The organism is Streptomyces candidus (assembly GCF_014207445.1).
Lineage (GTDB): Bacteria > Actinomycetota > Actinomycetes > Streptomycetales > Streptomycetaceae > Streptomyces > Streptomyces candidus.
In genome coordinates, this window is the sequence record NZ_JACHEM010000016.1 from 1 (window position 1) to 115,343 (window position 115,343).

The following is a 115,343-nucleotide window of genomic DNA, read 5'->3' on the forward strand; positions in this document are numbered from 1 at the left end:
CCCGTTCCCGCGCTGCGGCGGATCCGCGAGGGGGTGCGGCACGTCGCTGGTGAGGCGTCGCTGAGGGCCGTCGCGCTGGCGACGGCGCTGTTCCAGTTCTCCTTCGCTGCGCTGATGACCGTCTACCTGGTCTTCCTGCCGCGCGAACTCGGACTTTCCGGGGCGGCCGTGGGTCTGGTGCTCGGGGCGCTGGGGCCGGGCGCGGTGGTGGGATCACTGCTGGCCGCACGGTTGCCGGAACGGTACGGCTACGGCCGCGTCCTGGTGGGCGCGGCGGTACTGGGCGACGGAATGATGCTGTGCGTGCCCGCCCTGCACGGGAGCGGCGCCGGCACCGTCCTCGCGCTGGCGGGGCTCAACTTCCTGTTCGGCGCGCTCGGCCAAGTGGTGAACGTCGCCATGATGTCCGTACGGCAGGCGTTGACGCCCGTACGGTTGCAGGGCCGGGTCGTGGCGACGGTCAACTTCGTCGGGATGGGCCTGACTCCGCTCGGTTCGCTGCTCGGCGGGTGGCTGGCCGGGCAGTGGGGGCTGCGGACCAGCCTGCTGGTGACGGCCGCGTCCCTGGCCCTTTCCCCGCTGTTCATGGCGCTGTCCCCGCTGGCCCGCCTGGGACGCGAACTCCCTTCTCTCTCTGACGGATGGGAAGCCTGACTTTCTCCGTGGCGACGGATCGGGACGAGGAGGGCGGTGCAGCCGTGGGCGGGAAGGGCGGCACGACCGCGTCGGGGCCGAAGCGGGCGCGGGCGCGCTCGGCGGCTTCGACGGTGCGGGCCCGGTCGTCGGCGCGAAGGAGAGCCCGTACGACTCCGCGCACACGGTTCCCCCAGGACAGCCCTCCCGTGTCGAGAGCCCGGTCCGGGTAGTAGTCGGACCTGACCAGCGCGCGCAGGAACACGCGCTCCTCCACCTGCTGGTTCACGATCGTCGGCACAAGGTCCCCGCACTCCTCGTTCTCACTGCGGCCACTCGAAGGACCCGATGCACTGATCGTGCACCATGGGTCTGACAATTCCCGGCCCGAGCGCCCGTCTGCACGCCAGGCATGATCGAATACCGGCAGCACACGGGGCCGTCGCGAGGCACGACGCGGAGGAAGACATGTCGAGGGCTTCGGTCCACCACCCGGTCACGCCCGATCCCGACCCGCGCGACACGGCGCGGACGACCGGCGGTTTGATCATTTTCCTGAACGGCACATCGAGTTCCGGGAAGTCGAGCATCGCCAGGGAACTCCTCCCCATCCTGGGCGAGACCTACTTCTCCATGCCGGTGGACGCCTTCCCCGGACCTCGCCCCCGACCAGCTCCGGCATGTGCTCCTACGCACCTGGAAGGGCTTCCATCGGGCTGTCGCGGGGATGGCCGCAGGCGGCAACAACGTCGTCGTGGACCACATCCTGAGCGAACAGTGGCGCTTGCCCGACTGTGTCGACCTGTTCGTCCCGCAGGACGTCGTACTGGTCGGCGTGCACTGCCCCTTGCCCGAACTGGAACGGCGCGAGCAGCAGCGCGGTGACCGCCCACCCGGTCTGGCCGCTCGACAGATCACCCGGGTCCATGCCCACGGCCTCTACGACATCGAGGTCGACACCGGCACCCACGGCCCGCTCGACTGTGCACGGCAGATCAGGGATTTCCTGCCGCACCGCCCGCGGCCCACCGCCTTCGAGCAGTTGCGGAGGGCTGCCACAGGCGGTCGCGCCGCGCCGAAGAGGGTGCGGTAGGAGACCCCGGGTGCGGGCGAGCAGCACCATTGGGGATCCCAGTCCCTCTCAGTCCCTCCACGCCACTCGGACCCGCTGTGACCTGCGTCGTTGCGGAAGGACCGAAACAGGGACGCAAGGGACGGACTCCTGGCACGGACCTCCCGGGCTGGCAACTCAGGGACTCATGCCCCCAGTTGATCGCCCCGGTTTGCCGGGTTCGCCCCATCCGGCTGGTCCGCCGACGCCGCCTTCTCCCATACCGACACGTGCCGGCCGCTCTCGTTGGTGAACGGCTCGCGCCCCCAGCCCTCCCAGCGGTCGCGCAGCCGCATTCCGGCGAGCTGCGCCATCAGGTCGAGTTCGGCGGGCCAGACGTACCGGAAGGGGATCGAGCGGTACGAGCCACGACCGTCGACGACCTCGACGTAGTTCGAACTCATCGCCTGGGTGGCGACGTCGTAGTGGTCGAACGCCCAGCGGTTGGCGGTGATCTGGAAGGGCACGGCGTTCTGCCCCGGTGGGAGCAGGCGCAGCTCCGGCACCCCGACCTCGATGACGAACGTGCCGCCGGGAGCGAGATGGGCGGCGGCGTTGCGGAAGCAGGCGACCTGTTCGGCCTGGGTCGTGAGGTTCATGATCGTATTGAAGACGAGGTACGCGACGGCGAACCCTCCCCGCCCCGGCACCACGGTGCTCGCGAAGTCGCCGATCGTCACGCCGATCGCGTCGCCGCCCGGCTTGGCCCGCAGCTTCTCCACCATGGCGCGGGACAGGTCGATGCCGTGGACGGGAACGCCGCGCCGGGCGAGCGGGAGGGCGATGCGCCCGGTGCCGATGCCGAATTCGAGGGCCGGGCCGCCGACGGCGAGGGCGGCGAGCAGGTCGGCGGCGGGCTCGACCGCCGCCGGGGCGAACATGTCGGACGAGGGGTCGTCATAGTTCTCCGCGACCGATGCGCCGAAATATCCGTCCTCCGGCGCGTCCGTATCGTCGCCCTGCCGCTGCTCTGCGCCCCACTCGGCGGTCGGGAGTCCTGATTCCGGCGGTCCTGTGTCCGGTCCCGCGTGCGGTTCCTGTGAGGAGTTCATTCGCGGGACCGTACTGCGCCCGGGGGGCGGCACGCATCCGTTTTTCGCCGCGTCCCCGCCTCGCCGCATCCGTACTTCGCTGCGTCCTCTCACTGCGAAGGACGTCGTCGCCGCTCACCGCCCAGATGCCGTGAGAGAAGGTCCGGGAGGGCGCGCATGTCGTCGAACACCACGGTGCCGGGTCCGGCGAGACGGGACGCCGGGGTGAGGCCGCCGCAGTAGCCGAAGGCCCGCATACCGGCGGCACGCGCGGCCCGGACCCCGTACGCACTGTCCTCGATCACCGCACAGCGCTCGGGCGGTACGCCCATCGAACGAGCGGCGTGCAGGAAGAGGTCGGGAGCCGGTTTCCCACGAGGGACGTCGGCGGCGCTGAAAATCGCCTGCGGCTCGAAGTAACGCGTCAGGGAAGCGAGTTCAAGGTTCTTCCGGATCCCGTCACGCGGTCCGTTCGACGCTACGCAGACCGGTACCGCGGAGCCGGCGCGGTGGGTGAGACGGGTGAGGACCTCCTCGACGCCGTCGACGGCAGTCAGTTGCGCCACGAAGGCAGCCTCGTAGAGGTGCTCGTACGCCTGCAGCCAGTCCTTCGGCAGGGGACGCCCCAGGCGCTCCTCGATCGCTGCGGTGTAGACCTCGGCCGACGACCCGACGAACTTCTCGATGATCTCGGCCTCACTGAACACGCAGCCCAGGTCGGCAACGATCAGCGCGTCCACCTTGACGCAGAGGCGCTCGCTGTCGACCAGGACACCGTCACAGTCGAAGATCACGAGATCCACTGGTTCGGCAATCCCGGCGGACTCAGCAAGCTCGTCCGACTCAGCCGGCGCGATCGGGGCGGCTGCGGCTGGGGCTGGGGCTGGGGGGAAGGACTCGGCTGACGAGGTGGGCGCAGCAAAGTGGGTGGGGTCGGCGAGCTTGTCGGGGCAGTTGTCTGCCGTTCAAGTGGCCACGCCCGGAAGCGTATCCACGCGGACTCGGGACCGTTCCGGTCGGACCGGCTTGCAGGTAGGTACGGGCTTCCGCCGGGAGCCGCCCGCCCCCTCACCCACTCATCCGTTCGCCCACCCGAGGTACGCCTACGTGTTCGTCCCCGACTGGTTGAGGTAGCCGAGCGGTTTCACGCGGCCGGCGGACTTGAAGCCCCAGTCGAGAAGGGCCCGAGCCTCGCGGTAGACGGTGAGTCCGTTGCCGCGCTGCGGGTTCAGGACGGTGACGATCAACGTGCGGTCGCCCCGGCGGGCCGCCGCGAGGAGGGTGTTGCCGGCCTTGCTGGTGTAGCCGTTCTTGACACCGATGGTGCCGGGGTATCGACCGATCCCGTTGGCGCCGGTGAGCAGCCGGTTGGTGTTCTGGATGGGATACGAGGCGGTGGGTGTTCCGTCGGCGCGGGTGGCACTGGGGAAGCGGGCGTGCGCGGTCGCCGCGTACTTGGCGAACTGGCCGTTCTCCAGCCCGGCCCGGACGATGAGCGTCAGATCGTACGCCGAGGAGTACTGGCCCTTGGCGTCGTAACCGTCGGCGGTGACCACACGGGTGTTGCGGGCGCCCAGTGCGCGGGCCTTGGCCTGCATCTGGTCGACGGTCGACTTCCAGCCACCGTTCATGGCCGCCAGCACGTGCACGGCGTCGTTGCCAGAGCGCAGGAAGGTGCCCCGCCACAGATCGGCCGCCCGGTACGTCCGCCCGGCCTTCACCCCCACCACGCTGCTGCCCTTCCCCACTCCCGCCAGGTCCTTCTTGCTGACCTTGCGCGGACTGTCGCCGGGAACACGGGGCAGGGCGGTGACGGCGAACAGCGCCTTGAGCGTACTGGCGGGAGGCAGCCTGCGGTGCGGGTTGTGCGCGGCGAGTACCTCCCCGCTACCGGCATCCGCGACGATCCAGGCCAGGGCGGAAACGGTGCGGTTCGCCGGGGCCTCGCCGACACGGGTGGAATCCCCTACGGACTCCGCTGCCGCGGGGGACGTAAGCAGCCCGGGGGACGCGGGCAGCGTGATGAGCAAGGCGGACGCGGTGATGACGACCCGACAGGTTACGCTGCGTGACACTGAGGTGACGACCATTCAGCTACGGTAGGGACGATCCGGACGTTCGGCCGACCGGTGATGCGCCACCCGAGTCACCTGGCCCGCAAGCAGGTCCGAAAGAGGGCCGAACGCGCAGCCCCGCCGGACCGATCCCCGTCAGCCGCTCCCCGCCTACGGGCGCGAGCGGCTCGCCACCCGGGATGTACGAGGTCTGCTGCACCGGATCCGATACATCAGATCGGACACGCCGGAACCGGCAGGCACCTCGGCGTCACCAGGCACGCCGGACCCGTCAGGCACGCCGGACCCGTCAGGCACGCCGGACCCGTCAGGCACCTCGGACAACATGCCCCCGGAAAGCAGCAGGCACCTCGACCACGTCAGGCACTGCTTCCGCATACGACACCGACAGCCACGTCCGACACCGGCTGCCACCTCCGGCACCGGCTGCCGCTACCGACGCGGGGGGCCTCCCAAAGTGCACCGGAAGGCCCCCCGCCACACATGCCCGCACGCGGTTCCTGCGGACACCGCAGTCACTCCGAACCGACGACGACCTCGGTCTCGTAGAAGCAGAAGTGCCCCTTGATCGCCGCGACTTGAGGAAGCGGTTCCGAGTACGACCACACCAGATCGGCCCTGCCTGGCACCGACCAGTACGACGCGTCGCCCTTGAAGGGGCAGTGAGTGGTGGTGTCGGACGGTGTCAGCAGCTCGGTGCGTACGTCGTCGGGCGGCAGGTAGTAGCGGACAGGGAGCCCGGTCTCACGCAGCAGCAGCGGGCGACGGCTCTCCGCGAGGAGTCGGCCTTCCCGTACGACCCGTACGTGCGTCGTGCCCTGCTCGACGGTGATCCGGTGACCTACTGGAGGAGGAGTCATATCTCGTACAGCACACCTGACGTAGGGATTCTTCCCCATCGACGGTTATACGTCGGGGTCACTCGTCCGCAGGCATCCGCATCCGTTCCTCCTGACGGGCCGCGCGGCGGTGGTGGACGCCCGGGGTGTATCCGTACGCGCGCCGGAACACGTCGATGAACGCGCTCGCGGAGGCCCATCCGCAGCGATGTGCGACCGCGGTGACCGGGACGCCCTCGGCCGGCATCCGCAAGGCGTGGAAGAGGCGGAGGTCCGTCGTCTTCGTCGGGCTGAGCTGACCGCGCTCCCGGCGGTGGGGTGGCTGCTGGTACGGGGACTGCACGAACCGGAAAGCGGGCCCGCGGCGGGGGCGGGCGCGGTCCCAGCCGACAGGAACCCTGCAGAATCCTCACTGTGAGTGATGACTTCTGCACCCTCCGTCTGTTTCTCTTGACGCATGACCACTCTCCGCACACGTAGCCGGATCGTCTCGTACGCAGCCATCGCCGCCGTCCTGGCCACGGCTGCCCCACTCACCGCCGCACCCGCACTCGCCACCTCTGCCCCCTCCGCGCCCGGCGCACAGGGGACGGCGGCCACGCCTGCAACCGAGGTCAACCGCTTCCTCACGGCCTACCGGCACGCCGTGCTCGGAGTCGGCACCCGCACCCCCGGGGCGATCCGCAAGGCGTACCTGACCAAGGAGCTGGACGCCCGCCTCAGCGAGTGGGCCGTCCGGAACCACGCCGATCCCGTCCTGCGCGCCCAGAACGTCCCCAAGGACTGGAAGGTGCGCAACCACTCCACGACGGCCGGCACGTCGAAGGTCGTCGTCACGCAGATCTGGGGTGGCGCACCGGACACACGGGTCTGGTACACGGTCCGTCGCTCCGACCTGAAAATCGTCAACCTGACGGACCCGCCGAGGAAGCGCTGACGCTCCTGCCGACGACGGATCCTCACAGGGTCTTGCCCTCGCACTCCCGGGTACCGTCACGGGGGGCACCGGCCCCGAGGACGTACACCTCCGCGACATGCGCGAAGCTACCGGAGTCCCCCGGGACGGGAGCTGCGCTTCGGCGCCGCGGACGGAACTGGGCGAGGACGACCGCGACCGGGGCGAGCAGCGCGCCCAGCAGTTGCAGGGCGGTCAGCTACTGGCCGAGGACGCTCCATCCGGGCAGGGTGGCGATGAGCGGGCTCAGCAGACCGAGGAAGGTGACCTCGGTCGGGGTGAGAGCCTTGATGCCGCGGAACCACAGGGCATAGGCGAGTGCGGCACCGATCAGACCCGGGTTGCCGTACCCGATCAGGTTCTCCCCGGTGTACGAGGACGGCGGTGGGCCCTCGACGAGCAACGCCACGGGCGTCAGCACCAGGCCACCCGCTACGAGTTGCCGGCCGGTGGTCGCCGCCCGCCGAACTGGAGCGGCTGGCCAGACATCCTGCGGACGCTGCTGGTGGGGCTGGGGGACACCGACAGAGGCGGAGCCGCCGCTCCGGGCCGCGAGCAGGGTACGACAGCCTTCGCCCGCGGGGCCGGCCCGACGCCCCCGCCCGCGGCCGGCGAGCGCAGCGGGGCGAAAGTCGCCCCGCCGCGGGCTTTCACCTCTTCGCAGGGGGGTGAGCCGACCGCGGGTGGGGCATTCATCCCTCATGAAAATCCATCTGACCAGCGTCTTCGTCGACGACCAGGCCAAGGCCGAGCACTTCTACACCGAGATCCTCGGCTTCGTGAAGAAGCGCGACGTCCGGGTGGGCGGCGAGGACCGGTGGCTGACCGTCGTCTCGCCCGACGAGCCGGACGGCACGGAACTCCTCCTGGAGCCCGCCGGGCACCCGGCCGTCCGGCCCTACCGCGACGCACTCGTTCGCGACGGCATCCCGCTCGCCCAGTTCGCCGTCGACGACGTCCGGGCCGAGTTCCACCGCCTGCAGGAACTCGGCGTCCGCTTCACCCAGGAACCCGTGGACATGGGGCCCGTCACCACCGCCGTCCTCGACGACACCTGCGGCAACCTGATCCAGATCGCCACCATGCCCCAATAGGCCGCACCCCGGTGCGCCGGGGCCTCCTAGGGTGCCGCCGCGGCCGACCGTACCGGGCGGTGGCGGGGCAGGTTCCGCGCGACCGCGGAGCACGACTGGAATTCGTAAATCGAACAGACGTACGCTTCCTTTATGTCTTCCTACGCCTCCCCCTTCCCTGACGACCTCCTCGCTCTCCAGCAGCAGCTCCACGAGGCACAGGCCGACTTCCACACCCTCGCCACCGCACCCCCCTGGGGCACCGGGGCCGCCGCCGCTTTCACCGAGGAGCAGGTGGACCAGGTCGAGGAGCTGTGGGAGCGGATACGGGAGCTGACCATGGCGGTCAACGAGCACCCCTACTGGACGTCGGAGCGAGGGCTCCGTGTCGTACGCGGGAGGGACGCGGGGGCCGCGTGACCCTCCCGCACGCCCCCGCGTCCCTCGCGCACACTCCGTTGTCCGGATCCCCCCGTTCCCGGCGGCATTCCCGGGTACCCGTACCGCGGTAGAGCGTGAGCGACGGGAAAGGAGCAGGGCACATGTCGATGCGGGCCGTGGGATGGGCGAAGACGTTTCCGATGTCCGGAGGGGTACGGGAGGGCCGAAAGTGGACGCGCGAGCACCTGGCGCAGCTGCCCTGGTACGAGACCAGCCCGGACACCGCGGACGCCGTCGTCCTCACCGTGTCGGAACTGATCACCAACGCCCATCTGCACGCGCACAGTGACGCCCAGCTGGTGCTGACCTGGGACAGCCGCTGCGTGCACGTCACCGTGCACGACGATGTCGGCGGCGTGCCCCAACCCGTCCGACGGGCCCCCTCCCTCGCGGCCACCTCGGGCCGGGGCATCTCCATCGTGGACGCACTCGCCGACAGCTGGGAGACGCACGAACAGCAGCACGGGAAGGCGGTCACGGCCTGTTTCGTACCTCCGTCGCCCGACGGCGAGAAGCACGCGGGGCACTCGCTGAAGTAGGGGCGGCCACTCGCCGGGGCGGGAACGGCAGTCGCCGGGGACCGAGTCCAGAAGGCACGGCAGGGAGCGACCCGCGGGCCGGTACGGCCATTGCGGCAGGGTGACGTGCACCTCGGGTGATTCCGCACATAAACGCAGGTCGGTCGGGTACCGCACATTGCGGGCACCGGGCGTCGGCAAGTACCGGGAGAAGGCCCCCAGCACCGTACCCGAGGGGGCACATGTGAAGGAGCAGGGGAACGCGGAGGGCTCCACGGAGGAGAAGCCCGAGGGCCATCAACCGTCCTGGTCCACCCGGGTCGCGCAGTGGTGGCAGCGGGCCTGGTCGTACTCCGGACACGAACGGCACACCGTGCTGCTCATCGCCAAGAGCGCACTGGCGGCGACCCTGTCGTGGTTCGTCGCATACGACCTGATGCACGCCAAGTCCCCCGCGTTCGCGCCGTTCTCCGCGGTCCTGACCATGCAGGCGACCGTCTACCGCTCGCTCGTGCAGTCGCTGCGGTACGTAGGAGCGGTCGTCGTCGGAGTGGCCGTGCAGGCGGCGCTCGGGCTGTCCGCAGGGCCGACGCTGGCGACGTTCGCGCTGGTCGCGGTGATCACACTGGCCGTCGGACGGTGGGCGCCGCTGGGCTCGCAGGGGACGCAGGTCTCCACGGCGGCGTTCTTCGCGTTCTCCACGTACGTCTCCACGAGTACCAACGACACACGCCTGGAACAGCTCCAGCAGATCGTGCTGCTGGTACTGGTCGGATGCGCCATCGGTGCCGCCGTCCACATCCTCGTCGTACCGCCCATGCGCTACCGCAACGCCGAGTACGGCATCCGTTCCCTCGCGCACACCCTGCGCGACCTGCTCGGCGACATGGCGCCCGTACTGCGCGAGGGCGCCCCCGACGAGGACAGCACCGCGCAGTGGCGACGACGGGCCGACCGGACCGACACGCTGATCTCCGGCGCCCGGAGCAGCCTGCGCACCGCCGAGGAGAGCATCCACTTCAACCCCCGCAGCCGCCTGCCGGGCCACCGTGGGCACACGAGCTTCCAGGGGTACGCGGTCGTGCTCGAAGCCCTCGTGCGCACCCTGTACCAGATGGCGTCCCTCACCCGCAGCCTCGACCGTTGGCACGGGGAGGAGAGCGGTTACGAGTACCTTCCCTTCCTGCGGAGTTACGCGGGTTTCCTGGACGCGCTCGGCAAGTGCGCCGCAGTTCTGGCCGACCTGGACGAGTCGCGGCTGCCTTCGCAGGCGAAGGAGCTGTGCCGCCTCGCGGACGAGGCGCAGCAGCAGCGGCAGGCCCTGGCGGAAGAGGCAGTGGCGAGGGGGCTGCCGCTGACGGATCCCTCGCAGCCCTACGGGGAGCTGGTGGTGGAGGCGACCCGGCTGATGGAGGAGTGCAACAACTGCTGCGACGCGTTGCGGAGCTGGGCGGAGGACTGAGCTCCGGCAGCGTACCTACGCGTCTCATTCCCGGTGGCAGCTGCACCCACGACATGGACCGGGGACAACACCGACTCACCAACCCTGAGTGGGGACTTGTCAACTTTCTGATTGGTCCGCTATATAAGAAAGCGAAGGGCATCGCACCCAGTGCGAAGAGAGAAGGAGTGACTTGTGATGCTCATGCGTACCGACGCTTTCCGCGAGCTGGACCGGCTCACCCAGCAGTTCTGGGGGACGGCGGCACACCCGGCGGCGATGCCGATGGACGCCTACCGGGCGGGCGAGGAGTTCGTCGTCCACTTCGACCTGCCGGGCATCGACCCCGAGTCCATCGACCTGGACATCGAACGCAACGTCCTCACCGTGAAGGCGGAACGCCGCTCGGCGGCCCCCGAGGGCGCGGAGATGATCGCCTCCGAACGTGCCAACGGCCTGCACACCCGGCAGCTCATCCTCGGCGACACCCTCGACACGGAACGAATCGACGCCTCGTACGAGGCGGGCGTACTGACGCTGCGCCTGCCGGTCTCGGAGAGGGCCAAGCCCCGCAAGATCACCATCAGCGGCGGCAGCGGCGCCGGGGACCGCCAGATCACCGCATGAGCGGGGCGGCGACCATGCACCAGGCGGCGGCTGTGCGGCAGACGCCCGGACAGCCGCCGTACGGGCGGGACAACGAGCAGGAGTACGGGCCCGGACCCGTACCGGATCGCGGACGGGGCCAGGGGGGCGGGTACGGGCAGGGAGACCTGGAACCGTCGCCGTCCCGGCACACCGTCACCTTCGGGGAGCTGGTCGAAAGGGTACGGACGGACGGACTCTACGACTCGACCCAGCGTGCCGAGGCCGTCACCCGGAGCGTCCTGGCCGGGCTCGGCCGTCAGCTGACCGGCGACGAACGCGTCGAGCTGGCCAGGGTCCTGCCGTGGGAAGCGGCGCTGGAGTTCAGCGCGCAGATTCCCGCCGCACGGCAGCTGACCGGTCTCGGGTTCGTCCAGGACCTCGCCGCCCGCACGGGCAGCGGCCCCGGACCCGCCCGGTGGGACACCGGCTCCGTCCTGCGGAACGTCGGCGACCTCGCCGGGCCGGAACTCCTGGACCGTGTGCTGGCGCAGCTGCCGGACGGCTACGCCCTGCTGTTCGGCCGGGTACAGCTCGCCCGACGGTCGGAAACGCCACGGCCGGCGGCCTGACCCCTGTACCTATGCACGGGCCGTACCGCACCTCCCTCCCGCGGTACGGCCCGCGGTTGTGTCGTACGACAGCGGCTCACGCCGTACGCACCCTGCTCAGGTCCTCCGGCCGCCCACCGCCCGGCCCGGACGGTGTGCGGGGGTGAGCTTGAGCCCGTAGCGGGCCCACAGAACGCGTTGCAGCAGCAGGGTGGCGGTACCCGCGAGGAGCATTCCCGCGAGGTTGACGCCGAGCTGGACCAGGGAGGCGGTCACCTCGTTCCAGTGGCCCAGGGGCACGGCGACCGCGAGGTTTCCCGCGGCGGGCACGGTCGTCACCGAGATGAAGACGCCGACCAGTGGCGAGGACTTGCCGGCGGTCATCGAGAGGATGCCCGCGACGCCGGCCAGCAACGCGACGATGAAGGACCACCGGTCGGGGTGGATGATGAAGTTCGTCAGCGACCGTCCGTCCAGCATGTCCGGGGTGACCCAGCCCAGCAGACGGCTGGCCCCCGCACACGCCATGGTGATCGCCACGGCGACCGCGAACCCCACGGCGAGGGTTCGCACGGCGGTGCCGATCAAACTCAGCTGGCGGCTCATCACCCCGAAACAGATCGCCGCCACCGGCCCGAACTCCGGCCCCAGCACCATCGCGCCGACGATCAGGATCGGCTGGTCGAGCAGCGCCCCGATCGCGGCGATCTGGGTCGCCAACGCCAAGAACGCGAGGAACGCCCAGGTCAGACGAGTTTCAGCGGCGGTTCGCGCGGTCAGCTCGTCCCACACCACGGCGTCGTCGGGGTCGCCCGGAGCCGCGGCCTCCGCCTTCTCCGAGGTAACGGAGATCGACAGGTCGAGCTGCTCGACGGTGATCGATCCGGTGTCCTTCAGGCCGAGTTCGCGCAGCGCGTCGAGCACGCCGTTGGCGCCCTCCCTCGCCACGTCGAATTCGACGAAGTCACCCTTGGGGGCGTGGGCTGCACCGGGCAGGAGGATGACGTTGGCGGCCGCCGGGGACTCGGCCACGATGCGCAGCACGTCGCCGGTCCGGCCGGTCGGGCTGATCACTCGCACATGAAGCATGACGGGCATTGTCCCTCCCCCCGCGGACCCGGCGGGCGGCTCCGCGGGGACGAGGAATGGTTCCCCCAGGCGTACGCCGCTCTTGAGGCCCTCAACGCCCGCAGCCCGAAGCCGGGCGGACGCTGCTGCCGTCTCCCCCTTCTTCTGGGGACGTGGGGACGCCCCCGCGCGCACCTGGCGGGCCGGCCAGGGGCCCGCCGCTTCCCCTGGCTGGACGACCCGGACGCCTTCGTGGCGGCGACGGCGCCGTTCCTGACCGGTTGAGCCTGCTCGCCGACCTCATCCGGTTTCCCGGTCCTTCAGTCCCTCGGTCCCTCCGCCCGCTCGTCCGGCTGGACCTGGACATCGGGTGCGGCGAGGTGTTCGCGCTGCTCGGACCCAACGGGGCGGGCAAAACGGCCGCCGTGGAGATCCTGGAGGGGTACCGGGAACGGGACGGCAGGGAGGCGCCCGTCCCGGGCGCGGATCCGGGACGGGCGGGTAGGGCCCGCTGTTCCAGACACGCCGTCGTACCGATGGACCTGCGCATGGGCCGACGACCGTACGGTGGCAGTGATGACGGCGGTGAACCGGGGGCTGATCACGGTCGAGGAGTGAACGCGGCGCATCCGGCAGCGCCCGCGTCACCGCTGGACGCAGGCCTCATCCTCATGCCGAACTCAGGCCGCCAGGTCCGCCTGGGACTGCTCGTGCACGACGTCCGACGCATCCGATACCCCGGCGTTCGCGGCGCGTGCGCAGCAGGTCTGCTCCAGCAGCGTGTCCGCTGCCGCGAGGGCCGCTGCGACTCTGTTCGTCGACGTCGTCACACACAGGGTGTAGGAGACGTCGTCGAGGGCGCGCTGGGTTTCCGGGGTCGGGTTCTGGGCGTGGGCGAACCGTGTTTCCGCGTACCGCGTGAGGAGGGCGCGCAGAACCTTGGGGTCGGGCACCAGCATGCGGGAGTCCCCTTCGTGTCTGTGTTGTTCTCATGGAGTCGCTGCGATACTCCGAGTGCCCTGGTACGGATGAGGCAAACGGGCGGTTTTCCGCCAGTGTGATGGGCGCCCGGGGTCAGTGCGTGGCCAGCATGCCCGTGCGGAGGGTGCCCAGGATGCGGGTCAGAAGGCGGGAGACCTGCATCTGGGAAATGCCGAGCACCTCACCGATCTCGGCCTGGGTGAGCTCCTGACCGAACCGCATGGAGAGGATGTGACGGTCCCGCTCGGAGAGGGAGGCGAGGAGCGGGGCGAGGGTGTGCAGGTCCTCGAAGAGCTCCATGCCCGGGTCGCAGGCGCCGAAGAAGTCGGCGTAGCTCACGGGGGACTTGGCGCTGTTGTCGTTGCCGGTCTCGGCGGGCAGGTCGAGGGAGCCGGCGGTGTACCCGTTCGCGGCGACCAGGCCGTCGTTGACCTCGGCCTCGGTGAGTTCGAGGAGTTCGGCGAGTTCGGCGACGGTGGGGTCGCGGTCCAGAACCGTGGCCAACTGCTCCTTGGCCTTGGCCAGTTCCGTACGCAGCTCCTGGAGCCGGCGCGGCACGTGCACGGCCCACGTCGTGTCGCGGAAGAAGCGCTTGATCTCACCGGTGATGTACGGGATGGCGAAGGAGGTGAACTCCACCTCGCGACTCAGGTCGAACCGGTCGATCGCCTTGATCAGGCCGATCGTGCCGACCTGGATGATGTCCTCGAGCTCGCCGTTGCCCCGGTTGCGGAAGCGGCGGGCGGCGAACTTCACGAGGGAGAGGTTCATCTCGATGAGGGTGTTGCGCGCGTACTGGTACTCGTGCGTGCCCTCTTCGAGTGCGTTGAGCCTGTCGAGGAAGAGCTTGGAGAGCTGGCGGGCGTCCTTGGGAGCGACGGCGGCGGGGTCGGATATGCGGGGGAGGGTGCCGTCTCCGGTCGCGGCCGTGCCGGTACCGGTGCGGGCCGGGTCCACCACGGACCGCTCGGACACGGGGGCGGGCACGGTCGTACGTACGGGAGCTGACAGCATCGCGGTTCCTCCTCAGGCACACGGTTGCGTACCCACCCGAGCCTTGCCCGGGAACACGCGTTCACTCACTTCAAGGGTGACTGATTTTCGCGGGTCCGCTGGCGTGACTGCTCGCTGACCGTCCGTCAGGGGGACGTACCGTCGCAAATGCGTGCGCGGAGAGTGGCGGCGAAGTCTTCGGCGCGGGCCAGTCGGACGCGCAGCACCTCGGTCTTCCGGATGGCGGCGCGCTCGTACTCCGCCACCCGCTCCAGGAGTGCCTGCCGCTGGGCCGGATCGGCCAACCCCTCGGCGTCGAGCCGGTCGGTGGCATCCAGCAGGTCGCGCATCTCCTCCAGGGTGAAACCGAGCGGCTTCATCCGTCGTACGACCATGAGACGGGCGACGTCGCTCTCCGTGCAGAGACGGAAGCCGCCGCGGGAACGGGCGGACGGGACGACCAGGCCGGTCTCCTTGTAGTGCCGGACGGTCCGCAGGGACAGTTCGGTGCGTTCGGCGTCCTCGCCGATCTGCATGTGCCTGCCGTCGATCCCGTCGATCCTGTCGTCCGCGCGTCCGTCGACCGCGGCCTTCCCGCCGGCCGCCCGAGCGCCGCTTCCGCCCGTGCCGTCCGACCTGCCGTCCACGTCACCCGCCCTGCTGTCCGCCGCACTGCCCACGCCCGTGGTCCCGGCCCATCCCGTCCTCGGGATCACCCCGCCCCGCCGATCTCTACCCTAACGTTAGGGTAGATTCCTCGGCGTCAGCGGGGCGGCTTCGCCCTTCGGGCCTCCGGCCCCGTCGCCCCGTCGATGCGTTCGTGCGCGCGCGGAATCCGCGTGACCGTGGCGCCGGGCATACTCGTCGCGTACCGCGCTCTTCCCCGCCGTGGGCCCGCGCCGCCGCCTCGGACCGTTCCGGCGGCGCCGGTCGGCCGGGCCGGGCCGGGCCGGCGGCCGGCGCCGGCGGACCTTGACCGGCCTTCCCGGGCGTGCCTAACCTGCCGTCAATATCCGAAATGGTGAACGCTGTTCGATATTTCGAACATGCAGGTGGAGGAGTCACGTTGTCAGCCATACCCACAACTCCCGCGTCACCCGAGGTCCCTGTGTGGAGCGTCGACCCCCGGACCGGCGAGCGCCGCGAGCAGGTCGCGGCGGAGGCCGGCCCGCAGACCGTCGACGCCGCCGTCCTCAGCGCACACGACGCACGCGGCGCGCTCACCGACCGGTCCGTACGGTCCGCCTTCCTGCGCACCGCCGCCGAGTCGCTGGAGGAGGCCCGGGAGGAGCTCGTCGCGGTCTCGGACGCCGAAACCGCACTCGGCGCGACCCGGCTCACCGGCGAACTCGCCCGTACCTGCTACCAGTTGAGGGCCTTCGCGGACGCCGTCGACGAGGGTGCCTTCCTCGACGTCATCATCAGCCACCCGGACGCCACGGCCACTCCCCCCATCCCGGACCTGCGCCGCTACAAGGTGCCGCTGGGGGTCGTAGCGGTCTACTCGGCCTCCAACTTCCCGTTCGCGTTCTCCGTCGCCGGCGGCGACACCGCGAGCGCGCTCGCGGCCGGCTGCCCGGTCGTGGTCAAGGCGCACCCCGACCACCCGGCCACCTCCGAGGCCACCGTCGCGGTACTGCGCCGGGCCGCGGACCGGCACGGCATCCCGGCGGGCGTCGTCGGCCTCGTCCACGGTTTCGATGCGGGCGTCGCCCTGGTCGAGCATCCACTGGTGGCCGCCGCCGGTTTCACCGGTTCCGTACGGGGCGGGCGCGCCCTCTTCGACGCGGCGGCGGCGCGGCCGGTGCCAATTCCCTTCCATGGTGAACTCGGCTCTCTGAACCCGGTGTTGGTGACCGGGCCGGCAGCGGCCGAGCGTGCCGAGGAGATCGGGGCGGGCCTCGCGGCGTCGATGACGATGGGGGTGGGCCAGTTCTGCGTGAAGCCCGGACTGGTGCTCGCTCCCGCCGACGCGTCGGGCGATGAGTTGGTCAAGGCGCTCGCCCAGTCCCTTGCGGACGTCGCACCGGGCGTCATGCTGGATCACCGGATGCGCGACAACTTCGTCGCCGGACTCGCCGAGCGCGCCGAACTGCCGGACGTGGAAGCCCCGGTGAGCCCGGGCGCGACCGACGCGCACACGGTCGGCGCGGGCGTGCTCACCGTACCCGCGCACAAGCTCGCCGACGGGGCGGGCGGGGCCCACGACCTCCTCCTGGAGGAGTGCTTCGGACCGGTGACGGTGGTCGTACGGTACGAGGACCAGGCGCAGGCCGACGCGGTACTGGACCGCCTGCCGGGCAACCTCACCGCCACCCTGCACGTCTCCGCCGAGGAGGCCGCGACCGGCAGTGCGGCGGACCTCCTGGCCCGGCTCACCCCGCTGGCCGGCCGGGTCCTGGTCAACTCCTGGCCCACCGGGGTCGCGGTCGCCCCCGCCCAGCAGCACGGCGGTCCCTACCCGGCGACCACGTCCACCTCCACGTCGGTCGGCCTGACGGCAGCCGAGCGCTGGCTGCGCCCGGTCGCGTACCAGAACACCCCCGAGGCCCTGCTCCCGCCCGAACTGCGCGACGACAACCCGCTGGGGCTGCCGCGCGTGGTGGACGGACGCCGGGAGGGCTGAGACCCCTGCGCGAGCGCATCACGACGGGCGTCAACACCTCTTCCTGTCAGAGGTGTTGACGCCCGTTTCTCGAACATGGATCCTCTGCGAGCGAAATCCCGTACGTCGTCCGAGATGTCGAACGAATCGATGGAGCCGCTTATGTCCCCCCGCACGCGCCCCGGCAGAAATTGGGCAGCCCTCGGCCTCGGCCTGCTGATGGCCACCAGTTTCGCCGCCGCCCCGCCCTCCGCAGTCGCCTCCCCGGACGGCGGTGCCGCCCATGCCGCCGCCGAGCCCGCCCCCGCCGACTACACGCTCGCTCTGGACCGGTCGCGTACCGGACCTGATATCTCGGACAGCATGTACGGGATCTTCTACGAGGACATCAACCGGGCGGCCGACGGCGGGCTGTACGCCGAGCTGGTGCAGAATCGTTCCTTCGAGTACGCCCCGGCCGACAACAGGGCGTACACGCCGATGACCGCCTGGGCCCCCGTCGCCGACGGCGGTGCCACGGGCAGCGCCCAGGTCGTGGACGACGCGGGCAGGCTGAACGAGCGGAACCGCAACTACCTGCGGCTGCGCCTCGACGGAGGCACGGGCAGGTACGGGGTGGCCAACTCCGGATACAGCAAGGGAATTTCCGTCCGTAAGGGCGCCTCGTACGAGTTCACCGTGTGGGCCCGCACCGACCAGCGGAGCGGCACCGCGCTCTCGGTCGGCCTGCGTGACGACGCCGGGCGGGCGCTCGCCGACGCGCGGCGCGTGACCGTACGCGGCGACCGGTGGGCCAAGTACACCGCCCGGTTCACCGCCACCGCCGACAGCACCACCGGGAGGCTCTCCGTCCTGGCCGAGGGCGGCGGCACGGTCGGACTCGACATGGTGTCGCTCTTCCCCCGGGACACCTACAAGAACCGGCCCAACGGGCTGCGCAAGGACCTCGCGGAGAAGATCGCCGCGCTGAAGCCGGGCTTCCTGCGCTTCCCCGGGGGGTGCCTGGTGAACACCGGAAGCCATCAGGCATACGAGACACCTGATCTCGAACGCCGGCGCTCGTACCAGTGGAAGGACACCGTCGGCCCCGTCGAGCAGCGTCCGACGAACGCCAACTTCTGGGGCTACAACCAGAGTTACGGCCTCGGCTACTACGAGTACTTCCAGTTCGCCGAGGACCTCGGCGCGGCCCCGGTCCCCGTAGTGCCCGCCCTGGTCACCGGCTGCGGCGAGAACAAGGCGACCGACGACCCCGCCCTGCTGAAGCGGCACGTCCAGGACACCCTGGACCTGATCGAGTTCGCGAACGGCCCGGCATCCTCCCCGTGGGGCGGCGTGCGCGCAAGGATGGGCCACCCCGAGCCGTTCGGGCTCAAGCAGCTCGCCGTCGGCAACGAGGAGAACCTCCCCGACGCGTTCTTCGCCCGTTTCACCGTCTTCCGTGAGGCGATCGAGGCGAAGTACCCGGACATCGAGGTCATCAGCAACTCCGGTCCCGACGACAGCGGACCGGTCTTCGACCGGGCCTGGCAGCTGAACCGGGACGCGAAGGTGTCCATGGTCGACGAGCACTACTACAACAGCCCGCAGTGGTTCCTGGAGAACAACGACCGCTACGACTCGTACGACCGCAAGGGGCCGAAGGTCTTCCTCGGGGAGTACGCGTCCCTGGACAACCGGTTCCGCAACGCGCTCTCCGAGGCCTCGTTCATGACCGGCCTGGAGCGCAACGCCGACGTCGTCAAGCTCGCCAGTTACGCGCCTCTGCTCGCGCACACGGACGCGACGCAGTGGCGGCCGGACATGATCTGGTTCGACAACGAGCGCTCCTGGGGCTCCGCCAGCTACGAGGTCCAGAAGCTGTTCATGAACAACACGGGCGACCGCGTCGTGCCGAGCCGCGCCTCCACCACCCCGGCCGTCTCCGGGCCGATCACCGGTGCGGTCGGCCTCTCGACGTGGGCGACCAGCGCCGCGTACGACGACGTGCGCGTCACCGGCGCCGACGGAAGGACCCTGCTGAGCGACGACTTCTCCGGCGGCGACGGACAGTGGGCCAAGGCGTCTCAGAAGGGTAGTTGGCGGGTCGAGGACGGTGCGTACGTCCAGTCGGACGCGACCGCGGAGGACACTCTCGTCACGGCGGGCGACCCGGCGTGGCAGAACTACGACCTCCAGCTGAAGGCCACCAAGAAGGCCGGCCAGGAGGGCTTCCTGGTCGCCTTCGGCGTCAAGGACACCGGAAACCACTACTGGTGGAACCTGGGCGGCTGGAACAACACCCAGTCGGCCGTGGAGAAGACCGTCGACGGCGGCAAGCAGACCCTCGTGGCGAAGCCGACCACCATCGAGACCGGTCGGACGTACGACGTCAAGGTGCAGGTCCGGGGGCGGGACGTGGTGCTGTTCCTGGACGGTGCGGAGTGGGGGCGCTTCACCGACGACAAGGCCGCCGAGCCGTTCCGTCAGGTGGTGACGAGGGACGCGAGGACCGGTGAGCTGATCGTCAAGGTCGTCAACGTGCAGGCGACACCCGCCCGTACGGCCGTCGACCTCGGCCGGGCCCCCGGCTCACGCACGGCACGGGTGACCACTCTCCGGGGCGCGCCGGACGCGGAGAACACCGCCGACGCGCAGCCGATCCGGCCGGCCGAGTCGACGGTGACGGGCATCGGGGCGAAGTTCACGTACACATTTCCGGCGCATTCGGTGACCTTCCTGCGCATCAAGGAGTGAGCGGACACCGACCTCCGCCCGGCCTCGGGGCCGGGCGGACGGGGGCATGAAAAGGGCCCCCGCCGGAGGGGGACTTCCGGCGGGGGCCCGGTCGGGGGCCGGTCACGGTGCGGTGACCGACGGGCCGTCACCATGCCTCGCGACGCACCTAATTGCCGTGCGTCACGGCGCGAGGTGTCAGTGGTAGGTGACGTCGGAGGGCTGGTAGCGGCAGTGCGTGCCGTCCGGTCCGGTGCCGTTCTGGACGGGCTCCTTGCCGGTGCTGTTTCCGGTGAAGCGCGTGCACGGCTTGATCTTCTTCTTGCTGTCGCCGTGGATGCGGACATTGCGCAGCGAGGCGGAGTCACCGTAGTTGGCGTTGATGCCGACCAGGGAGTTGCCCGGGCCGCTCACGTCGACGTCGTTGACGATGACCGTCCGCTTGTACTGGGTCTTGCAGTTGCCGCACGAGCGGACCAGCTTGCCGAAGTCGGCCACCTGGAACTTCGAGATGACGAGCTTGCCGGCGCCGTTGAACTGCAGGACCTTGTCCGACGCCTTGCGGGCGCCTCCGCCGTACACCGTGTACACGGCGTTCGCGGACTTGCCCTTGAAGGTGGCCGCGTCCTCGCCCACGTCCTCCCACCAGACGTTCTGGATGGTGCAGCTGCCCAGGCAGTGCACGCCGTCCGCGGCCGGGGAGCCGATGACGACGTTCTTCAGGACGGCGCCGTCGGCGAGCGTGAAGACCGGGGGCTGGCCCTCCTTCTGGCCGCCACCGCCGAGTGCGCCTTGGCCGTAGTGGCGCTTGAGCTTGCCGTCGTAGGTGCCGTCCACCTTGATCGTGGCGGTCACGGGCTTGCTGCCGGTGGGCTTCGGCCACGCGGCCGGGCCCTTGGCTGCGGCCTTGGCGGAGTCCTGGGCGGCGGGGGCCACTGCTGCGGGGGCCTTCGCCGCGCCCGCGGAGGGGAGGAGCCCGGTGGTGACGAGGGCGCCCGCGGTGAGCGCGCCGACACCCGAGAGGGCTATGACGGCCCGGCGGCGTGCGGTGCGCCGACGGTGTGAGTGGGGAGTTGTCATGCTCCTTGGTTGCCGCAGCCGTGACGGAGGTTGCCGTGCGGGCAGAAGTTTTTTCTGCGGGTCGACGGAACTCAACGCGTCGGGTAGAAATCTCCCCTTACGGCGGCTTTGTCGCCGTTCTGTGCGGTGGTGGTCACCGAGTACCGGTCGCCGCCCGCGTCGCGTCCGCCCCTGGCGTGCTGGTACTGCCCGGCGGCCATGTGCTCGCCCGCCGGCACGGCACGGCCGGGTTTCAGCGTCCAGCGGTAGACCAGGAACGCCGGGTCTCCCCGGTCCTCCCGTACGTCGACGGTGAAGTTGTCGACGGGCAGCGAGATCCAGGCCCCCGTGTTCGTCACGCCGTCGGTCCTGGCGATACGGAGCTCGACGACGAGTGCGGTGAGGGGCTCGCCGGTCTTGAAGGTGACGTTGCTCTGCGCCCAGAAGTCATTGCTGTGCGGGTCGACCGAACCGTCGCCCCAGAGGTGGCCGTCCCGGGTGCGGTTGCCGCCGGGCGGCGCGGGGGGCGGGGCGGGCGTGGACGGCGGGCGGGTGGCCGCGGGCGGCGCGGTCCCGTCGGCTGCGGAGGTACGGCCGGGGGTGCGCTCCGGGGTACGGGAGGGCTTCGCCGGCGTCGTCCGCACCGGGTCCGGGAGGGCGGGCAGACCGGTGGGTGCGGGATCGTCGGTGCGGGTGGGCGTGGGGTCGGGGGTGGAGGCCGTACGTACCCGGGTGTCCTCGTGCAGCGCCCCGGCCACCCCGTAACCGCCGGCGATCAGCACGGCCGCCACGGCGGCGGTGGCCCCGGCGACGCGCGGCCAGGACATGGCGCGGCGGGGGTCCCGGCCCGCTGCGGCCCGTACCGAAGGGGGCGTACGCACGCCTTTGCGGGACCGGACGGACGGCTGGGCCATGCCCCGCTCCACGCGGGCCAGGATGCGTGCGCGGTCGGGACGGTGGGACGCGGCGGCCCGCTGCAGTTCCTCACGCATCCGGTCCTCGGCGCGCCGGTCCTCGGGCCCGGTGTCCTCGCGTCCGATGTCCTCGGGCCGGGCGTTCCGGTCATGGACGTTTTCGGCCCGGGGCGCCTCGTGGGGGTGGCCGTCGTCCGGACGCTCCTCGTACGGCCGGATCTCGCCCGCTCGGCCTTCGCCCGGCTGTCGCTTGCGCACTTCGTCCTCGTCCATGGCGGCTACTTCTTCCTTCCGGCCAGTGCCGCCACGGTCCGGTTGCCGTCGCTGCTGCCGAGCAGTTGCTCCAGTTGGGCCATTCCCTTGGAGGTCTGGCTCTTCACCGTACCGACGGACACACCGAGGGCGAGGGCGGTGTCCCGTTCGGAGAGGTCGAAGGCGTGGCGCAGGACGACGCAGGCGCGTTTGCGGAAGGGCAGGCGGCGCAGGGCCTCCTGTACGTCGACGACGCCCGCGACGTCCGGGGCGTCGACGCTCTCGGGGCGCTGCGCCCAGAAGAGCGCGACCCTGCGCCGTTCGCGCACGGCGCTGCGGATGCGGCCCCGTACGAGATTGGCGAGGACGCCGCGCGCGTACGCGGCGGGGTGGTCGGCGGCGCGCACCCGGTCCCATCGGTGCCACACCGCGAGCAGCGCGTCGGCGGCGAGGTCGTCGGCGGCGTCCGGCTCGCCCGTCAACAGGTGCGCGAGACGAGCCAGTTCAACGTAGTGACGCTCGAAGAACTCGTGGAACTCCGTGGCGGCGTCACCGTCCGATGTCACCACGGGCTGCCTCTCTCTGCCACGTACGCGCGTCACGGATGTGCGGTTGCGAAGAGCCTTGCAGGGCCCGGAAGCAGGGTACGCGAACGCCGCGGGTGCTCCGCTCACCCCCCGAACGCCGGGGTCACCAGGCCCTGTCCGGCGTCCGGCACGACGAGAAGTGAGCCCGCGTACGGGTGCGCGTTCTCGCCCAGGCCGGTGCGGGCGGTGGTGATGTACAGGTCGCGCAGGCCGGGTCCGCCGAAGGCGCAGGCGGTGGGACGGGAGGTGGGCAGCGTGATCGTACGGTCCAGGACGCCGCCGGGAGTGTAGCGGCGCACCTGGCCGCCGTCCCAGAGGGCCACCCAGACGCATCCGTCGGCGTCGACGGTGAGCCCGTCGGGAAAGCCCGCGCCGTCCTCGATCCGTACCAGTTCACGGCGCTCCGCGGGGAGTTGGCCGTCCATGCGGCAGACGTCCACGCGGCGGGTGGGGCTGTCGATGTAGTAGACGAGGCTGCCGTCCGGACTCCAGCCCGTTCCGTTGCTCACGGTCACAGAAGGGAAGATTTCCGTGACGGCGCGGGTGCCTGCCGCGGCGGCCGTCGCGGGTGCGAGGCGGACGAGTGCGCCGCCGCCCTTCGCCTCGTCGTAGCGCATGGAGCCCGCCCAGAGCGATCCGTCGGGGGCGACGGCCGCGTCGTTTCCACGCCGTCCGGGTACCGGGTCATGCAGCAGCCAGCGGAAGTTGGTACCGTCGGCGTCGTAACTGCCCACTCCGTCGCGGAGGTTGACGACCAAACCACCGGCCGTACGGGGCTTTGCCGCGCCCACGTGCTGCTCGGTGGCCATGACGGTGCGCCGCCCGGAGGCCGGGTCGTACGTGTGGACCCGTGAGCCGAGGATGTCCACCCAGATCAGCCGGCCGGTCACCGCGTCCCAGGTGGGCCCCTCGCCGAGCCGGGCCCGTTCCCGTACGGCCGGCTCGGCGGTCTTCGCGGCGCTCATCGCGGCGTCCCCCGGTACCCGAGCCGCAGGGACAGGTCGGCGGCGCCCTTGGCCGCCAACTCGCCGAGTTCGCGCTCGCGTTCCTCGCTCCACCGGATCATGGGCACCGATACCGACAGCGCCGCGACGACCCGGCCCGAGCTGTCGCGCACCGGGGCGGCGACACAGCTGACGTCGGGGTTGGACTCGCGGTGCTCCACGGCCAGCCCGCGGGCGCGGATGTCCGCGAGCGCGGCGCCCAGGGCGTCCGGTTCGGTGATGCTGTTGGGGGTCATCGCGGCGAGTTCGCGGCCGTCGATACGGGTGCGCAGTTCGCTCTCGGGGAGGGAGGCCAGCAGCATCTTGCCCACGGAGGTGCAGTGCGCGGGGAGCCTGCGGCCTGCGGCGGAGACCATGCGGACCGCGTGGGTGGAGTCGACCTTGGCGATGTAGATGACGTCGGCGCCCTCCAGAACGGCGACGTGCACGGTCTCGTCACAGGTCTCGGCGACCTCGCGGGCGACGTTCTGGCCCTCGGCCGCCAGGTCGAGCTGCTCGGCGTAGCGGCTGCCCAGCTGGTAGGTGCGCACACCCAGCCGGTAGCGGCCCGGCTGCTCGGGCACGGGCACCAGGTAGCTGCGGGCGGCGAGGGTGGTGACGAGTTCGTGCACGGTGGTGCGGGGCAGCCCGAGCTTGCGGGTGATGTCCGGTGCGGAGAGCGTTCCGTCGCCCTCCAGGAACAGTTCGAGTATGTCCAGTGCCCTGGTCACTGCGGGGACATGGCGTCCCATGGCCGTCCACCCACCCTCTGCGTCTCGTTGGCTGTGATGTGTTCGAGATTCCGGCGGTCGACCGGTATGACGAACGAAGATTAGCCCCGCCGGGCCCGACCGGCAACGGTCGGACCGCGACGCCGGGCCGGCAGGCACCCGGCGGGACCGGACCGGCGGGCCCGCGCGGCGGCGGAGCGGGGCCGCCGCACCCGGCTCGAAGAGGTCTCGGTCGTACCCATTGACACCCCCCGGGCCTGCTGACTACGGTCACGCCAACATTTCGAACGCGTGACGAAATCTCGAACGAGCACAGAGAGCACAACCGTACAACTGAGGAGCAACTGCCGTGCGCATCACGGGAATTACCACCCACGTCGTCGGGACACCCTGGCGGAATCTCACGTATGTCCTCGTCCAGACCGATGAGGGGCTGACCGGGGTCGGCGAGACGCGCATGCTCGGCCACACCGACGCGCTGATCGGCTACCTCGGTGAGGCCGCGGCCAACCACATCGTCGGTTCCGACCCGTTCAACACCGAAGATCTCGTACGTCGTATGAAGTACGGCGACTACGGCCGGGCCGGCGAGATCGTCATGTCGGGCATCGCATGCATCGAGATGGCCTGCTGGGACATCAAGGGCAAGGCGCTCGGCGTCCCGGTCTGGCAACTGCTCGGCGGCAAGGTCACCGACAAGGTCAAGGCGTACGCCAACGGCTGGTACACCACCGAGCGGACACCGGAGGCGTACCACAAGGCGGCCCGCGCCGTCATGGAGCGCGGCTACCGCGCCCTGAAGATCGACCCGTTCGGCACCGGCCACTTCGAGCTCGACGCCGAACAGAGCCGCTACGCGGTCTCCCTGATCGAAGCGGTGCGGGACGCGATCGGCCCGGACGCCGAACTGATGCTGGAGATGCACGGCCGGTTCAGCCCGTCCACGGCGGTGCGGCTCGCCAAGGAACTGGCCCCCTTCAAGCCCGCGTGGCTGGAGGAGCCGGTACCGCCGGAGAACCTGAAGGCCCTCCAGAAGGTGGCCGACAAGGTCGACATGCCGGTCGCGACGGGTGAGCGCATCCACGACCGCATCGAGTTCCGCGAGCTCTTCGAATCGCAGGCCGTCGACATCATCCAGCCGGACCTCGGTCACATCGGCGGCATCATGGAGACCCGCAAGCTCGCCGCGACCGCCGAGACGCACTACATGCTCGTCGCCCCGCACAACGTCGGCGGTTCGGTCCTGACCGCCGCTTCCCTCCAGGTCGGCTTCTCCACCCCGAACTTCAAGATCCTGGAACACTTCAACGACTTCGCCGACGCGGAGATCAAGAAGGTCGTCAAGGGTGCGCCGCAGGTGGACCCGGAGACGGGCTGCTTCGAGATCTCGCACGCGCCGGGCCTCGGTGTGGAGCTGGACGTGGACGCCGCCGCCGAGTTCCCGCAGCAGCAGGCGCGGTTCGACCTGTGGGCCGAGGGCTGGGAGAAGAGGGCACCCAAGTGAGTCCTGGCGCACGGCCCGGTCGCGCGCTCGTCATCGACGGGCCGGGCCGGCACCGCCTGACCGAGACGGAACCGGCCCGGCCGGGCCCCGGCGAGGCGCTGGTGGAGGTCGCCGCCGCGGGGATCTGCATGAGCGACCGCGAGGTGTACGAGGGCCGGCGCGACCCGGGCTTCGTGCGCTACCCGGTGGTGCCCGGACACGAGTGGTCCGGAACGGTCGTCGCGGTCGGGACGGGCGTGGAGCCGTCCCTGGTCGGCCGCCGGACGGTGGCCGAGGGCTTCCGGGCGTGCGGGACGTGCGAGCGGTGCCGGTGCGGCGAGACGAGTCTGTGCTCCGGCGGGTACGCGGAGACCGGGTTCACCGAGCCCGGCGCCTTCGCTGACCATGTCACCGTACCCGCGCGGCTGTTGCACCTGCTGGACGACGACGCGGACCTGCGCGCCGCCGCACTGCTGGAGCCCGCCGCGGTGATCGCCGCCGCCGTGCGGGCCGGCCGGCCGCGGCCCGGTGAGCGGATCGCGGTGGTCGGCGCGGGCACCCTGGGGCTGCTCGCCGTGCAACTCCTGACGGCGTCCTCACCGGCCGGGCTGACGGTGGTCGACCCGCGCTCGGCACGCGGCGAACAGGCGCGGCGCTTCGGCGCGACCGAGGCGGTGACCCCCGAGGAGGCGGAGACGTCGAACGGGAGCTACGACCTGGTGATCGAGACGGCCGGTGCGCCGACCACGGCCGCCTCGTCCTGTCTGCTGGCCAGACGGGGCGGCCGGGTCGTGCTGACCGGCATGTTCACCCCGGGCGCGGTGGGCATCGACCCGGTGCACCTGTCGCTCAGCCAGCTGGAGGTGCGCAGTGTCTTCGGGGCTCCGTCGTGGGCCTGGTCGGACGCGGTGCGGGCGTTCGGTCTCGGACTGCTCGACCCGGCGCCGCTGATCACCCATGAGTTCCCGCTGGAACGGTTCGCCGACGCCATCGCCCTGGTCGGCGGCGGCGACCCGAAGACGGGGAAGGTGCTGCTGCGCCCCTAGGACTGTGCGGCGGCACGGAGTTGCGCACGCCGCCTCCGTGCCGCTGCACGCTTTCGTCGTGCCGCACGCCTTTCGATCCGACCACTGTCCGACATATCGAACATGAAAATACGGAGCACCATGTCTCATACACCAGACACGCCGCGTGATGCATCGGATACCGCACACCCTGTATCAGGCACCCCGCGCCGCCCCGGTGCCGACGCACTCGCCCGACTTGGTCACGCGTTCCCCGCCGTCGACCCCGCCGACACCTCCGCACACACCTTTCCCGACGGCGGCACCTGGCGCACCGAGATTCCCTCCGTCGAGGGCCCCGAGGCACTGGCCGTCGTTCTGAAGGAGACCGCGCATCTGGACGTTCCCGTGCACCGGATCAGCCAGGGCAGCGGCATCTGGATGCTCACGGACGACGACATCACCGAGATGGTGGACGGCTGCGCCTCCCGGGACATCGAGCTGTGTCTGTTCACCGGGCCCCGCGGGACGTGGGACATCGGCGGCTCCACCCGTACCGACTCCGGCGGCGGCGGACTGCGCGCACGCGGGCACGACGCACTCGCCGGCTGCGTCGAGGACGCGGTCCGGGCCACCGAGCTGGGGGTGCGCTGCCTGCTCGTCGCGGACGAGGGCGTGCTCTGGACGCTGCACCGGATGCGGGTCGCGGGCCTGCTCCCGGCCGACACCACCTTCAAGCTGTCCGCCCTCACCGGCCCGGTGAACCCCGCGTCGTACGCGGTGTACGAGCAGCTCGGCGCGGACTCCCTCAACGTCCCCTCCGACCTGACCCTCGACCACCTCACCGAGATCCGCCGGGTCAGCGGTGCCCCCATGGACATGTACGTGGAGGCCCCCGACGACCTCGGCGGGTACATCCGGATGTACGAGGCGGCCGAGCTGATCCGGCGCGGCGCTCCGCTGTACCTGAAGTTCGGGCTGAGCCGCTCCCCCGGCATCTACCCTTACGGCGCGCAGCTGCGCGAGACCGCTCTCGCCACCGCCCGCGAGAGGGTACGGCGCGGACGTCTCGTACTGGACCTGCTCGCCCGGCACGGGGCGGACGGCAACATGTCGCCGCTCGGTTCCCGCAACCCCGGTGAGCTGCGCCGTTTCCCCGTGTCGCCCGCCACACCCGTACCGGAAGGAGACTGACCCGATGCGCACCCGCATGCACGCGGCGACGTTCGCCGCCGCCGCCCTGCTCCTCGTCTCGCTGACCGCCTGCGGTCAGGAGGCCAGGGGCGGCAGCCGCTACAAGGCCGACACCGGCAAGGGCGGCACGATCGGGCTCGCGATGCCCACCAAGGCATCCGAGCGCTGGATCGCCGACGGCCAGAACATGGCCAAGCAGTTCGAGAAGGCCGGTTACCAGACCGACCTTCAGTACGGCGACGACAAGGTCGAGAATCAGATCGCCCAGATCGAGAACATGATCACCAAGGGCCGCAAGCTCCTGGTGATCGCCGCGATCGACGGCGCCGCCCTCACCGAGGTCCTCCAGCGCGCGCACGACGCGGGCATCCCGGTGATCAGCTACGACCGGCTGATCCTGGGCACGCCGTATGTCGACTACTACGCGTCCTTCGACAACGAGCGGGTCGGCGAGCTCGAAGGCAAGTACATCGTCGAGAAGCTGCAGCTCGGCGAACCGTCCGCGGAGGCGGCCAGGCGCGAGTCGCACTCGATCGAGCTGTTCGCGGGTTCCCCCGACGACAACAACACCAAGTACTTCTGGAACGGCGCCCTCAAGGTCCTCCAACCGTATCTGAAGACCGGTCAGCTCGTCGTCCGCAGCGGTCAGACGAAGATGAACCAGGCGACCACCCTGCGCTGGGACGGCGGCACCGCGCAGAAGCGGATGGACGACCTGATCAGCAAGAACTACGGTGAGCGGCGCGTCGACGCGGTGCTCTCCCCGTACGACGGCATTTCGATCGGCATCATCTCCGCGCTGAAGAGCGCCGGTTACGGTACGAAGAGCCGGCCGCTGCCGGTCGTGACCGGCCAGGACGCCGAGCTGGCATCGGTGAAGTCCATCATCGGCGGCGAGCAGACGCAGACCGTCTTCAAGGACACCCGCAAGCTGGCCGCCCAGGCGGTGGCGATGGGCGACGCCGTACTGAACGGCAGGAAGCCGGAGGTCAACAACACCACCGACTACGACAACGGCAAGAAGATCGTGCCGTCGTATCTGCTGAAGCCGGTCAGCATCGACAAGTCGAACACGCAACTCCTCGTCGACGAGGGGTACTTCACGGCGGAGCAGCTCAAGTGACGGCCCGTCCAACGGCGGCTGCCGTGCTGGAGATGCGCGGCATCACCAAGACGTTCCCCGGGGTGAAGGCGCTCTCCGAGGTCGGCCTGACCGTGCGCGCGGGCGAGATCCACGCGATCTGCGGTGAGAACGGGGCCGGCAAGTCGACCCTGATGAAGGTGCTGAGCGGGGTGTATCCGCACGGCAGCTACGACGGCGAGATCCTCTTCGAGGGAGCACCGGTCGCGTTCAAGGACATCCGGGCGAGCGAGCGCCACGGCATCGTCATCATCCATCAGGAGCTGGCGCTCGTGCCGTATCTGTCCATCGCCGAGAACATCTTCCTCGGCAATGAACAGACGGGCGGAAAGCGGGGGTTCGTCGACTGGGACGACACCCTGCGCAGGGCCGCCGCCCTCCTCAAGCGGGTCGGTCTGCGCGAGAAGCCGCAGACCCCCGTCGCCGACATCGGTGTGGGCAAGCAGCAGCTCGTGGAGATCGCGAAGGCGCTCGCCAAGGAGGTGAAGCTGCTCATCCTCGACGAGCCGACTGCCGCGCTCAACGACGAGGACAGCGCCAAGCTCCTCGACCTCATCGTGGAACTGCGCGAACAGGGCATCGCCTGCATCATCATCTCGCACAAACTCAACGAGATCCGGCAGATCACGGACGCGGTGACGGTACTGCGCGACGGCCGCACCATCGAAACCCTGACGGTACGTCAGGCACCGTCGGACGCTGCGGAACTGTCGGAGGACCAGATCATCCGGTCCATGGTCGGCCGCGACCTCGACCACCGCTTCCCCGACCGCACCCCCTACCCCGGCGAGGACGCGGGCACGACGGCCCTGGCCGTGCACGGCTGGACCGTCCGCCACCCCGTGGATCAGCAGCGCAAGGTGGTCGACAACGTTTCCCTCACCGTCCGCCGCGGCGAGATCGTCGGCATCGCGGGTCTGATGGGCGCGGGGCGCACCGAGCTGGCGATGTCGGTCTTCGGCCGCTCGTACGGCCGGTACGAGGCCGGCCGGGTCGAGGTCGGCGGACGCGAGGTGAGCACGAAGACCGTACCGGCGGCGATCGGGGCGGGCCTCGCGTACGTCACGGAGGACCGCAAACAGTACGGCCTCAACCTCATCGACAACATCAACCGCAACATCTCCCTCGCCTCCCTGCCCGGGATGCGGCGGCACGGCGTGGTCGACGAGCACCACGAGCGGCAGGTGGCGGAGCGGTACCGCACCTCCATGAACATCAAGACCCCGACGGTCTTCGAAGAGGTCGGACGCCTCTCCGGCGGCAACCAGCAGAAGGTCGTCCTGAGCCGGTGGATCCACGCCGACCCCGACGTCCTGATCCTCGACGAACCCACGCGCGGTATCGACGTCGGCGCGAAGTTCGAGATCTACACGGTGATCGACAAGCTCGCCGCCGAGGGCAAGGCGGTGCTGTTCATCTCCTCCGAACTGCCCGAACTCCTCGGCATGTGCGACCGGATCTACACGATGGCGGAGGGCCGGCTGACCGGTGAGGTCGCCAGGGCGGACGCCACCCAGGAGGCGCTGATGCGCCACATGACGAAATCCCGTACATGACGTCCGCCGCGTGCCCGACCACGTCCTGACCCGAAGCTGAGGCCCCGCCATGACCACCGCCACACCACCACTCCGCAAGGACGCACCCGACGAGCCCGCGGACGCCCGCCCCTCGGCCGTCGCCGCGCTCCTGAACAGCATGCGCGCAAACATGCGCCAGTACGGCATGCTCGTCGCCCTCCTGTTCATCGTCGTCCTCTTCCAGATCTGGACCGACGGCACCCTCCTGCTGCCCAACAACGTCTCCAACCTGATACAGCAGAACGGCTACATCCTCATCCTGGCGATCGGCATGATGATCGTCATCATCGCCGGGCACATCGACCTGTCGGTGGGCTCGCTGGTCGCCTTCGTCGGCGCGATGTCCGCCGTGATGATGGTCAAGCACGACATGCCGTGGGTCCTAGCCCTGGTCCTGTCACTGCTCATCGGAGCGGTCGCCGGGGCCTGGCAGGGGTACTTCATCGCGTACCTCGGCATCCCGTCGTTCATCGTGACGCTGGCCGGAATGCTGCTCTTCCGCGGTCTGACGCAGATCGTGCTGGAGGGGCAGTCGCTGGCCCCGTTCCCCGAGGGCTTCCAGAACATCGCCAAGGGCTTCATCCCCGAGATGGGCCCGTACACCCAGTACCACAACCCGACGCTGCTGCTCGGCGCGGTCGTGCTCGTCGTTCTGATCCTGCGCGAAGTACGCGACCGCAAGCGTCAGATGGCGTACGACCTGGAGGCGGTGCCGAAGGGCCTGTGGATCACCAAGTGCGTGGCGATCGCCGCCGCCGTGATCGCGTTCACGCTCACCCTGGCCAGCTTCCACGGCGTCCCCGTCGTGATGCTCATCATGTGCGCGCTGCTGATCGGCCTCGGTTACGTCATGCGCAACGCGGTCGTCGGCCGCCACGTCTACGCCCTCGGCGGCAACAAGGCGGCCGCGAAGCTGTCCGGCGTCAAGGACAAGCGCGTCATCTTCCTGGTCTTCGTCAACATGGGCGTCCTGGCGGCACTCGCCGGCTGCGTGTACGCGGCACGACTCAACGCGGGCACCCCGCAGGCCGGCCTCAACTTCGAACTCGAAGCGATCGCGGCCGCCTTTATCGGCGGAGCGTCCATGAGCGGCGGCGTCGGCACCGTGATGGGCGCCGTCATCGGAGGCCTCGTCCTTGGCGTACTCAACAACGGCATGTCGCTGGTCGGCATCGGCACCGACTACCAGCAGGTCATCAAGGGCCTGGTGCTGCTCGCCGCGGTCGGCTTCGACGTGTGGAACAAGCGCAAGGCCGGTCGCTGACCCCCTTGCGCGCCAACTCGCCTCTCCGGAAAGGCACATGCACATGGACATGAGCACAAGCAGGAGAACGGTACTCGCCGCGGCGGCCGCAGCGGGCCTGACCGCCGCCACCGCCGGCACCGCGTACGCGAAGCCGTACGCCCAGCAGAACAGGCACCCCGTGAAGCCCACCCGCGAATCCTTCGGCACCCTCCCCGACGGCACCCGCGTCGACCGCTGGACCCTGGAGAACGGCGGCACCCGCCTCAAGGTCCTCTCCTACGGCGGCATCGTCCAGTCCCTCGAACTCCCGGACCGGCGCGGCGAACTCACCAACGTCTCCCTCGGTTTCGACCACCTCGACGGCTACCTGACCGCCACCGCCTTCTTCGGCGCGCTGATAGGCCGGTACGGCAACCGCATAGCGAACGGCCGTTTCACTCTCGACGGCCGCACCCATCAACTCTCCGTCAACGACGGCGAGAACAGCCTGCACGGCGGAGCGCAGGGCTTCGACAAGCGGATGTGGGACGTGGAGCCGTTCGCCGACTCCCGTGCCGTGGGCCTGCACCTCCACCGGGTCAGCCCGGACGGCGAGATGGGCTACCCGGGAACACTGCGCGTGAAGGTCACCTACACCCTGACCGAGCGCGGCGACTGGCGCATCGACTACACGGCGACCACTGACAGGGCCACCGTCGTCAACCTCACCAACCACGCCTACTACAACCTCGCGGGTGAGGGCAGCGGGGACATCCTCGGTCACGAACTCACCCTGAAGGCCAACAGGTTCACGCCCACCGACGCCGGACTGATACCCACGGGCGAGCTGGCCCGAGTGGCCGGTACGCCCTTCGACTTCCGTACGGCGAAGACCATCGGCAAGGACATCCGCACCTCGCACCCCCAGCTCGTCACGGCGAAGGGCTTCGACCACAACTGGGTCCTGGACAAGGGCATCACCGCCCGCCCGGAGCACTTCGCCACCCTGCGCGACCCCGGCTCCGGCCGCACGATGCGCATTTCGACGACCGAGCCCGGCGTCCAGTTCTACTCGGGCAACTTCCTGGACGGCACACTGACCGGGCCCTCCGGGCGCACCTACCGTCAGGGCGACGGCCTGTGCCTGGAGACCCAACACTTCCCGGACTCCCCGAACCACCCGAAGTTCCCGTCGACCGTGCTGCGCCCGGGAGGCACGTACCGCTCGTCGACGGTGCACAGCTTCTCGGCGCGCTGACGACTGTCGCCCCCCTGATCCGGCCTGCGGGGGTCGGGGACTGTCCGTGCGCGGTCTGTCGCACACCTCGCACGTGACTCCGGGCGTACTCAGCCGAGTCGGGGGCACAGGCGAGGGTGTACGGAACAGCGCGGTCGCACGCGCCTCCGACGCCCGAAGACCGGGCCCCGCACCTGTCGTGGGGGCGGGAGCGGCGGCCCCCGGTGGCCGGGGGGCGGCTTGGTGGTCAAGGATCACGAAGGCGCCCCCGGCCACGACGGCCGGTCCGACCGCGTACGCGAAGTCGCTTGCCCGAGCGTCCGGTTCGTACCCCGCCCCGGTGTTGTCCGCGGACAACAAACCGGCGGACCACGAACCGGCGGACCACGAACGGGCAGACCACGAACGGACCGACAAAACAGATCTCGTGTACGACCGCAGGAAGGCCCGGCACCGTGTCGCGTAACGGTGCCGGGCCTCCTGCCTCTCCGGACCCTCAGCCGGAGAAGTCGATGTGCGCGAGCCTGAGCGGGCCGCGCATTTCCACCCGCAGGTCGCGGACGCCCTCGGCCTCCACCCGGGTGCGCAGGGTGGTGTAGTCGTAAGGTCCCGCCGTGGGCGGGACGTCGACGGTGACGGGAACCGCCCCCGGGCCGGGCGCCCAGAGGGTGACGGTTCCGCTCCCTGCCACGGTCAGCGTCGCGTCCAGTACGGGAAGCCGGCCGAAGTCGCAGTCGCGGTAGAGAAGTTCGCCGGACGCGGCGTCGTCGGCCGGGTCCGCGGGCGAGACGCAGTCGCCGCGCGTTCTCGTGCGGTCCAGGATGACGGTGGCGACGCACTCGTCGTAGTCGACGGCCTCGATGCCACGCTCCAGAACCGGACGCGGGCCCTCGTGTGTTCCTTCGACGCGCAGCGGCACGGACTGGCGCAGGTCGGTGCAGGACGCTCCGGCCAGGAACTCGTACACGCCCGGTTCAAGCGTCCAGCGGTGGTGCGCCACGCTCCAGAATTCGAGGACGGACAGCGGGAGCTCGAACGTCAGGCGGCGTGAGTCACCGGGCGCCAGGCGCAGCCTGCGGTGCCCGGCCAGTTCACGCAGGGGGCGCACGGTGACAGGCGCGGCGGCCCGTACGTACAGCTGGGCCACCTCGTCGGACTCCGTGGCTCCGGTGTTGGTGACCGTGAACGCCACCCGCAGCCGCAGCGGGCCGTCGGCGTCCTGGCTGCGCTCGACGGTCATGTCCGAGTAGTCGAACGTGGTGTACGACAGGCCGTGGCCGAACGGGTAGAGCGGCGCACCGTCGAAGTAGAGGTAGGTCTGCCGGCTGCCGATGATGTCGTAGTCGTACAGGTCGGCGAGGTCGCCGTCGGAGGCGTACCAGGTCTGGGGCAGCCGTCCCGCCGGGGAGATGTCGCCGGCGAGGATGCGGGCGAGTGCCGTGCCCGCGGCCTGGCCGCCGTGTGCGGTCCACAGGACGGCGGGCAGTTCGGCGGCCGCTTCGGGCAGGGAGTACGGGTAGGAGGAGACCAGCACGAGGACGGTGCGGGGGTTGGCGGCGTGGGCCGCGCGCCAGATCCGGTGCTGGGACTCGGGCAGGCCGAGGGTGGTGCGGTCCTCGGTCTCGCGGCCGTTGATGTGCGGGTCGTTGCCGAGGAGGACGACAACCACGTCGGCCTCGGAGGCCGCGCGGGCCACCTCGTCCGCGCCGTGTTCGACGGTCTCCACGGTGAAGACCGTGCCCGTGGCCGGTGCGGCATCGGCCCCCGTGGCCCGTCCACCGGTGGCGTCGTTGTGCTGGTCGCTGTCCGAACCGGTGGCTTCGCCGGCCGGGCCGGTGGCCGTGCCCGGGTCCGGTGGGCCGTTTTCGCCCGGAGGTTTTTCGTCCGCGACGGCAACCTTGACGCCGTCGGCGGCGACAACGACATGACCTCCCGTTCCGAGGTGCCGAAGGAGGTGACCGCCCACGTGCCCCTCACCAACGACGTCCGTGCCGCTTCCCCCGGTCCGGTGTACGAGACGGAATGTCTCCTGTACGACCCACCCGCCGGGCTGTTCCGCGGAGGCGCGCACGAAGCCGTCGTCGGCGACCGACAGATAGCGGCCGTCCGCAGCGCGCAGGGTGAGGACACCGTTGCCCCAGTCGGAGAGGGTGAACACGGTGTTCGGGTCGTCGGCGTCGTCCGTCACGGTCAGTGGCGGCAGATCCGTACGGCCTGCCAGCAGGGCGGGGTCCAGGGAGCCTGCCGCCCCGAGCGGCCCGTCGCCCCGCGCGTCGCCGCTGTCGGGCGCCCGCAGCAGCCCGTCGGCACATCGCAGCCGGACCCGGTCCGCGCCTTCGGCGCAGGTCACCTGCCCCGCACCGAAGCGCTCCCGCAGTCCGTCGAGCGGGGTGCTCCGGTGCAGCAACGCGCCGCTGTACCAGTCGAGTTTGCACTCGTCGGCCAGTGGGCCCACGACTGCGAGCCGCAGGCGGGGCACGGTCGCCGGGTCGAGCGGCAGCACGCCGTCGTTCTTGAGGAGGACAGCCGCCTGCTCGGCGGCCTCCAGGGCGAGCGCCCGGTGTTCGTCGGTGTCGAAGGCCCCGGCGCGCAAGGCGTCGTCCGCTCCTGTGCCGTCTCTCTCCGGTTCCGGGTCGAATTCGCCCAGCGCGAGTCGGAGATGGAGGTGCCTTCGTGCCGCGGCGTCGATGTCCTCCTGGTCGACAAGGCCGCGCCGCAGCGCACCCTGCAGGCGGGCGAGGATCACCGTGGAGTCGGTCCCGTGGTCCGTAAAGCTGTCGACACCTGCGCGCAGGGACGCGGCCGTCGCTTCCTCGTGGGTGTCGAAGTAGTGCTCGCAGTCGACGAGGTTGCTGGGTGCGCCCGCGTCGGAGCACACGAGGAGCGGCTGGTCGGTCCAGATGCGCAGGTGCTCGCGCAGGTACGGGGAGACGTGGTTGGGGCGGCCGTTGACCAGGTTGTACGCGGGCATGACACCGGCCACCGCGCCCGCTTCGACGGCGCCCCTGAAAGCGCGCAGGTCGTACTCGTGCAGAACGCGCGGGCTGACCGAGGCGGACGAAGTCGCCCTGTTGGTCTCGTTGTTGTGGGCCAGCCAGTGCTTGAGGACAGGGGCGGTGCGCCAGCGGTGCGGGTGGTCGCCGCGCAGCCCTCGGGTGTAGGCGACGGCGATGGCAGTGGTCAGCGTGGGGTCCTCGGAGTAGCCCTCCTCGCCGCGCCCCCACAGGGGGTTGCGCAGCAGGTTGACCGTGGGGGCCCAGACGTTGAGGCCGACCCGGCCGTCCTTGGCGTGCATGGCTCGGATCTCGGCGGCGACGGCCCGGCCGACGCGGCGCACGAGTTCGGGGTTCCAGGTGGCGCCGAGGCCTACGGCCTGCGGGAAGACGGTGGCGGGTCCCATCCAGGCGACGCCGTGCAGGGCTTCCTGTCCGGTGCGGAACGCCGCGACGCCCTCGTGTGCCACGGCCGGCGCGAACTGGTGGAGCAGCGCGACCCGTTCGCCGGGCGTCAGCCGTGCGAGGAGGTCTTCGACGCGCTCGGCGTCGGACAGCCGGGGATCACGGAAATCAGGTGTCACGAACGGTTCCCCCTGCGGACGTACGAACGTCGGGTCGTGCCCGGGAGCATGCGTCGGCACCCAGGTCGACACCTGCACCGGGCAGGGATTTTTCGAAGCGCTTCGATGCTGGTGCGCACCCGGGTCCACTGTCAAGACATCCCGCCCCTCCAAGTCCTACTGGCAAGGCAGCCGTTGGCCGTCGCCACAGAATTACCGCCGTCAGGAATCTTGCACACGACCCTTGTGCGGCCGTATACCGTGACCTAGCCTCGCAGCAGATTCGAAGCGCTTCGACGCCGGGTGCGGCCTTCTTCCGCCGCCGACCACCGGGCGTCCTGGTGCGCCACGAAGGGTTGACGCAATGACGCCGAACACCTCCCCCGCCCCGAGAGTCCCGGACGCCCCTGCGGCACCGGAGGCCACAGGGTCACCGAGGAGGAGAACCTTCCTCTCCTCCTCGGCTCTCGCCGCCGTCGCGGTCGCCGGCGGACTCCCGCTCCTCTCCGCCTGCAACAACGCGAAGGACGGAAAGAGAGAGGAGGGCGCCACCACCGGTAAGAACGCCAAGGCCCTGCTCCCCACCTACGTGGCGCTGAACCTGGTGGCCCCGGACATCCCGTCCAAGAACGGCTCGCCGGTCGGTTTCACCCAGTCGATTCCCAGCTCGGCCCTCAAGACGGCCGTGCCGGAGAAGCTCGGCAAGGGCAGCACGTTCAAGATCATGGCCCCGTTCTGGGGGTCCCCGCCCGCCGCCGACAACCCGTACTACCGGGCCGTGAACGAGGCCGCCGGAGTGCGGGCCGTCTTCCAGAACCAGGACGGCAACGTCTACGCGGACAAGCTCGGCGCCGTCCTGGCCTCCAGCACCATCCCCGACGTCGTGGTGATCCCGGCCTGGAACCTGACCGGCAAGATACCCACCGCCGTCAACGCCAAGTTCGAGGACCTCGGTCCGTACCTCTCCGGCGACAAGGTGAAGAAGTACCCCAACCTCGCGGCGGTTCCCACCGACGCCTGGCAGCGGTCCATCTTCGGCGGGGTGCTGCGCGGCGTCCCGATGCCCGCGTCGAACGTCATCAATATCGTGCCGTACTACCGCAAGGACATCTTCGACGCCAAGGGGTACCAACTACCGGAGAGTGCCGACGAGTTCCTGTCCTTCGCCAAGGACATCACCGCCGCGAAGTCCAAGGTGTGGGCCTGCGACGACATGAAGTGGGCTTCGTTCTCCATCTTCGGCGTCCTGTCGGGCGGCGACAAGGCGCTGATGTGGGACATGGTGGACGGGAAGCTGGTCCACCGGGTGGAGACGCCGCAGTTCCTGGAAGCCCTGGAGTGGACGCGCAAGCTGTACGCCTCCGGGGTGGTCCACCCGGACGCACGGGTGAAGAACCAGGGCGACGCGGGCAACCGGTTCACCGCGGGCCAGTCGCTGATCTACACCCAGGACATCTCGCACTGGTACGCGAAGACCGCCGAACAGCGCCTGCAAAACCCGGAGTTCGCCATGGGCGCCATGGACTACTTCCACCACGACGGCGGGGACCCGAAGCTTTACGCGGTGCAGCCCGCGAGCATCTGGACCTTCATCCGCAAGGGCGCACCGAAGGCGATGGTCGAGGACTTCCTGGCGCTGGCCAACTTCTGTGCCTCGCCCTACGGCAGCAAGGAGCGCCGGCTCACCGAGTACGGTGTCGAGGGAGTCCACTACACGCTCACCAAGGGCGAGGCAGTCAAGACCGAGAAGGGAAACCTGGAGGTCAACGGCGCCTTCGACTACACCGGCGACCCCGCCGTGTTCATCGCCCATCCCGACCTGCCGGAAGTCGCCAAGGGCCAGCTCGAATGGCTGCAGCGGATGGGTTCCTTCACCAGGAAGAGCGCGTTCTACGGGTTGACCGTCACCGAGCCGAACCGCTGGGCCACCCTCGACGCCGACTTCGAAACCCTGGAGGACGACGTCGTGCGCGGTCGCCGCAAGGTCGCCGACATGCAACAGGCCGTCGCCGACTGGAAGAGCAAGGGCGGCGACAAACTCCGCGACTGGTACCGCAAGCTGCTCGACGACACGGGGGCTGCAAGGGGCTGACCGCACGCCGACCGCCCCGGCCCGCCCGACGTATCCCCGCAAGGCCCCCGCAAGGAGAGAAACCCGTGTCACACAGCACGGTGCCGGAGACGCCGCCGGCCACCTCGGGCGCGGATCCGGCGAAGCATCCCGCCCCGCCCCCACCGCAGCCCACCGGCGAATCCCCCGCGCCGCCCCCCGCTGTCCGCCGCCCCTCCCTGCGGGAGCGGCTGCGGCGCGACCGGGTCATGCTGCTGATGGTGACGCCCGCGGTGCTGCTCGTCGGCGTCTTCCAGTACATCCCCGTCCTCGGTAACGTCGTCGCCTTCCAGGACTACGACCCGTACCTCAGCGACAACGGCTTCGCCGCGATGCTGGAGAGCCCGTGGGTCGGGTTCGAACAGTTCGAGCGGATCTTCGCGGACTCGGCCTTCTGGGACGCGGCGAAGAACACCCTGGTGCTGTTCTTCCTCCAGCTGGTGCTGTTCTTCCCCATACCGATCCTGCTCGCCCTGCTCATCAACAGTGTGGTGCGCCCCCGGGTGCGCGCGGTCGCCCAAGCCGTCCTGTATTTGCCGCACTTCTTCTCCTGGGTGCTGGTCATCAGCGTCTTCCAGCAGATATTCGGCGGCGCGGGCATCATCGCGCAGACCCTGCGCCAGCACGGCGTCGAGGGCTTCGACCTGATGACCGACCCCGGGATTTTCAAGTTCCTGGTGACCGCCGAGGGCGTATGGAAGGACGCGGGCTGGGGAATCATCGTCTTCCTCGCCGCGCTCGCCTCCGTCCCTCCCGACCTGTACGAGGCATCCGCGATGGACGGGGCGAACCGCTGGCGGCGCATGTGGCACGTCACCCTGCCCGCACTGCGTCCCGTGATCGCGCTGCTCCTCGTCCTGCGGGTGGGCGACGCGCTCAGCGTCGGCTTCGAGCAACTGCTGCTCCAGCGGGACGCGGTGGGGCCGGAGGCCGCCGAAGTGCTCGACACGTACGTCTGGTGGAACGGCGTACGCAACCAGGACTTCGGTTACGCGGCCGCCGCCGGCCTCATCAAGGGCATCGTCGGCATCGGGCTGGTCCTCACCGCGAACAAGGTGGCCCACCTCATGGGCGAGCAGGGGGTGTACAAGAAGTGAGCACCACCGAACGCGCCACCCCGCCGGACTCCGTACGGACGGCTCCCGGCGCCCCGGTACGCGCCGCACGCCACCCCTGGTCGGCGCCGCCGCGCCCCGTCTGGGAGGAGCCTCCCGCCGGGACCGGGCTCGCGGCGAAGGCCGTCGTCCTGACGGCGGCCTGCCTCGCGGTCCTGTTCCCGCTGTGGATCGTGGTCGTCACCAGCCTGTCCTCGATGAAGACCATCACCGAGGCGGGTGGGCTGGTGGTCGTTCCCCGCGACCTGACCTTCATCGCGTACCAGGAGCTGCTGAGCGGCGGCCAGGTCCAGCGGGCCGCCCTGGTCAGCCTGGGGATCACGGTCGTGGGCACGCTGTTCTCGATGACGGTGTCCGTGCTGTGCGCGTACGGGCTGTCGCGGCCCGGGTCGCTCGCCCACCGGTGGGTACTGGCGATGCTCCTGGCCACGATGTTCTTCGGGGCCGGACTGATCCCGACGTACCTGCTCGTGCAGGCGCTCGGCCTGACCGATTCGTACCTCTCGCTGATCCTTCCCAGCGCGGTCAGCATCTTCAACATCCTGGTACTGCGGGCCTTCTTCATGAACATCTCGACCGAACTCATCGACAGCGCCCGCATCGACGGCGCGGGCGACCTGAGGATCCTCTGGAAGATCGTGATGCCGTTGTCCCGGGCGGTGATCGCGGTGATCGCCCTGTTCTACGCGGTCGGGTACTGGAGCGCCTGGTTCAACGCGTCGCTCTATCTGTCCGACCAGTCGATGATGCCGCTCCAGAACGTCATGATCCAGATCGTCCAGAAGCAGGAGCCGCCCACCGGGCTCGGTCAGGCGATCAAGACCAATCAGCTCTCGCCGCTGTCCGTGCAGATGGCCGTCATGATGCTGGCCCTGGTGCCGGTCGCGGTGATCTCACCCTTCGTCCAGAAGCATTTCAGAAAGGGCATGCTCACCGGCGCGGTCAAGGGCTGAGGGGTCGGCACGCCGGGCTCCTCCCGCGGGGCCTCGTATGCCCTGCCTCGTCTCGCGCGTCTCGTATCCCACGTCTGGTATCTCGTATCTCGTATCTCGTTCGGAGCGCTCTCTGATGCCCACCCTCCACGACGCGACCCGCGGCCGGATCCTCTTCGGCGGCGACTACAACCCAGAGCAGTGGCCCGAGGAGACCTGGGCCGAGGACGTCCGGTTGATGAAGAACGCCGGGGTCAACTCGGTCACCGTCGGAGTGTTCTCCTGGGCGCGCATCGAGCCCCGCCCCGGTGTCAGAGAATTCGACTGGCTCGACCGGCTGCTGGAACTGCTGCACGCGAGCGGCATCGGCGTCGTCCTGTCCACCCCGACCTCCACCCCGCCTCCGTGGATGGGCACCCGGCACCCCGAAACCCTTCCGCGGGACGAGAACGGCGAGGTCGTCTGGTGGGGCTCGCGTCAGCAGTTCTGCCCCAGCTCACCGACGTACCGGCACTACGCGGCAGCCCTCACCGAAGACCTGGCCGCCCGGTACGGCGGCCACCCGGCGCTCACCATGTGGCACATCAACAACGAGTACTGCACGCACTGCTGGTGCGACACCACCGCCCAGCACTTCCGGCTGTGGCTGCACGACCGCCACGGCTCCCTCGACGCCCTCAACTCGGCCTGGGGTACCGCCTTCTGGAGCCAGCGCTACGACTCGTGGGACGAGGTGATTCCGCCGCGCCGCGCCCAGTACCTCAGGAACCCGGGCCAGACCCTCGATTTCAAACGGTTCACCTCCGACGCGCTGCTGGAGTGCTACACCGCCGAACGCGACATCGTGGCCCGCCACTCCCCCCGCCTGCCGGTCACCACCAACTTCATGTCGCTGTGGACCGGCCAGGACGGCTGGAAGTGGGCCGCCCACGAGGACGTCGTGTCCGTGGACATCTACCCCGACACCAAGGACCCGCTGGGCGGCCAGTACAACGCGATGATCGGCGACCTGACCCGTTCCCAGGCGCGCGGTGGCCCCTGGATGGTCATGGAGCAGGCGGCGGGCGCGGTCAAGAGCGGGGGCGTCAGCCGACCCAAACCCCGCGGTCTGAACCGGCTCTGGTCCCTCCAGTCCGTAGCCCACGGTGCGGACGCCGTCTGCTACTTCCAGTGGCGGCAGTCCCGCCAGGGGGCGGAGAAGTTCCACTCCGGGATGCTCGGCCACGCCGGGGAAGCGGGCCGTTCGTACCACGAGGTACTGCACATCGGCGCCGATCTCGCGGTACTGGCACCCGAGGTGACGGGCACTCAGGTGCGGTCGGAGATCGCGATTCTGCACGACTGGAACTCCTGGTGGGCCGACCAGCAGGACGGCCGTCTCTCCGACCACCTCGACTACACCGACGTGCTACGGGCCTGGCACCGCGCCCTGTGGGAGGCCGGACACACCCCGTCCTTCGCCCACCCCGAGCACGACCTCAGGAGCTACCGCCTCGTCGTCGTCCCCCACCTCTACCTGCTCACGGACTCCGCGGTCGAGAATCTCCTGGCGTACGTACAGGGCGGCGGAACGCTGGTCTGCGGCTTCATGACCGGCGTCGCCGACGAGATGGACCGGGTGCGCGAGGGCGGCATGGACGCACGGCTGCGGGAGCTGTTCGGCCTCGCCACCGTGCACGAGTGGTGGCCGCTGGAGACCGGCGAGAGCGTCGGCTGCGACGGATTCCTGGGCACGGTGTGGTCCGAGGAGGTCGAACTCGCGCTGACCGCGGGCCGCCCCGAGGCCGAAACCGTCGCCTCCTATCGCGGTGGCGAACTCGACGGCCTGCCCGCCGTCACCCGCAACGGTCGCGCCTGGTACCTCTCCACCCTCCCGGAACCGACAGCGCTGCGACCGCTGCTGGCGCGGATCGCCGACAGCGCGGGCGTCGTCCCTGCCTTGGAAGGGCTGCCGACGGGAGTGGAGGCGGTGCGCCGAGGCGACCTCCTCTTCCTGCTCAACCACGGGCTGCTCCCGGCCACCGTCACCGTCCCCGGGACCCACCACGACCTGTTGCTGGCGGGTGCGGAGGTGCAGGGCACGCTCACGCTGGAGCGGCACGGGGTGGCGGTGCTGCGGTCGGCGGCGTAGGGGACCAGGGTCCACCGGTCATGTTCCGGCCGGTCAGGGTCCGTGTGCACGTCCGTGCGAATCACTACGCGACGGCCGGCTTCGCCTCCCGTGCCTATTACGACGTCTCGTGCGACCGAGGCCCGGTGCTGTTCCGTACGGTCAACTCCGGTTCGAAAAGCGCTACTTCGCCCTCCGCGTTCCGCTCCCCCGCGAGCTGTGCCATCACCTGTTCGGCCGCGCGACGTCCCATCTTCTGCGCCGGAACGGCTATGGAGGTGAGGGGCACGGAGGCGTGCACCGCCGTCTGTTCGGCGCAGACCGCCATCACGGACACCTTCCCCGGGACGGCCAGACGCTGCCGGCGCAGCAGGGTGAGCAGGGGTTCGGTGGCGGCTTCGTTCTGGACGACGAAGGCGGTGGTGGCGGGGCGTTGCTCAAGGATCCGGGTGAGGGTGGCAGCGACGGTGCGACTTCCTTCGCAGGGAAGGTGCAGCAGCCGTACGCCGAGTTCACGGGAGCGGGTTCGCAGACCGTCGAGGGTGCGTTCGGCGAAACCGGTACGGCGTGCGTAGACGGCCGAGGCCTCGCCGATCACGGCGACGTCCCGGTGCCCGAGTCCGGCGAGATGTTCCACGCACAGGGCCCCGGCCGCCGCGAAGTCGAGATCGACGCAGTGGAGCCGGGAAGTGTCGGCGGGCATCCCGATGAGGGCTGCGGGGCGGGCGGAGGCGCGAAGGAGGGGCAGTCGGTCGTCGTCGAGTTCGACGTCCATGAGGATCACGGCGTCCGCCAGCGCACCGCGTTCGATGCGGCGTACGCCGGAGGGGCCCTCCTCACCGGTCAGCAGCAGGATGTCGTAACCGCGGGCACGCACGGTGGTGGCGACGGCCAGGGCGATCTCCATCATCACGGGCACGTACACGTCGGTGCGCAGCGGCATCATCAGCGCGATGACGCGGGGACGCCCGCCGGGGAGAGCGCGGGCGCCGGCGTGGGGGTGGTAGCCGAGGTGCTGGATGCTGGATTCGACGCGCTCGCGGGTGGAGGCGGAGATGGACCGCTTGCCGCTGAGGACGTAGCTCACCGTGCTGGCGGAGACTCCGGCATGCCGGGCGACATCGGCGAGGGTGACCATACGGCTCTCCAGGGACGACCGGTTGAAGCGTTTCGACTTTTCGTTTCGGATCCTGTACGTGCCTCGCGCCCCGACCCTAAACGGAACGGCGGGTACTGTCCAGAGAGGTATCGAAGCGCTTCGAGTGCAAGGCAGCAGGAGCGCGGTGAGCCTCTCGGGACCGTCAGCGCTGTGGCGTCGGGGCGTGCGGAGGTACGCAGGGGTCCGTGGTCGCGGAGGGTTGTGGGGCCGGGGGCGTGGAGGCTGGGGTCAGTCGGGGCCCTCGGTCAGTGGGGGGCCGTGGAGGCGCGGGGAGCCCGCGGTCAGTGGGGCCCCGTGGAGGCCCGGGGTCAGACGGGGCTCGCGGCCGGTGGGGGCCCGGAGGGTCTGGGACCCCGGACGTCACTCGGCCTTTCCCGGCGGGGTGAGCGTGGAGCGGCGTACCACCAGCTCGGGCTGGAGCACCACACTCTGGTGCGGGTGTCCGGGGTCCTGGAGTTCGTCGAGGAGCAGCCCCGCCGCCATCGCACCCATCCGCTCGGCGGGCTGGCGTACCGACGTGAGGGGCACAGCGGCCGCAGCGGCGAACTCGATGTCGTCGTATCCGACGATCGCCACCTCCTCAGGCACTCTCACGCCGGCCGCGAACATGGCCTGAAGCAGGCCCAGGGCGAGCAGGTCGTTGGCGCAGAACACGGCGGTCGGCCGGTCCGCGAGCCCGAGCAGCCGGGCGCCCGCGTCGCGGCCGGCGGCGACATCGAGGCGTTCGGTGGGGATCTCGCGCAGCGTCTCCGGTGGCAGGCCCGCGGCGGCCAGGGCGTTGTGCGCGCCGTCCCGGCGGTCCTGTACCTGGCGGATCCTGGCGGGTCCGCCGACGTACGCGAGGTCGCGGTGCCCGGAGTCGAGGAGGTGCCGGACCGCGAGAGCGCCGCCGACCACGTCGTCCACGGAGACCGAACAGTCCGCGCTGTCCTCCGCGACCCGGTCGACGAGGACGAAGGGGATGTGGTGTCGGCGGAACGCGTCGATGTTGCGTCCGGTGGCGTCGGCCGGGGTGAGGAGTACGCCGCGTACCCGCTGCTCGGCGAAGAGGGAGAGGTAGGTGGCTTCCTCCGCGGGGTCCTGAGCGCTGTTGCAGACCATGACGCCGAGGCCCGCGTCGCGGATGGTCCGCTCGGCGCCACGGGCCACGTCCACGAAGAAGGGGTTGCCCATGTCCAGGACGAGCAGCGAGATCATCCGGCTGCTGCCGGCGCGCAGCTGGCGTGCCGATTCGCTGCGTACGTAACCGAGCCGGTCGATGGCGGAGAGCACCCGGGCCCGGGTGCTCTCCGCGACGGAGTCGGGGCGGTTGATGACGTTGGAGACCGTGCCGACGGACACGCCCGCGGCACGGGCCACGTCCTTGATGCCGACCGTGCCTGCGGGGCCTGCCGTGTGGGATGCCATCGGGTCCGAACTCCTGGGGCGGTGTGATGCCGGTGACCCCTCCGGGTGTGGGGAGGGGTCACCGGCATCGTACTGGTGGGGGCGCGGGGAGATGGTGGCAGCGCATCGTGCGCGATATCCGTTACCCGGTATTCGATACTCGATATCTGGTGCTTGGTATCTGATATCTGGCGTCCGGCAGGGGATATGCGGTACGTCGTGCGCGACGTGCGGCGCACCGGGCGTGGCTCACGGCATGCGGTCCCCGACCAGTGCCAGGTTCTCGATCGCGGCGAGCCCGTAGAGGGAGGTGTCGTTGGTGTAGACCCAGTTCGCCTCGCTGCCCGGCACGAGCGCGGTCGGCCCCTCGACCTTCTCCGTCCTCCAGGGCGCGGACTCCTTGTACCCGTCGCTGTGGTAGAACTTCTGCCACGCCCGCACCGCCAGCTTCTCGTCCCCGGTCTGCGCGGCGGCGTACGCGTCCAGGCGCGAGTGGCCCTGGAAGAGGATCAGCGACCCGAAGTCCTTTCCGTACCGTTCCCGCTGCTCTGCCTTGCTCGCGTTGAAGTACCGGCAGTAGTCCAGGTACGCCTGCTTGAACTTCGGCATGTCGATCAGATGGATGAGTTCGGCGCACAACTCGTTGAGCCCGAAGACCGCCGACAGGTGCGAGACGCTGACTTTGGCTTCCTTCTCGATGGCGAACCGCCCGGTGTCCAGGTCGTACAGTCCCGTTCCCTGCACGAATCCATTGGGCTGGGCGGCGATCGTCTCCATCGTGGACAGCACCCGTGCCTTCGCCTTCTCGGCCTTGGGTCCGCCCCGTTCCCACTCCGTCAGCCACGCCGACACCAGGCCGCTCCAGTCCGTGCCGAAGCCGATGGACAGGGCGTGCCGGTCGGGGGTGTAGGGCTCGGTGCGGATCTTCCGTATCGGGTCGAGGACGAGGAAGGTCTCGTCCGAGTCGACGTTGGCGTGCATGAGGTCGCCGGTGCGTTCGTCGGCCGTGAGGAAGTAGTAGATACGGCGGTACGTCGTGTTCGCGATGCGTTGCTGCTTGGCGCTGTCCGCGTAGTGCTGGATGCCGTGCCGGGTGCCAAGGCCCGCCCACTTGCCCAGGTGGTAGACGTCGACCTCGCCGGTGTGGCGGGTCATGGCCTCGGCGAAGCGGAAGATGTCGGCGCGGCCGGAGCGCAGGTAGGCGTACCAGAGCCACAGGTCGGGAGAGAGCTCCGAGTTGTCCCACGCGTAGCCGCCGACGTCGTACCGCCACTGGTGGCGCACCGGGTCGTAGCTGTGCATGATGTCGCCGTAGTCCCAGAACCCGTACCAGCGGCGCATGTCGACCTGGTCGCGGTAGTAGGTGAAGAGGAAGTCGAGGTGGTCCTCGATCTTCGCCTTCGCGGGTACGGACCGGTCCGGCTCGGCGAAGAGCCCGCCGAAGACCTTCGCTTTGATCAACTGCGCGGGTGCGGCGGCAAGTTGCGGAAGCGAGCGGACGGCCTGGGTCTCGCGCGCGTGGGCGGCGGCGCTCGGGGTGGATTCGTGGGCCCAGAAGAGGAGTTCACTGGTGCGGGCGATGCCGTACGGGGTGCCGAAGCCGGGCTCGTAGTCCTCGTAAGTGATGTTGAGGCCTTCGAGCTGCTTGGCGTGGGTGTCCTGGCCTAGGCCGTCGTGGTAGAAGCGCAGGTCCATGGGCTGGGCCTCCGGCGACCAGAGCCACAGCGTGACCTCGGCCTCGTCGGTGTGCGCGTCGCGGACGTCGAGCCCGGCGGGATGCTTCTCCCAGAAGTCCCGCAGCCCGAAGGACAGTCCACCGCTCGGGCCGCCGACATAGCCGTACCCGGAGGCGCGCCGCCCGCCGCCGGCCGCGATCCACCCATGGCCCTTCTTCGTTCGCTTGCGCAGGGTGAAGCCGTCGGCGGAGAGCTGACTGAGGGTGTAGTCGCCCCACTCGGGTATCAGGTGGAGACGGGTGGTCACGCGCTGGTCCCAGGTGGCGGGGTCGGCGAGCTTCTGCCCCTCGAACTGGGCGTTCTGTACGGCGATTCCGGGGTCCCGGCGCAGTCCGGTGACGCCCTTGACGGCCTCGCGCAACAGTCCCGTGCCGTCGCCGCCGATACGGACGTGCCGGTCGTACGAGGCGTCACGCATCGGCACGGTGAAACGCACCCCGAGTCCGCGCACGAAGTCGCCGCTCGCCTTGCCGGGCTCCTGCATTCCGTCATACGTGATGGTGTGCACCATACGGAAGGACTCGCCGCCCGCGTAGAAGTACAGCCGCACGGAGAACGGCATCCAACTGCGATTTCCTTTCCGGTGCTTGCCGTCGATGCGTACGACCGCGCGGACCGGCCCGCCCTGCTCGACCTCGGTCTTGGCGATGACGCTCTCGAAGCGCTCGTACGAGGTGCGGCCCTGGTCACCGTCCTCGATCTCCCCCTGGCGCAGAAGGACGAGACGCCCGTTCTTGGCGATCTCGGTGCGTCCGCGGACGACGGACTTCACGAGGGCGGAACCGGAGGTGCCGATGCGGGCGGTGATGACACCGGTCGACACCTCGATGCCACCGCCCTTCGCGGCGACGGTGATCCGCTGCTGAGGCGTGGCGGGAGCACCGGCCGTGAGGGTGTACTTCTCACTGTTCGCACCGGGGCCTACGGCGTGTGCGCTCCACTTGAGGGAGCCGTCGGGCCACTGGGCGATCGGCCAGGTCTGCACGGGGACCTGCTTGCCGTCGGCGGTCGCGAGGGCGAAGGTCTGGTCCTTGGGGTACGCGCCCTTGGGCCACGGCACGCCGACGGTCGATCCGGGAGCGGCCCCGAGCCCGCCGGGTTCCAGCCACTTGAGGTCCACGGGGCCGGGGTCGGCGACCGGGGCTCCAGGGGCATCGGCGGCCTGGGCGGTGGCACTGCCCAGGATCGGGCCGACCTGGGCTGCCGCGCCCGCGACGGCGGCGGCCTTGAGGAGCGTTCTGCGAGGGACGGTGGACATGGGTATTCCTCTCTTCGGTCAGGGGCATGACAGGAGACTGTCGCCTCCACGTGCTGGCGGTGGGGCCGCTCCGGGGAGGAGACGGCGCAAGGGGTTGGGCGAGAGGCAGGATCCGCGGGGAGCAAGGGCGGGCGGACGCACTCCGCGCAGTGCCGGGCGTCGAACACCGCGGAGTGGACGTCACATGCCGGACACGAGGTGCGCGGCGTCGTACAGCACACGCGATGCATGGTGTGCGATGCCTGATGTATCAGATACCGCACATCGGATACCCGGCGCCCGCTTACTGCCCCGACCCGCCACGCCGTCCCGCCGCGTACCGCGCCTCCACGGCAAGCGCCCCCGCGATCACGGCGCCCACCACCGGCACGGCCAAGGGCAGGACGATCCGCCCGGACACCACGACGACCGCGAAGCCCGCGACCAGCAGCAACGATCCGGCCGGGTCGAGCACGGTACGCCGCGCCGCCGCGCCCAGCAGCACCCGCCACGAGGCCCCGGGTTTCCAGCTCACGGCGGCCCGCACCCCGGCGACCAGGGCGGCGAGGAACGCCACCGCCCCTACGACACCGACGAGCCCGCCGCCCGGCAGGCCCGCCCGTACCGCGGCCACATTCAGCCACAGCAACCACAGGGCGACCCACCCGGCGACGCCCACGGCCCATCCATGACGTACCGCAGCACGCCAGTCGGCTGCGAACTCCCTCACACCGCCCACCTCTTGCCGAAGGTGCCGTTGCAGGTGCCGGCCCCCCGCGGCGACCGCGGCCGGGTAGGTGATCAGCGGGAGCGAGGCGAGTACCACCCACACCCCCACGAGCAGGCATTCCGCGAACACCGCGAAGCGGGCGCCGAAGCCGGGGAAGCGGGAGGAACTCCGGCGGTTGCTGCGTGCCGTGGCCACGTGGTTCACTCGTCAGCCCTTCAGTCCGGACGTCGCCATGCCGTCGATCAGATAGCGCTGGAAGGCAAGGAAGAAGGCCAGCACAGGAAGCAGTGCCACGAGCGACATGGCGATCATGCCGCCGTAGTCCGCGAGCGCGTCCTGGTCGACGAACATCTTGAGACCGAGGGAGACCGTGTACTTCTCCGGCTCGTTCAGATACAGCAGCGGGCCCATGAAGTCGTTCCACGCGTGGATGAACGTGAAGATCGCGCTGGTGATGAGCGCCGGCCGGCACAGCGGCAGCACGATCGACCAGTAGATGCGCAGGTGTCCGCAGCCGTCGAGGCGGGCCGCCTCGTCCAGTTCCTTCGGCAGGCCGCGCATGAACTGCACCATCAGGAAGACGAAGAACGCGTCGACAGCCAGGTACTTGCCGAGCAGCAACGGCACCATGGTGTTGATGAGTTCGAGCTTCTGGAAGAGCACGTACTGCGGAATCATCAGCACGTGGAACGGCAGCAGCAGCGTACCGATCATGAGTGCGAAAAGCAGGTTCCGCCCGGCGAAGCGGACCTTGGAGAAGGCGTACGCGGCCATCGAGCAGGAGATGACGACGCCCACCACCGAACCGACGGCCAGAACGGTCGAGTTCAGGAAGAACGTGGACACCGGAATGTCGGCGATTCCCTCGCTCAGCCCGGTGTAGTTGGTGAAGATCGGGTCGCTCGGGAAGAGCTGGAGGCTGCCGACGATCTCCTCGCTCGGCTTGAGTGAGCCACCGATCACCCAGGCCACGGGGTAGAGGACGACCACGAGGACGGCGAGCGCCCCAAGGTGCCAGAGGAGGGAACCGGTCCGCTTGCGCGGGGACCGGGTTTCGGCGGGCGCCGGCGTGCCGGGGCCGACCGGGCCGGAGGTGGTCTCGACGGGTGCGTGGGTCATGGTCACCGGGCGTTCTCCTCGTAGTGCACCCAGCGCTTCTGCGACCAGAACAGCACCGCCGTCACCAGGCCGACCGCGATGAGCAGCATCCAGGCCATGGCGGAGGCGAAGCCCATCCGGCTGTTCTCGAAGCCCTGTTGGTAGAGGTAGCAGGTGTAGACGAGCGTGGCGTCGGCGGGACCGCAGGGGTTGCCCTGCCCGCCGAGGATGTACGCGGAGCCGAACACCTGGAAGGAGTGGATGGTTTCGAGCAGTACGTTGAAGAAGAGGACGGGCGAGATCATCGGCAAGGTGATGTTCCAGAACCGGCGCAGCGGCCCGGCCCCGTCGACCGCGGCGGCCTCGTACAACTCACGCGGCACCTGCTTGAGCCCGGCCAGGAAGATGACCATGGGCGCCCCGAACTGCCAGACGGTGAGGGCGACCAGGGAGTAGAGGATCCAGTCCGGATCACCGACCCAGCCGCCGACGTTCAGGCCGAAGAACTGCGTCTGTGCGCGGTCGACGATGGCGCCGTCCGTGAACAGGGCGCGCCAGACGATGGCGATGGACACACTGGCGCCGATCAGGGACGGAGCGTAGAACGCGGCACGGTAGAAGGCCTGGCCCCGGCGGCTCTGCGCGAGCAGGAGCGCGACGCCGAGGGCGGCGGCCAGCTTCAGCGGGGTACCGATGACGACGTACTTGGTCGTCACCTCCACCGATTTCTGCCAGCGGGGGTCGGCGAACATCTCCTGGAAGTTGCTCAGGCCGATCCACTGCGGGGCGTCGAACAGGTTGTAGTCGGTGAAGGCGAAGTAGAGCGAGACCGCCATGGGCCCTGCCGTCAGCAGCAGGAACCCGGCCAGCCAGGGCGACATGAAAAGATAGCCGGCCAGGTTCTCCCGGCGGCGGCCGGACCGTTGCGATGCGGAACCGGGCCGCGGTGCGCGGTCGCCGGGCGGGGAGGGGCGGGGCTGCCGCGTCTCCATGGTGTGCGTCACTGCCGTACCTCTCGGGCGTTTGTGCGGCTCTGCCGTCCCGGACCCCAGGTGACCGATGTCTGATGGCTCATCGCTCAGAACTCATGGCCCATGGCCGATGGCCCGTGGCCCATATCCGATATGCGACATCTGCCATCTGAGGTCGGCCATCCGATGTCTGAGATCTCGGACGTCGTATCTCAAGCGGTGTGCGCCATACGTCACGCGTCACGCGTCGTCATGCGCACGGCCTAACGCGCTCAGTCGCTGGTGGAGAGCGCGGTCTTCGCCTCGGCGAAGAACTTCTGCGCGGCCTCGCCGGGCGACGCCTTACCGAGACTCAGCTCGGTGGCCAGGCGCATAAACGCGGTCTCGACGACGTCGGAGCCCGCCGGGTGCGGGGTGATGGGCTCCAGTACCCCGCTCTGGGCGATCTTCGTCTCGTACGCGGCGATCTGCTTACTGACCTTGTCGGTGGGCTCGAAGGCGTCGAACTGCTTCTGCGTGGCCAGCACGCCCCGGTCGTACCCCATGATCCGGCCGACCTCCGGGTCGTGGACCATGAAGTTGATGAAGGTCGCGACCTCCTTGGGGTGCTTGGTGCGCCGCGTACCGCTGAGCATGAGCGAGCCCAGGTACTGGCCCGTCTTCCTGCCGTCGATGGTGGGGATGGGCGCGATGCCGTACGAGCTCTTGCCCTCGGCCGCGTACCGGACGGAGAAGTTGTCCCAGGTGAACTCGCCCGCGGAAATTCCGCCCGCCGTGGCAGACTTGGGTTTCAGCTGTTCGACCCGCTTGGGGTTGGCGTAGAGGCCGGAGCGGGTGCGCTTCATCGCCTCCGTCCACTCGGTGACGAGGTCGCTCTCCTCGAAGCCCAGGCCCTTGTCCGTAAAGAAGGCCTTGCCCCTCTGGCGCAGGACCAGGTCGTAGTAGTACATGATCCCGGAGGGGCCCGCGTCGCCGGCGACGCCCGTCTTTTCCTTGATCTTCCCCAGGCCGGCGACCCAGTCGTTCCAGGTCCAGCCGAACTCGGGGGTGACACCCGCCTTCTCGTACAGCTTCTCGTCGATGATGTAGCCCATCGAGTTCGAGCCGACGGGAACTCCGAGCAACTTGCCGTCGATCTCGGCGAACTTCTCCAGGCCGGCTCGGAAACCCTGCGTGCTGAGGTTTCCCTCCTTGACCTGCGGGTTCAGGTCGAGAAGTACGTTGCGGGCGGCGTACTTGCGCAGGAAGGTGACGGCGTTCTGGATGACGTCCGGCGGGTTGCCGCCCGCGGCCTGCGTGTTGAACTTCTTCCAGAAGTCCGCGTAGGGCTGGAAGTCCGTCTTGACCTTGATCTTCGGGTACTTCTTCTCGAAGAGCGCGATCGCCTGGTTGATCTTCTTCGCCCGGTCGTCGGCTCCCCACCACGCGTACCGGATGGTGACCTCGCCTCCGCCACCGCCCGAACCGCCGGTCCCGCCGCCGCAGCCGACGGCCGTCGCGCCGAGGGATGCCACGGTGACGCCGGCCGCCTTGAGGAAGGTTCGCCGCTCAACTTGCCCACGTATGCCCATGGTTTGACCCCTCGCCGCATGATTGAATCGTTTTAGAAAGCGCTTGCCGACGAAATGTACGAGCGCCCACCTGGGGCGTCAACGGTTTGCGCAACGTTCACTATGAAACGTTTCGATCAACGCTGTGTGCGAAATACCGAACAACGAACCGCACTCCGAACGGACTTTACCCAACCCCCTTGCCGAAGTCTCCGCCCGAGACGGAGGGTGAGAAGCGATCACGATCACCGATCAGCGACCTCACAGGGCACATCACCTAGGAGAGACGAGCCGATGTCCGCGATGCCCGCCCCGTTGCCCCTGCCGTACGTCGAAGATCCCGGACCCGGACACGGCACGCTGCCTGCGCGCACCTGGTACGCCACATCCGACGCCGCCCGCCTCTCCCTGAACGGGACCTGGCGCTTCCGGCTGTCCGCCACCGCCGACGCGCACGACGATGCGTTCGCGGCCCAGTCCTACGACCCGGCCGGCTGGGACCGGATCCAGGTCCCCGGCCACTGGGTGCTCCAGGGCGAGGGCGCTTTCGGGGCCCCTGCGTACACCAACGTCCTCTATCCGTTCCCCGTCGACCCGCCCCACGTGCCCGCCGGGAACCCGACCGGCGACCATCTGCACACCTTCGACCTGCCGGACGACTGGCCCACCGGCGGGGACGCGGTCGTACGCTTCGACGGCGTCGAGTCCTGCGCCCGGGTCTGGTTGAACGGCATGGAGCTGGGCGACTTCAAGGGCAGCCGACTGGCCCACGAGTTCGCGGTCGGCCACCTCCTCCAGCCGTCCGGAAACGTCCTTGCGGTACGGGTCCACCAGTGGTCGTCCGGGTCCTACCTGGAGGACCAGGACCAGTGGTGGCTGCCCGGCATCTTCCGCGACGTCACCCTGCTGCACCGCCCCTGGGGGTGCGCATCGGATTTCTTCGTCCACGCCTCGTACAACCACCTCGACCACACGGGCACCCTGCGCGTCGACTCCGATGTGCAGGGCAGCGTCTCCGTCCCCGAGCTCGGCATCGACACGGCCACCGGCTCACCGGTGACCGTGCCCGTCGATCCGTGGACGGCGGAGACACCACGCTTGTACGACGCCGAACTGATCACGCCCGGCGAGCGCGTTCCGCTGCGCATCGGCTTTCGCACCGTCGCCCTCGACGACGGCCTGATCAAGGTCAACGGACGGCCGCTGCTCTTCCGCGGCGTCAACCGGCACGAGTTCCACCCGAGGACCGGGCGCACCGTCGACTCGGCCACTATGCGCCACGACATCGAGCTGATGAAACGGCACAACATCAACGCCGTCCGCACCGCGCACTACCCCCCGCACCCTGAGTTCCTCTCGCTGTGCGACGAGTTGGGTCTGTGGGTCATTGACGAGTGCGACCTCGAAACGCACGGCTTCGAGGAGCAGGCCTGGCGTGACAACCCCACCGACGACGACCGGTGGACGCCCGCCCTTCTCGACCGCGCGCAACGCATGGTCGAGCGCGACAAGAACCACCCCTCCGTGATCATCTGGTCCCTCGGCAACGAGTCGGGGCGCGGCCGCGGCCTGACCGCGATGGCCGAATGGATACGTGGCCGCGACTCCGGCCGTCTGATTCACTACGAGGGCGACCAGGAGTGCCGCGACACCGACATGTACTCGCGGATGTACCCGCCGCACGCGGAGGTGGAGAGCATCGGCCGCGGCCTGGACGGCGGCCCGGCCCGACGCCGTCAACTCCCCCTCATCCTGTGCGAGTACGCCCACGCCATGGGCAACGGTCCCGGCGGCCTCGCCGATTATCAGCGTCTCTTCGAGACCCACGAACGTCTTCAGGGCGGTTTCGTCTGGGAGTGGATCGACCACGGCTTCGCCCACCCCGCCCTCGGCTATGCCTACGGCGGTGATTTCGGCGAGGAACTCCACGACGGCCACTTCGTCTGCGACGGCCTCCTCTTCCCCGACCGCACCCCCTCCCCCGGCCTCATCGAGTACAAGAAGGTCGTCGAGCCGGTACGCATCGAACCCGCCGACGCCGGTGACGGGCCGCCATCCGGCACGGTCCGGATCACCAACCGCTACGATTTCTCCGACCTCGGCCACCTTGTCTTCGAGTGGTCGTACCAGGTAGAGGGCGAAACCGTGGACACGGGACCGCTGACGGTGCCGCGGCTCCTGCCAGGCGATTGGGCGGAGGTGGAACTCCCCGCTGCTCCCCCGACGACACGTCAGGACTGCGAGCAGCAATGGACGGTGCGTGCTCTGCTCGCCGCGGAGACTCCATGGGCCGCCCGCGAGCACCCGGTTGCCTGGGGCCAGGTCCCGCTCACGGTCCCGCGTTCCGCCCCAGCAGCCACCGGCTCCCGGCCGCATCCCGGGAACAAGCACATCACCCTGGGCCCGGCAACCTTCGACGCCCGCACCGGCGAACTGCTGACGGTGGGGCGTACTCCGGTCACCGGACTGCGCCTCGACGCCTGGAGGGCTCCCACCGACAACGACAACGGAGCGCCCTGGCAACCGGACGTGCGCTACGGTCCCCGCTGGCGCGAGATCGGTCTTCACCGCCTTCAGCACCGTACCTCTGCGGTTGAGTTGTCCGACGAAGCGTTCACGGTCCGGACCCGGGTCGCGCCGGCGGGCCGCGACATCGGACTGCGCACCGTCTACCACTGGACGTCCGACGGCACCCGGCTGACCCTCGCCGTTTCGGTGATCCCGGAGGGCCGCTGGGCGGTGCCGCTGCCCCGTCTCGGCCTGCGCTTGGGGCTGCCCGCGTCGTACGGGACCGCGCACTGGTTCGGGGGCGGACCCGGCGAGGCGTACCCGGACACCCGGGCCGCCTCAACGCTGGGGAGGTGGCGGGCCGAGGTCGACGACTTGCAGACGCCCTACGTCTTCCCGCAGGAGAACGGCGCCCGACCTGATGTCCGCTGGGCGCAACTGACAGGCCCGGAGGCGGGCTTGCGCATGGAGGGCGGGTCCCCCTTCTGGTTCACCGCCCGTCGCTGGACCACCGAACACCTCGACGCGGCCACTCACCCCACCGACCTGGAGCCCGGCGACACTGTCTGGGTCAACCTCGACCACCGACAGCATGGCATCGGCTCACAGTCCTGCGGTCCCGGCGTACTTCCTCACCACCAACTGCACGCCGAGCCGACGGAGTTCACCTTCACCTTCTCGTCCCTGGAGGACGCGTGAGCAGCACCCCGGCACCGAAGCCCCCGACCCCCTCCGATCCGCGGCCGCAGCCCCGGACTCACTCCCAGGACGCGTCCCTCCCCCTTCCGGTGGTGCTCGCCGGAGCCCGCGGGCACGGTCGCTGGCACTTGGAGAACATTCGCCGGCTGGAAGCGCTGGGCGTGGTGCGCCTGGCAGGAATCTGCGAGCTGAAGCCGCTGGACGAGGCAGAGCTGGAAGGCGTCAGCGACCCCTCCCGGCCTCCGGCCCAGTCGGCGGACTTCGGGGAACTGCTCGACACCACGGGCGCACGCGTCGCGGTCCTGTGCACCCCGCTCCACACCCACACGGACCTGGCGCTGACTGCCGCCCGGCGCGGGGTCCACGTACTCCTCGAGAAGCCACCGGCACCGTCGTACACGGAATTCGCGCGGATGGCGGACGGCATACGGGCGGCCGGGGTGGTGTGCCAGATCGGCTTCCAGTCACTCGGCTCGCACGCGCTTCCGGCGGTACGGCAGCTGGTCGCGGACGGAGTGATCGGTGAACTGCGTGGCATCGGCGCGGCCGGTGCGTGGGCCCGGGACACCGCGTACTTCAACCGGGCGGCGTGGTCGGGCCGTCGCAGGCTCAACGGGGCGGACGTGGTGGACGGCGCCCTGACCAACCCCCTGGCGCACGCGGTGGCGACCTCCCTCGCACTGGCCGGCAGTTGCCGCGCGGAGGACGTGGCGTCCATCGAGACGGAGCTGTTCCGGGCGCACGACATCGAGTCGGACGACACCTCGTGCGTACGGATCTCCACGGTTCGCGGCATCCCCGTCACCATCGCCGCGACCCTGTGCGCCGGTGAGCCGTCCGCCCCGTACGTGATCGTGCACGGCAGCGAGGGCCGGATCACCTTCTGGTACACGGAGGACCGGGTACGGGTCAACTCGAACACCCCGCACCGGGGCTCATACGCCGTGCACGATGCGTCATATACGGCACATGAGACCTCGTACGGCAGATCCGATCTCCTGGAGAACCTCGCCGCACACCTCACCCGCGGCGAGCCGCTGCTCGTGCCGCCGGAGAGCACGGGTGCGTTCATGCGGGTCGTGGAGGCGGTTCGGCTGGCACCCGACCCGGTGGCGTTGCCCAGCTCGGTGTGGCGGACCGGTCAGGGCGAGGCTGCCCCGCGCCGAATTGTCGACGGCGTGGAGGCTCTGGTGGCGGCGAGCGCGGAGACACTGTCTCTGTACTCCGAGCTGGGCGCCTCATGGGCCCGGCCCGACGACCGATTCGACCGAGACGAGCTCTCCGTGAAGTCTTCCGACTCCTCTCTCATACTGCGTAGTTCGGGGCGTGCGGTGGCGCGCTACGTCTACCGGCCGGACGTGGCTTCGGGCCTGTCCCCGCGTCCGTACCTCCACCCGGTGTGCACCCTCTCCGGTCGGCGGGTGACCGAGGAGCTGCCCGAGGACCACCCGCACCACCTCGGGGTGGGCGTGGCCGTGCCGGATGTGAACGGCATCAGTTTCTGGGGCGGCAGCACGTACGTACGCGACCTGGGCCCGCGTTACCTGGACAACCACGGGGTGCAGGTGCACCGGGGCTGGCAGCGCCGGAACGCGGCATGCTTCGTGCAGAAGCTGAGCTGGCGCGCCGACGGGGAACCGGGCGCGGAGGAGCTGATCCGCGAGCATCGCACGGTCACCTCCATCGAACTCGACTCCCAAGTCTGGGCGCTGGACTTCGCCTTCGCCCTCACCAACTCCACCGACCGGCCCCTGTCGATCGGCAGTCCGGCCACGAACGGCCGTCCGGGCGCCGGCTACGGCGGGTTCTTCTGGCGGGCTCCGAAGGAGGCGACGGCCCCCGAGGCGTTCACGGCCGCCGGGACAGGCGAGGAGGCGGTACACGGCCGTACGGCGGACTGGGTGGCGGTCGCCGGCGGAGACGAAAGCGCGGGGCAGGGATGGACGTTGGCCTTCGCGGGAGCGACGGAGGACACCCGGCGCGACCCGTGGTTCGTACGGACGTCGGAGTATCCCGGGGTCGGCTCGTCGCTGGCCTGGTCGGAGCGGCTGTCGCTGGAGTCCGGGGAGATGTTGGTACGCAGGGTGGTGACGGTGGTGGCGGACGGCCGGCCGGACCGCGATGCGGTCGCCGCGTATGTGAACAAGGCGGTCTCCGCGGCGACCGCCGGCACCCCGCTGCCCTTCCAGAGCACTGACCCGAGGGGCGACTGAGGTGCCGCGTCGCCCCACTCTCCTTCTCGCCGGGGACTCGACAGCCGCGCAGAAGGACATGTCCGCCGCCCCCGAAACCGGCTGGGGGATGGCGCTCCCCTTCTTCCTGGCGGAGGAGGTGGTCGTCGACAACCACGCGATGAACGGGCGCAGTTCGCGCTCCTTCATCGAGGAAGGCCGGCTGGACGTCGTGCTCGGGGCGCTCCGCCCGGGGGACCGTCTGCTCGTCCAGTACGGTCACAACGACCAGAGCGACCGGCCCGAGCGGCACACCGAACCCTGGGCGGGCTACCAGGAGTGCCTGTTGCGCCATGTGAAGGGCGCACGCGACAGGGGGGCTCACCCCGTTCTCCTCACTCCGGTGGAGCGCCGCGCGTTCGATGCCGGGGGTCGTGCGGTGTCGACGCACGGCGCGTACCCGGACGCGATGCGGGCCGTGGCCGCGCAGGAGAACGTTCCCCTGGTGGACGTGTCCGCCCTGTCCCTGACCCGCTGGGAGCAGCTCGGCCCGGAGGCCACCAAGGAGTGCTTCCTGTGGGTCGGGGAGACCCGGGACAACACCCATTTCCGGCCTCGCGGGGCCATCGAGGTGGCCCGGTTGGTGGCGCGGGGCCTGGCGGACGTGGGCGCGGTGCCCAGGTCGTGGCTCGGTGACCTGGAGGCGGCGGTGCCGGACGACCTTGTCGTCTGGCCCCGGGCGGCTCCGGATCCGCTGGGTTCTGCGGCGCGGTAGCCCTGCGGGAGGGCAGCGCGCGTACGGGAGGGGGGCCGCCCCCGGGACTTCCCCCGGGGGCGGCCCCCTCGTGCGGCAACCGCTCGCGCCGACGCGCGGGAAGTGGGCAAGGGGCAGCGGGCAATCGGCGGTGGGCCAACCGCCGCGCGCGCTCGGACCCGGTGATGCCGGGCTTCGGCGTACCGCCGCCGACGCCGGTTCCGGGGTGCCGCCGTTGTCCATGCGGTTCACGCCCTGGCGGGCGGGGTCCGGCGAGCCTCCGGGGGCGCCCGGGCAGGCGCCCCCGTGCCGTCACGCCAGCCGGATGACGTTCCAGGACAGCGGTTCCAGTACCGCGCTCAGCACACCGTTCCGCAGGCTGGTGGCCGCGACGGTGTGCGGCGCGACGCGCTCGGGCTCGTCCAGGGTGTTGCGCGCCTCGGGGTCTTCGTCGGAGAGCGCACTGTGTTCTACGACGGCCCCCAACTCCAGTCCGTGCAGCGCGACTTCCAGCGGGAGGGCGTCGTGCTGGCTGCGGTTGACGGCGAAGACGGTGACGGAGCCGTCGTCCCCCCGTACCGCTGTCGCGTGCAGCAGTGGCACTTCGCCGTACGCCTTCGTCCCGTACGTGGGCGAGTCGATCCGTACGTCGAGGACCTGTCCGCGCCCGTACTGTGCGGCCTGTGCGAAGGGGAAGAAGGTGGTCTGCCGCCAGGCAGGGCCGCCGGGCTCGGTCATGATCGGCGCGATGACGTTGACGAGCTGCGCCAGGCAGGCGACGGTGACCCGGTCGGCGTGCCGGAGCAGGGCGATCATCAGGGAGCCGAAGACGACGGCGTCGGTGACGGAGTAGCTGTCTTCGAGCAGGCGGGGGGCCTCCGGCCAGTCGAGCGGGGCTGCGGCGCTCTCGGCGGCGAACCGGCGCTGGTACCAGACGTTCCACTCGTCGAACGACAGGTTGATCTTCTTCGTCGACTTCAGCCGAGCGCCCACGTGGTCGCAGGTCGCCACGACGGCCTCGATGAAGGTCTCCATGTCGACGGCGGAGGCGAGGAAGGAGTCGCGGTCGCCGTCGATCTCCTCGTAGTAGGCGTGCAGGGAGACGTAGTCGACGAGGTCGTACGTCTCGGCGAGCACGGTCGCCTCCCACGCGGCGAAGGTCTCCATGGCCCGGCTGGAGCTGCCGCATGCCACCAGTTCGACGCCGGGGTCCATCTGGCGCATGGCGCGGGCGGTTTCGGCGGCGAGGCGGCCGTACTCCTCGGCGGTCTTGTGGCCGGTCTGCCACGGGCCGTCCATTTCGTTGCCCAGGCACCACAGGCGTATTCCGAAGGGTTCCTTGTCGCCGTGCGCGATGCGTCGTTCGGACAGCTCGGTGCCGGCGCGGTGGTTGGCGTACTCCTGGAGTTCAAGGGCTTCCGCGACGCCCCGGGTGCCGAGGTTGACGGCCATCATGGGCTCGGCCTGCGGGCCGACCTTCTTGAGGAAGGCGATGTACTCGCTGAGCCCGAACCTGTTGGTCTCGGTGGAGCGCCAGGCGAGGTCCAGGCGGCGCGGGCGCTCGTCGGCGGGACCGACGCTGTCCTCCCACTTGTAGCCGGAGACGAAGTTGCCGCCGGGGTAGCGCAGGGTGGTCGCGCCGAGTTCGCGTACGAGGTCCAGCACGTCGCCGCGCAGCCCGGCCTCGTCTGCCGTGGGGTGGCCGGGCTCGTAGATGCCGGTGTAGACGCAGCGGCCGAGGTGCTCGACGAAGGAGCCGAAGAGGCGGGGGTCGACGGTGCCGACGGTGAAGGCGGGGTCGAGGGTGAAGCGTGCGGGGCGGGACATGGCAGTGCCTTTCAATGTCGCAAGGTGGTGAAGGGTTACTGTCCGGCGAGGCCGGTGTGGGCGACGCCGCGCACGATCTGGCGTTGGAAGGCCGCGAAGACCACCAGCAGCGGCAGGCCCGCGATGACGACGGAGGCCATCATCTGGGCGTAGCGCACCCCGTAGCTGGACTGGACGTTGACGAGGCCGACGGGCAGCGTCATGCCGTTCGGGTCGGTGGTCACCAGGAACGGCCAGAGGAAGTTGTTCCAGGTGGAGATGAAGGTGAAGATCGCGACGGCGGCGAGGATGGGCCGCGACAGCGGCATGACGATGGTCCAGAAGACCCGCCACCGTCCCGCGCCGTCGACGAACGCCGCCTCCTCCAGTTCGCGCGGCACCCCCTCGAAGAACTTCACCAGAATGAACACCATGGCCGGGACCGCGACTTGGGGCAGGATCACGCCCCAGTACGTGTCGACGAGTCCGAGCGTGACCATCTCCGCGAACAGCGGTGCGATGAGCACCTGCGGCGGCACCATGATCCCGGCGAGCACCAGCCCGTACAGGACCTTTCGGCCGCGGAAGTCGGTGCGGGCGAACCCGTACGCGGCCATGGCGCACAGCACGACCGTGAGCAGGGTCGTCATCACCGAGATATAGGCGGAGTTGAACATCCACTGTCCGAGGTCCCCGGACTCCCACACCTGCTGGTAGGCGTCGAAGGTGATCGTGGACCCGATCCACTCCAGGGGTGTCTTCGTCGTCTCTCCCTCCGGCTTGAGGGAGGTGGCCACGGCCCAGGCGATCGGCAGCACCCACACCACGACGAGCGCCAGAGCTACGACCAGCATGACGACCCGGCCCGGGGTCCAGCGGGGCCGGCGGCCGGTCGCGGCCGCCTCGCCCTTGACGGTCCCCCGCACTTTCGCCCTCACCTGCTTGTCCTTCTCCCACACGGGTGCGCTCATCGGGCGTTCTCCTCGCGGTTGCGCCGGGACAGCCAGAGCTGCGCCAGTGAGACGGTCAGGATCAGGGCGAAGAAGATGTACGAGACGGCGGAGGCGTATCCGATGCGGTATCCGGTGAATCCCGCGTCATACACGTACTGAAGGACGGGCCGGGTCGATTCGTCGGGTCCGCCGCCGGTCATGATGTAGATCTGGTCGAAGACCTTCAGTGAGGCGAGCACCTGGAGGACGACCACCACTCCGGTGGTACGGGCGAGCATGGGCAGCGTGATGTGCCGCAGCCGCTGCCACGACCCCGCGCCGTCCAGCTCGGCAGCCTCGTAGAGGTGCGCGGGGATCGCCTGCAACGCGGCCAGGTACAGCAGGAAGTTGAACCCGACGGTCCACCACACGGTCGTCAGAACGACCGACAGCATCGCGTACCGCTCGTCCGTCAGCCACCCGATCCCGGGTTCGAGTCCGACGGCGGCCAGCGCCTGGTCGGCGAAGCCGAAGTCCGACGGGAAGATGACCCACAGGAACAGCAGCCCCACCACGCCCGACGGCAGCAGGAACGGCGCGAACCAGCTCAGCCGCCACAGCCACTGCACGAACCGCAAGTGGTGCGCGAGCAGCGCCAGTACCAGCCCGACCAGCACCAACGGCACGGTCGACAGAACCGTGAACCACACCGTGTTCCACAGCGACGCCCACACGTCGGGGTCACCGATCGCCTCGGCGTAGTTGTCGAACCCGACGAACTCCGCGTCCGTACCGGCGATGTTCTCGCTCCGTACGCTCATCCCGAGCCCGGACACCAGCGGCCACACCAGGAACATCGCGTACACGAGCAGGAACGGGGCGACGAAGACGATCCCGTGCTCGCTCCAGTGCCGCTTCACCCGTACCGCGGGCGCACCCGCGGCCGGCGGCGCGGGCCGCGGCCCGGCCGCGGGCTGTGCCGCGTGCGTGTCGACGACGGTCATGCGGACGCACCTCCCGCCGCGTTGCGGCTGTCTCCGAAGGGGTTACGGGTGTCGAGCAGCGTCCGCAGCCGCTTCTTGGCTTCGGCGAGTGCGTTCTGTGGTGTACGCGAGCCGGTGAGCACGCCGGAGAACACGGCTCCGAGTTCGATCCACATCGGCGACGCGGAGCCCGCGAACCATGCCGGCTCGTCCAGTACGACGTCGTCCACCACCGTCCGGTACTCCGACTGCGGTGTGAGCGCGAGGTAAGCCGGGTCCTTGAGCGTGGGCAGGTACGCCGGCACGTGGCCGCCCTTGGCCCACTCCACGCTGTGCTTGAGCATCCACGCGACGAAGGCGTGCGCGGCCCGGTTGCTCTCGCCGCCCCGGTCCTCCTGGTGCGGCAGTACGAAGGCGTGGCAGTCGGCCTGCGTGGTGGCCCGCCCGAAGAGGTTCGGCACCCGGGTCATCGAGAAGGGCATCTCGGTCGCGAGGAACGAGCTGATCTCCCACTCCCCGTTGAGGTAGAAGCCGGTCTTCCCGTTGTTGAACACCCCGACCGCGCCCGGGTAGTCGACCCGCTTCACGGCGAGTCCGTCGGCGACGAGCATGCTCATGTACTCCAGCGCGACGAGGGCCTTCGCGTCGTCGAGGGCGAGCGTCTTGCCGTCCTCCGACAACACCCGCCCGCCCGTCTGCGAGTACAGCGTCGAGAACAGCCGCCAGGGCCCGATGACGCCGGGCCCGAGTGTCTCGGTCACCAGGGCCGGTTGCCCGGTCACCTTCTTCACGGCCCGCAGCGCGTCCGCGAACGCCCTCGCGCCTTCGAGGGGCCGGAGCTTGCCCCCGTCCCCCAGCAGCCCGGCCTTCCTGCACACCTCGGTGTTGTAGAAGAGCACCATGGGGTGGGTGTCCAGCGGCACCGCGTACTGTTTGCCCTCGATCGCGCCGCGCTTCCAGATCCCTTCCGGGAACTCCTCGGGCCGCACCCCGAACTCCCGGAGCAGCCCCAGGTCGAACGGGTCCAGCAGCCGTCCCGGCGCGAACCCGGCCAGCCGCGCCAGGTGCAGCGCGGCCACCTCGGGCGCGCGCCCGCCGGCCCCGGCCAGCCCCAGCTTCGTGTAGTAGGGCGCGCCCCACTGCAACGTCGCGGCCTCAAGCCCGATCTGCGGGTGCTCGGCCCGGAAGGCGTCGAGCATGCCCTGCATGTTGATGCCGTCGCCGCCGCCGAAGAGGTGCCAGTACCGCAGCCTGGTCTTCCCCTCTCCCACGCTCAGTGCCTGCGGCGCGGCACACCCGGCCACCCCGCCCGCGAGCGCTCCCGCGGCGGCGAGCCCGCCGACCCCGGCGAGCACGTTCCTGCGGCTCGGCGCGCCCGGCGCCCGGCGGCTCAGGGAGGAAGGTCGTCCCATGCCCCACCCCTCATGTTCGGTATTACGAATGGTGCTCGTGACTTCGAACGGGACCGTAGATTCGAACACGGGTGACGTCAATGAGTTGGACAGATATTCGTTGAAATACCGATCATCGTTCGGGATGACGAACACTCGGGTGCGCTACCAGAGCGCCGGAAGACCCTCCCCGTTCGTCCGGGACGCCCGGGAAGACGTTCCTCGCCCCAGGCACCGGGGCCCTACACGCGGACGTGACAGCGCGAGGGACGGCCGCTCACGGCAGTGGAGTGGCCGCCCCTTGCCGCACGTGCACGCGCGCCGCACGTGCACGCGCGCTTGCCGCACGTGCACGCGCGCGGGTCGGCGGTTCAGCGCAGCTTGCCCGCGCCCGCGTACGCCCAGGTCAGGCCGGGAACGGCGAGCGGGTGGTCCACACGGGTGCGGAGGGTGGGGGCCCAGCCCGCGTCGGAGCGGAGGGGGTCGGTGGGGTTGGCGGTGTTGTGGGCGGCGATGAGGTCGGTGCGGCGTCCGTTGACGTAGTTGGACTTGTCGGTGAGAGGCGCGTCCTTCCACTTCTTGAGGATGGCGGCCGGGCTTACGGAGGGCGGGAGGGTGAACGCGTTCTTCTCCGCGTACAGGCGCGACTCATGGCCGATACCGAAGCTGTAGACGTACGGTTGGGCGCGGGTGACGTCGAAGTGGTTGTTGTACGCGTCGACTTGGCCGAACCGGACACGGGGGGCGCGCTCGACGACGCCGGTGAAGCGGTTGTGGTGCAGGGTGACCTTCAGCTTGCCGGCGTCCGTGGCAGCGGCGCTGTCGCTGTTGCCGATCATGAGGGTCTTGTCGTGGTCGGCGAAGGTGTTCCAGGAGGCGGTGACGTGGTTCGCGCCGCGCACGATGTCGAGTTCGCCGTCGTGCTGCTGGTACAGCTCGCCGTAGTAACGGGGGAGGCTGCTGTCGGGATGGGCGCCGTCGGTGAAGGTGTTGTGGTCGATCCAGACGTGGGTGGAACCGTGGATCACCATGGCGTCGTACTCGGAGTTCCAGGCGCCCTTGGCCCCGTCGGTCGGGTCCCACTGGGGGAAGCAGTCGAGAGGGCTCTCGACGGTGAGGTTACGGACGATGACGTTGTCGACGCCCTGGATCTGGAGGCTGCCGCCGGTGATACCCGCGTCGCGGCCGATGCCGATGATGGTGGTGTTGGCGGGAACGTAGGCCTTGATGGCCTTGGACTGCTTGGTGGCGGAGGCGGCGCGGGCGTCTTCGAGCGGTCCGGTGACCTCGTTCTCGTACCCCCAGACCTTGGGGTCGTAGGCGGCGAGGTAGGCGTTGAAGTCGTAGCCGGGGGCCTCGAAGGCGGAGCAGCCGGAAGCGGTGGCGTTGAGGGTGCCCCGCACCTTGATGATCTTCGGGGCGGTGCCACCGGCGGCGAGGGCGGTCCGGAACTCCTCCCAGGTCGCGACCGTGTAGGTGTGCGCGGCGTCGGCGCGGGCGCCGCCCGTGGTGCCGGGGCCTTCTGACGCCCAGCCGTCGCCGGCGGGGAGGGCCTGGCGGGCGGGGTCGCGGGGGTGGGACGGTTGCGCCGGGTGAGCTTGCGCGGTTGCGGTGGTGGCCAGGGTGGCGCAAGTGGCCAGGGCCAGCGCGGTGGCGAGGACACGAGTACGGGTGCGGGCAGGGGTGGGGCGGGAGTGCATGGGTGCTCCTCGGGTGGGATGGACGGGAGTACGGGGGCGGGTCATGCCGTCGGCCAGGTGATCCACTCGTCGAGGATCGGGGCGTGCAGACGGCGTAGGTCGCGCGGGCGGAGGACGCCGGTCTCGCGCAGGCCGGTGGCGACCATGCGGGCCACTTCGATCGCTCCGCGCGGACGGAAGTGCGTGTTGTCCCGTACGCCGTCGGGGTAGTGGGGATGTTCGCCCGGTTCGAGCCAGTTAAAGTACGACTTGAGCGGTTCCGCGCCGACCTCCTGCCACTTCTTGAGGGAGGCGGCCTGTACATCGACGAGCGGCACGCGGGTTTGGGAGGCGAGCGCACGCACCGCCGCCGGATACTCGCCGTGGGTCGGCACGGCGTTTCCCACCGTGTCGAACTTGCGGCGCTCCACCGACGTGAGCAGGACCGGGCGGGCGCCGCACGCCTTCGCCCCGTCGATGTACTGGCGCAGATGCTGCTGGTAAGTGCTCCAGGGTTCGGTGTAGCGGGCGGGATCGGCGGACTTCGAGTCGTTGTGCCCGAACTGGACGAGCAGGAGGTCACCCGGGCGGAGGAGCGGAAGAACTGCGGCGAGTCGTCCCTCGTCGATGAAGCTCTTCGAACTCCGTCCGTTCACCGCGTGGTTGGCGACGGCCAGGTGCGGGTGCAGGAAGAAGGGGAGGGCCATGCCCCAGCCCGTCTCGGGTGCGGCGGCGATGAGCTTCGACGCGGCGGTCGAGTCACCGGCGAGGTGGAGGGTGGGGCGGCGAAGGGGCTTGTCGTGCGGACTGTGGCCGTGAGCGAGCGCGTCGTGGGCGCTCGCGGGGGACGCCAGGGCCGGGGCCAGGGGGACGGCGGCGAGGGCCGCCCTCATCGCGGTTCTGCGGGTTACGGGCATGGGAAGTACGCCTCGCGTTCCATACAGGGGATGGGGTAGGGAGCCGAACCGGGTGGCGGTGCTCCCCACGGGGGGGCCGGGCGGGCACCGCTGGGTGGCTCGGCCGGGTACGTGGACGGCGAGTGTGACGGGCGTGGCGGGGGCGGTGCAGGCCGTCTTTCACGCGTCGTGCGGTGTGCGGCGCGGTTGCCGGGCGGGTGTGGGCCTTGCGAGGTGGGTGTGGGCTCTGCGGAGGGCTGCGGGGCGGGGTGGGGGCGTGCGGGCGGGGTACGTGCCGGGCGCGGGGTGCACCGCGTCTCGTACATCGGATCTCGTACACCAGGCAGCAGGCACCAGGCGTCGTATATCGCGCACCGCATCTCATGCATCGCACGCCGTGCCTCGTACGGCATACGCGATACGCGACACGTCGCATCCCGTATGCCGTACGACAGGCGTCTCGCTCAGCGCCACGGAGCCGGGCTCTCGCCCCGTCCCGGGTGCTACTTCTTGCTCTGTTCCTTCCACTCCGCCTGCGCCTCGTTCAGCTGCTTGGCGAGCGTGTCCAGGAAGTCCTTCGAGGTCATGGAGCCGAGGAGGACCTTCTGGAAGTTGGGCTCGTTCTCCGCCTTGCTGATCTTGTTCCAGTCGGGGAGGTAGTACGGGAGCTGAACCAGCTTGGTGGAGCCGTCGGTGAGGGTCTTCGCGCCGAGCCGGGTCGGTTCGGAAGCGTTCACCCACGGGTCCTTGGCCGCTTCGGTGTTGGCGGGCATGGCGCCGGCCGACTTGTTCCACTTGCTGTTGGACTCGTGCGACGCCGCGAACTCGATGAACTTCCAGGCCGCCGCCTTGTTCTTGCTGCCCTTGAACAGGCCGAGCCCGTCGACCGGGTTGGAGACCTGCACCCGCACGCCGTTGTCACCGATCGGGCCCGGGATGCCCGCGAACCTTTCCTCACCCAGCGCCTTCACGTGGTCGGTGTACGAGCCGAGGTTGTGGCTGAGCATTCCGATGGTGCCGGTGTCCCACTGGGAGACCATCTTCTTGAAGTCGTTGTTGACGTCGGCCGCCGGAGTGGTCCTCTTGTAGAGCCCGACGTACTTCTCCAGCGCGGCCACGTTCTTCGGGTCGTTGACGGTCGTCCTGTCGCCGTTCCAGAACTCCGTGATGCCCGACTGCCCGTATGCCGCGTCCAGCGCCTGCGCGATGGAGCCCGGGCCGCCCCGGATGGTGTATCCGAACTTGTTGTTCTTCGCGTCGGTCAGCTTCTCCGCCGCCTCGTAGAACAGCTTCCATGTGGTCGGGGGCTGCAGGTTCGCCGCCTTGAACAGGTCGGTGCGGTAGTACAGGGTGCCGTTGCTCGCGGAGGTGGGGACGGAGTACAGCTCGTCGCCGCGACCGCCGGCCGTTTTGACGGAGTCGACCATGACAGGGACGAGTTTGCCGTTGAGCGACGACGTCTTGATGCGCTCGCCGACCGGTTCGAGGGCTTCCTGCGCGACCATGTTCGCCAGGTAGGCCGCGCCGACGCCGCCGACGTCCGGCAGGCCGCCGCCCGCGATGGCGGTGTCGTACTTGGACTGGACGTCCTCGCTCGGCACCGGGACGTACTTCACCTTGATGTCCGGATTCTTGCTTTCGAAGTCCTTGATGATCTCCTGCCAGACAGCGGTGCGCACACCGCCGTTGTTGTCCCAGAAGGTGATCTCGCCCTTGCCCGAACCCTCGTCGCCGCTGCCGGTGGTTCCGCCGTCGCCGCAGGCGGTGGCGGTGAGGGCAAGCAGGGCGGCCAGGGACACGGCAGCGACCGAGCGGCTGTTGTTTCTGCGCGGATTGTGGTTCGTCATGGTGTGTGCGCTCTCTTCGTTGAGATCGATGGTCCGTCAGTTGACGACGAATCGCGTTCGTAGTGGGGTGCTTCGTTCGTGCGGGCCACTCAGGACTCCTTGTGCGGTGCCCAGCCGTCCTGTCCGGCGAGGTAGTCGCCGACCTCGTGTCGGGCGGCATCGGCCGCGGACATCTGCGGGCGGTCGTCGGTGACGGACGCGCCCGGCCCGTACGTCCGGTACTCGGCGAAGCGGGCGTCCTTCCAGGAGAAGCCGCTCATGTCCGTCCACGGCGCGTCCTTGACCGCCGCGGGAAGCCGGGTGTCGCGGAACAGCGCTTGCCCGATGGCCTGCGGTTCGCCGCCCGGGTGCCAGGGCCGTCCGAGGTGGTAGGACTGCGGCGGGGCGTCGCTGACGACACGGCTGCGGTTGATCAGGAATCCGTACGGGTTGCCCGACCAGGTCGAAGATGCGGTGACGTAACCGTTGTTGGTGGTGGACCCCCGGCTGAGCGCCTTGATCAGCGAGCGGTCGATGACCGTGGTGGCGCGACCGTAGATGAAGTCGACGTCACCCTCGATGTACGAGTCGCGGATGTAGACGCGGCTGATGACGTTCAGCTTGGGACTGTCGGTCATCAGGGTGTCCTGGTTGCCCTTGAAGGAGGTGTCGGTGAACGTGATGCGGTCGCCGGTGGTCTTCATGGCGAGGGCCTGCTCTCCTTTCAGTTCGACGGCCGCCTCGTCGAAGTCGTTGACGAAGGTGAGGTTGCGGACACTGACGTCGGAGGCGGCTATCAGGACGGTGGCGCTGCCGCTCGAACCCCCGTACGCGGCGGGCGTATTGTGCACGATGACCGACTTCGTACGGTCGCGGCCGGTCCCGAGGAGGGCGAGCTGCGGCTTGGTCACGGGGATGCGGACCTGTTCGCGGTAGGTCCCGGGCGCGATCCGCAGCGTGATCCGGCCGTCGTTCCCGACCGGAACCGCGTCCACGGCGGCCTGCACGGTCGGGTAGTCGGCGGGCACGTTCAGGGAGGTGTCGACGCCGATGGTGCGCTGCGGTCCGGAGAAGCGCGAGACCAGTGCCGGTACGGCGGCGGCCGGGTCGAGGTGGTAGGAGTAGAAGGACCTGGGCTCGAACGCCTTGCCCCAGGCGTCGTGGCGCCCCGTCGTGTTCCGCAGGATCGAACCACGCTGCACCAACTCCGCGCTCGCGTCCGCTTGGTGGGGGTGCTGGACGTCGCGGTAGTAGCTGTTCTCGATGACCATTCTGGTCTTGCCGCGCGCCCAGTTGCCGTAGCTCCACACCGGGTCGCCGTCCGCGACCTGGGCGGAGAGATAGTTGTTGTAGAGGTGTGCGTAGGCGCAGTTGTCGGCGGAGGGGTTGCGCTGCTTGGTACCGCGGAACCAGTTGTGGTCGATGGTGACCTTGGTGACGACGTTCGGTGTCCAACCGATACCGAACGCCTTGTTGTGCTGGTCGAACTGGTTGTAGGAGACAGTGATGTAATCGCTGTCCTTGCGCAGGTCCACCAGGCCGTCACCGAGGTGCGTGAAGCGGTTGTGGTCGATCCAGACGTGGTGGACGGAGTCCATCTGGATGCCGTCGAAGTCGTTGGTCTTGCCGTCCCAGTCGCCCTCGACGTAGCTGTCCCGGATGGTGAGGTTGCGAATAATGACGTTGTGGGTGCCGGACTTCAACTGCAGTCCTCCCTGCACGAGTTCGCCGCTCGCACCGACCCCTATGAGGGTCTTGTTCGAGGTCACTTCGACCTCGGCGCCAAACGGCTCCATCGTGATGGCGCCCGCAATCCGGATGATGTACGGCTCGGCGGCCCCCGCGTACTTCACCAGGTCGGCCTGCGTACGGACGGAAACGACTTTGCCGCCACGCCCGCCGGTCGTACCGCCCGCGAGAGAGGCGAAGCCGTGCGCGGTGTCGGACCCTCGGGGGGAGGAAGCCTTTTGGTATTCGGGCGCAGGGGCGAGGGCCGGCGCGGCCTCGGCCGGCCCTGCGGCGAGGGCGAAGGTGGCGGCGAAGGCCGTTACGGCGGCCAGGACTCTTGGCAGCAAGCGCTTACTCGACCGACTGAAAGGGGTCTTGCTCATGGCGGCTCCCAACTGCTCTACGAAGGAGTGGAGTTGACCTGAACGTGGTGCGGACGTACACGGAAGTCCGTGAATGTGGCGCTGCCCGCTTCGCCTCCGGCCCCGTCAGGTGCGGCGGCGAACAGGCCGAGCAGCGCTCCGACCCATCGCCAGGGCGTGGCGGCGAAGACCGGCCCGGAAGCCCGCCACCCGTCGCCGGTATCGGCATGGAAGCGGCACCGGGCCCCGGCGGACACCTCGATGCGCAGCCGGACACGTACGGCGTCGGGGCCGTCGGTTCCGGGGCGAGTGCCTGCGGTGGCCACTGGTCGTGGGTGAGCGGCGTCCCGTTCGTGTTCCGCGACCGGTTCCGCGAAGCGGTGAACGAGGCTGACCGTGCCGTCCGTACCCCGCTCCAGCCCGATCCAGGAGAAGGCGTCGCCGAGCACCGCGAAGCCGGCCCGGGCCCCCGGCGCCTCCGAGGCCAGCGCGACGGTGACTTCGGCGGTGAACGTCTCCCCAGGCAGCCGCTGCGTCAGGACGTGCGGCACAAGCCTCAGGTCGTGTGCGTCCGCGGTGGGCACGCAGGTGAAACGCAGCCCGTCGCCGCGGTGCGCGAGGGTCCACCCGTCGGCCGGGTTGGCGGCCCACTGCCACTGCGGCCCGAAGCGCCCGCCGGGGAAGTCGTCGTCGGTGACGGGCGAGGCGAGGGGCTGCGGAGGGGCGGCCGGCTTGCGGTGCGTGCGTACCGGCTCACCCTCGCAGCCGAGCACGGGCCAGCCGTCGACCGTGTCCCACCGCATCGGCTGGAGGTGGACGAGCCGCCCGTACGCGCCGTGCTCCTGGAAGTGCAGGAACCAGTCCTCCCCCGCCGGCGTACGCACCCAGCCGCCCTGGTGGGGGCCGTTGATGTCGGTGCGGCCCTGGGCGAGGACGATGCGTTCCTCGTACGGGCCGAAGAAGTCGCGGGAGCGGAAGGCGCCCTGCCAGCCCGTCGTCACTCCCCCGGCCGGAGCGAAGATCCAGAACCAGCCGCCGTGCCGGTAGAGCTTCGGTCCTTCCAGGGTGAACCAGCCCGGGATGCGGTCGCCGTCGACGAGAAGGACGCCCTCGTCGAGGAGAGTGCGGCCATCGCGGCTCATGCGGTGACCGGTAAGCCGGTTCTTCACCCCGGAACGGGACTTGGCCCAGGCGTGCACGAGGTACGCCTCGCCGGTCTCCTCGTCCCAGAGTGGGCAGGCGTCGATGAGCCCCTTGCCCGCCTTGAGAAGGTGAGGCGTGGTCCACGGGCCTTGGATGTCAGGTGCGTTGACTTGGTAGACGCCGTGGTCGGGATCGCCCCAGAAGATCCAGAAGCGGCCGTCGGCACGGCGGAGAGAGGGGGCCCACACGCCCCGGTCGTGACGGGGGGCGGCGAACTCGTCGGCCGGTTCCAGTCTGTCCAGCGCGTGGCCGATCAGACTCCAGTTGACGAGGTCGCGGGAGTGGAGAAGCGGGAGGCCGGGGGCGCGGCCGAAGCTGGAGGCGGTGAGGTAGAAGTCGTCGCCGACAGCGATTACGTCGGGGTCGGAGTAGTCGGCGTGCAGGATCGGGTTGCGGTAGGTGCCGTTGCCGAGGTCTCCGTACCGTACGGGGTCTGGTGTATGGGGTATGAGATCTGATGTGTCGTGTATGAGGCCTGGTGCGGGCTGTGCGGGACCTGTCATCGGATCCTCCCGGCGCCCGCGTCGCGCTGTACGTCACGGGCCGCCTTCGCGGCGGGTTCGATTGGGCCGTGCAGGGTGGGGGTCCAGTCGACGTCGGCGGTCAGGTCGCGTTCGCTGCCGGAGTTGTAGGCGTTGTGGATCGCGAGGAGGTCGACCGGGAAGCCGTTGAACTCGGTGCCCTTCTGACGGAAAGCGGTGCCGTTCCAGCTCTTCACCAGGTCGGCGGCCTCGACGTGGCCGGGGGCGGTGAAGGAATTGTTCTCGGCGTGGATGCGGGATTCGGTGGAGACGCCGACGGAGTAGCGGAAGGCGGCGTGGCCGTCGGGGATGTCGTACCGGTTGTTGTAGAGGTGCACCTGGCCGTAGCGGACGCGGGGCGCGCGCTGGACGATGGAGGCGAAGTGGTTGTGGTGGAGGGTGACGCGGAGCTTTCCCCGGTCGGTGGGAACGTTGTCGCCGTTGCCGATGAGCATCGCCTTGTCGTGGTCGGCGAACCTGCTCCAGGAGACGGTGATCAGGTCGGAGCCGTTGGTGATGTCCAGCAGCCCGTCGTGGCGCAGGTAGTTGCGGCCGAAGTGGGTGGGCTCGCGGTCGTCGGGATGACCCTTGTCGCTGGCGGTGACGTGGTCGATCCAGACATGGGTGGCGCCGCGCAGCCAGATGTTGTCGTAGGCGGTCTTCCAGTCGCCGAGGCCTCCGGTGTTGGGCTGCCAGAGAGGGAAGCAGTCGTAGGCGTCGCGGAGTTCGAGGTTGCGGAGGATGACGTTGTCCGCGTTCTTGATCTGGAGGCTGGCGCCCTTGAGGACGGCGTGCTTGCCGACGCCGACCAGGGTGGTGCGGGAGCCGACGGCGAGTTCGACGCGTTCGGCCTGCCGGCCAGCGGACTTCTTGCGGGCTTCCTCCTGTGGGCCGGCGGGTTTGGCACCACCCCAGGTGCGGGGGTCGTACGCGGCGAGGTAGGCGGACAGGTCGTAGCCGTCCGTGGCGTAGTCGGCGCAGGTCAGACGGCGGCCCCGATCGTCGGTGTTGGCGTCGATCGTGCCCGCGATCCGGATGATCTTCGGGGTGTCGCTGCCGCCGTCCAGTGCCCTGACCAGTTCGGCGCGGTTGCGTACGGTGAAGACGTGGGCGTCGTCGGCGGCGGAGCCACCGGTGGTGCCGCCGTCGGCACTCGCCCAGCCGTCGTGGGGGGCAAGGACCTGGCGCCCGAGGTCGGGGGCGGTAGCGGAGGCGAATTCCCGCTCGCCCGCCGTTTCGTACACCGGGTCCGATGCCTGGTGTCTCGCATCTGGTATCGGATGCACCGTGGCGGGTGTCTGAGGCGTCGTACTTCTTGTCTGGAGTGCCGGCGCCCCATGCGCGGTCGTCCTGTGCGGCACCGTCCCGTCCACTGTCGTCCTGTGCGCCGTCGCCCCGTCCGCCGAGGTGACGTGCGCCGGGGTGTCGTCGGCATGTGCCGCGACGGGCACCAGGAGCGTGGCGGCCAGGGCGGCGGCGTACGCGGTGCGCGTGGCGTGCCTTCTGCGGGGTGTCGCTGTCATGCCTCGTACTCCTCAAGGCGTCCGATGTGCTGTCCGGATCCGCGGTTGTCCGTGCAGGGGAAGCGGGGTCAGCCCTTGACCGCACCCGCGCTGAAGCCGGTGATGAGCCACTTCTGGATGAAGGCGAAGACGATGACGACCGGGACGGCCGCGATGACGCCGCCCGCCGCGAGTGCTCCGAGGTCGACGCTGTCAGAACCCATGAGGGTGTTCAGACCGACCGGGATCGTCTGCTTGTCCTGTTCGCTGAGGAACATCAGCGCGAACAGGAAGTGGTTCCAGCTGTGCACGAAGGCGAAGGAGCCGACCGCGATCAGACCCGGGCGGAGCAGTGGGAGAACCACCGCGCAGAAGGCCCGGAAGCGTGAGCAACCGTCGACCCAGGCGGCCTCCTCCAGAGACACCGGCACGTTCTTGATGAAGCCGCTGATCAGAATGATGGAGAGGGGAAGCTGGAAGACGGTCTCGGCGATGATGACGCTGCCGAGAGAGTTGATCATTTGGAGGTTGCGGAAGATCTCGAAGAGAGGAACGAGCATCAGTGCGCCCGGGATGAACTGGGAGCAGAGCAACGCCAGCATGAAGGCGTTCTTGATGCGGAAGTTGAAGCGGGCGAGGGCATAGCCGCCTGCGAGTGCGACACCGGTTGTGGCGACGAGGGTGCACACGCCGACGATCATGCTGTTCTCGAAGAACATCCCGAAGTTGCGCTCGGTCCACACCTTCTCGAAGTGTTCGAAGGTCATGGGCCACGGCACGAGCGACGTCGAGCCGGCCGGCCGTACGGCGAACAGCAGCATCCAGTAGAAGGGGATGAGCGTGAACAGGAGGTACAGGCCGAGCGGGAGGTAGATCTGCCAGCGCGGTACGTCGTCGAACGCGCGCTCGCGCTTCGGGGTGCGCGGGGTCTTCGGCGGCAGGGGGCTGCCGGTGGGCGGGGCGTCGGTGCGGGTCTGGTTCTCCGCGAGTGCGGCGGTCATGTGCGGTCGCCTCCGAACTTGCTCAGGCGCAGGTAGACGATCGAACAGAAGAGGAGGATCACGAACGCGACGGTGGTCAGTGCGGACGCGTAGCCGAAGTCGTGGCCCTCGATGCCGGTGTTGGCGATCATCAACGGGAGTGTGGTGGTGGTTCCGGCTGGGCCGCCGCCGGTGAGCGTGTACAGCAGGTCGACGTTGTTGAACTCCCAGACACCGCGCAGCAGCGTGGAGAGGATGATCGCGTCCTTGAGGTGCGGCAGCGTGATGTGTACGAACTGCCGCATCCGGCCGGCGCCGTCGACCGAGGCCGCCTCGTACAGGTCCTTCGGGATGGACTGGAGGTCGGCGAGGATCAGGATGGCGAAGAAGGGGACACCGCGCCAGAGTTCGGCGAGGACTGCTGCCCAGAAGACGGTGCCGGTGTCCGAGAGGACGGAGGTGCCGTACGAGCCGATGCCGAGGTCGGCGAGGTAGCGGCTCATACCGGTGGACGGGTTGTAGAGGAGCATCCAGATGGTGGTCGTCAGGACACCCGAGACGGCCCAGGGCGAGAACACCAGGGCGCGCGCGACCGCACGGCCGACGAAGGTCTGGTTGACGAGCAGCGCCAGGACCAGGCCGAGGGCCAGCTGGAGGCTGACCTGGACGATGACCCACTTGGCGCTGAACCCGAGGGTGGACCAGAAGAGGGGGTCCTCGGTGAAGATGCGGGTGAAGTTCTCGAAGCCCGCGAAGCCGTTCTTCCAGGGCTTGGTGACGTTGTAGTCCTGCAGGCTGTAGTAGAAGACGCTGAGCACCGGGTAGGCGATGAAGCCCACCATGAGCAGTCCGGCCGGTGCGATCAGCAGGTACGGGAGCCGGCGCGGAGTGGAGCTGGTGCGGCGGCGGGGCGGCGGGACTGTCGGCGGCGATTTGGCCACGGCTGCTGTTTGGGCCATGACGGTTCTCCGTTCCGTGGGGACGTGGACGAGGGCATGACTAAGCACGAACGCTGTTCGAGATACCGGGCGGGAAGGTCCGTGGAGGTGCGTGCGGGGTCTGCGAGGAGGTGGGAGGTGCGGGATGCGATGTATGACGTACGAAGTACGGTGTCCGATGTACCGAACGGGATGCCCGGAACGGCTGCGACGTCAGCCCGCGTACGGGTCCGGCACGTCGCCCGCCGCCGCGAGGAACGCGAAGTCGCAACCCGTGTCGGCCTGAGTGATCTGTTCCTGGTAGAGGGCGCCGTATCCGCGGGTGTAGCGCTGCGGCGGCGGGGTCCATGCAGCGCGGCGCCTGGCCAGTTCCTCCTCCGATACATCCAGTTGGAGGGATCGCGCGGCAACGTCCAGGGAGATCGCGTCTCCGGTACGCACCAGGGCGAGCGGCCCGCCGACGTACGACTCGGGGGCGATGTGCAGCACGCACGCCCCGTAGCTCGTGCCGCTCATCCGGGCGTCGGAGAGGCGCACCATGTCCCGGACCCCCTGTTTGAGGAGGTACTCGGGGATCGGCAGCATGCCGTACTCCGGCATGCCCGGTCCACCCAGTGGCCCGGCGTTTCGCAGCACCAGTACATGGTGGGGGGTGATCCCCAACTCCGGGTCGTCGATCGTGCGTTGCATCGTTCGGTAGTCATCGAAGACGACGGCGGGCCCGGTGTGCTTGAGCAGGTGGGGTTCGGCGGCGATGTGTTTGATGACGGCGCCGTCCGGACACAGGTTGCCGCGTAGAACGGCCACCCCGCCCTCGTCGGCGAGGGGATTGGTACGTGGTCGGATCACGTCGTCGTTGTGGACCCGCACGCCGTCGAGTTGTGCGCGCAGGGTGGGGTGGGCAACGGTGGGGCGGTCCAGGTGGAGCACGTCGGTGAGCCGGGACAGGAAGGCGGGCAGCCCGCCCGCGAAGTGAAAGTCCTCCATGAGGTGCCGGCCGCCGGGGCGGAGGTTGGCAAGCACGGGAACCGTACGGGCGATGCGGTCGAAGTCATCGAGGCTGAGAGCGACTTGGGAGCGCCCCGCCATGGCGATGAGGTGGATGACCGCGTTGGTCGAACCACCGAGTGCGAGCACGGCCGCGACCGCGTCCTCGTAGGCCTCCCGCGTCAGCAGCCGCGAGAGTCGCAGGTCCTGGTGTACGAGGTCCACGATCCGCAGCCCCGACGCCGCGGCCATCCGGTCGTGCCCGGAATCGACGGCGGGTATGGAAGAGGCGCCGGGCATGGTGACGCCCAGGGTCTCGGCGGCCGCGGTGAGAGTCGAGGCCGTGCCCATGGTCATGCAGTGACCGGGTGAGCGTGCCAAACCGCTCTCCAGTTCGGCGAGTTCACAGTCACCGATGAGGCCGGCACGCTTCTCGTCCCAGTACTTCCACATGTCTGTGCCCGAGCCGAGGACCTCGTTGCGCCAGTGACCGGGCAGCATGGGCCCGGCAGGCACGAAGATCGTCGGCAGGTCGACGGATGCGGCACCCATGAGCAGAGCGGGCGTCGACTTGTCGCAGCCGCCGAGCAGGACCGCACCGTCGACGGGGTACGAGCGCAGCAGCTCCTCCGTCTCCATGGCGAGGAGGTTGCGGTAGAGCATCGGGGTGGGTTTCTGGAAGGTCTCCGAGAGGGTGGAGACCGGAAATTCGAGGGGGAACCCCCCGGCCTGCCACACTCCGCGCTTGACCGCCTGGGCGCGGTCGCGGAGGTGGACGTGGCAGGGGTTGATGTCGGACCACGTGTTGAGGACGGCGATGACGGGCTTGCCGAGGTGTTCTTCGGGGAGGTAGCCGAGCTGGCGGGTGCGGGCACGGTGGCTGAAGGAGCGCAGGCCGTCCGTTCCGTACCACTGGTGGCTGCGGAGCTCCTCCGGGGCCTTGCGCCCACGCCCCTCCCCCGTCCCGTAAGCGATGTCCCCGGCACGTGAGTTCATATCTCCCACCCCTCGATTGCGGCGGCCACCTCGGCGCGTTGCGGCTCGGGGAGCTCCTTGCTCGGCGGACGTACCGCGTTGCGGCACAGACCGAGGATGGAGAGCGCTTCCTTGACGACGGTGACGTTGTTCGCGGACTGATCGGCGGCGCGCAGCTCCTCGAAGGGGCGAATGCGTTCCCAGATCTTCTGCGCGGCCTGGTAGTCGCCGGTGCGCAGCGCTTCCAGGAGTGCGAGGGAGAGCGTGGGCGCGACGTTGACCAGGCCGGAGGTGAACCCGGTGGCGCCCATCGCCCAGTACGGGACCGCGTACAGCTCGGCCAGTCCCGCCACCCACACGAACCGGTCGAGGCCGGCGTCCCGGGCGACCGCACCGAAGCGGGTGGCGTCCGGAACGGCGTACTTCACGCCGATCACCTGGGGGCACTGTTCGCCGAGTTCGGCAATCGTACGGCCGTCGAGCAGCGGATTGCGGATGTACGGTACGACACCCAACTCCGGTGCTGAGTCGGCGACTTCCCGGTGGTAGTCGATCCAGCCGCCACGAGAGACGTAGGGGTGGGTGGGCTGGTGGACCATGATCATGTCGGCACCGGCGTCGCGGGCGTGCCGGGCGTCGGCCTTCGCGGTCGGCAGGTCGTGGCCTACTCCGACGATGACGGCGGCCCGGCCCTTCGTCTCCTGAAGGGTGAGCTCGGTGACGAGACGGCGTTCGTCGGGGTCGAGGGTGTAGAACTCGCCGGTGTTGCCGTTGGGGGTGACGGTGCGGACGCCGCCGTCGAGCAGTCGGCGCAGGGTCGCGCGGAACGCGTCGCGGTCGATGCTGCCGTCGGCGGCGAAAGGGGTCACCGGTATCGCGACGACGTCCGCGAGTGCGGCCCGGAGCGCGGGGTGTTCCATACGGGTGCGGCCTTCCGGTCGGTCGGGGGTGTCGGCCGCCACGGGGGTGGCAGCCGTGCCGGGTGGTACGGGACTGTGGGTGGTGTCGGACGGGTCGGCAGGAGCGGGAGCTGAGGGAGCCGCGGTTGCGAGAGGCGGGGCCGAGGTGGCCGCCATGACGGAAGTGACCGCCATGACGGTAGGGGCGGCCGTGTCAGGAGCGACCGCCGTGTCGTGTGTGGCAGCCATGTCGGAAGTGGCGGCGGTCGCCGCTGCGGCTGCTGTATCGGCTCCGGGAGCGGAGCTTCGGAGGGCGTTCACGGTGTGCCCGGGTCATCCGGGTGCCCTGCGTCCATCTCCTCCATGACCTTGAGGGACTCCAGGTCGGCCTCCGTCACCTTCGTGGCCATGGGGCCCATGGGGTCCGCTGGAATGGGGTCGGCAGGTACCACCGGGACCGGCGGGACCGGAGACCCCTCCGTCGGAAAAGCGCGGTGCACGAACGACGCGATGTGCTCGCGCAGACGCTCGACCGCCGGCCCGGCCTGCCCTGCGCGTACGAGTCGCAGGATGGCGGCGTGCTCGTCGGCCTCCTTCTGCCAGGAGGGGTTCGTGCTCCAGGCGACGGTGGACACGAGGGCGGCCTGTTCACGGACGTCGTCCAGCATGCTGATGAGCAGTGGGTTGCCGCAGTGCACGTAGAGCTCGCGGTGGAAGTCCCGGTTGGCGAGGGAGCGTTCGGCTTCGTCGGCGGCGTGTTCGGCTCGCGCCAGGGCCTTTTCCGCCCCCGTGATCGGCATTTTTCCTTCGATGCTGCGGCGCAGCGCCTCGGGTTCGAGCAGGAGTCGCACGTCGTACACGTCGTGTGCCATCTCGGCGTCGACGGCGCGCACGGTCGCACCCTTGTACTGGCTCATGACGACGAGCCCTGACCCGGCGAGGGTCTTGAGTGCTTCCCGGACGGGGGTCTTGGAGACCCCGAACTGGGCGGCGAGTTCGGCCTCGACAAGAGGGCGGCCCGGCTGGAGACGACCGGCGAGGATCTCGTGCTTGATCGCCTCCAGGACGTACTGGGTGCGGGAGGGGAAGGGACTCGGGGCAATGGCCATGCGAGCTGCTCTCATATCTCATGTATCGCGTCTCATATATGACGTATGAAGTACGACGCCTGAAGCTAGGTCGGCACACCGGTTTCGTCAACGGCTGCGACAAAACCCGCGGGTGCGAGTTTCCAGACCCATCAGATCAGGACGCGAAGAGACTCCCTGACGGCCCGCAGGTCCGCATCGGAGGCCAAGCCCGCGTGATACAGGCGGAGTTCGTTGGCACCAAGGGTCTGTGCGCGTCGGGCGTCGGCAACGAGCGTGTCCGGACTGCCACCCATCCCGGCGACCACGGAGAAGTTGGCGGCGATGACGGAACCTTGTTCGCGATGGGGAACGAACGGCGGAAGTACCGTTTCAGCGCCCCCGCCACTGCAGGGCAGCACAGCGCCGTCGGCGATGGAGAGCAGGTGCGCCGGGTCGACGCCCGGGTTGGCACCACTGCGATACGGGGCGGGGTCGGCGTGCAGCAGCACCTGGAACCCGGGGGCCGCGGCAGCGCGTACGGCACCGAGTACCAGCTCCTGGAGGACGCGGGCCGTCCCGGTGCGCCAGCCGAGGGTGGCGGCGGCGAGGCCGGTCCCGAGAAGCTCCACCACGGCGGGCCATCCGGAGGCGGATGTGCCGCCGCCCGCGGACCAGAGCGGTTTCAGGCATTGCCGCACGGCAGAGGCCAGCACATCGGGATCCGCACCGTGTTCGGTGTATCCGGTACGGCACGTCGTACAGAAGCAGAGGGACATCAGGTACTGGGCGGCGTCCCCCAGGGCGACGCCTCCGGTTTTGTCGTGGGCGTGCAGATGAGCCAGTCCGTACCAGCCGCAGGACTCCAGCTCGGTTCCCCGCGCGCCGGGCCGCACCGCTGCTTCGGCCGCCAGAGCGGCCAGATACTCCTGGACTTCCGGACGGGCGATGCACGGGGCCCACGGATACCGGTCACCGTAGGCGTTGCGTACGACGATGTCGGGGTTTTCCGTACCCAGACGTGAGTTGTGCGCCAGGACCACCCAGCTGTGCACGTCGATGCCGGCGCGTTGCAGGGCGTCGGCGGCTTCGGCGTAGGTGTCGCCGGGGGCCCACGCACCCGCGGGGTACGGCCGCAGCGGGCGGCCCGACCAGCGGGTGGCGTCCGGTTCGTAGAGCACGGCGGCATGGTCGGCGGTCACGATCCGGTGGCGCGGGTGGCGCGGAGTGAGGGCGCGGGTGGAGTGGTAGGCGGCGGCGAGCGTCACCTGGCGGACGCCCAGGTCCGCGATGCGGGCTGCGGCGTCGGGGTCGCCGACGACGTCCCAGGGGTAAAGGAAGACGGCTGTTCGCATGTGGGTCGACGGGTCCTTTCACAAGGGGCGGTTCGCATCGATCCGCCATATCACTGGAGCTGTTGTCGGGTGCTTCACCACTTGACGGGAGTAGAAAGCGCTCTCTACCGTCAGCTCCCATCCGACCCCGCCGCAACGCCCAGCGCAAGGAGTATCCGCTCATGCCCGTCCTCCGCACCGTCCTGCTCACTGGTGCCGCCGGAGGTCTCGGCACGCTGATGCGGGACCTGCTGCCCGCGTACGGGTACCGGCTGCGGCTCCTCGACCTGCGGCCCGTCCCCGGCGAGCCGGACGCGATCGTCGCCGACCTCGCGGACGGGGACGCGGTCCGCGAGGCGGTTCGGGGCGTGGACGCGATCGTCCACCTCGCGGGCATCTCGCAGGAAGCCACGTTCGAAAGGATCGTGCGCGCCAACATCGAGGGCACCTACCACCTGTACGAAGCCGCCCGCGAGGCCGGCGTTCCGCGCATCGTCGCCGCCTCGAGCAACCACGCGGTGGGCTTCACCCCGCGCCCACGCGGCATCACGGCGCCACTCCCCCAGGACGCGCTGATACCCGTCGGCACACCGCATCGCCCGGACACCTTCTACGGGCTGTCCAAGTGTTTCGGCGAGGACCTGGCACAGCTGTACTGGGACCTGCACGGCCTGGAGACCGTCTCCGTGCGCATCGGCTCGTGCTTTGCGGAACCCACCTCGGTACGGATGCTGTCGCTGTGGCTGAGCCCGGCCGACTGCGCCCGGCTGCTGCACGCCGCACTCACCGCTGACGGCGTGCAGCACTCGATCGTGTACGGCTCGTCCGCCAACACCCGCAACTGGTGGGATCTTTCCGAGGCGCGGGCGCTGGGCTACCTGCCACAGGACGACTCGGAGCCGTACGCCGCGAAGCTCATCGCCGAGCAGGGCGAGTTGTCGGACGAGAACCCGGCGCACGCGCGGCTGGGCGGGCACTTCTGCACCGAGCCGACGTGGTGGCCGTACTGAATGCCGACGTGGTGGCCGTACGGAATCGAGTCCCTGCGTATTGCCGCACGCAGCGACCCGCCGGCTGACCAGGTCGTACGAGGTGTGGCGCACGCCGTGCGGCGTGCACCGTATCTCGCGCGCGTTGCCTCATACACGGTGCATGAGACGTCGTGCGTCACGCCTTATGTACCGTCGCATTCCGACGCAGCCCACGTCCTGATCCACATCTCAGCGGATCACCCGGTTCGGAAGCAGTCGCTGGGTGCGCAGCTCGTCCAGGACGAGCTGCGCGTACTCGGTCGCGCCGCGCACCGAGGTGTGCGTGTTGTCCCGTTTCTCGGCGGTGAGGTAGAGGGACTTGGACGCCTCCGGGCCGAGTCGCTCCACGCGTGCCTTCGTCAGGGCGGTCAGGTCGATGAGCGGCGCGCTCAGCGTGGTGGCCAACGCGCGGATCTCGGCCGGGTGGTCGACGCCGAGGCCGTTGACGAGCAGGGCGGTGTCGTTGTTGAGGGTGCCGTCGGCATTGAACCAGCGGCGGACGATGGGGGTGACCAGGACGGGCTTGCCACCTCGTGCGCGTACGCCCTCGACGAGCGCGGTGAGGTTCGCCCGGTAGGTGACCGCGTCGGTCTGCTTGTCATTGTGGGCGAGCTGGATCAGGGCGAGATCGCCACGGCGGATTCTCTGCCGCACGGTGGGGAAGAGTGCGGGGTTTTCCCGGTACGTCACCGAACTCTCGCCGGAATCAGCGTAGTTGGCCACCGAAATCCCGCGCTTCAGGTACTGCGGGAGCTGCTGCCCCCAGCCCGAGTACGGCTCACCGGGCTGATCGCAAACCGTCGAGTCGCCGAGAAGAAGTAACTGACGGGCGTGGGCTGCCGGGCGTACTTGGATCGAGGACAGTGCCGGGGCGGAACCGCCGAAGGTGAGGTCGAGGCCGGGATTTCCGCCGGGGCCGGTCGGCTCACCTTCCGGCGTGCGGACGTCCACGGTGAAGGTTCGGCGGACGGTGGCACCCGAGGCGGTCGCGGTTTCGCGGAGCACCGCGCGCCGGCTCTCGACCTGGACGGAGGTGCTGGCCGCTTCGGCGCCGCCGAGGGTCACGGTGACGTCGTAGGCGCCGGGGGCGACGTCGAAGTGGCAGAGGGTGGGGGCTACACCTGCGTTTGCTGGTGTGGCTGCATCGTTCACTGGGGCGGATGCGTCCGTAGCAGCAACAGCGGTGGTGCAGTGATCCAGGCCGTGGGAGTGGTTGCCACGCATAGGGACCGCCACCGCAGGGGTGGCGGCGAGGCAGGCAGCCGCCGCGAGGGTTGCTGCGAGGGCGGGGCGGGATCTCACGTGTGCTCCTTGAGTATGGGCAACCGAGGCCATGAGTAGCGGAGTACAGGGAAGCGGGAACGGTCAGGCGAGGTGAAAGACCTCGCTCAGCGGGGTCATCGCTTCGTCCGGGTTCTGGCCGTCGAGTTGCTCGAAGAAGCCGGCCATCGACTTCTGCCAACGGGCATTGACCTCGGTGGAGGCCATGGAGGCCTGGGCGGCGGCGAAGTCCGGGGTTTCCAAGTACCCGACCAGCAGGCCGTCTACGCGGAGGAAGAGCGAGTAGTTGTGCCATCCCGCGGCGGTAAGCGCGTCGAGCATGTCGGGCCAGACGGACGCGTGCCGGGCGCGGTACTCGTCGAGGCGGTCGTGGCGGACCTTGAGCAGGAAGCAGACACGCTGCACAGCGGTAACCGGCCTCTCCGAATAGGAATCAGCGCGAACTGAAAGGATTCATCCAGGTCGTCAGGGGAGGCTAGATGCGCTCCGGCGGCGGCGTCAACCAGTCACACATACCTTTCCCCTTCAGCTGCACGAAGGACAGGTCTCCACGGGGCGGCACGCACTGCGGAACGAGATTGGCCTAAGCCAATAGCCTTATACAGCTCTCCTGAAACGTTCAAACGACGGGCTCGATGAGCGTCGACGTACGACAGGCGCCTCCTCTCCGGGGTGGTCGGGGTCGGACGAACCGTGCGGGCCGACGCTGACAACCCTTGCGCCATAGACGACGACCGGAGGGACAAAGGGGGCTGCGCGGCGCAAGCCGGGTGAGGGGCTCGTGTGGCGCCGCAGCGGCAGAGAGGCTGCCCGTCAGGCCCTCGCTCTTCGCGGGATGCGGCGGCTTCCCTTACCCCTGGGTTTCTCCCGGACTGCGGGGTACCCGCACCGACATGACGGACAACGACAAGGCGCACGAGCGCAACAAAGGGAACGTATCGGACGATCCGGATGCACGGACCGACGCTGGCGCCCCGCGCGTGCCGAGGCCGTCCCCCGAGCCGGATAGGACGCCCGAGGCGCATGCGACGCCCGCGCCGGACACGGCGCGCGATCCCGACGCGGAGCCCGATGCGCCCACTGATCTGCCCAAGCACTCCTGGTGGGCAGTCCTGCGGCGTACCGGCAAGGAGTTCTTGGACGACGAACTGCCGGACCGTGCAGCCTCGCTGACCTATTACGGCGTGCTCTCGCTCTTCCCGGCGATGCTGGTGCTCGTGTCGCTGCTGGGCGTGATGGGCGAGTCGGCGACGAAGACGGTGCTGGACAACGTCCAGAAGCTCGCGCCCGGCGCGGTGCGGGACATCATCATGCAGGCCGTGCAGCAGCTCCAGAACAGCGGAGGGACGAGCGGTGTCATCGCGATCGTCGGTCTGCTGGCGGCGGTGTGGTCGGCGTCCGGTTATGTCGGTGGGTTCATTCGTACATCGAATGCCATCTACGACATGCCGGAAGGTCGACCGGTGTGGAAGGTGACTCCGCTGCGGGTGGGACTCACCGTGGTCTTGATGATCATGCTGGCGCTCAGCGCTCTCATCGTGGTCCTCACCGGCTCCGTGGCCGAGTGGGTCGGCAAGACGGTCGGGCTCGGCGAGGAGGCGGTAACGGTCTGGTCGATCGCCAAGTGGCCGGTGCTGCTGTTGCTGGTAGTGCTCATGATCGCGCTGCTGTTCTGGTCGGCGCCGAACGTCCGCGGCCGTGGGTTCCGCTGGGTGAGCCCGGGGAGCGTGCTGGCCGTGGTGCTCTGGCTGGTCGCGTCCGCCGGTTTCGCGCTGTACGTCGCGAACTTCGGCTCGTACAACAAGACCTACGGGACTCTTGCCGGTGTGATCATCTTCCTGGTGTGGTTGTGGCTGTCGAATCTGGCGGTGCTGCTGGGGCTGGAGTTCGACGCGGAGCTGGCCCGGCAACGTGCGATCAGCGGAGGGCTTCCGGCGGAGACCGAGCCGTACGTGGAGCCGCGCGACACGAAGAAGTGGCCGGCGAAACTGCGCAGGAACCGCAAGAAGCAGCTGGAGCAGGAGCAGGAGGCTGCACGGGCGTGAAGCACCGTGACCTCCGCAAGCAGGCCGAGTAGAAGTCGTCGGGGCGGTCGGGCCGGCATGTGTCCGACCGCCCCGGGACTCCGTACGTGGTCCTTCAAGCACAGCGCTTCATTCGCAGTGCTGCATACGCAGTGCTTCGTATGCCATGCGTCGTACACAATGCGCCGTATGCCCTGCACTGTGCGCAGGACTCAGGCGCGCCGCCTGAGGTAGACCCCCCAGGTGATCGCCAGGCACAGCACGTAGTAGGCCAGGAATGCCAGGTATGCCGCGTCTCCCGTCCCCTCGGTGAGGAAGGACTGACGGAACGCGATGTTCACCAGTACCCCGCCCAGCCCCCCGACCGCACCCGCGATGCCGATCACGGCGCTCGCCCGGCGGCGGGAGCGGCTCTCGGCTTCGGCCGGGTCCGTTCCCGCCGCCGTTTCGCGTGCCGCCTTGGCGTGGAAGATGCCGGGGATCATCTTGTACGTGGAGCCGTTGCCGATCCCGCTGAACACGAACAGCGCCACGAATCCGGTCAGGAACAACGGCAGCGAGCCCTCGCGCGAGGCGATCAGCACCAGCAGTGCACCCGCCGCCATCGCCACGAAGTTCCAGAAGGTGACTTTGGCCCCGCCCCACCGGTCCGCCATCGCCCCGCCCACCGGTCGGATCAGCGACCCGAGCAGGGGGCCGAGGAAGGTGAGGTACGCGGCGCTGACCGCCGTCGGGAAGTCGGCCTCGAACTGCACGAGCAGCACCTGGCCGAACGCGAAGCCGAAGCCGATGAACGAGCCGAAGGTGCCGATGTACAGCAGTGACATCACCCAGGTGTGCGGCTCGCGGGCTGCTTCGCGCAGGGCGCCCCGGTCGTTGCGCAGCACGGGCAGGTTGTCCATGCGCAGGGCAGCGGCGACGGCCGCGAGCACGATGAGGGGGACGTAGATCAGCGGGACCAGGCGGGGGTGGGCCGCGCCCGCCGTGGCGAGTACCAGCAGACCGAGGAGTTGGACCGCGGGTACTCCGAGGTTGCCGCCGCCGGCGTTGATGCCCAGGGCGCGGCCCTTGAGGTGCTGAGGGTAGAAGGCGTTGATGTTGGCCATGGAGGAGGCGAAGTTGCCGCCGCCGATGCCCGCGACCGCCGCCACGCACAGCAGTGTCGTATATGAGACACCGGGTTCCAGGACATAGGCGGTGAGCAGGGCCGGGAGCAGGAGCGCGAGGGCGCTGATCACGGTCCAGTTGCGGCCGCCGAAGATCGCCACGGCGAAGGTGTACGGGATGCGGAGGGCCGCGCCGAGCAGGGTGGGTACGGCGGTGAGGACGAATTTCCCGGCCGGGTCGATGCCGTACTCCGGGCCCAGGAAGAGGACGAGAACCGACCACAGGCTCCACACCGAGAAGCCGATGTGTTCGGAGAGCACGGAGAAGACGAGGTTGCGGCGGGCGACCTTCGCGCCGGTGGCGGCCCAGAAGGCGGGGTCCTCCGGCCTCCACTCCTCGATGACCGGACGTCCCCCGGGAGGGGCCTGAGAGGGTTGCGGGGTGCGTACCGAGGTGGTCATGGCCGCCTAACTTGCTGATCCGACAGGAGCGTTGGTGGTACGGACGGGCCATACCGGCAGCGCTGCCGGTGTGCCGTCGGGTGCCTCCTCCTCGTCGAGGCAGGCGCCGGTGCGCAGGTCGAAGGCCTGCTTGTACATCGGGGACAGGACGACGGGGACGCCGTCGCGGCTGCCGAGGAGGCCGCGCGAGATGACGTGCGCGCCACTGAAGGGGTCGCGGTTGCCGACGGCGTGGACGGCGCCCGTGCGGTCCCGGTAGAGGGCGATCTGGCGGCCGTCGACGAGGGCGGCGACGCCCCGGCCGGGAACGAGCGCGTCGTACGCGCACACGGTGAACCAGCGTTCCCCCACCGACACCTCGACGACTGTCGTCTCTCCGGCGGTGTCTTTCGTGTTCATCACTGCCGTGGTCATACGAGGGTCCTCACTTCCAGGGACGGGCCCGCGACGAAGGTCTGCGCCGAGGCGTCGGAGGTGTCGTGGGCCTCGGGGTCGGCGGGGCGGATCTGTTCGCGCTCGGGGACGAAGCGGATGGTGGGGTCCGGGGTGCCGGGGGCGTTGACGAAGGAGACGAAGCGGCTCAGCCGGTCCGGGTCCTCCAGGGTGGCGCGCCATTCGTCCTCGTAGGAGTCCACGTGACGGCTCATCAGTTCGTCGAGTTCGTCGCAGATTCCCAGGGAGTCGTCGACGATGACGGCGCGCAGGTGGTCGAGGCCGCCCTCCATGCGCTCGATCCAGGGGGCGGTGCGTTCCAGCCGGTCGGCGGTGCGGACGTAGAACATCAGGAAACGGTCGATGGTGCGCAGGAGGGCGTCGCGGTCGGCGTCGACGAGGAGGAGATCGGCGTGGCGGGGGGTCATGCCACCGTTGCCGCCGACGTAGAGGTTCCAGCCGGCGGAGGTGGCGATGATGCCGAAGTCCTTGCTCTGCGCCTCGGCGCATTCCCGGGCGCAGCCGCTGACGGCCGACTTGAGCTTGTGCGGGGCGCGCAGGCCGCGGTAGCGCAGTTCGAGCTCGATGGCGAGGGCGACGGAGTCCTGGACTCCGTAGCGGCACCAGGTCTGGCCCACGCAGGACTTGACCGTGCGCAGGGACTTGCCGTACGCGTGGCCGGACTCGAATCCGGCGTCGACCAGACGCTTCCAGATGGCCGGGAGCTGGTCGACGGAGGCACCGAACATGTCGATGCGCTGTCCGCCGGTGATCTTCGTGTAGAGGCCGAAGTCGCGGGCGATCTCGCCGATGGTGATGAGGCCGTCGGGGGTGACTTCGCCGCCGGGGATGCGGGGCACGACGGAGTAGGAGCCGTTGCGCTGGAGGTTGGCGAGGAAGTGGTCGTTGGTGTCCTGGAGGGCTGCCTGTTCGCCGTCCAGGATGTGCCCGGAGACGGCGTCGCCGAGTGCGGGGCTGAGGGAGGCGAGGACGGAACCGACGACGGGCTTGCAGACTTCGCAGCCTTCCGCCCCGGTGCCCGACCGGCCGTGCTCGTCGATGAGTTGCGCGAAGGTGGTGATGCCCTTGACGCGGACGATCTCGTAGATCTCGGCCCGGGTGTGGGTGAAGTGCTCGCACAGGCCCCGGCTGACCTCGACGCCCTGCGCGGCGAGTTCTTCGCCGACCAGGGTTCCGAGGAGTTTGACGCACGAGCCGCAGCCGGTGCCGGCGCGGGTGCACTTCTTGACGGCCGGGACATCCGCGCAGCCCTGGTCGGCGACGGCCGAACGGATGGCTCCCTTCGTGACGTTGTGGCAGGAACAGACGACCGCCTCGTCGGGGAGGGCGATGGGGCCGGGCGCCGCGCCGATCGAGGAGGGGAGGACGAGTTGCTCGGGCGGGGCCGTGAGGGGCGCGCCGTTGAGGGCGAGGGGGCGCAGCAGATCGTAGGAGTCGGTGTCGCCGACGAGGACACCGCCGAGGAGTGCGCCGTCGGTGCCGATGACGAGCTTCTTGTAGACGCCTTCACGGCTGTTGGCGTACAGCACTTCGAGGGAGCCTTCGGTGGTGCCCTGCGCGTCACCGAAACTGGCGACGTCGACGCCGAGCAGCTTGAGTTTGGTGGAGAGGTCCGCTCCGGTGAACTCGCCCTCAGCCACGGTGATTTGGGTGGCCGCGGTCTCCGCCATCGCGTAGCCGGGGGCGACCAGTCCGTACACCCGGCCGTCGCAGGCGAGCGCGCATTCGCCGATCGCCCAGACGGCGGGGTCCTCGGTCCGGCAGGAGGCATCGACGACGATGCCGCCGCGTTCCCCGACCGGGAGGCCGCACTCGCGGGCGAGTTGGTCGCGGGGGCGTACACCGGCGGAGAAGACGACGAGGTCGGCGTCGACGGTCGCCCCGTTGGAGAGCACCATGCCACGGACCGCGCCGTCGGCGTCGGTCTCGACGGTCTGGGTGCCCGCCCCGGTGTGCACGGTGACGCCCAGCTCCTGGATCTTGTCCCGGAGTACGGCGCCGCCCCCCTCGTCCACCTGAAGGGCCATCAGGCGCGGTGCGAATTCGACCACGTGGGTGTCGAGGCCCATCGCGCGCAGTGCGCCCGCGGCTTCGAGGCCGAGGAGGCCGCCGCCGACGACCGCGCCGATGCGGGCGTTGTCGGCGGCGGCACGGATGGCCTCCAGGTCCTCGATGGTCCGGTAGACGAAGCAGCCCGCCGCGTCGTGGCCGGGCACCGGCGGTACGAAGGGGTACGAGCCGGTGGCGAGCACGAGTGCGTCGTAGGGGAAGACCTGCCCGGAGCGGGCGGTGACCGTGCGCGCCGCGCGGTCGATCTTCTCCGCCGGGTCGCCGAGCCGCAGGTCGATGCCGTGCTGTACACCGAACTCGTCGTCCCACATGGAGAGTTCATCGGCGGTGGTGCCGGAGAACCAGGAGGTGAGGTGGACCCGGTCGTAGGCGGGGCGCGGCTCCTCGGCGAGGACGGTGACGTGCCAGTCGCCAGCGGGTCCGCAGCCGCCCCGCTCGGCGAACGCTTCGAGGAAGCGCTGACCGACCATGCCGTGGCCGACGAGGACCAGGTTCCGCGGGGTCTTCGGGGTCTCCGTCACAGGACTGCTCCTTCAAGGGGGGAGAACAGGTCGAGGGGGCGGGACGGCAGCGGCTCGCCCCTCTCGTAGGTGCGGGTGAGTTCGCCCACGGCGGCGAGGTCGCCGACGAGGATCGCGCCGACCAGCCGGTCGCCGCGCATCACGAGCTTCTTGTACGAGCCGTACGCGCCGCGGGTGCCGTCGGCGAGCCGCAGGGCGTCCCCGTCGGTGTCGGCGACCTCGCCGAAGGCGGCGACTTCGAGGGCGCCGGCGGTGAGCCGGGCCACTCCGTGCACTCCGGTGTACGTGGCGTCGGGGTCGGTCCCGGAGAGCCGGGCGGCGAGCACGTCGGCCTGCGCCCAGCCGGGTCCGGTGAGTCCGTGGACGGCGCCACGGTGCTCGGTGCAGTCGCCGATCGCGTACACGCCGGGTGCTGAGGTGGCGAGGGTGTCGTCGACGACGATGCCGCGGCGCACCTCGATCCCGGCGGCGCGGGCGAGTCCGGTGCGGGGGCGGACCCCGCAGGCCAGGACGACGAGGTCGCAGTCGAGTACGTGGCCGTTGGCAAGCCGGACGCCGGTGACGGCGGTGTCCCCTTCGATGGCGCGGGCCCGGTTTCCGGTGTAGACGGCGGCTCCCATGCCTTCGAGGGCGCGTCGTACGGTGGCTCCGGCCTCGTCGTCGAGATGGCGCTCCATCAGATGTGGTGCCTGATGTACGACCTCGACGGGAATGCCGAGGGCGGCGAGGGACCGGGCGGCGCTCACTCCGAGGACGCCGCCGCCGACGACGACGGCGCGTCGGGTGTGGCGGGCGGCTTCGGCGAGGCGGACGCAGTCGGCGAGGGTGCGGAAGGCGTGCACGCCGTCCTTGAGCTCGCGCCCGGGAGATCCGTGTCCGTCCGTCGCGTGCAGCCCCCGGATCGGTGGCAGTACCGGGTTCGCGCCGGTGGCCAGGACCAGCGTGTCGTAGGGGACGCTCTCGCCGAGGTCGGTGCGCAGCGTGCGGGCGCCGGTGTCGACGGCGACGACCTCGGTGCCGGTGCGGACGGTGGCTCCGCCGGTCGGGAGGGCGAGGGCCTCGGGGACGTAGCGGCCGTCGAGCACTCCCGCGAGGAGGGCACGGTTATAAGGGGCATGCGGCTCGTGCCCGTACAGCGTCAAGTCGAGCGTGCCGGGGAGGAGTGGGGAGAGAGTCTGGCGGGCGAGCCGGGCGGCGGCCATGCCCGCGCCGACGACGGCCACTCGGGTGCGTACGGTCATGACGTCTTCTCCACTCGCACCGCGCACACCTTGAACTCCGGCATGCGCGAGGTCGGGTCCAGGGCCGGGTTGGTGAGGGTGTTCGCGCGGCCCTCGCCCGCCCAGTGGAACGGCATGAACACGGTGTCCGGGCGGATCGTGCTGGTGACCTTCGCGGGGGCGCTCGCCCGTCCGCGTCGGCTCGTCACGACGACCAGTTCTCCGTCGCGGACGCCGATCCGGTCCGCGAGGCGGGGGTGCAGTTCGACGAACGGGCCGGGGGCGGCACCGTTGAGCGCCGGCGTCCGACGCGTCTGGGCGCCGCTCTGGTACTGGGCGAGGACGCGGCCGGTGGTGAGGTACAGGGGGTAGTCGGCGTCCGGTTCCTCGGCGGCGGGACGGTGCGAGACGTCGGCGAAGCGGGCACGGCCGTCGGGGGTGGCGAACGCGTCGAGGAAGAGGCGGGGGGTGCCGGGGTGGGGGATGCTGGGCCGAGGGGCGTCGGGGGCCGACATCGCGGGGCGGGCGGCGTGGTCCTCCCCTGTGGCGGGGCAGGGCCAGAAGACGCCGTCCTCCGCGCGTATCCGCTCGTAGCTGATGCCGGAGTAGTCGGCCTGGCCGCCTGCGGACGCCTCGCGCAGCTCGGCGAACACCTCCTCCGGGTCGTATGGAAACCCCTTTTCGCGGCCGAGGCGGGCGGCGAGTTCGTGCATGATGTGCAGATCGGTGCGGACCTGGCCGGGGGGCCGGATCGCGGCCTGGCGCAGGATGACGCGGCCCTCCAGGTTCGTCATGGTGCCGGTCTCCTCCGCCCACTGCGCCGACGGCAGGACGACGTCGGCGAGCGCGGCGGTCTCGGAGAGGACCACGTCGCAGACCACGAGGGCGTCGAGGGCACACAGCCGCTCGGTGACATGGCGGGCGCGGGGGGCGGAGACGACCGGGTTGGAACCCATGAGGAACAGGGCGCGGACGCCGTCTTCCGTGCCGAGTGTGTCGAGGAGTTCGTACGCGGAGACACCCGGCCCCGGCAGGTCTTCGGCGTCAACGCCCCACACGGCGGCTACGTGTTGACGCGCCTCGGGGTCGGTTATCGACCGGTAGCCGGGGAGTTGGTCCGCCTTCTGGCCGTGCTCGCGTCCGCCCTGCCCGTTTCCCTGCCCGGTCAGGCAGCCGTAGCCGGACAGCGGGCGTCCGGCCCGGCCGGTGGCCAGGCACAGGTTGATCCACGCGCCGACCGTGTCGACGCCCTTGGACTGCTGCTCGGGCCCCCGCGCCGTCAGTACCATCCCACTGCCCGCGCCCACGAACAGCTCGACCGCCCGGCGGAGCTGGGCGACGGGGACTCCGGTGAGGGCTTCGACCCGCTCGGGCCAGTGCGCCATGGCCGCTTCGCGGGCCGCCCCGTATCCCGTCGTACGGGAGGCCACGAACTCCTCGTCGACGTGACCGCCCGCGATCACCAGGTGCAGCAGCCCGAGCGCGAGCGCCAAGTCCGTACCGGGTGCTGCGGCCAGGTGGAGGTCGGCGAGGTCGGCGGTGCGGGTGCGGCGCGGGTCGACGACGATCAGCTTGCCGCCTCCCTCCTGCATCTCGCGCAGGTACCGGACGGCGGGCGGCATCGTGTCGGCGAGGTTGGAGCCGACGAGCAGGACACAGCCGGTGCGCGCCACGTCCGCCAGGGGGAACGGCAGACCCCGGTCGAGGCCGAAAGCGGCCTTGTGTGCGGCTGCCGCCGACGACATGCAGAAGCGCCCGTTGTAGTCGATGCGCGAGGTACGCAGGGCGACGCGGGCGAACTTGCCGAGCAGGTACGCCTTCTCGTTCGTCAGCCCCCCGCCGCCGAACACACCGACCGCGTCGCGCCCGTACCGTACGCCCGCCGTGGTGAACGCGGCCGCGGCCCGGTCCAGGGCCTCGTCCCAGCCGGCCTCCCGCAGCGGGCCGCCCTTCTCGTCCCGTACGAGAGGGGTGGTGAGCCGGACGCCGGCGGCCAGCACGGCGGCCGCGTTGTGGCCCTTTCCGCACAGGGCCCCTTTGTTGACGGGGAACCGGGGCCGCTCGACGATCTCCACCGGGAGGCCGGCGGTGTCCCCGGTGGGGCGCAGCCGCATCCCGCACTGCAACGAGCAGTACGGACAGTGGGTGTCCACCGGGGTGTCGACGGGTGCACCGGGGGTGGCCGTCGTGGTCGCGTTCATGGGCCCCACCGTGCCCGCGCGCCGTTACGCCCCCGCATCCCGCACGTTGCGCGGACGGTACAGACGACTCACTTTCCGCAGGTCAGTGTGCGAGATGCAGGACACATGCCCGTAGCGCAGGGCTAACCCCCAGGAGACACTTCGGCAACAGGGGCTTAACACGCTTCGTCCACTGTCGGTTCATGACAACAGCGATGCCCGCCACCCCCGTTCCGCCGGAGGGCTCACTGGCCGGACTGACGGTGGGAGTGACCGCCGACCGCCGCCGGGACGAACTCGAAGCCCTCCTGCGCCGGCGCGGCGCGAAGATCGTTTCCGCGCCCGCCCTGCGCATCGTGCCGATCGACGACGACAGCGTCGTGCGGGAGGCTACCGAGGCGTGCCTGACCCGCCCCCTGGACTATGTGATCGCGACGACCGGCGTCGGCTGGCGCGGCTGGATCAGCGCGGCCGAGGGCTGGGGGACGGGGGCGCGGCTCGTCGACGCGTGCCGTGCGGCGACAGTGATCAGCCGGGGTCCGAAGGCGACCGGCGCGATCCGGGCGTCCGGGCTGCGGGAGAGTTACGCGCCCGCTTCGGAGGCGGTCGACGAGATGCTGGAGTGGCTCCTGGAACAGGAGTTGGACGGCAGACGGATCGCGATCCAGGAGCACGGGGCGCCGCTGCCGGACTTCACCGCCGCTCTCCGGGAGCGCGGTGCGGAGGTCGTTGAGGTGCCGGTGTACCGGTGGGGGCCGGCGGTGGACCCGGACGCCGTGCGGCGGCTGGTGGAGTCGACGGTACGGGGCGAAGTGCACGCGCTGCCGTTCACGAGCGCACCGGCGATCGAGGCGTTCCTGGCGACGGCGGAGGAGATCGGCCGCCGGGAGCAGGTCCTGGACGCGCTGCGTACGGACGTGCTGGCGGCCTGCATCGGTCCGGTCTGCGCACGGCCGCTGCTCGCGGAGGGCGTGCCGTGCGTGTGGCCGGAGCGGGGACGGCTGGGTGCCCTCGTCCGTACGCTCGACCAGGAGCTGCCCGCCCGGCACCGGCAGGAGTTCGCCTTCGACGGCGGCCGGCTGCTCCTGCAGGGCGCGGTCGTATCCGGTACCTCAGGCACGGTGCACCTGACACCGCTGCCCGCCGCGATCCTCCGCGCGCTGGCCGAACGCCCCGGCACCGTCCTGAACCGTGCCGAACTCCTGCGGCGGGCGTGGCCCACGGACATCCCCGCTGCCGCCGCTGCTCAGCCCCCCGCTCCCTCCACCGCGCCGGACTCCGCGTCCGGCTCCGTTCCTGTCACTGGCGCCGCTTCCGCTGCCGCCGCTGCGCCGCGTCCGGCGGACGAGCACGCGGTGGAGGCGGCGGTGGGCCGGCTGCGGGCGGCCCTCGGGCCGTACTCCGCCCTGATCCGTACGGTCACCAAGCGGGGCTACCGGCTGGCGGTGGACCCGGAGTGAGGCACGGAGCGGGACGGACGGAACTCCGGGCGGGACAGCGGGCCCGGGCCGCCGAGCGGTGCGGCGCCGGATCGCCGCCGTTGCTCGCCGTCGCCCACGGGACGCGTGATCCTTCGGGCACGGCCACCACCGAGGCACTTCTCGGCCGGGTGCGGGAGCTGCGGCCCGGACTGCGCGTGGTACTGGCGTACGTCGACGTGGCGCGCCCCAGCCTCGCGGACGTGCTCGCGGAGCTGTCGGGGGAGGTCGTTCTCGTACCGCTGCTACTGGGCACGGGCTTTCACACCGGGTCGACATCCCGGAAATGCTGGCGGCGGCGCCGCAGGTCGAGGCCCGGGTGGCGCGCGCGCTGGGCCCGGACCCACTGCTCGCCTCGGCGCTCGCGGACCGGCTGGCGGAGGCTGGGGCTCCGTCGTCCGGGCCCGTGGTGCTGGCGTCCGCCGGCTCGACGGATCCGCTCTCTCAGCGGGCTGCCGTCGCGATGGCGGACCTGCTGGGTGAGCGGCTGGGCCGGCCGGCGGTCGCGTCGTACCTGTGCGCGGGGTCTCCCACCCCGGCAGACGCGCTGGCCGCGCTCCGCGCGGAGGGCCACCGGGACGTGACCGTGGCGAGCTACCTGATGACGCCGGGCTTCTTCGCCCGCCGGGCGGCGGCCGCGGCGGACGCCGCCGGCTCGGTGACCTCGGCACCGCTGGGGGCGCACGGGGCGGTGGCGCGGCTGATTGTGGACCGGTACGAGGAGGCTGCCGCGCGGCGGCGTACGCCGGTGGAGCGGGGGTCTGCTGCCGGGTAGGGGGTGCGACGCGGGTTGTTCGTCACTGGCACGTGGGGGTGGGTCCGGTGTACGCGGCAGGTGCCTCGTACGCGGCGTGCGGCACAGATGTCGCATATACGGCACATCGTATCTCGTACGTCATATCTCACGTCCCGTACACCGTGCTTCGTGCAACGTGTCTCGTACATCGCGCACGACATCTCGTACGGCATCAACCTCCTGCACGCCCCCGTCCGGCCGTGCCAGCACCAGGGCCGCCGCGTCGTCACAGAGGCGGCCGCCGGTGTGGTGGCCGAGGCCGGTGAGGACCGCGTCCTTGACCGCCACCGGGTTCCTGCCAAGGCCCTGCTCGCCGAGGGCGCCGCCGAGGTCGAAGAACTCACGCCGGTCGTCGCGCGCCTCGGTCACCCCGTCGGTGACGAGGAGGAGGGAGGAGCCGGGAGCGAGGGTGCGCGAGACGGTGGGCAGGGGGTCGGTGAGGAAGTGGTCGAAGAGACCGAGCAGGACTCCGGACGGGAGCCGCAGCTCGTGGGCGCTGTCCCCGTCGACGTACCACGGCGGTACGTGGCCGCAGTTGACCAGCCGCAGCAGCCCGTCGGGCCCCGCCTGGACGATGAGGGCGGTCGCGAAACGCCGGTCGCCGGTGGCCTCCTGCCGCCGGGAGAGAGCGAGGTCCATCCAGTGGGCGATGGCCTCCGGGTTCTCTTCGCGGTACGCCGCCTCGCGGAAGGCGCCGAGCAGGGTGACGGTCGCGTCGACCGCGGCCAGCCCCTTACCGCTCACGTCGCCGAGGACCACACGCAGCCCGAACGGTGTCTCCAGCGCTTCGTAGAAGTCGCCGCCGACCCGGGCGTCGGACTCGGCCGCCTGGTAGAAGCCGGCCACCCGGTAGCCGCCGATCAGCGCCGGGATCGGCCGCAGCACCGCCTGCTGTACGCCGCCGGCCAGGGAGCGCATGTGCCGGATGCGTTCCTCGCCGCGCTCGCGCGCCACGGAGGCGATGGCGCCGGCCGTCGTGATGCCGGTCATGGCGACGAACCGGGTCAGCGAGCCCACGGCGCTGGACGTGGGGTCGAGCCATACGAACACCAGCTGCGTACCCCAGGCGAGGACGCCGGACGCGACGACGGTTCGCCAGCCGTGTGCGATCGCCACCAGAGGCGGCACCACGGCCAGGACGGGACTGAGCCTGATGTCGCTGCCCGTCGCGAACTCGACGACCACCGTGACCGCCCAGAGCAGCCAGGGCAGCAGCCGCAGCCGGGAGACGCGGGTGCTCTCGCCCGGCCCGCCGAGCAGCGGGCCGGAAAAGCGTGAAGGCATGAGCGGAGCCTCTGAACAGGGGAGAACGGGCGGCGGACGGCAGGACAAGGTGCGGAGTCGGCGAGCAGGGAGGCGGGGGGGACGGACGGCAGTAGAGCGGCTGATACGGCTGATACCGCCGCGGCGGCTTCGTATGCGTTGTGAGTGCGCGGCGACGACGTCCGGCCCGCCCCGACCGCGCTGTCGGGGACCCATCCCATGGTGACCGTCCCGCCACCGCACGGAACGGGCCTTTGGTACTCGACAGAGGAGGTCTTTGGTACTCAGCCGCCTCGGTGCGAAGGCCCGGGCCCGCATGTCCCGGATTCGCTGCTACGAAGGAGCCCGGCCCCCGTACGAGGAGCAAGCGTGGACGACAACGTACTGAACCTGTGGCGGCACGACCTGGGCACGGTCCCCGATGACGTGTGGGACCGGACCGGCCTGCGCACGCTGATCCTCGCCGACAACGGGCTCGCCACACTGTCCCCCAGGATCGGCCGACTGCGCTCTCTCATTACCCTGGACCTGGGCCACAACGCCCTCACCACCCTCCCCGACGCTCTGGGCGAACTCACCGGTCTCACCGACTGCCTCTACCTGCACGACAACCGGCTCACCCAACTCCCCGCCCCGCTGCGCAATCTGACACGCCTGCGCTATCTCAACACCGGAGAGAATCCGCTCGGCACGCTCCCCCACTTCCTCGGATGCCTGTCGGCCCTCATGGAACTCCACGTCCAGTACGCCGACTTGACCGCGCTGCCGGACTCCGTCGGCCACCTGCACCACCTCCGCGAGCTCCGGCTGCGCGGCAACGCCCTCACCGCGCTCCCGGCCACCTTCTCGGCCCTGAGGGAGCTGCGTCACCTGGAGCTGCGCGAGAACGCGTTCACGGACGTCCCCGCGTCCCTGAGAGGGCTTCCCCTTCTCCGACAACTCGACATGCGCGGCAACCGTCTGACCCGACTTCCCCACTGGGTCGCCGACCTGCCCGCTCTGGAGCGCCTCGACCTGCGCTGGAACCCCCTCGCCTCGGCTCAGCCGCAGGTGGCCGAGCTGGAACGACGGGGTTGCGTCGTATGGGCGTAACCGTGTAGCCGTGCACCGTGTGACCGCGTCTCGGGCGGGGTGGGGGGCGTAAGCCGTGCCGCGCGGGTCGACCGCCCTCATGTGGCGCGGCAGCGCTCTCGGTTCACAGCACGACGCGGAAGTGGGTCGTCAGGCGGTGGGCGTCGTCGAGGACGTGGTAGGCGATACCGGGTGGCTGGTCGCGGTCGGCCGCCCCCTCGCCCTCCCAGGGCATGCGCAGCGTCCAGGTCACGGCCGGGCCGACGAGGAGCGGCCGGCCCGCGAAGGTGGACGCGGCGGCGGTGTGTGCGTGGCCGGTGAGGACGGCGACGATCTGGGGGTACGCGGCGAGCACGGCGGCCAGGTCCTCGGGGTGCTGGAGGCGAAAGGAGTCGGGCAGCGGGTGGTGGAGGCCGACGGGCGGCTGGTGGAAGGCGAGGAGTGCGGGGGTCTCGCGCGGCAGACCGCCGAGGGAGTCGGTGATCCAGCGCAGGGTCGCGGCGTCGAGGCGGCCCTCGTCGCGGCCGGGGATGGTCGAGTCGCACATGAGGATCGCGGCACCGGCGATGCGATGAAGACGGTTGACGGGGGCGTTGGGGTCGGTGTCGGCGAGCCCGTCGCCGTCGGTGCCGACCGGCAGGCCTTTGCGGTAGGCCGCCCGTACGTCGTGGTTGCCGGGGCACGGCAGGACCGGGAAGGGGGCGTCGAGGATACGGGCCGCCTCCTCGTATTCGGCCAGGTCGCCATGGTCGGCTATGTCGCCGGTGACCAGGACGGCGTCCACGGGACGCGGCAGCGCACGCAGGTGATTCATGACCCGCACGGCCCGTTCGGTGGCGCGCGGGCTGCCGTCCAGGTGGAGGTCACTGATCTGTGCGAGCACAGCGGTCATCTCTGCCTGCCTCCCTGCTTCCTAATGGAATATCTCCGTTGATCCGTTAGGGACCGTAGAGTACGCACAGCCACGCGATCAAGGGGTGTGGAGCTTTACGCCGACGCAAGGGGGTCCGATGCAGAGGTACTTGGCGCTGGAGCTGGCCAGTACGATCCGTCACGACGGGAACGGCGGGGTGACCGACGACCTGGGCGATGTCGCGGGTACGGCGCGCTGGCTCGACGCCCAGGCGGAGCTGTTCGCGGGCAACGGTCTCCCGGCGGAGCACGCCGGACGTCTTCGGGTCGACGAGACCGCACGCGGCGAACTGGTCGCGCTCCGCCAGGCCGTACGGGCACTGTTCGCGCGGGCGGTGAGCCCCGGGCCGCCCAGCCCGGCCGACGCCGGCCGCCTGCTTCCCGTACGGCAAGCCCTGGACCGGCTCAACGCGGCAGCCGCACGCGAACCGACGGCCCCGCAACTGCGTTGGTCCAACGATGCGTTGCCTGTGACCCATCTCCTCCCGGCAGCGGACAACGATCCGCTCGTACGACTCACCGCCGCCCTGGCGCGTGCCGCCATAGCCTTCCTCACCGGCCCCGAACGCGAACTCCTGCGCGCCTGCACCGCACCGCGCTGCGTGCGCTACTACGTCAAGCGCCACGGCCGCCAGGAGTGGTGCAAGCCCTCCTGCGGCAACCGCGCGCGGGTGGCCCGCCACTACCGCCGTCAACACGACGCCCAGTAGGACGAGTTGGCCCTGGGCCGCGGCCTGTCGGGCGCGGCCTGTCGGGCGCGGCCTGTCGGGCGCGGCCGGGGAAGCGCCGGGCAGCACTGTCGGCTCGCGGTCGCCGGCCGGCCATCGCAGGCCGGCGCCCGTATGCCGCCAGCCCGCCTTCACGGGCCGGACGCCCGGTTCAGGACCCCGTCCCGCTGTCCGTCTGCGCCGACACCCAGTCCAGGTAGGCCGTACTGCCCGCCACCACCGGCACGGCGACGACCTCAGGGGTGTCGTAGTCGTGCCACTCCTCCAGGCGCGCGGTCAGTGCGGCCACCAGTTCTCCGCGCGTCTTGAGGTCGATTCGCCACTCCTGCGCGCGCTCGACCGCTCCCTCCCAACGGTAGACCGACGCCACCGGATACACCTGCGCACAGGCCGCCAGCCGTTCGTCGACCGCGCGGGCGGCGAGGGCGTGCGCCTTGCCCTCGGCGTCGGTGGTCGTGGTGACCACAGCGTAGGGGGCGGGGGCGGTCGCGGGTTCGTTGCTCGTCATGCGGCGAGGGTACGGACAAAAACAGGCGGCGCGGGGCACGGGCCGTGGGTACGTGCGGACGGTGGATCACGGTCAGGAGGGTCGGGAAGACATACGGGTTCGGGTGCGCCGTATGCGGGAGGACGACCTCCCGTCGGCGGAGCGGGCGTCGGTCCTCACGTTCCTGGCGGCGGCCGTACGGCCAGGAGAGTCAACGAGCCCGAACGGAGAACGCGTTCGGCGGCGGAGCCGGCGCAGTGGGTAGAGCGGATGCGCCACTTCCTCGCCACGGACCCGGACGGCTGCTGGGTAGCTGCTGGGTCGCCGATGCGGCAGAAGAAGAGGGTGAAGCCCGCGGCGCTGAGCGCGAAGGAGGTGGCGATCCTGGCGGCCGACGGGCAGGACGGACCGCACGCAACGGCCCGAGTCGTGGGCTTCGCCGTTTCGCAGGACCGTGCCGCCGTGATCGAGTGGGCCTTCCGTACCGCAGGAGCCCGGCGCATCGAACTCACCCACGCCGTCGAGAACGAGGAGTCGTGCCGGGTGGGCCACCGCTGCGGCTACCTCCCCGAGGGGGCCCTCCGCGCCTCCACCGCTTCGGCGACGGCCGCCACCACGACGAGCACCTGCACGCCCGTCTGGCGACGGATCCGTCGGCGAACGGAAGTAGGGCCGGGCGGCGGTTCAGCCCCGGCTGGTGTCGATGACGCAGAAGAGGTTGCCCTCGGTGTCGGCGAGGACGACGAAGTCGGGGTCCTCCGGGTAGGCGTCCCAGTCGACCCGTCGCGCCCCCAGCGACACCAGCCGCTCGAACTCGGCCGTCTGCGCGGCGGCATCGTCCGCGTAGAGGTCGAGGTGGACGCGCGGATGCTCCTGAAGCGGCGTACGACTGAGTCCCAGCGCCAACTGCACTCCTGAGGAGCCCTGTGGAGGTGTGAGGACCACCCAGTCGTCCTTCGTCTTCTCCCGCGGTACGTACCCCAGCGCGGCCGTCCAGAAGGCGGCGGCACGCGGTACGTCCGAGACGCCCATCACCACGGATCCGATACTCAGCATGCTGACGATCCTGCCCGATCGCGCGGCGGCAAACAGCGTCGGGACCCTGCAATCGCGGTCGGGTGTGTGCGACATCAGCGACGCCGGGCACGGCAGAAGTGCGGGGCGTCAGCGACGGCCGGCGCAACCACCGTGGGGAATGTCAGCGACGGCCAGTGCGGCCGCGTAGCCAGGCCGTACCGCCAGGTCCGTCAGCTGCCAGCCGGGTACCTGGCCGGGTTGGAGGCCCGCGCCGACGTAGGTGCCGTCGAGGGGAACGGCCAGACCGGTGCCCGTGCCCTTGAGGTAGGCCTCCTTGCGGCACCAGCAGCGGCCGAACGCGGCCAGCCGGGCGGCGTCGTCCGTGCGCAGTGCGTCGAGTTCGGCGCGCTCGCCCGGGTGCAGGACGGCGGAGATCTCGTCGGCCTGGCGGACGTCGGCGAGGAGTTCCACGTCGATGCCCACCGGAGTCGGTCCGAAGGCGAAGAGGACGAGGTCACCGCTGTGGGAGAGCGAGAAGTGGAGGCCGGAGCCGGGGGCGGAGGGGCGGCCATGCGGTTCCGGCCCGGGTCCGGTGCCGGAGTCCGGGTCCGGAACGGGGCAGAGGGGACAGGGTTCCCTGCCGATGACAACCGAGGACGGCTCCTGCCCGAGGTACGCGCCGAGCAGGCGGCGAAGGCCGACGTGGGCCGCTGCGTAGCGGTCCCGGTCCTCGGGCTTGCGGAACGCGGCGTGTCGCGCGCGTTCGGCGGCGTCGAGCAGCTCCCGGTCCCCTGCGGTGACCCCGTACCCGGAGATCGCCAACTGCCATACGGAAGCGCCTTGTTGCGGAAGGACGAGGCTACCTCCGCCGGCGGGGGGCCCGGGGCGAAGGGTGCGCGGCACGACGGCGGGCATCCCCGGCCCGGCGCTCCCGGAACCCCTCTCCCCCGGCACCGGAACATCTCGCGGCGGCACGGACGTCATTCGGGGCCTCGCAGATCTCTCGGTCAGGATGCGAACGACGTGCAGCATCGCACGTCGGGGAGCGGCGTCGGACAGGGGACGGCACGTCCTTCACACGGGACATCGAACGTGAGAGAGACGCCGCTGCGGTGAGGCGCCGTACACGAGACGTCATATACGGGATGTCACATACGAGACATCGCGCATGAGACGTCGTACACAAGGCCGCGTGCGCCGTACAGGAGACCTCGTGCGGAGGACCTGGTGCAGAGGTCGCCACCGACGCACCAGGTCCTCACCGCCACACGGGGCTGTCCGTACCCCACCTGCTCACCGATCGGCTCCAAGCGCGCGGCGAGCCCTCGTACCGCACCGGCGACAGCGCATGGTCGAGCATTCCGTACGGTGAGAGGGAGGTCGTCATCCAGCGTCGGGGGTCGTATCGGCCGTCGGCGGGCACGGTGGGCCGCAGACCGTGCATCAGCCAGGACGCGGTACCCGCCAGCGAGAACCGCAAGCTGCGCCCTCGGCTGTCGTACTGCCGCTCCGTCAGGGCGCGCAGTACCCCGCCTGCCACGAGGTAACCGGTGCTGTGATCCAGTGCCTGCGCGGGCAGCACGCCGGGCCGCCCGCCTGCGGTGCCGTCCATGTCCTGCCCCTCGCCCTCACCCTCGATCGAGGCGATGCCGGTACGTACCTGGACGAGGCTGTCGAAGCCGCGCCGCACCGCCCATGGTCCTTGCCAGCCCCAGGCGTTGAGCTGGGCGACGATCAGCCCGGGGTGGCGTTCCAGCAGCGTCTCCTGGGCGAGGCCCAGGCGGTCCAGGGCGCCGGGACGGTACGCGCACAGGACGACGTCGGCGGACGCCAGCAGCCCGTCGAAGACCTCGCGGTCGCCGGGCTCCCCGACGTCGAGCAGGGCGGAACGCTTGCCCATTCCCGTGTCGGTGTGGGTGTCGGCGTCCTCACGCAGCTGGGGCGGGTCCACGCGCAGTACGTCCGCGCCGAGCAGCGCGAGCGTCCGCGCGGCCAGCGGACCGGCGAGTACGCGGGTGAGGTCCAGGACCCGTACTCCTTCGGCCGGCAGCGAAGCGGGGGAGAGCCGTCGTTGCCCGGCAGCGCCGGCCCGGTGTGACTCGACGAGCGGCAGCGGCGGTCCGTCCGACGGGGCGGGGGACGGGGCCAGCGCGACGGCGAGCCCGCCCGCTTCGTACACCAGATCCTGTACATCGGATGCCGTACGCGTCGCGAGTTCGCCCGCCAGCATCTCGGCGAGGGCGTCGTCGTCGCGGGTTCCGTCGTCCGGGATGTCCAATGCGGCGAGCAGGCGGGCGCGATGGTGCGGGTAGTTGGCGTGCGTGCGCACCCAGCTGTCGGCGGTGCGCCAGAAGCCGGACAGGGGGGCGAAGTTCGCCGGGGCGCGCCCGTCGACGCGCAGCAGCCGTTCGCTGTGGAAGGCGGTGGCGACGGCTCCCTCCGATACGCGCACCGGGGGTACGTCCGCCGCGTCCACGACGTCGGCCGCGCCGCTTCGTACAGCCGAAAGCTCCGCCGCGGCCAGCGAGCAGGCGCCTACCGCCGTCCGGGCCAAGTCCCGGACAGGCAAACGGGCTCGGAGCACGTCGCCGGCGTCCTGCTCGTACGACACACGTGTCACGAGTTCGGGCCGACCGCCGAGGGCCGCCCATGCGTGAGCGGTCGCAGCGTCGCGACCGGTGCCGGAATCCCCCGCGCTGCCGTACGTCGTCGCCATCCGGCCAGCATGCCGCACCCGAACCACCGAAAGGGCGCTGTGATCCACTCCTCGGGATCTGCTGCGTGAAATCTCCTGCATGAGACTTCACGCAGGAGATTTCATGTACGAGGTGCGATGTACGAGATGTCGTGTACGAGGTCCCGCGAATGCGCCCGCCGATGACCCCAGGCCTCCGCGGCCCGGCCCTGCCCGAGCAGCGCGTTCAGGAAATCGTTCCGCGCGTCGGCGTCGGACGCGAACCGCAGGCTCAACCGGTGGTCGGCGTCAGGGAGGACGATCCGCGTGTAGTGCGCCCGGGAGCCGCTCAGCGCCTCGTCGACGGCTTCGGTAACGGCCGGTGGGATCACGGCGTCCACCGCCGGGGTGGCGAGTACGGCGCGGACGCCGACGGGTAGCGCCCGGAAAGCGCCCAGAGCGGGGGACTTCCGCCAACTGTCCGGCGTACGAATGATCCCCGTGAAGCCCGCGTCGAACGCCACCGGCCATGCTTCGGCCGCGTACACGGCCGGTGCGCCGAGTCCGACGGCGGCGACGCGCGGGCCGTAGTGCGTCGCCAGGTCTGCGACGGTCTGACCGCTCATGCTGTAGCCGACGAGGAGGAGTGGGGAGTCGGCGGGAACGCGCCGGTCCACGACCGCGCGGGCCTGCTCGAAGCGGCGGCGCAGGCTGAGTTCGCCGAGCTTGCCCGTGCTCGCGCCGTGGCCGGAGAAGTCGAAGGCGAGAGCCCGGTGGCCGCGGGCGGCCAGGTGGGCGGCGAGGACGCCGGGGCTCTGCTTGTCGCCGTTGCCGGCCCCGTGCAGCACGAGGGCAGTGGGATTCGGGGCAGGCACGTCCGGCCGGGCGTCGGCCGGGGAGCCGAAGCGGGGGGCAGCCTCAGTACAGCTGAGGATCTCGCCGTCGCACGCGAGTGTGAAGTCGCGGACGATTGGGGCGAGTTCGGCGAGTCCCGGGACTGCGGAGGCGAGTTCCGGGACCGCGGAGGCGGGGTCGTAGGCCGCGTAGGCGGAGGCGGGGTCTTCGGCCGCGTAGGCAGAGGCGGAGGCGTCGTCGGCGTCGGTGCCGGTGCCGGTGCCGGGACGGTGGGTCCGGCTCGTATCTCTCATACGGTCTCGACCTCCACGGAGAAAAGTGCTGCCCGGCGCGGGCCCGAGCGCAGCCTATCGGGGCGTCGGCACGGGCGGCGGACCCACGTTGTCGATCGGCCACGGCGGTGCCGTCGGCGCGGATGCGAGGCGGCACGGGGTCAGGTGAGAGCGCCTGCCGTCCGGAGTGCGCTGGTCCACCGCTCGCGCACCGTGTCCCATTCCTCCGCACACCCGGCGGCCCGTGCGGCGGGGAGGGACCGCGTGTCCGCCCGCCCACGGTCGCGTCCGGCTGCGGCCCCGTACGCGTAACAGAGGTGGGCGTCGGCACGCTGCCCGTCGGTGGCGTGCTCGTCGCCCGGGGCGTCCTCGTACATCGCGGCGGAAGTACGCCAGGCGTCGGCCGCCGCGCGCAGTTGGTGTGCGCCCGGCGCGCCCCCGCGCAGCAGCATCAGCGCCGCGAACTGGTCCGCGGCGTCCTCCTCGTTGCCGGGCAGGTTCAGCCCCAGGACGTCGATGAGTGCGTGGGCGGACTCGTGGAGGAGCGTTTCGAGTTGTACGGCATGCACGGCGTCGTCGGTCGCCCCGCGGCGGCCTCCCTCCCGCAGGAGTGCGCGGGTCTCGGTGACCTCCTCGTAGCAGATGTCGATACGCCGGGCTTCCGGATCGTACGAAGAGCCCTGTCCGCCACAGGACTTGACGACGAGCGCCAACGGCTCTCGGCCTCCCCACCCGAGGAACTCGGCGAGGTCCGCGGCGGCGCCCTCCACCGTCTTCCGCCCGCGCAGGAACGCGGCGTCGCGCCGGTCGGCGGGCGACGGCTCCTCGTACCGGACGTCGAGCACCCGCACCCCGGAGCGGGAAGGGGCAGCGGTGGGGGCGGGCGTCTGCGACTTCGTGGGGGGTGAGGGCCGCTCGGGCTGTTGGCATGCGGACACGCCGAGCACGGCCGTCGTCAGCGCGGCTGTCGCCAGCACCGCCCGCATGACCTCTCGTATGCCATATATCTCTGGCTTGCCATATTTCTCTTGTTCGCCCGCATTCATGGGGTCATTCTCGCCCCGGCCCCCCGCAGCCCGCCGCACATCCGGCTCCGGCCCGCCTCCGCCCGGCGTGGGACGCTGACTACGCTCCCCATCGACTACGCGCTCGCTCAACCCGGTTCGCCCCGAAGCAGCACCACGTTGCAGCACCCCGATGCAGAGCCACGATGCAGCGTCAAGAAGCAGCACCACGAGGAAGACGAGGAACGACATGCACGCCGCCCCTGCCCCGGCTCCCGCCCACGGCCCCCACGACTTCTCCGAGATACCCACCACCACCCTCGCCGAGCTCCTCGGGCACGAGCAGGTCATGGACATGGGCGTCCGCCCGCTGTGGAACGGCATGCCGCGCGTCGCCGGGCCGGCGTTCACGGTGCGGTGCCCCGCCGGGGACAACCTCATGCTGCACGCGGCCATCTACCGGGCCGCGCCCGGCTCCGTCGTCGTGGCCGAGGCCGGGGACGTGGACTTCGCCCTCGCCGGCGGCAACGTGTGCGCCGTCGCCCAGCGGCGGGGCATCGCGGCCTTCGTCATCGACGGGGCAGTCCGGGACCTGGCGGAGATCCGCGACATGGGGTTCCCCGTGGTCGCCCGTGGTGTCATCCCGATCCCGGGCACCAAGGCGGCCGTGGCACCGCACAACGAGCCGGTGCGGTGCGGCGGGGTGACCGTGCACTCGGGTGACGTGGTCGTGGCGGACGAGGAGGGCGTGGTGGTCGTCCCGGCGGCCCGGCGGCAGGATGTACTCGCCGACGCGCGGGCCCAGTTCGCGAAGGAGGCCTCCCAGTCCCTCGACGACTGGGAGGCCGCACACCGTGCACGCGTCGAGAAGGCGCTGAGCGAGCGGGGATGGCAGGGCTGACAGGGGTCCGGATGTACGGAGACCCCGCAGCCGGGGGGTGGGCTGCGGGGCCTCCGGGTGCCCGGCGGGCTGGGGGGTGCCTGCCAAGCTCGGGTCGTGGTCCTTCTGCCCGCTGTACGGGCGCGCATTCCTACCCGGCCGCGTGTGTTTTGCGGAGGTGTTCCTCGGGCCCGGCCGTCGACGGTCCCGGCGCCCTTCGGCCGTACCTGCCGTACCTGCCGCACCTGCCGCACCTGCCGCACCTGCCGCACCTGCCGCACCTGCCGCACCTGCCGCACCTGCCGCACCTGCCGCACCTGCCGCACCTGCCGCACGGTACTTCAGCCGCGGCCCGCCGCCTTCACGAGGCGCTCGATGGTGCCGGAGGTCCGTGTGGTGGCGGGGACCCCGGTCAGTCGCTCGATCTCCGCGTTGGGGTTGCCGCTCCTCGACGCGTCCCCGCGAACCACGCACAGTGCGAGGCCCTCGTACAGGGCCACCAGGTCGACGTCACCCTTCTTGTTCGTCCAGGGCAGGGAGTGCTCGACGGGCCGGCCGCCGTCGAAGAAGGTGAAGGTCTCGCGGTACGTACGACCGTCCACATGGCCCTGGAACGGTTTGCCGTCGAGGACCTCGACCAGGGAGTCGAGACTGCGGACCATGGCGACCTCGGTGTAGCCCGCCTCCGCTTCGAGCTGTCTGCCCGCCGCGGCGACGACACCCTCGGGGTCGTCGGCGGCGAACAGTACCGTCCCGTTTGTCTGGAACGACCTGACCGCGCGCCCTCCCGCCGCGGTCAGCGCCGCTTCGAGCGTCGCCCGCACCGGGCTTTTCGGGTGGCCGAGGTTCATGAACCGGTAGAAGACCACGGAGAGAGAATCCATGGGCGGCACCCTACGAGCCCATCGGCCGGAGCGCAGCGGGCCGGGCCCGGAACAATCGGCAGCGGGATCACGGGAACATCGGTACCGCTCCCCCGCCGGGCGGTCATTCCGTGTCGATGCCGGAGATCGCGGCGGGGCCCATCGGTGCGCTGTTCTCGTCGAGCCCGGCGGAGGCCAGTGCCGCGGTGCCGATGCGGCGGGCTTCCGTCTCGGCCTCGCCGCTGGTCGCCGCCTGTACTTCGAGACGGATGACGAACGTGGAGTTCTCCTCGTCGAGCGTGAACCGGTCGAGGTCCTCGTGCTCACCGAGGGCGGTGTGCCGGGGGTCGGCGGGGCTGAGTTCGCGAAGGAGTTCCGTGCGCGCGGCGGGGGTGAGCTCGCCGAGCAGGGTACCGGGGAGTGCGACGAGGTAAGTGGTCATTCTGGGACGGTACCCGGGCAGGGCGGGATAACTCGGTACGGTCGCAGGTCGGGGCGGTCCGCGCTCAGTCGGCGACGGCGACCCCTACGCCGATCCCGATGAAGAGGCAGCCGGTGATGCGCTCCCAGCGGCGTCGCACGGAGGGCCGGTCGAGAAGGGCGCGGAGCTTCGCTGCGACGGGGACGAGACCCGCCCAGTAGACGACGCCGACGGCGACGTCGAGAGCGCCCAGGAGGAAGATCTGGCTCGTGGTGGACGGGCCGCCGTGCTCGATGAACTGGGGAAGGACGCTGAGGAAGAAGAGGGCGGCCTTGGGGTTCAGAACATTGGTGAGGAAACCCTCGGTGAAGGCGGCGCGGCGGCCGAATGCGGCGGGAGCGGGCGCGGCACCGGATCCGTCGGGGGCGGCACCTGTCCTTTCCGGTGCGGGAGCGCTCCCGGAGCGGGCGGCCAGCAGGGCCCGTACCCCCAGGTACACCAGGTACGCCGCGCCCGCGACTTTGATGGTGGTGAAGACGGCGGCGGACTGAGCGGCCAGTACCGACAGGCCGAGTGCCGCGGCCAGCACGTGGACGCACAGACCGCTCTGCGCGCCGAGTGCCGCCGCACGGCCCAGCGCGGGACGCTGAGCCGCGGCCCGTACGACGACCAGGAAGTCCGGACCGGGTATCACGTAGGCGATCAGGACCACGCCGAGAAATCCTGCGAGATTGGCCGACACTGCACAACTCCGTTCTCCGACAGCGGTTTCGAAAGGAGAGGTAGAGGGGTGGGACGTACGGGGGCTGTTGCTCCGCAGGCGGCAGGCGTGCGGCCGGGGGGGCCGGGTACCTCGATCGGGGACGGCCAATCAGGCCTCGGCGCTCACCTTCCGTCCACCGATCACCCCGTCAGTGCGTCAGGCCCTTGGTCCTGGGTGATTCCCGGCTCGCGCGCCTGTCTCCTCTGCCGCACGGGCCGTGACGAGACCCGATTCGTAGGCGGCGATGACAGCTTGGGCGCGGTCGCGGACGGCGAGTTTGCCGAAGATGCTGGTGATGTAGTTCTTGACCGTGGAGAGGCTGAGGTCCATGGTGCGGGAGATTTCGGTGTTGTCGAGGCCGGTGGCCATCAGGCGCCACACCTCGACCTCCCGGGGGGTGAGTTGACGGGCCGGGGCCTCGGGGCCGGGCCGGGCGCCGACCGGGGTGCGTACGTAGGCGGCGATCAGCCGGGTGAGCAGGCGAGGCGCCACGGCGGCCTCGCCGGTGTGGACGGTACGGATGGCGGCGCTCAGGTCCTCCGGGGAACTGTCCTTGGGGAGGAATCCGTACGCCCCGGCACGCAGCGCACCCACGACGTACTCGTCCAGGTCGAAGGTGCTGAGGGCCAGGACCCGGCAGTCGGGCGCGGCGGTGGCGAGTTCCCTGGTGGCGTCCACTCCGTCGAGTACCGGCATGCGGATGTCCATCACCGCGACGTCCGGGGCGAGTTGGCGGGCGAGGGTGACGGCCTGCGCGCCGTTCTCTGCCTCACCCACGACCTCGACGGCGGGGTCGGGGGAGAGGATCAGCGACAGACCGCGGCGGACGAGGGGCTGGTCGTCGACGATCAGCACCCTGATCCTCCGCGGGGACGACGGGTGTGGCGGAGGTGTCACCGCTGGGTCCGGTCCGGCCTGGACCCCGGCCCCTGTCGGGCGGGTCCCGGTCCCCGCCCCTGGCGGACGGGCCCCGATCGCGGTCATGGGTGTGCTCCCTCGTGCGGTACGGCTGTTGCGGTGGTGGCGGCGGTAGCAGTGCGGGGCGTCGGGTCGGTCCGGCGGCCGGCAACGGGGCCTGTGCCGGTGTCACTGCCGGTGCTGGGGACGGGGCCGGGGCCCGCAGGGTCGGGGCCGCCCAGCGGGAGGGCGGCGACCACCGCGAACCCGCCGTCGGCCTGCGGACCGGTCGTCAGGGTGCCGCCGTGCAGGGCGACGCGTTCGCGCATGCCGAGGAGACCGTGGCCCGCCCGGGGTGCCGACGACGACCACTCCTGCGGCGGTACCATCCTGCCGTCGTCCCGTACCTCGACGGTGACCATTTCCTGACCGTACGTCAGATGTACGGTCGCTCGTGCGGCTCCCGCGTGCTTGCGGGTGTTGGTGAGGGCCTCCTGGGCGATGCGGAAGACCGTGAGCCCGACGGTCGGCGGCAGCGGACGGCGCTGCCCCCGCACGGTGAACCCGGTCGGCAGCCCCGCCCGGCACGACTCGGCCACCAGGCGGTCGAGGTCGTCGGCGCCGGGCTGGGGCAGCGCGGGCAGGGTCTCCGGCTCGTCGTCGGCCCTCAGCACGTCGAGGAGTTGGCGCATGTCGCTCAGTGCCAGCCGTCCGGAGGACTCCAGGGTGACCAGGGCTTCGCGGGCCACTTCCGGGCGGGCGAGGTTGGCGCGGGCCCCGCCGGCCATCAACTGCATGGTGGTGATGTGGTGGGCCACGATGTCGTGCAGTTCCCGTGCGATGCGGCGGCGTTCGTCGGACACGGCACGCTCGGCGAGGAGTCTGCGGTTGGCCGCCGCTTCCCGTTGCCAGCGGTTCACCACCAGGGCGGCACCGGCGACGATCAAGGCGGTGAGGAAGGGGGAAACGGCTTGCTGCCAGGGCGGAATCCGGCCGTAGTGCTGGCTCAGCAGCATCAGCGACGCCGTGCCCCCGGCCGCGACCGCGCTCACCCGGCCCGTACAGGCCCGCACGACCGCGTACAGGGCGACCACCAGAACCGCGCCGAAATGGCTGGGCAGCGGAACGACCACGGAGGCCGTCACGTCGAGTGCCAGCACGGCGGCGAGCGCCGGCACCGGGTGTCGGCGCCGGACGAGGAGCGGCACGGCGGCCAGCGCGACGAGGAGGAGCCCGGCCGCGCTGACGTCGTGCGGGCCGTCGGCGTCCTTGAAGAACACGTAACTGAGAAGGTTCAGCACGCACGCCCCACCGGCCACGAGGGCATCGTCGCGGGTACACGGCACCCCGGGGCGGCCGAGGGGCCCGTGGCTGTCGAGACGTCGGGGACCGTCGGGACACGACGGCTTGCGGGCGTCGCGCCTCACTGTGCGTCGGCTCCTGGGCATGTCTTCCCCCGCTTCCCGGCCGCTCCGGCCCCCGGGACAGGGTGGCACAGCGCTTACCTACCGACCGGGTGCGGGGCTGCGTCAGCCGAAGAGCCGGCGGCCGACGCCCCTGGGTACCTCGTCGTTGACGGGTGTGCTGCCGGGGCCCGGGAGGCGGCTGCCGGGGACCGAGGTGTCCGGGGTGGGTTTCTCCAGGAGGTGGACGCCGTGTTCCTGGTAGACCGTGCGGTAGCCGTTGTCCTCCAACAGGGCGACGCGATCGCGTTGTTGCTGGACGTCGGCGAAGGGGAAGACGCGTTTCCCGGTGCTGACGATCACCCAGTCCGCGTTGCGGGGAACACGGTCGAGGAGCATCACTTTCGTACGGGCGGTCAGTCGGGGCGCTATGTAGTTGTCCGCCTCCACCGTCGCCCCGCCCGGTACGAGTGCGGCCGCTTTCAGCATGGCTCGCGCGGGTTCGTCCGGCTTCCAACTGCGTGGGTCGGCGAGGTCGCCCGCGCCGGAGACCAGGAACCCGGCCAGCACCGCCACTGCCGTCGCCGCGGTGGCCGCCCGGCCGGCCGGCCGAGCGGAACGGCCGACGTCCCAGCGCTGCTCCTGCGCCCGGCGCAGGATCTTCCCGGCGGTTTCCAGGGAGGCCGCCACGAGTACGGGCCAGAGGAACGCACCGTAGTGGTTGACCGCCTGCCAGTGGTTCTCGTTGTCCGAGAAGAGACGCTCGGCGAGAAGAGGGAGCGCGCAGAGGGTCAGGGGCGAGCCCAGGGGGAGGAACAGCAGACTGCCGAACGTCCAGAGCAGGAGAAGGGATTTGGTCACGGGGGTGAGGGCTGTGCCCAGCGTGTCCAGCGGTTGCAGCACGACGAAGGCCAGGGCTTCCGACGGGCCGGAGCCCAGCCGCCCGTACTGCCAGTAGAAGCCGGGGCTGCCGCCCATCGCGGGGACGGCGACGGAGATCGCCAGCAGTGAGGCGAGGAACCCGGCGCCCAGCAGCACCAGCCCGCAACGGAACCCCGCACCGTCCCCGCTCCCCTTCCCGCCTCGGCGGGAGCGTACGGCCAGGACCGCGCCGAAGGCGGCGACGACGAGCCCCAGGTCCTCCTTGGTGAGGCAGAGCAGTGCACCCGCCCACAGGGCGTGCCCGTACTGCCGTCGCCCGGCCCGCTCGAAGAGGAGGAGCAACAGCGGCACCGCGAAGGCCACTTCGTGGAATCCGGCGCGGCCGGCGAAGAGCAGCGGGGCGCCGAGCGCGTACACGAGGCAGGCGGCCCGTACGCAGTTGCGCGCCACCCTCGGCGGGAGCAGCCTGCCCATTTCCGCGCGGGCCAGCCGGGCCACCAGCGGAACACCCAGGGCGAAGAGGAGGGCCTGGGCCACCAGCAGGACCCGCGGGTCGTTCCACAGCCAGTACAGGGGTGCGAGGAGCACGAGGATCGGCGAGAAGTGGTCCCCCAGCAGAGAGAATTCCGGGGGGTATTCGTGGTGCACGTTCTTGATGGTCGAGCGCGGGAGTTCGAAGCGGGCGTAGGCGCGGATGGCCTGGTCGAAGAGGCCGAAGTCGAATCCGCCGAGCCTGAGCCGTTCGTACTGCTGGAGCGCTACCGCGAGTCCCAGCGCGAAGCAGAGGAGGGTGATCGCGAGAATCCCGCCACGGCCGGACCGCAGGGCCCACCTGGCCCCGGTCCGCCAGGAGTTCCAGAGGTCCTCCGCGGTGCGCCGGCCCGGCACACCGGGCGCGGCATGCGGGCCGACAGGCCGTTGCGGCCCGTCGATACGCCTTCCCGGTCCGTCCCGTACGAGGTGCCCGTCCCGTTCCGGGTGCCCGTCCCGCACTGCGTACCCGCCCCGTACCTGCCCCGCGTCCCGTACGTTGCCCCCGCTCCGTACGTGCGTGGACGCGTGCCCCTCGCGTCGCTGCTCCATGCCTGTTTCCCCCACGCCGTCCCCGCTCCCAGCACCCGGTGCCAAGTACCCCGTACCGAGCACCCCGTACCGAGCACTCCGTACCCCGGTGTCCGACTGCGGAGAATACCCGTCGACGCTCGCCGACCCCCCTCATATCCTCGGCACATGACGCCCTCCGCACTGCCCGTGTACCCGCCCAAGCCCGCTCCCGGGGACCGTCTGGCGATCGTCTCGCCCTCCTCCGGGCTCCCCGGGGTCCTTCCGCTGCCGTACGAGCTCGGGCTCGACCGGCTGCGCAAGGAGTACGGGCTGGAACCGGTGGAGTATCCGGCGACCCGGAAGATGGGCGCCACGCCGCAGGAGCGGGCCGACGACCTGCACGCGGCGTTCGCCGATCCGACGGTGAAGGCGGTGATGGCGAGCATCGGCGGCGACGACCAGATCACCGTACTTCCGCTGCTGGACCGGGAGTTGCTCCGGGCGAACCCGAAGCCCTTCTTCGGCTGGAGCGACAACACGAACCTGCTGCTGGCCCTGCGCAACCTCGGCATGGTCACCTACCACGGCGCGTCCGTGATGTGCGAACTCGGCCGCCCCGGCGCCCTGCACCCGCTGACCGCCGACTCGATCCGCGCGGCGCTTTTCACCCACGGTCCGTACGAGATCCGCCCCGCCGACCGCTTCCGCGACACCGACAAGGACTGGTCGGACCCCGCCACCTTCACCGCCGAGCCCGAGATGCGGCCCGCGGGCGGCTGGACCTGGCACGGCCCGCGGAAGGTGGCCGAGGGGCGGACGTGGGGCGGGAACCTGGAGACGCTTGCCCAGCTGCTGATGGCCGACCGCGAGATCGAGCGCGACCCGGCGGCGTACGAGGGGGACGTCCTCTTCCTGGAGACCTCCGAGGAACTCCCCGCCGCCGAGAAGGTGTTCCGCATCCTGCGCAGCATGGGTGAGCGCGGCCTCCTCGCCCGGTTCTCCGCACTCCTGATGGGACGCCCCAAGACGTGGTCCTTCGACCGCCCGAACTCCCCTGGCGAGAAGGAGAGTTACGCCGCCGGACAACGTGAGGCGGTACTGCGCGCGCTCGACGCGTACGCCCCGCAGATGCTCGCCGTCCTCGACGTGGACCTCGGCCACACCGACCCGCAGGTGGTGATTCCGTACGGCGGCGAGGTACGGGTCGACGGGTACGAGCAGCGGATCACGGTCACGTACTGAGGGCGTCCCCCCCCCCGGGCATGCGAAAGGCGCCGCCGAGCGGACTCGGGGGCGCCTTCGTACGTGCGGAGGAGGCACGGAACCGGCCCCGGCAAGGCGGGACCGGCGTTCTACTCGGCGTTCTTCTCCGCGTTCTTCTCCTTGATGCGGACCGTTTCCTTGCGGACCTCGGCCTGAACGGCGCGCTCCTTCTGCAGCCACTCCGGGTTCTCGTCCTTGAGCGCGTCGATCTGCTCGGTGGTCAGCGGCTCGGTGACACCGCCGCGGGCGAGGCCGGAGATGGAGACGCCGAGCTTGTTCGCCACGACCGGGCGGGGGTGCGGGCCGTTCGCGCGCAGGTCCTGGAGCCACTGGGGCGGGTCGGTCTGGAGCGCGTGCAGCTCGGTGCGCGAGACGACACCCTCCTGGAACTCTGCGGGGGTGGCCTCGAGGTACACACCCAGCTTCTTCGCCGCGGTGGCGGGCTTCATGGTCTGGGTGCTCTGGTGCGACGTCATGCCGTCAAGGGTATCGAGCATGTGCGCTACCGCTTACCACCCGGGCTGCCGCCGCCCGGTGCGCCGACCCGCCCTCCGCCATCGCTCCGCCGTGGCTCCGCAGGGCCCTCCGCCGGTCGTCGCCACGCCCTCGGCCGGTAATCTGGCCACGTGACAGGCTCGGAAGCACCCTCCTCCCCCACCGCCCCCGCCTCCCCGGACGCCGCCGCCGGCACCTCCCCGGCCGGCCCTTCGTTCCGGCTGGCGTACGTCCCCGGCGTGACTCCCACGAAGTGGGTGCGGATCTGGAAGGAGCGGCTGCCGGACGTCCCGCTGACCCTGGTCCCGGTGACCCCCGCGGAAGCGTTCGGGGTACTGCGCGGGGGCGGCGCCGACGCCGGTTTCGTACGGTTGCCGGTCGACCGTACGGACCTCAGCGCGATCCCGCTGTACACGGAGACCACCGTCGTCGTGATCCCCAAGGACCACGTCATCGCGGCCGTCGAGGAGATCACGGCGGACGACCTCGCCGACGAGCTGGTCCTCCATCCGCTGGACGACACCCTCGACTGGGAGCGGCCGCCGGGCGTGGCCGCGAACGAGCGGCCCGAGACCACCGCGGACGCGATCGAGCTGGTGGCGGCGGGCGTCGGCGTACTCGTCGTACCGCAGTC

The 115,343-nt window shown here is 70.2% G+C and carries 92 protein-coding genes and 6 pseudogenes (1 of these 98 running past the window's edge); 37 read left to right on the top strand and 61 right to left on the bottom strand.

Features of this window, described 5'->3' with window-relative positions; translation table 11 throughout:
- Both HNQ79_RS26680 and HNQ79_RS26685 read left to right on the top strand, forming a co-directional pair.
- Positions 1-654, top strand: a 654-nt coding sequence (locus HNQ79_RS26680) for an MFS transporter (RefSeq protein WP_185035424.1), incomplete at its 5' end; no start/stop codon positions are given.
- 447 nt (positions 655-1,101) lie between these two features.
- Positions 1,102-1,726: pseudogene (locus HNQ79_RS26685) on the top strand (chloramphenicol phosphotransferase CPT family protein).
- A 164-nt stretch (positions 1,727-1,890) separates the two neighbouring features.
- On the opposite strand, the gene HNQ79_RS26690 reads toward HNQ79_RS26685, so the two are convergent.
- The 5 genes and pseudogenes from HNQ79_RS26690 to HNQ79_RS26710 form a co-directional block, all read right to left on the bottom strand.
- Complete coding sequence (locus HNQ79_RS26690) at positions 1,891-2,796, bottom strand: class I SAM-dependent DNA methyltransferase (RefSeq protein ID WP_185035425.1); 906 nt, start codon at positions 2,794-2,796, stop codon at positions 1,891-1,893.
- Positions 2,797-2,885: 89 nt separating this feature from the next.
- Positions 2,886-3,569, bottom strand: coding sequence for an HAD family hydrolase (locus HNQ79_RS26695; RefSeq protein ID WP_185035514.1), 684 nt, complete (start codon positions 3,567-3,569; stop codon positions 2,886-2,888).
- 309 nt (positions 3,570-3,878) lie between these two features.
- The gene (locus tag HNQ79_RS26700) at positions 3,879-4,865 is read right to left on the bottom strand and encodes a D-alanyl-D-alanine carboxypeptidase family protein (RefSeq protein ID WP_185035426.1); all 987 of its coding nucleotides are present in this window, start codon (positions 4,863-4,865) and stop codon (positions 3,879-3,881) included.
- Between the two features lie 500 nt (positions 4,866-5,365).
- Positions 5,366-5,710 (bottom strand): DUF427 domain-containing protein, encoded by a 345-nt coding sequence (locus HNQ79_RS26705; RefSeq protein ID WP_185035427.1) that lies wholly within the window; start codon positions 5,708-5,710, stop codon positions 5,366-5,368.
- A 58-nt stretch (positions 5,711-5,768) separates the two neighbouring features.
- Positions 5,769-5,996, bottom strand: a pseudogene (locus tag HNQ79_RS26710) (helix-turn-helix domain-containing protein); the annotation flags it as partial.
- A gap of 150 nt (positions 5,997-6,146) precedes the next feature.
- Between HNQ79_RS26710 and HNQ79_RS26715 the strand changes: the two are divergent.
- A complete protein-coding gene (locus HNQ79_RS26715; protein WP_185035428.1) occupies positions 6,147-6,626 on the top strand; it encodes a hypothetical protein in 480 nt (159 codons plus the stop codon).
- A 217-nt stretch (positions 6,627-6,843) separates the two neighbouring features.
- Here the strand turns inward: HNQ79_RS26715 and HNQ79_RS26720 are convergent, their stop codons facing one another.
- Positions 6,844-7,347 carry an EamA family transporter gene (locus HNQ79_RS26720; protein ID WP_260421807.1) on the bottom strand — a complete coding sequence of 168 codons (504 nt, stop codon included), beginning with the start codon at positions 7,345-7,347 and terminating at the stop codon, positions 6,844-6,846.
- On the opposite strand from HNQ79_RS26720, the gene HNQ79_RS26725 reads away from it, so the two are divergent.
- From HNQ79_RS26725 to HNQ79_RS26750, 6 genes are all read left to right on the top strand, one after another.
- Positions 7,346-7,738 carry a VOC family protein gene (locus tag HNQ79_RS26725; protein WP_185035429.1) on the top strand — a complete coding sequence of 131 codons (393 nt, stop codon included), beginning with the start codon at positions 7,346-7,348 and terminating at the stop codon, positions 7,736-7,738. The genes HNQ79_RS26720 and HNQ79_RS26725 overlap by 2 nt on opposite strands.
- A 132-nt stretch (positions 7,739-7,870) precedes the next feature.
- A complete protein-coding gene (locus tag HNQ79_RS26730; protein WP_185035430.1) occupies positions 7,871-8,137 on the top strand; it encodes a DUF8825 domain-containing protein in 267 nt (88 codons plus the stop codon).
- Between the two features lie 128 nt (positions 8,138-8,265).
- Positions 8,266-8,697, top strand: a complete 432-nt coding sequence (locus tag HNQ79_RS26735) for an ATP-binding protein (RefSeq protein ID WP_185035515.1) — start codon at positions 8,266-8,268, stop codon at positions 8,695-8,697.
- 223 nt (positions 8,698-8,920) lie between these two features.
- Positions 8,921-10,138, top strand: coding sequence for an FUSC family protein (locus HNQ79_RS26740; RefSeq protein ID WP_229923435.1), 1,218 nt, complete (start codon positions 8,921-8,923; stop codon positions 10,136-10,138).
- 177 nt (positions 10,139-10,315) lie between these two features.
- Positions 10,316-10,744, top strand: a complete 429-nt coding sequence (locus HNQ79_RS26745) for an Hsp20/alpha crystallin family protein (protein ID WP_185035431.1) — start codon at positions 10,316-10,318, stop codon at positions 10,742-10,744.
- Positions 10,741-11,334 carry a DUF2267 domain-containing protein gene (locus HNQ79_RS26750; RefSeq protein ID WP_308437330.1) on the top strand — a complete coding sequence of 198 codons (594 nt, stop codon included), beginning with the start codon at positions 10,741-10,743 and terminating at the stop codon, positions 11,332-11,334. The genes HNQ79_RS26745 and HNQ79_RS26750 overlap by 4 nt, the downstream gene beginning before the upstream one ends.
- A gap of 96 nt (positions 11,335-11,430) precedes the next feature.
- Here HNQ79_RS26750 and HNQ79_RS26755 read toward each other — a convergent pair whose 3' ends face one another.
- Positions 11,431-12,402 carry a DUF389 domain-containing protein gene (locus HNQ79_RS26755; protein ID WP_185035432.1) on the bottom strand — a complete coding sequence of 324 codons (972 nt, stop codon included), beginning with the start codon at positions 12,400-12,402 and terminating at the stop codon, positions 11,431-11,433.
- Here HNQ79_RS26755 and HNQ79_RS26760 point away from each other — a divergent pair.
- Positions 12,394-12,666, top strand: a complete 273-nt coding sequence (locus HNQ79_RS26760; RefSeq protein WP_185035433.1) for a hypothetical protein — start codon at positions 12,394-12,396, stop codon at positions 12,664-12,666. The genes HNQ79_RS26755 and HNQ79_RS26760 overlap by 9 nt on opposite strands.
- A gap of 395 nt (positions 12,667-13,061) precedes the next feature.
- Here the strand turns inward: HNQ79_RS26760 and HNQ79_RS26765 are convergent, their stop codons facing one another.
- From HNQ79_RS26765 to HNQ79_RS26775, 3 genes are all read right to left on the bottom strand, one after another.
- On the bottom strand, positions 13,062-13,340 hold the full coding sequence (locus HNQ79_RS26765) for a DUF5133 domain-containing protein (RefSeq protein WP_185035434.1): 279 nt from the start codon (positions 13,338-13,340) through the stop codon (positions 13,062-13,064).
- 115 nt (positions 13,341-13,455) lie between these two features.
- Positions 13,456-14,376, bottom strand: coding sequence for a SigB/SigF/SigG family RNA polymerase sigma factor (locus HNQ79_RS26770; protein WP_185035435.1), 921 nt, complete (start codon positions 14,374-14,376; stop codon positions 13,456-13,458).
- Positions 14,377-14,501: 125 nt separating this feature from the next.
- Positions 14,502-14,906 carry a MerR family transcriptional regulator gene (locus HNQ79_RS26775; RefSeq protein WP_185035518.1) on the bottom strand — a complete coding sequence of 135 codons (405 nt, stop codon included), beginning with the start codon at positions 14,904-14,906 and terminating at the stop codon, positions 14,502-14,504.
- Between the two features lie 557 nt (positions 14,907-15,463).
- Between HNQ79_RS26775 and HNQ79_RS26780 the strand changes: the two genes are divergently transcribed.
- Complete coding sequence (locus HNQ79_RS26780) at positions 15,464-16,981, top strand: aldehyde dehydrogenase (NADP(+)) (protein WP_229923493.1); 1,518 nt, start codon at positions 15,464-15,466, stop codon at positions 16,979-16,981.
- Positions 16,982-17,122: 141 nt separating this feature from the next.
- On the top strand, positions 17,123-19,696 hold the full coding sequence (locus tag HNQ79_RS26785; RefSeq protein ID WP_185035437.1) for an alpha-L-arabinofuranosidase family protein: 2,574 nt from the start codon (positions 17,123-17,125) through the stop codon (positions 19,694-19,696).
- Positions 19,697-19,873: 177 nt separating this feature from the next.
- Here the strand turns inward: HNQ79_RS26785 and HNQ79_RS26790 are convergent, their stop codons facing one another.
- The 5 genes from HNQ79_RS26790 to HNQ79_RS26810 all read right to left on the bottom strand — a co-directional run bounded on the left by HNQ79_RS26790 (position 19,874) and on the right by HNQ79_RS26810 (position 24,222).
- Complete coding sequence (locus HNQ79_RS26790) at positions 19,874-20,755, bottom strand: pectate lyase (protein ID WP_185035438.1); 882 nt, start codon at positions 20,753-20,755, stop codon at positions 19,874-19,876.
- A 71-nt stretch (positions 20,756-20,826) separates the two neighbouring features.
- Positions 20,827-21,921, bottom strand: a complete 1,095-nt coding sequence (locus tag HNQ79_RS26795) for a hypothetical protein (RefSeq protein ID WP_229923436.1) — start codon at positions 21,919-21,921, stop codon at positions 20,827-20,829.
- 5 nt (positions 21,922-21,926) lie between these two features.
- Complete coding sequence (locus HNQ79_RS26800; RefSeq protein ID WP_185035439.1) at positions 21,927-22,469, bottom strand: SigE family RNA polymerase sigma factor; 543 nt, start codon at positions 22,467-22,469, stop codon at positions 21,927-21,929.
- Between the two features lie 101 nt (positions 22,470-22,570).
- Positions 22,571-23,452, bottom strand: a complete 882-nt coding sequence (locus HNQ79_RS26805) for an SMP-30/gluconolactonase/LRE family protein (protein ID WP_185035440.1) — start codon at positions 23,450-23,452, stop codon at positions 22,571-22,573.
- Entirely contained in the window at positions 23,449-24,222 is a 774-nt protein-coding gene (locus HNQ79_RS26810; protein ID WP_185035441.1) for an IclR family transcriptional regulator, read from the bottom strand. The genes HNQ79_RS26805 and HNQ79_RS26810 overlap by 4 nt, the downstream gene beginning before the upstream one ends.
- Before the next feature lie 328 nt (positions 24,223-24,550).
- Here HNQ79_RS26810 and HNQ79_RS26815 point away from each other — a divergent pair, with 328 nt between their 5' ends.
- The 7 genes from HNQ79_RS26815 (at position 24,551) to HNQ79_RS26845 (ending at position 33,083) form a co-directional block, all read left to right on the top strand.
- Positions 24,551-25,705 carry a mandelate racemase/muconate lactonizing enzyme family protein gene (locus HNQ79_RS26815; RefSeq protein ID WP_185035442.1) on the top strand — a complete coding sequence of 385 codons (1,155 nt, stop codon included), beginning with the start codon at positions 24,551-24,553 and terminating at the stop codon, positions 25,703-25,705.
- Positions 25,702-26,730, top strand: a complete 1,029-nt coding sequence (locus HNQ79_RS26820; RefSeq protein WP_185035443.1) for a zinc-dependent alcohol dehydrogenase — start codon at positions 25,702-25,704, stop codon at positions 26,728-26,730. The genes HNQ79_RS26815 and HNQ79_RS26820 overlap by 4 nt, the downstream gene beginning before the upstream one ends.
- 120 nt (positions 26,731-26,850) lie before the next feature.
- Positions 26,851-27,882, top strand: coding sequence for a hypothetical protein (locus HNQ79_RS26825; RefSeq protein ID WP_185035444.1), 1,032 nt, complete (start codon positions 26,851-26,853; stop codon positions 27,880-27,882).
- A gap of 4 nt (positions 27,883-27,886) precedes the next feature.
- Positions 27,887-29,005: a multiple monosaccharide ABC transporter substrate-binding protein gene (gene chvE, locus HNQ79_RS26830; RefSeq protein WP_185035445.1), complete on the top strand. Its 1,119-nt coding sequence runs from the start codon at positions 27,887-27,889 to the stop codon at positions 29,003-29,005.
- Between the two features lie 32 nt (positions 29,006-29,037).
- Positions 29,038-30,579, top strand: coding sequence for a multiple monosaccharide ABC transporter ATP-binding protein (gene mmsA, locus HNQ79_RS26835; protein ID WP_185035520.1), 1,542 nt, complete (start codon positions 29,038-29,040; stop codon positions 30,577-30,579).
- Positions 30,580-30,628: 49 nt separating this feature from the next.
- Positions 30,629-31,864, top strand: coding sequence for a multiple monosaccharide ABC transporter permease (gene mmsB / locus HNQ79_RS26840; protein ID WP_185035446.1), 1,236 nt, complete (start codon positions 30,629-30,631; stop codon positions 31,862-31,864).
- Positions 31,865-31,913: 49 nt separating this feature from the next.
- On the top strand, positions 31,914-33,083 hold the full coding sequence (locus HNQ79_RS26845) for an aldose epimerase family protein (protein WP_185035447.1): 1,170 nt from the start codon (positions 31,914-31,916) through the stop codon (positions 33,081-33,083).
- A 475-nt stretch (positions 33,084-33,558) separates the two neighbouring features.
- Here the strand turns inward: HNQ79_RS26845 and HNQ79_RS26850 are convergent, their stop codons facing one another.
- Positions 33,559-36,639, bottom strand: coding sequence for a glycoside hydrolase family 3 C-terminal domain-containing protein (locus HNQ79_RS26850; protein ID WP_185035448.1), 3,081 nt, complete (start codon positions 36,637-36,639; stop codon positions 33,559-33,561).
- Positions 36,640-36,982: 343 nt separating this feature from the next.
- Between HNQ79_RS26850 and HNQ79_RS26855 the strand changes: the two genes are divergently transcribed.
- The 4 genes from HNQ79_RS26855 to HNQ79_RS26870 all read left to right on the top strand — a co-directional run bounded on the left by HNQ79_RS26855 (position 36,983) and on the right by HNQ79_RS26870 (position 42,906).
- Positions 36,983-38,710, top strand: coding sequence for an extracellular solute-binding protein (locus HNQ79_RS26855; RefSeq protein ID WP_185035449.1), 1,728 nt, complete (start codon positions 36,983-36,985; stop codon positions 38,708-38,710).
- A gap of 65 nt (positions 38,711-38,775) precedes the next feature.
- Entirely contained in the window at positions 38,776-39,825 is a 1,050-nt protein-coding gene (locus HNQ79_RS26860) for an ABC transporter permease (protein WP_229923437.1), read from the top strand.
- Positions 39,822-40,796, top strand: coding sequence for a carbohydrate ABC transporter permease (locus tag HNQ79_RS26865; protein WP_185035450.1), 975 nt, complete (start codon positions 39,822-39,824; stop codon positions 40,794-40,796). Before HNQ79_RS26860 ends, HNQ79_RS26865 begins: the two co-directional genes overlap by 4 nt.
- A gap of 115 nt (positions 40,797-40,911) precedes the next feature.
- Positions 40,912-42,906 carry a beta-galactosidase gene (locus HNQ79_RS26870; RefSeq protein WP_185035451.1) on the top strand — a complete coding sequence of 665 codons (1,995 nt, stop codon included), beginning with the start codon at positions 40,912-40,914 and terminating at the stop codon, positions 42,904-42,906.
- 97 nt (positions 42,907-43,003) lie between these two features.
- On the opposite strand, the gene HNQ79_RS26875 is transcribed toward HNQ79_RS26870, so the two are convergent.
- The 7 genes from HNQ79_RS26875 to HNQ79_RS26905 form a co-directional block, all read right to left on the bottom strand.
- Complete coding sequence (locus HNQ79_RS26875; RefSeq protein ID WP_185035452.1) at positions 43,004-44,023, bottom strand: LacI family DNA-binding transcriptional regulator; 1,020 nt, start codon at positions 44,021-44,023, stop codon at positions 43,004-43,006.
- A gap of 381 nt (positions 44,024-44,404) precedes the next feature.
- On the bottom strand, positions 44,405-45,451 hold the full coding sequence (locus HNQ79_RS26880) for a LacI family DNA-binding transcriptional regulator (protein WP_185035453.1): 1,047 nt from the start codon (positions 45,449-45,451) through the stop codon (positions 44,405-44,407).
- A 228-nt stretch (positions 45,452-45,679) separates the two neighbouring features.
- On the bottom strand, positions 45,680-48,424 hold the full coding sequence (locus HNQ79_RS26885; RefSeq protein ID WP_185035454.1) for an exo-rhamnogalacturonan lyase family protein: 2,745 nt from the start codon (positions 48,422-48,424) through the stop codon (positions 45,680-45,682).
- A gap of 283 nt (positions 48,425-48,707) precedes the next feature.
- Entirely contained in the window at positions 48,708-49,328 is a 621-nt protein-coding gene (locus tag HNQ79_RS26890; protein ID WP_185035455.1) for a hypothetical protein, read from the bottom strand.
- Between the two features lie 12 nt (positions 49,329-49,340).
- Positions 49,341-50,252, bottom strand: a complete 912-nt coding sequence (locus tag HNQ79_RS26895; protein ID WP_185035456.1) for a carbohydrate ABC transporter permease — start codon at positions 50,250-50,252, stop codon at positions 49,341-49,343.
- Positions 50,253-50,254: 2 nt separating this feature from the next.
- Positions 50,255-51,223, bottom strand: a complete 969-nt coding sequence (locus tag HNQ79_RS26900; RefSeq protein WP_185035522.1) for a carbohydrate ABC transporter permease — start codon at positions 51,221-51,223, stop codon at positions 50,255-50,257.
- Positions 51,224-51,474: 251 nt separating this feature from the next.
- Complete coding sequence (locus HNQ79_RS26905) at positions 51,475-52,773, bottom strand: ABC transporter substrate-binding protein (RefSeq protein ID WP_185035457.1); 1,299 nt, start codon at positions 52,771-52,773, stop codon at positions 51,475-51,477.
- 282 nt (positions 52,774-53,055) lie between these two features.
- On the opposite strand from HNQ79_RS26905, the gene HNQ79_RS26910 reads away from it, so the two are divergent.
- The 4 genes and pseudogenes from HNQ79_RS26910 (at position 53,056) to HNQ79_RS26920 (ending at position 58,905) form a co-directional block, all read left to right on the top strand.
- On the top strand, positions 53,056-55,959 hold the full coding sequence (locus tag HNQ79_RS26910) for a glycoside hydrolase family 2 TIM barrel-domain containing protein (protein ID WP_373312554.1): 2,904 nt from the start codon (positions 53,056-53,058) through the stop codon (positions 55,957-55,959).
- 89 nt (positions 55,960-56,048) lie between these two features.
- A pseudogene (locus tag HNQ79_RS34030) lies at positions 56,049-57,209 on the top strand (Gfo/Idh/MocA family protein); the annotation flags it as partial.
- A 120-nt stretch (positions 57,210-57,329) separates the two neighbouring features.
- Positions 57,330-58,172, top strand: a pseudogene (locus HNQ79_RS34035) (DUF6807 domain-containing protein); the annotation flags it as partial.
- Position 58,173: 1 nt separating this feature from the next.
- Positions 58,174-58,905: a rhamnogalacturonan acetylesterase gene (locus HNQ79_RS26920; protein ID WP_373312542.1), complete on the top strand. Its 732-nt coding sequence runs from the start codon at positions 58,174-58,176 to the stop codon at positions 58,903-58,905.
- A gap of 291 nt (positions 58,906-59,196) precedes the next feature.
- Here the strand turns inward: HNQ79_RS26920 and arfA are convergent, their stop codons facing one another.
- From arfA to HNQ79_RS27000, 16 genes and pseudogenes are all read right to left on the bottom strand, one after another.
- Positions 59,197-60,711, bottom strand: a complete 1,515-nt coding sequence (gene arfA / locus HNQ79_RS26925) for an arabinosylfuranosidase ArfA (RefSeq protein WP_185035460.1) — start codon at positions 60,709-60,711, stop codon at positions 59,197-59,199.
- 35 nt (positions 60,712-60,746) lie between these two features.
- Positions 60,747-61,544 (bottom strand): carbohydrate ABC transporter permease, encoded by a 798-nt coding sequence (locus tag HNQ79_RS26930; protein ID WP_221508209.1) that lies wholly within the window; start codon positions 61,542-61,544, stop codon positions 60,747-60,749.
- 113 nt (positions 61,545-61,657) lie between these two features.
- The gene (locus HNQ79_RS26935) at positions 61,658-62,626 is read right to left on the bottom strand and encodes a carbohydrate ABC transporter permease (RefSeq protein ID WP_185035461.1); all 969 of its coding nucleotides are present in this window, start codon (positions 62,624-62,626) and stop codon (positions 61,658-61,660) included.
- A complete protein-coding gene (locus HNQ79_RS26940) occupies positions 62,623-64,017 on the bottom strand; it encodes an extracellular solute-binding protein (RefSeq protein WP_185035462.1) in 1,395 nt (464 codons plus the stop codon). The genes HNQ79_RS26935 and HNQ79_RS26940 overlap by 4 nt, the downstream gene beginning before the upstream one ends.
- 350 nt (positions 64,018-64,367) lie before the next feature.
- The gene (locus HNQ79_RS26945) at positions 64,368-65,696 is read right to left on the bottom strand and encodes a pectate lyase family protein (protein ID WP_185035463.1); all 1,329 of its coding nucleotides are present in this window, start codon (positions 65,694-65,696) and stop codon (positions 64,368-64,370) included.
- 41 nt (positions 65,697-65,737) lie between these two features.
- Positions 65,738-66,592, bottom strand: coding sequence for a rhamnogalacturonan acetylesterase (locus tag HNQ79_RS26950; protein WP_185035464.1), 855 nt, complete (start codon positions 66,590-66,592; stop codon positions 65,738-65,740).
- A 482-nt stretch (positions 66,593-67,074) separates the two neighbouring features.
- Positions 67,075-68,418 carry an ABC transporter substrate-binding protein gene (locus HNQ79_RS26955; protein ID WP_185035465.1) on the bottom strand — a complete coding sequence of 448 codons (1,344 nt, stop codon included), beginning with the start codon at positions 68,416-68,418 and terminating at the stop codon, positions 67,075-67,077.
- 89 nt (positions 68,419-68,507) lie between these two features.
- Positions 68,508-70,508 (bottom strand): pectinesterase family protein, encoded by a 2,001-nt coding sequence (locus HNQ79_RS26960; RefSeq protein ID WP_185035466.1) that lies wholly within the window; start codon positions 70,506-70,508, stop codon positions 68,508-68,510.
- Between the two features lie 17 nt (positions 70,509-70,525).
- Positions 70,526-72,193 (bottom strand): glycoside hydrolase family 43 protein, encoded by a 1,668-nt coding sequence (locus HNQ79_RS26965; protein WP_185035467.1) that lies wholly within the window; start codon positions 72,191-72,193, stop codon positions 70,526-70,528.
- Positions 72,190-73,734 (bottom strand): pectate lyase family protein, encoded by a 1,545-nt coding sequence (locus tag HNQ79_RS26970; RefSeq protein WP_229923438.1) that lies wholly within the window; start codon positions 73,732-73,734, stop codon positions 72,190-72,192. Before HNQ79_RS26970 ends, HNQ79_RS26965 begins: the two co-directional genes overlap by 4 nt.
- Positions 73,735-73,802: 68 nt before the next feature.
- Positions 73,803-74,714 (bottom strand): carbohydrate ABC transporter permease, encoded by a 912-nt coding sequence (locus HNQ79_RS26975; protein ID WP_185035468.1) that lies wholly within the window; start codon positions 74,712-74,714, stop codon positions 73,803-73,805.
- Positions 74,711-75,652, bottom strand: a complete 942-nt coding sequence (locus HNQ79_RS26980; protein WP_185035469.1) for a carbohydrate ABC transporter permease — start codon at positions 75,650-75,652, stop codon at positions 74,711-74,713. The genes HNQ79_RS26975 and HNQ79_RS26980 overlap by 4 nt, the downstream gene beginning before the upstream one ends.
- A 192-nt stretch (positions 75,653-75,844) precedes the next feature.
- Positions 75,845-77,614 carry an L-arabinonate dehydratase gene (araD, locus tag HNQ79_RS26985; RefSeq protein WP_185035470.1) on the bottom strand — a complete coding sequence of 590 codons (1,770 nt, stop codon included), beginning with the start codon at positions 77,612-77,614 and terminating at the stop codon, positions 75,845-75,847.
- A complete protein-coding gene (locus HNQ79_RS26990) occupies positions 77,611-78,513 on the bottom strand; it encodes a dihydrodipicolinate synthase family protein (RefSeq protein ID WP_185035526.1) in 903 nt (300 codons plus the stop codon). The genes araD and HNQ79_RS26990 overlap by 4 nt, the downstream gene beginning before the upstream one ends.
- Positions 78,514-78,968: 455 nt before the next feature.
- A pseudogene (locus HNQ79_RS26995) lies at positions 78,969-79,601 on the bottom strand (GntR family transcriptional regulator); the annotation flags it as partial.
- A 131-nt stretch (positions 79,602-79,732) separates the two neighbouring features.
- On the bottom strand, positions 79,733-80,914 hold the full coding sequence (locus HNQ79_RS27000; protein ID WP_185035472.1) for a hypothetical protein: 1,182 nt from the start codon (positions 80,912-80,914) through the stop codon (positions 79,733-79,735).
- A 161-nt stretch (positions 80,915-81,075) separates the two neighbouring features.
- Here HNQ79_RS27000 and HNQ79_RS27005 point away from each other — a divergent pair, with 161 nt between their 5' ends.
- Positions 81,076-81,903: an NAD-dependent epimerase/dehydratase family protein gene (locus HNQ79_RS27005; protein WP_185035473.1), complete on the top strand. Its 828-nt coding sequence runs from the start codon at positions 81,076-81,078 to the stop codon at positions 81,901-81,903.
- 210 nt (positions 81,904-82,113) lie between these two features.
- Here the strand turns inward: HNQ79_RS27005 and HNQ79_RS27010 are convergent, their stop codons facing one another.
- Together HNQ79_RS27010 and HNQ79_RS27015 are read right to left on the bottom strand one after the other, a co-directional pair.
- Entirely contained in the window at positions 82,114-83,226 is a 1,113-nt protein-coding gene (locus HNQ79_RS27010) for a rhamnogalacturonan acetylesterase (protein ID WP_229923439.1), read from the bottom strand.
- Positions 83,227-83,289: 63 nt separating this feature from the next.
- The gene (locus tag HNQ79_RS27015) at positions 83,290-83,610 is read right to left on the bottom strand and encodes an L-rhamnose mutarotase (RefSeq protein WP_185035475.1); all 321 of its coding nucleotides are present in this window, start codon (positions 83,608-83,610) and stop codon (positions 83,290-83,292) included.
- 488 nt (positions 83,611-84,098) lie between these two features.
- On the opposite strand from HNQ79_RS27015, the gene HNQ79_RS27020 reads away from it, so the two are divergent.
- The gene (locus HNQ79_RS27020) at positions 84,099-85,250 is read left to right on the top strand and encodes a YihY/virulence factor BrkB family protein (RefSeq protein WP_185035476.1); all 1,152 of its coding nucleotides are present in this window, start codon (positions 84,099-84,101) and stop codon (positions 85,248-85,250) included.
- A 191-nt stretch (positions 85,251-85,441) separates the two neighbouring features.
- Here HNQ79_RS27020 and HNQ79_RS27025 read toward each other — a convergent pair whose 3' ends face one another.
- The 5 genes from HNQ79_RS27025 to HNQ79_RS27045 are packed head-to-tail and all read right to left on the bottom strand — an operon-like array spanning position 85,442 to position 93,262.
- Positions 85,442-86,797 carry a nitrate/nitrite transporter gene (locus HNQ79_RS27025; protein WP_185035477.1) on the bottom strand — a complete coding sequence of 452 codons (1,356 nt, stop codon included), beginning with the start codon at positions 86,795-86,797 and terminating at the stop codon, positions 85,442-85,444.
- Between the two features lie 6 nt (positions 86,798-86,803).
- Entirely contained in the window at positions 86,804-87,211 is a 408-nt protein-coding gene (nirD, locus tag HNQ79_RS27030) for a nitrite reductase small subunit NirD (RefSeq protein WP_185035478.1), read from the bottom strand.
- Positions 87,208-89,790, bottom strand: a complete 2,583-nt coding sequence (gene nirB / locus HNQ79_RS27035; protein WP_185035527.1) for a nitrite reductase large subunit NirB — start codon at positions 89,788-89,790, stop codon at positions 87,208-87,210. Before nirB ends, nirD begins: the two co-directional genes overlap by 4 nt.
- A gap of 47 nt (positions 89,791-89,837) precedes the next feature.
- On the bottom strand, positions 89,838-91,082 hold the full coding sequence (locus HNQ79_RS27040) for an NAD(P)/FAD-dependent oxidoreductase (RefSeq protein WP_185035479.1): 1,245 nt from the start codon (positions 91,080-91,082) through the stop codon (positions 89,838-89,840).
- The gene (locus HNQ79_RS27045) at positions 91,079-93,262 is read right to left on the bottom strand and encodes a molybdopterin oxidoreductase family protein (protein ID WP_185035480.1); all 2,184 of its coding nucleotides are present in this window, start codon (positions 93,260-93,262) and stop codon (positions 91,079-91,081) included. The genes HNQ79_RS27040 and HNQ79_RS27045 overlap by 4 nt, the downstream gene beginning before the upstream one ends.
- 182 nt (positions 93,263-93,444) lie before the next feature.
- Between HNQ79_RS27045 and HNQ79_RS27050 the strand changes: the two genes are divergently transcribed.
- The 3 genes and pseudogenes from HNQ79_RS27050 to HNQ79_RS27055 all read left to right on the top strand — a co-directional run bounded on the left by HNQ79_RS27050 (position 93,445) and on the right by HNQ79_RS27055 (position 95,494).
- Positions 93,445-94,701 carry a uroporphyrinogen-III synthase gene (locus HNQ79_RS27050; protein WP_185035481.1) on the top strand — a complete coding sequence of 419 codons (1,257 nt, stop codon included), beginning with the start codon at positions 93,445-93,447 and terminating at the stop codon, positions 94,699-94,701.
- Positions 94,698-94,931 (top strand): annotated as a pseudogene (locus HNQ79_RS35005) (sirohydrochlorin chelatase); the annotation flags it as partial. The gene HNQ79_RS27050 and the pseudogene HNQ79_RS35005, both read left to right, overlap by 4 nt.
- A 74-nt stretch (positions 94,932-95,005) precedes the next feature.
- Complete coding sequence (locus HNQ79_RS27055) at positions 95,006-95,494, top strand: sirohydrochlorin chelatase (RefSeq protein WP_229923440.1); 489 nt, start codon at positions 95,006-95,008, stop codon at positions 95,492-95,494.
- A 120-nt stretch (positions 95,495-95,614) separates the two neighbouring features.
- Here the strand turns inward: HNQ79_RS27055 and HNQ79_RS27060 are convergent, their stop codons facing one another.
- A complete protein-coding gene (locus HNQ79_RS27060; protein ID WP_185035482.1) occupies positions 95,615-96,799 on the bottom strand; it encodes a PP2C family protein-serine/threonine phosphatase in 1,185 nt (394 codons plus the stop codon).
- A gap of 348 nt (positions 96,800-97,147) precedes the next feature.
- Between HNQ79_RS27060 and HNQ79_RS27065 the strand changes: the two genes are divergently transcribed.
- Positions 97,148-97,870, top strand: coding sequence for a leucine-rich repeat domain-containing protein (locus HNQ79_RS27065; RefSeq protein WP_229923441.1), 723 nt, complete (start codon positions 97,148-97,150; stop codon positions 97,868-97,870).
- A 103-nt stretch (positions 97,871-97,973) separates the two neighbouring features.
- Here the strand turns inward: HNQ79_RS27065 and HNQ79_RS27070 are convergent, their stop codons facing one another.
- Positions 97,974-98,741, bottom strand: coding sequence for a metallophosphoesterase (locus tag HNQ79_RS27070; protein WP_185035483.1), 768 nt, complete (start codon positions 98,739-98,741; stop codon positions 97,974-97,976).
- Positions 98,742-98,859: 118 nt separating this feature from the next.
- On the opposite strand from HNQ79_RS27070, the gene HNQ79_RS27075 reads away from it, so the two are divergent.
- Positions 98,860-99,471: a CGNR zinc finger domain-containing protein gene (locus HNQ79_RS27075; protein WP_185035484.1), complete on the top strand. Its 612-nt coding sequence runs from the start codon at positions 98,860-98,862 to the stop codon at positions 99,469-99,471.
- Positions 99,472-99,640: 169 nt separating this feature from the next.
- On the opposite strand, the gene cutA is transcribed toward HNQ79_RS27075, so the two are convergent.
- From cutA to HNQ79_RS27105, 6 genes are all read right to left on the bottom strand, one after another.
- Positions 99,641-99,997 (bottom strand): divalent-cation tolerance protein CutA, encoded by a 357-nt coding sequence (gene cutA, locus HNQ79_RS27080; RefSeq protein ID WP_185035485.1) that lies wholly within the window; start codon positions 99,995-99,997, stop codon positions 99,641-99,643.
- 663 nt (positions 99,998-100,660) lie between these two features.
- Positions 100,661-101,032: a VOC family protein gene (locus HNQ79_RS27085; protein ID WP_185035486.1), complete on the bottom strand. Its 372-nt coding sequence runs from the start codon at positions 101,030-101,032 to the stop codon at positions 100,661-100,663.
- Positions 101,033-101,140: 108 nt separating this feature from the next.
- A complete protein-coding gene (locus HNQ79_RS27090) occupies positions 101,141-101,815 on the bottom strand; it encodes a 4'-phosphopantetheinyl transferase family protein (RefSeq protein WP_229923442.1) in 675 nt (224 codons plus the stop codon).
- A 436-nt stretch (positions 101,816-102,251) separates the two neighbouring features.
- Positions 102,252-103,709 (bottom strand): CoA transferase, encoded by a 1,458-nt coding sequence (locus HNQ79_RS27095; protein WP_185035488.1) that lies wholly within the window; start codon positions 103,707-103,709, stop codon positions 102,252-102,254.
- 101 nt (positions 103,710-103,810) lie between these two features.
- The gene (locus HNQ79_RS27100; protein ID WP_185035489.1) at positions 103,811-104,815 is read right to left on the bottom strand and encodes an alpha/beta hydrolase; all 1,005 of its coding nucleotides are present in this window, start codon (positions 104,813-104,815) and stop codon (positions 103,811-103,813) included.
- 140 nt (positions 104,816-104,955) lie between these two features.
- Entirely contained in the window at positions 104,956-105,840 is an 885-nt protein-coding gene (locus tag HNQ79_RS27105) for a DUF4344 domain-containing metallopeptidase (protein WP_185035490.1), read from the bottom strand.
- Positions 105,841-106,048: 208 nt separating this feature from the next.
- On the opposite strand from HNQ79_RS27105, the gene HNQ79_RS27110 reads away from it, so the two are divergent.
- The gene (locus tag HNQ79_RS27110) at positions 106,049-106,699 is read left to right on the top strand and encodes an RraA family protein (RefSeq protein ID WP_185035491.1); all 651 of its coding nucleotides are present in this window, start codon (positions 106,049-106,051) and stop codon (positions 106,697-106,699) included.
- 320 nt (positions 106,700-107,019) lie between these two features.
- On the opposite strand, the gene HNQ79_RS27115 is transcribed toward HNQ79_RS27110, so the two are convergent.
- The 6 genes from HNQ79_RS27115 to HNQ79_RS27140 all read right to left on the bottom strand — a co-directional run bounded on the left by HNQ79_RS27115 (position 107,020) and on the right by HNQ79_RS27140 (position 112,990).
- Complete coding sequence (locus tag HNQ79_RS27115) at positions 107,020-107,562, bottom strand: DUF1697 domain-containing protein (protein ID WP_185035492.1); 543 nt, start codon at positions 107,560-107,562, stop codon at positions 107,020-107,022.
- A gap of 103 nt (positions 107,563-107,665) precedes the next feature.
- The gene (locus tag HNQ79_RS27120) at positions 107,666-107,983 is read right to left on the bottom strand and encodes a hypothetical protein (protein ID WP_185035493.1); all 318 of its coding nucleotides are present in this window, start codon (positions 107,981-107,983) and stop codon (positions 107,666-107,668) included.
- A 64-nt stretch (positions 107,984-108,047) separates the two neighbouring features.
- A complete protein-coding gene (locus HNQ79_RS27125) occupies positions 108,048-108,704 on the bottom strand; it encodes a LysE family translocator (RefSeq protein ID WP_185035494.1) in 657 nt (218 codons plus the stop codon).
- Between the two features lie 177 nt (positions 108,705-108,881).
- The gene (locus HNQ79_RS27130; RefSeq protein ID WP_229923444.1) at positions 108,882-109,580 is read right to left on the bottom strand and encodes a response regulator; all 699 of its coding nucleotides are present in this window, start codon (positions 109,578-109,580) and stop codon (positions 108,882-108,884) included.
- Positions 109,581-109,705: 125 nt separating this feature from the next.
- The gene (locus HNQ79_RS27135; protein ID WP_229923445.1) at positions 109,706-110,923 is read right to left on the bottom strand and encodes a sensor histidine kinase; all 1,218 of its coding nucleotides are present in this window, start codon (positions 110,921-110,923) and stop codon (positions 109,706-109,708) included.
- Positions 110,924-111,151: 228 nt separating this feature from the next.
- The gene (locus tag HNQ79_RS27140; protein WP_185035496.1) at positions 111,152-112,990 is read right to left on the bottom strand and encodes a DUF2079 domain-containing protein; all 1,839 of its coding nucleotides are present in this window, start codon (positions 112,988-112,990) and stop codon (positions 111,152-111,154) included.
- A 147-nt stretch (positions 112,991-113,137) separates the two neighbouring features.
- On the opposite strand from HNQ79_RS27140, the gene HNQ79_RS27145 reads away from it, so the two are divergent.
- The gene (locus HNQ79_RS27145) at positions 113,138-114,193 is read left to right on the top strand and encodes a S66 family peptidase (RefSeq protein WP_185035497.1); all 1,056 of its coding nucleotides are present in this window, start codon (positions 113,138-113,140) and stop codon (positions 114,191-114,193) included.
- A 110-nt stretch (positions 114,194-114,303) separates the two neighbouring features.
- Here HNQ79_RS27145 and HNQ79_RS27150 read toward each other — a convergent pair whose 3' ends face one another.
- On the bottom strand, positions 114,304-114,690 hold the full coding sequence (locus HNQ79_RS27150) for a DUF5997 family protein (RefSeq protein ID WP_185035498.1): 387 nt from the start codon (positions 114,688-114,690) through the stop codon (positions 114,304-114,306).
- A 240-nt stretch (positions 114,691-114,930) separates the two neighbouring features.
- Here HNQ79_RS27150 and HNQ79_RS27155 point away from each other — a divergent pair, with 240 nt between their 5' ends.
- A protein-coding gene (locus HNQ79_RS27155) for a LysR substrate-binding domain-containing protein (protein ID WP_221508212.1) crosses the window boundary here: on the top strand, positions 114,931-115,343 show its 5' portion. 406 nt of this gene lie beyond the right edge of the window; the window shows 413 of its 819 coding nt (coding positions 1-413); the start codon lies at positions 114,931-114,933; its stop codon lies off the right edge, out of view.

Coding starts and splice junctions, on each gene's coding strand:
- HNQ79_RS26690 (WP_185035425.1), bottom strand. CDS start 2,796: ATGAACTCCTCACAGGAACCGCACGCGGGACCGGACACAGGACCGCCG.
- HNQ79_RS26700 (WP_185035426.1), bottom strand. CDS start 4,865: ATGGTCGTCACCTCAGTGTCACGCAGCGTAACCTGTCGGGTCGTCATC.
- HNQ79_RS26705 (WP_185035427.1), bottom strand. CDS start 5,710: ATGACTCCTCCTCCAGTAGGTCACCGGATCACCGTCGAGCAGGGCACG.
- HNQ79_RS26715 (WP_185035428.1), top strand. CDS start 6,147: ATGACCACTCTCCGCACACGTAGCCGGATCGTCTCGTACGCAGCCATC.
- HNQ79_RS26725 (WP_185035429.1), top strand. CDS start 7,346: ATGAAAATCCATCTGACCAGCGTCTTCGTCGACGACCAGGCCAAGGCC.
- HNQ79_RS26720 (WP_260421807.1), bottom strand. CDS start 7,347: ATGAGGGATGAATGCCCCACCCGCGGTCGGCTCACCCCCCTGCGAAGA.
- HNQ79_RS26730 (WP_185035430.1), top strand. CDS start 7,871: ATGTCTTCCTACGCCTCCCCCTTCCCTGACGACCTCCTCGCTCTCCAG.
- HNQ79_RS26735 (WP_185035515.1), top strand. CDS start 8,266: ATGCGGGCCGTGGGATGGGCGAAGACGTTTCCGATGTCCGGAGGGGTA.
- HNQ79_RS26745 (WP_185035431.1), top strand. CDS start 10,316: ATGCTCATGCGTACCGACGCTTTCCGCGAGCTGGACCGGCTCACCCAG.
- HNQ79_RS26750 (WP_308437330.1), top strand. CDS start 10,741: ATGAGCGGGGCGGCGACCATGCACCAGGCGGCGGCTGTGCGGCAGACG.
- HNQ79_RS26760 (WP_185035433.1), top strand. CDS start 12,394: ATGAAGCATGACGGGCATTGTCCCTCCCCCCGCGGACCCGGCGGGCGG.
- HNQ79_RS26755 (WP_185035432.1), bottom strand. CDS start 12,402: ATGCTTCATGTGCGAGTGATCAGCCCGACCGGCCGGACCGGCGACGTG.
- HNQ79_RS26765 (WP_185035434.1), bottom strand. CDS start 13,340: ATGCTGGTGCCCGACCCCAAGGTTCTGCGCGCCCTCCTCACGCGGTAC.
- HNQ79_RS26770 (WP_185035435.1), bottom strand. CDS start 14,376: ATGCTGTCAGCTCCCGTACGTACGACCGTGCCCGCCCCCGTGTCCGAG.
- HNQ79_RS26785 (WP_185035437.1), top strand. CDS start 17,123: ATGTCCCCCCGCACGCGCCCCGGCAGAAATTGGGCAGCCCTCGGCCTC.
- HNQ79_RS26790 (WP_185035438.1), bottom strand. CDS start 20,755: ATGACAACTCCCCACTCACACCGTCGGCGCACCGCACGCCGCCGGGCC.
- HNQ79_RS26795 (WP_229923436.1), bottom strand. CDS start 21,921: ATGGACGAGGACGAAGTGCGCAAGCGACAGCCGGGCGAAGGCCGAGCG.
- HNQ79_RS26805 (WP_185035440.1), bottom strand. CDS start 23,452: ATGAGCGCCGCGAAGACCGCCGAGCCGGCCGTACGGGAACGGGCCCGG.
- HNQ79_RS26810 (WP_185035441.1), bottom strand. CDS start 24,222: ATGGGACGCCATGTCCCCGCAGTGACCAGGGCACTGGACATACTCGAA.
- HNQ79_RS26825 (WP_185035444.1), top strand. CDS start 26,851: ATGTCTCATACACCAGACACGCCGCGTGATGCATCGGATACCGCACAC.
- chvE (WP_185035445.1), top strand. CDS start 27,887: ATGCGCACCCGCATGCACGCGGCGACGTTCGCCGCCGCCGCCCTGCTC.
- mmsA (WP_185035520.1), top strand. CDS start 29,038: ATGCGCGGCATCACCAAGACGTTCCCCGGGGTGAAGGCGCTCTCCGAG.
- mmsB (WP_185035446.1), top strand. CDS start 30,629: ATGACCACCGCCACACCACCACTCCGCAAGGACGCACCCGACGAGCCC.
- HNQ79_RS26845 (WP_185035447.1), top strand. CDS start 31,914: ATGAGCACAAGCAGGAGAACGGTACTCGCCGCGGCGGCCGCAGCGGGC.
- HNQ79_RS26855 (WP_185035449.1), top strand. CDS start 36,983: ATGACGCCGAACACCTCCCCCGCCCCGAGAGTCCCGGACGCCCCTGCG.
- HNQ79_RS26870 (WP_185035451.1), top strand. CDS start 40,912: ATGCCCACCCTCCACGACGCGACCCGCGGCCGGATCCTCTTCGGCGGC.
- HNQ79_RS26875 (WP_185035452.1), bottom strand. CDS start 44,023: ATGGTCACCCTCGCCGATGTCGCCCGGCATGCCGGAGTCTCCGCCAGC.
- HNQ79_RS26880 (WP_185035453.1), bottom strand. CDS start 45,451: ATGGCATCCCACACGGCAGGCCCCGCAGGCACGGTCGGCATCAAGGAC.
- HNQ79_RS26885 (WP_185035454.1), bottom strand. CDS start 48,424: ATGTCCACCGTCCCTCGCAGAACGCTCCTCAAGGCCGCCGCCGTCGCG.
- HNQ79_RS26895 (WP_185035456.1), bottom strand. CDS start 50,252: ATGACCCACGCACCCGTCGAGACCACCTCCGGCCCGGTCGGCCCCGGC.
- HNQ79_RS26900 (WP_185035522.1), bottom strand. CDS start 51,223: ATGGAGACGCGGCAGCCCCGCCCCTCCCCGCCCGGCGACCGCGCACCG.
- HNQ79_RS26905 (WP_185035457.1), bottom strand. CDS start 52,773: ATGGGCATACGTGGGCAAGTTGAGCGGCGAACCTTCCTCAAGGCGGCC.
- HNQ79_RS26910 (WP_373312554.1), top strand. CDS start 53,056: ATGCCCGCCCCGTTGCCCCTGCCGTACGTCGAAGATCCCGGACCCGGA.
- arfA (WP_185035460.1), bottom strand. CDS start 60,711: ATGTCCCGCCCCGCACGCTTCACCCTCGACCCCGCCTTCACCGTCGGC.
- HNQ79_RS26930 (WP_221508209.1), bottom strand. CDS start 61,544: ATGCTGGTCGTAGCTCTGGCGCTCGTCGTGGTGTGGGTGCTGCCGATC.
- HNQ79_RS26935 (WP_185035461.1), bottom strand. CDS start 62,626: ATGACCGTCGTCGACACGCACGCGGCACAGCCCGCGGCCGGGCCGCGG.
- HNQ79_RS26940 (WP_185035462.1), bottom strand. CDS start 64,017: ATGGGACGACCTTCCTCCCTGAGCCGCCGGGCGCCGGGCGCGCCGAGC.
- HNQ79_RS26945 (WP_185035463.1), bottom strand. CDS start 65,696: ATGCACTCCCGCCCCACCCCTGCCCGCACCCGTACTCGTGTCCTCGCC.
- HNQ79_RS26950 (WP_185035464.1), bottom strand. CDS start 66,592: ATGCCCGTAACCCGCAGAACCGCGATGAGGGCGGCCCTCGCCGCCGTC.
- HNQ79_RS26955 (WP_185035465.1), bottom strand. CDS start 68,418: ATGACGAACCACAATCCGCGCAGAAACAACAGCCGCTCGGTCGCTGCC.
- HNQ79_RS26960 (WP_185035466.1), bottom strand. CDS start 70,508: ATGAGCAAGACCCCTTTCAGTCGGTCGAGTAAGCGCTTGCTGCCAAGA.
- HNQ79_RS26965 (WP_185035467.1), bottom strand. CDS start 72,193: ATGACAGGTCCCGCACAGCCCGCACCAGGCCTCATACACGACACATCA.
- HNQ79_RS26970 (WP_229923438.1), bottom strand. CDS start 73,734: ATGACAGCGACACCCCGCAGAAGGCACGCCACGCGCACCGCGTACGCC.
- HNQ79_RS26975 (WP_185035468.1), bottom strand. CDS start 74,714: ATGACCGCCGCACTCGCGGAGAACCAGACCCGCACCGACGCCCCGCCC.
- HNQ79_RS26980 (WP_185035469.1), bottom strand. CDS start 75,652: ATGGCCCAAACAGCAGCCGTGGCCAAATCGCCGCCGACAGTCCCGCCG.
- araD (WP_185035470.1), bottom strand. CDS start 77,614: ATGAACTCACGTGCCGGGGACATCGCTTACGGGACGGGGGAGGGGCGT.
- HNQ79_RS26990 (WP_185035526.1), bottom strand. CDS start 78,513: ATGGAACACCCCGCGCTCCGGGCCGCACTCGCGGACGTCGTCGCGATA.
- HNQ79_RS27000 (WP_185035472.1), bottom strand. CDS start 80,914: ATGCGAACAGCCGTCTTCCTTTACCCCTGGGACGTCGTCGGCGACCCC.
- HNQ79_RS27005 (WP_185035473.1), top strand. CDS start 81,076: ATGCCCGTCCTCCGCACCGTCCTGCTCACTGGTGCCGCCGGAGGTCTC.
- HNQ79_RS27020 (WP_185035476.1), top strand. CDS start 84,099: ATGACGGACAACGACAAGGCGCACGAGCGCAACAAAGGGAACGTATCG.
- HNQ79_RS27025 (WP_185035477.1), bottom strand. CDS start 86,797: ATGACCACCTCGGTACGCACCCCGCAACCCTCTCAGGCCCCTCCCGGG.
- nirD (WP_185035478.1), bottom strand. CDS start 87,211: ATGACCACGGCAGTGATGAACACGAAAGACACCGCCGGAGAGACGACA.
- nirB (WP_185035527.1), bottom strand. CDS start 89,790: ATGGTCGGTCAGCGCTTCCTCGAAGCGTTCGCCGAGCGGGGCGGCTGC.
- HNQ79_RS27040 (WP_185035479.1), bottom strand. CDS start 91,082: ATGACCGTACGCACCCGAGTGGCCGTCGTCGGCGCGGGCATGGCCGCC.
- HNQ79_RS27045 (WP_185035480.1), bottom strand. CDS start 93,262: ATGAACGCGACCACGACGGCCACCCCCGGTGCACCCGTCGACACCCCG.
- HNQ79_RS27050 (WP_185035481.1), top strand. CDS start 93,445: ATGACAACAGCGATGCCCGCCACCCCCGTTCCGCCGGAGGGCTCACTG.
- HNQ79_RS27055 (WP_229923440.1), top strand. CDS start 95,006: ATGCTGGCGGCGGCGCCGCAGGTCGAGGCCCGGGTGGCGCGCGCGCTG.
- HNQ79_RS27060 (WP_185035482.1), bottom strand. CDS start 96,799: ATGCCTTCACGCTTTTCCGGCCCGCTGCTCGGCGGGCCGGGCGAGAGC.
- HNQ79_RS27070 (WP_185035483.1), bottom strand. CDS start 98,741: ATGACCGCTGTGCTCGCACAGATCAGTGACCTCCACCTGGACGGCAGC.
- HNQ79_RS27075 (WP_185035484.1), top strand. CDS start 98,860: ATGCAGAGGTACTTGGCGCTGGAGCTGGCCAGTACGATCCGTCACGAC.
- cutA (WP_185035485.1), bottom strand. CDS start 99,997: ATGACGAGCAACGAACCCGCGACCGCCCCCGCCCCCTACGCTGTGGTC.
- HNQ79_RS27085 (WP_185035486.1), bottom strand. CDS start 101,032: ATGCTGAGTATCGGATCCGTGGTGATGGGCGTCTCGGACGTACCGCGT.
- HNQ79_RS27095 (WP_185035488.1), bottom strand. CDS start 103,709: ATGGCGACGACGTACGGCAGCGCGGGGGATTCCGGCACCGGTCGCGAC.
- HNQ79_RS27100 (WP_185035489.1), bottom strand. CDS start 104,815: ATGAGAGATACGAGCCGGACCCACCGTCCCGGCACCGGCACCGGCACC.
- HNQ79_RS27105 (WP_185035490.1), bottom strand. CDS start 105,840: ATGAATGCGGGCGAACAAGAGAAATATGGCAAGCCAGAGATATATGGC.
- HNQ79_RS27110 (WP_185035491.1), top strand. CDS start 106,049: ATGCACGCCGCCCCTGCCCCGGCTCCCGCCCACGGCCCCCACGACTTC.
- HNQ79_RS27115 (WP_185035492.1), bottom strand. CDS start 107,562: ATGGATTCTCTCTCCGTGGTCTTCTACCGGTTCATGAACCTCGGCCAC.
- HNQ79_RS27120 (WP_185035493.1), bottom strand. CDS start 107,983: ATGACCACTTACCTCGTCGCACTCCCCGGTACCCTGCTCGGCGAGCTC.
- HNQ79_RS27140 (WP_185035496.1), bottom strand. CDS start 112,990: ATGGAGCAGCGACGCGAGGGGCACGCGTCCACGCACGTACGGAGCGGG.
- HNQ79_RS27145 (WP_185035497.1), top strand. CDS start 113,138: ATGACGCCCTCCGCACTGCCCGTGTACCCGCCCAAGCCCGCTCCCGGG.
- HNQ79_RS27150 (WP_185035498.1), bottom strand. CDS start 114,690: ATGACGTCGCACCAGAGCACCCAGACCATGAAGCCCGCCACCGCGGCG.